The sequence below is a fragment of the Providencia sp. PROV255 genome (assembly GCF_028478065.1).
Classification (GTDB): Bacteria; Pseudomonadota; Gammaproteobacteria; order Enterobacterales; family Enterobacteriaceae; genus Providencia; species Providencia rettgeri.
In genome coordinates, this window is record NZ_JAMPMI010000016.1 from 1 (window position 1) to 96,007 (window position 96,007).

Genomic DNA, 96,007 nt, shown 5'->3' on the forward strand with positions numbered 1-96,007 from the left:
TACCACGATACGGGACGGGTGCAAGTTATCCCACAAAGCGCGGCCTTCACGTAAAAATTCAGGGGAGAAAATCACGTTGGTATAACCAAATTCTTCACGTAAACGCGCGGTAAAGCCCACCGGAATAGTGGATTTTACGATGATCGTCGCTTGCGGGTTAATTTCATTCACATCATGAATAACAGACTCAACCGATCTAGTATTGAAGTAATTGGTTTTTGGGTCATAGTCAGTTGGTGTAGCCACAATCACGTACTGAGCGCCTGTGTAGGCCTCTGTTTTATCTTCTGTAGCGCGAAAATTGAGCGTCTTTTCCGTTAAAAATTGCTCAATTTCTGCATCAACAATCGGTGATTGATGGTTGTTTAACATCGCCACTTTTTCAGGGATGATGTCCACGGCGACCACTTCGTGGTGTTGTGACAGCAACATGGCGTTAGATAAGCCGACGTAACCGGTTCCTGCGATTGCTATTTTCAAACTTGCCTCTCAAATCCTGCTAAAGATGTTACAGCTTATTGATATTATTGGTGGTAATAAGAACGATACCAATCCACAAATGCCTGAACACCCTGCTCAATAGAAACTTGTGGGCGATAACCAGTCACATTAAACAAGTCTTCTGTATCCGCCCAAGTGGTGTATACATCACCCGCTTGCATAGGTAAAAAGTTTTTAATCGCTTCTTTACCCAGTGCTTTTTCCAGTGCAGAAATAAATTCAATCAATTTAACGGGTTGACCATTACCAATATTATAGATTCGATATGGCGCGCTGCTTTCTGCCGGTGATGCCGAAGGGTTATTCGGGTTTGCTTGTGGAATTATATCTGAAATACGGATCACACCTTCGACAATATCATCAACAAAAGTGAAATCACGACTGAGATTGCCGTTATTATAGACATCGATAGGCTCGCCCGCCAAAATAGCTTTCGTAAACTTGAATAAAGCCATGTCTGGGCGCCCCCATGGGCCGTAAACCGTAAAGAAGCGCAACCCAGTCGTTGGAAGCTGGTATAAATGCGAGTAGGAGTGCGCCATTAATTCATTGGCTTTCTTCGTTGCCGCATACAGTGAAATAGGGTGATCGGTTGCCATGTCCGTGGTAAATGGCGTCTTATCGGTCACTCCGTACACCGAACTTGAAGAGGCATAGACCAAATGCTTCACTTTTGCTTGGCGACAGCCTTCTAAAATAGCGAGGTGACCAGTCAAATTACTGTCTGCATAAGCAAATGGGTTTTCCAATGAGTAACGGACCCCCGCTTGTGCTGCTAGGTGAATGACTCGGTCAAATTGCTCTTGGGTACACAATACCCGAACGGTTTCACGGTCAGTGAGGTCAAGATGAATAAAGCGAAATAAAGGGAACTGCTCCAATAAATGTAAACGGGATTGTTTAAGCCCTTGATCATAATATGCATTTAAGTTATCAATCCCAACAACTTCATGTCCGTCCTCTAATAAACGCTGGCAAAGCTTAAAACCAATAAAACCCGCACTTCCCGTGACCAAATATTTCATATTCATTGTCTTCTAGCGTTAAACCATTCTTAAGCTCTGAATGAGCACCAAATTTCACAGAAAAAATACCTAAAATTAAGACAAAAATAATAACGAATGGTTTTGTTATTAAAACAAGAAAGCCTAAAAAAATAATAAATTTTAAGAAAGTATTAATATTTTAGGTAGGAAATAACAAAAAAGAGGGGATCAGCCGTAAATATCTACGGCTGATAATAACATACTATTGCATATCACCTTTATTGGCGTTAGCCGCTTCTAAAGTTCCATAAACATAGTTACGGTAGCTATCAAGTAACTTTTGGTCTTCACAATCATTCAGCTTGCCATCACATAAGTGACGCATTTTGATGTTAGCCTCATAAAATGGGGATATTTTTAAATTCGCTCTTTCCAATAAAATACCACCTAAGAAGGAAATATCGGTTAGCTGGCCCGTTTTGATCACCGTCCCTGATTTTAAATTATCCCGTAAGGTAAATTGTGTTAAGTAAGCGGGAGATGAAAATGAAGAATTATACTGATTTAAACTAATGCCTGGTTGATGGTCACCAAAATATAAAAACATCAACGGGCGCTCACGTTTTTCAATAAAGTCTGCAAAATTGCGTATTGATGCATCTGAAGTGGCGATTTTGTCCATATAATGGCTAAATTCACCCGCAGCATCAGGGTTTTTAATTTTGTCTTTTATGCCATAGTCATCACTATGACTCTCTTTATAAGGGCCATGTTCATACATGGTAAGAGAGAAAATAAATACAGGTTTATCTGTTTCTTGAGCTAAGATTTCTTTCACGTATTTCAGCATATCATCGGTGCTGATCGTCCATAAGTTATCTTGTAGTTTTCCTGGGTAGCCAAGTTCTTGTGGTTGAATAATTCTATCAACCCCAAGCGTTTCATAGGCATGGCCTGAATGGTATGCACCTTTATTAAAAGGAGTAAGTACCACAGTATAATAACCGTTGGCCTTCATTTCTTTGAATAAGCTATTTTTAAGGTGGTCAACGATAAAATAAAATACACCGCTTTTTTGCGCACCGAAATCATCGCTATTTAAGCCAGTTAAGGCGGAGAATTCAGATAACCAAGTTCCCCCTCCAAAAGTTTGTACCCGCATCTGACTATGCGCACTTACGCCATTATCTTGCTGGAACATAAATAAATTGGGAAGCTTGGTTCCTTCAGGTAAATCATAAATATGTGGGTCAACAGTAGATTCTTGTAGTAATAAAACGATGTCTGGCTTTTCTGATACCACATTATTTTCTAGGGAGATAGCAGCTGCTTTTTTCACAAAGTAATCAGCTGAACCTGCAAATTCAGGAGACTGATAACTCGCATTTTGTGCTGACATAATAATATTGGTCACTGTCCCTCGGCCTTTTGGCAACGTCTGAGACCATCTGTCATAATAATGTGAGCTTGTGAAGTTAATACTAAAATAACCTGCAACAATAAGAACGACACCAATAACGCGAGTAATCTTTGATTTACTTGGTTTGACCAACCGCCAGCTAATAACCCCATTAATGACTAATAATATAAGCAACCCGACCAATGCGACACCCGCTAACCAATAATGACCCAAGGTCCCCATATTGGAAGTGTCCGTCATGATATTGATATCACTAAAGAAGAGTTGTTCTTTGTAATAATGAACTTTTAACTGGTTCAGGAATTTAATGATGATAAATAATGTACTGGTAATAATCACAGAAAATAACCAGCGGGCTGTTAGCACCATTAAAATACCGAATAAAACGGCATATACACTGACCGATATGAGTGCAGGATAAATTACACTACCTTTTTCAAAGACTAAGAAAAGGGAGCCAATAAAGATCAATGCCAGATAAAAGCCTGCAAATAACTTTTTCTTCATTAGTTTTACCACAAGTTTAATATTGGAGGTTGCTATGAAGCACTACTATAACGGATTAAAACACTCAATTTATTCAACGAAAATGCCTTTATCTCGTAAATGGTGACCATCGCCTTTACGACGAGTAAAACCGCTTTTATCAAAAAACTCAAGAATTTGAATCGCGAGTTTTCGACCAATCCCTAATTCGTTACGAAAATCAGCCGCAAAAATAGCTTCATTTTCCAAGCAATAACGATGAATAAGTGAAGCAAAATAATTAATTTGTTCATGACTATAATAGCGGTCACGAACTATTGCCGTAATTAACCCCATTTGTGCCGCCTTTTTTAACACGCGACGCATCGTATCTTCTTCATAACCACTTTCTAATGCTAAATCACGCACCCACCACGCCTCATTACGTGAAAATAATGGGTATATTTGTTGCCAAATCAGCTGCTGTTGCGCATCAAAAACCAACCCATGTTGAGGCATATGCAACCAGCCACGTGTTTGCTTAATAACATTGTCAGTAATTAGGTCATCAATGAATTTAAAGGCTAATGCTTCACTCATTGAAGGCAGAGCCATACGTTTTAAACGTGCTTTGCCAACACCAATTTGGTCACTGTGTATTTCATTAAATTTTTCAAGAGTTTGAACGATATGTTCTTTCGCTATTTGCGTTTTAAATATGGATAAAACGTGATTGCCAACCCGTTCCACATCCGTTTTTGCTAATAAGTTATCTAACGCCTCATGGGTGAGCTGACGCGCCCAACTGTAATCCCGTAAATTAAGTTCACCTTGTGGAAGTTGTAACTTAAAGTGAGCCAGTTCGTCTTGTTCTCGGCAAAGCCTAGATAACCAATCCAAAAACTCTGGGAGTCTTTTACCTCGGCGTGGGGAAACCAAACGTATCACTCGAGCCCCACCTAACGTTTGGCGAGCGCTAATATCACGAATGATTAACCGGTCATTCTCTACTAACCATAATGGGGTATCTAAAATTAATTCTGCGAGAACAGGGGTTTCTCCTTGTTCCACTAATAATGATACTCGGCCAGTGATATGGCTTGCACCATGATAGAGATGCACAGGCTGCCAGTGCTTAATTAATGTATCGCATTCCAGTTCGACAATAACCCGTGTTGCAATAAATGCGGGTTGCTCTGCAAGTAACCAATCACCTCGAGTGATATTTTCTTTATCAATATCACCTGTCAAATTTAAAGCCACACGGTCCCCCGCGACAGCGAATTCAGATATTTGGTTTTGCCGGTGAATACCTCTGACACGAACTTGCTTATCCGCCCCAGTCACCCAAAGTGACTCGCCAACGTGAATTTTTCCCGCTAACGCGGTACCAGTCACCACAATCCCTGCACCTTTAACCAAAAAAACGCGGTCAATGGCTAAACGAAAACGACGTTGGATATTGGGATGTGAACCACTTTGCTGATGAAGCTGTTGCAGATATAACCGTAGCGCATCAATGCCACGCCCATCTTCAATAGACGTAATAAATAGTTTTGCATCTGGCCAACCTTGCTGAGCCAACTCAGAGGTAACTTGCTCCGTGACCTGTTCAATTCGCGAATGATCAACTCTGTCAGCCTTCGTCAGTATGACACTGACATTTTCACAACCCGCTAGTCTTAAAATAGAAAGGTGTTCTAGGGTTTGCGCCATTACACCATCATCACAAGCGACAACCAAAAGCGCATGATTTATACCGCCAATCCCAGCCAACATATTGGCTAAAAACTTTTCGTGTCCTGGAACGTCGATAAAACCAATCGAGCTACCATCAGGCTGCGGCCAGTAGGCATACCCTAGGTCAATGGTCATTCCGCGCTTTTTTTCCTCGGGGAGGTGTGCGGTATTTACGCCAGTAATAGCTTGAATTAATGAGGTTTTGCCATGGTCAACATGGCCTGCTGTCGCAAAAATCATGAAAGTAAAGCCTGTAATAACGCATGTTCATCATCAAGACAGCGCAGGTCAAGCCACAATTTACCTTCTTTCATACGCCCAATCACAGGTTGAGGTAACTGACGCCATTGCGTAGCGAGTTGCTCTAATGTGCTACCTTTTCCATTTAATGGTGTAAAGGTTACCGCAAAGCTTGGAAGACGGTCGATGGGAAGTGAGCCGCTACCTATTTGTGAGAGGCAATGCTCAACTTCAACAATAAATTTATCCCCGTAAAAGGCTTGTAGAGCAACAACTATGCTTTCTGCGCTATCACGAATAGTTTCAGGATCTCGTGTTAGCCAACGTAATGTGGGTAATTCTGTTGTGAGTTTTTCGGGCGTTAAATACAGTTTTAGCGTTGCTTCAAGTGCAGCTAGAACCATTTTATCAACCCGTAAAGCACGTTTTAATGGATGTTTTTGAATTGCATCAATCCATTTCTTCTTCCCTAAAATAATCCCTGCTTGTGGACCACCGAGAAGTTTATCTCCAGAAATTGAAACTAAATCAATACCTTGAGAAAGGTAACTTTGTGGCATGGGCTCTGCGGGTAGCCCATAAGCCGTCATGTCAATCATCGAACCACTGCCTAAATCAATTGCCGTTGGTAATTGGTACTTTCTACCTAGCTGTGCAAGCTCTTCACCTTCAACTTCAGCAGTAAATCCTTCAATACTGTAATTGCTGGTATGCACTTTCATTAATAGTGCAGTTTGATCATTAATCGCATTCTCATAGTCACGTAAGTGGGTCCGATTTGTTGTTCCCACTTCAACTAATTGGCAGCCAGCCTGAGCCATGACATCAGGCACTCGAAAAGCCCCGCCAATCTCAACTAATTCACCACGAGAAACAATAACTTGCTGGCCATTCGCAACCGTTGCTAACAATAATAAAACTGCAGCAGCATTATTATTAACAATACACGCATCTTCTGCGCCAGTGAGCTCACACAGTAAATCAGCAATCGCACGGTCACGATGCCCACGCATCGCGCCATCTAGAGAATATTCTAATGTGACAGGCGAACTCATCACTTGGCTAACCGCATTCACGGCTGTGGTCGACATTACCGCACGGCCTAAATTGGTATGTAACACCGTACCGGTCAAGTTAAACACGTTTTTTAGGGCACTTTGCCCTAAAGCTTGATGGCGTTGAGCTAACTCTTTTACCCAATCTTCCTGCCAGGCAGGTAATTTCCCTGCCTGTGCAATACAGGTTCGAGCTTGCTCTTGCATCTCACGTAAACATGCAGTGACCCAGTGAGCCCCTGATTGTTCAATCAATATTTGCACTTCATCGAGTTGCAATAATTTATCAATCGCAGGAAGTTGGCGATATAAAACCAAGTCTGATTCAGCCATAGTCACGATTCTCTTTTACCGCTTATTTTTCACCAGGGAACAAGAACGGATTAATACTGCTACGTGCAAAACCTTCTTCTTCCATGCGAGCATCTAAAATAATTGACGCTAAATCATCAGCGACAGCTTCAACTTTAGCTTCTTTTTCTTGATAAAGGATTTTCAGATAGCTACCACAATCACCACAGCTTTCAGCTTTAACAGCCGCATTTTCATCATCCAATGACCAATAATTCAATTTACCCGTTTGCTCACAGTTACTGCATTTAACGCGCACCATATGCCATTCAGTTTCACATAAATTACAGTGCAAATAACGTAAACCTTGTGATGTACCAATTTGCACAATACTCGACACTGGCATGCTATTACATACAGGGCAGAAATGACGATGGTCACCATGTTCTGCACGCGCTTTACCCGGGATATTTGCTGCCATTTGTGCCCAATACACCGATAATGCAGCCCAAATAAACATCGATTTATCCGCAGGAACTTTTTCAAATTCTTCATTTAGCAGCGCAGTTGCCATAGCTTCAAGTTCTGTTTCAGACGCTTTATTCAGGTTTTCTAACGCAGGGCGTACAGACTCAGGCACGACTGGCATTAATTCGGCAATAATTGCCGTCAATAATTTGTGCCAATGTGTTGTGCGTGGAAATGTTTTTGCATCCAATGGCGAATTATTGGTATTTGTTGAACGCTCAAGGATAGATGCCATATCCATTTCTAATGGATTATCATGCTGTGCATTATGTTGCGCGGTTGCCACTTCAGCGGCAAAATTCAGATAATCTGCAAAAGGATGTTCTCCCGCACCAAGTTCTTTAAGTCGCTCAGCACGGCGCTGATATAAGCTTTTTAAGTTAGGAAACAGAACTGGTGGAATAAAACCAATTCCTTTTTCTTTCAATCTTTCTTGTCCTAACTCTTCTTTAGGAACGATACGAATACCCATTGCGTTCTCTCTTTTCTATTTTTTTATAACGACAATTCCCGAGAAAAGGCTATTTATTTTCTCGAAAGCGTTTTGCTCATCATATTTATATCCGCGAAAGCGGTTCTCTAATGTTCAGGATAAAACAAAAGTCATCTTGAGGCTACTCTAGCCCCTGAATTATCCCTTCCATTAACCCGGAGTAGATCAAGGTAAATGTAAATCAGGATGATGATTGTTTTATTTGATATAAATAAATTGTTATCACTAGGATAAAAATTCTGAAGTTATGGTTTGAAGTGGTTATGACTACAAGCTTATGCTGCAAGCAGCCTTCTATTTGCAACAGGAATAGGTATTTCACTCTTATCTCAGGTGTTTTTTATTGCCGTTCTTCAATAAGAAATAAATAAAAACATAAATATATTTAATATCATATCTACTGTACCTTTTAGATAAAAATAAATATAAAAAGCATTTATGGTCAATAGAATACGCGACCAAATACTATTCGGTCGCGTAACAATGAAATAACAGTTTTGCTTCTTTAGGGGTATAACAGTCCCTTTGGTATCATCAAAATACCAAATAAAAAGCCAATATTGTTAACAACGAATTAGGTTTTAGATTTTCAGTAATTCAGGGTAATACATACGCTTAATTGCGAGCTCTAAACCTCTAACTTCTGCTAAACCTTTTAAGCGCCCAATAGCGGAATAGCCTGGATTGGTCACCTTTTTCAAATCATCTAAAATTTGGTGGCCATGGTCTGGTCTCATTGGAATGGGTGCAAGCCCCGCAGCATAGCGTTTTTGTTCAACCGCTAAAATGGCTTTGACCACTTCAAACATATCAACATCACCTGCAATATGATTGCCTTCATGGAAGGTATTCGGGTTATTTTCTCTCACCGTTGAACGTAAGTGCGTGAAATGAATGCGATCACCAAATTCATTAATCATTTTTACTAGGTCGTTATCGGCTCGTACACCATAAGAACCTGTGCACATAGTAAACCCATTATGAATACTATCGCAGCTTTGCTTAATAAACCGCATATCTTCAATGGTAGAAACAATACGTGGCAGGCCTAAAATTGGGCGTGGAGGGTCATCAGGGTGAATAGCTAAAACCACATTTTCTTCTTCACAGACAGGAACGATTTTCTGCAAGAAATAACGTAAGTTCTCACGTAACTGATTTTCATCAATATTATTATACAGCGCCAAGCGCTCACGGAATTGGTCTAATGTATAACCTTCTTCCGCACCCGGTAGCCCTGCGATGATGGTTTTAATCAGGTTTTCAATGTCATCAGATGACATATTGGCATAATACTCAGCCGCTTCTTTAACTTCTTGTTCTGAATAACTCTCTGCCGCATTTTCACGCTTTAAAATATGAATTTCAAACGCAGCAAAAGCAATATTATCAAACCGTAACGCTTTGGAGCCATCCGGTAGCGTGTAAGCAAGGTCAGTACGCGTCCAATCTAGAATTGGCATAAAATTATAGCAAATGGTCTTAATACCACAGGATGCTAAATTACGAATACTCTGTTGGTAATTTTGAATATAGAGATCAAAATTACCTTGTTGAGTTTTAATATCTTCGTGAACAGGAATACTTTCCACGACAGACCAAACTAACCCAGCATCTTCAATAATAGCCTTACGCTTTAAAATCTCCTCGACACTCCAAACTTCACCGTTAGGAATATGGTGGAGCGCAGAGACGATACCTGTCGCCTCTGCTTGCCTAGCATCACTTAAAGAAACAGGGTCATTAGGACCGTACCAACGCCACGTATGCTCCATGAGTACTTCTCCTTCGATTATTCAAAAATAGTCTGATAAGGAATTGTTTCAAATAGGTAACCATCAAAATTGGGGTCATCAAAATCAGAAAGCTGCATTAGCGTATTTTTGACATTCTCTAAATGCTGCCACATCTCTTTTTTAGCCAACTCCGGATCACGTTTTTGTAGTGCATTTAAAATATTTTCATGATCAACCAACCACTTTTTTCGGTAAGTCGTGTTGTCAATATGTTCGTGAAGCTTATCCCACATAGGGCTTTGTAACCGCACAGCCCAGATATCATCAATAATCTTCGCCATCATGTCATTCTTGCTTGCGCGAGCAATTAACACATGGAACTTATGATCATTAGCATCGTCACTTTCATTATTCGCGACTTTGATTCGCTCATCTTCTAATAATGCGCGGATCTCTTGGATATCGGCTTTTGTTGCTGACAAAGCAGCGCATGCAGCTATTGCACTTTCAATCACTTGGCGAGCTTGCAGTATTTCAAAAGGGCCATGATCTAAACTTTTAATTTCATCAATCAATAGGTCTGGATGATTAATGACATAAACCCCAGAACCTTTCTTGATAGAAACCAATTTTTCAATTTCCAACATGATGAGTGCTTCACGTACCAATGAGCGACTAACATCATATTTTTTAGCGATCTCACGCTCTGGCATTAAACGACTTCCTATCGGATATTCACCAGATGCAATGAGCTCTTTTAACTGCTGACCTAGGTATTGGTACGAGCGGTATTGAGTTTTCATATATATGTACAACGCGTTGTCGAATTAAATTTAGTTCTTCCATTGTAGATTATCGTCCCTCATTACAATGGTCAACCAATTTATCCACTATTTCCGCAAAATTAGTTAACCAATTTGTGATCAGATTCACTTATTGTCGTCTTTTTAGTCATTGTTTTTTAATTTACCGATTGATAGAGTGAAAAAAAGAGAATTTGGTCAACCAATAAATAAACCACTTTGAGTATTTCATGGTAATTTGGTTGATCAGTTGGTTAACAAGTAATAGGGATTTGGGCCAAAATGAAAATTATAAAAGCAGAAGTCTTTGTATGTAGCCCCGGTCGTAATTTTGTCACATTAAAAATTACAACCGATGAAGGCGTATATGGATTAGGTGATGCCACCCTTAACGGGAGGGAGCTCTCTGTAGCATCCTATCTTCAAGATCACCTCTGTCCTCAGCTAATAGGCCGTGACCCACATAAAATTGAAGATATTTATCAGTTCTTCTATAAGGGAGCTTACTGGCGTAGAGGCCCAGTTACGATGTCCGCCATTTCTGCGATTGATATGGCACTGTGGGATATTAAAGGCAAAATTGCCAACCTTCCGGTCTATCAGTTACTCGGTGGCGCTTCTCGTGAAGGAGTGATGGTTTATTGCCACACCACGGGTACCGATATTGCTGAAACACTAGATAACTACGCAAAATATAAAGAAAAAGGTTTTAAAGCGATCCGTGTGCAGTGTGGCATTCCAGGAATGGCAACTACCTATGGACAGAGTAAAGGAAAAAACCTTGCTTATGAACCTGCCACAAAAGGCCATCACCCTGAAGAACAACTTTGGTCAACCGAAAAATATCTGGATTTTATGCCCAAACTGTTTGAAGCCGTTCGGGACAAATACGGATTTAATGAACACCTTCTACACGATATGCACCATCGCTTGACCCCTATTGAAGCGGCTCGCTTCGGTAAAAGTATTGAAGATTATCGATTATTTTGGATGGAAGATCCAACACCAGCAGAAAACCAAGCTTGTTTTAGATTAATTCGTCAACATACCGTCACCCCAATCGCCGTAGGTGAAGTTTTTAATAGCATTTGGGATTGTAAACAACTGATTGAAGAGCAACTCATCGATTATATCCGCACCACAATTACCCATGCCGGAGGTATTACAGGCATGCGCCGAATTGCGGACTTTGCATCGCTTTACCAAGTCAGAACCGGTTCTCATGGTCCATCTGACCTATCCCCAATTTGCCATGCTGCCGCCTTACACTTTGACCTTTGGGTACCCAATTTCGGCGTTCAAGAGTTTATGGGCTATTCAGAAGAAATGTTGTCCGTATTTACGACTAACTGGACGTTCAACGATGGTTATATGCACCCAAGTGATAAGCCCGGTTTAGGTATCGATTTTGATGAAAAACTGGCAGCGAAATACCCGTACAACCCAGCTTATCTTCCAGTCGCTCGTCTCGAAGACGGCACGTTGTGGAACTGGTAATTTTTATTTTATTCGGAGTCAAATATGAAAGCTGTAAAATCGGTAGTAATCAAAGAACCCAATACATTATTGATTGAAGAACGTTCAGTTCCTGAACCGGCTGAAAACCAAGTACAAATAAAAGTTCGCTTAGCTGGTATTTGTGGTTCTGACAGCCATATCTACCGTGGCCATAACCCATTTGCAAAATATCCACGTGTGATTGGCCATGAGTTTTTCGGTGTCATTGAAAAAGTGGGTTCAGGCATAGATAGCAAACGCATTGGTGAACGAGTCTCTATCGACCCTGTCCTTAGCTGTGGTCATTGTTACCCATGCTCAATTGGTAAACCAAATGTGTGTGAAACACTAGAAGTATTGGGTGTTCATACTGATGGCGGGTTCACTGAATATGTCAATGTCCCTGCGGCTAATGCTTATACTATTCCTGATTCAATCAGCGATGAGTGTGCCGTTACCGTTGAGCCATACTCTATTGCCGCCAACGTGACTTCGCATGTTCATCCAACTCAAGATGACATAGCATTAGTCTATGGTGCAGGTACGATTGGGTTAACCTGCGCACAGGTTCTCAAAGGGGTTTATCAAGTCAAAACCTTGATCATGGTTGACCGCGTGGCTGAGCGTTTAGCTAGAGCAAAAGATTGTGGTGCTGATATTGTCATTGATAACTCACAAACCCCACTACCAGATCAACTCAAAACACTGGGTCTTCGCCCAACGTTAGTACTTGATGCAGCTTGCCATCCCGCTATCTTACAAGAAGCCGTCTTGATTGCTTCTCCCGCAGCAAGAGTTTCTATTATGGGCTTTTCAAGTGAAGCAAGTGCCGTTACACAGCAAAGTATCACCAGCAAAGAGATTTCATTGTTTTCTTCACGTTTGAATGCCAAAAAATTCCCTGAGGTGATTAGCTGGATAGAATCTAAAAAAATTGACCCAACGAAAATCTTGACGTATCAGTTCCCATTCACTGAAGCGCAAGAGGCAATCTTAACCTTTGAAAAAGACCAGAAAACCTGCTGTAAAATTCTTTTAACCTTTTAATTTAATTAAAAAAACTAAATCCGATTTGGATACTACCCTACGTGATTAATAGGATAATAATATGAATACTCAGTCAATTGACCCATCAGGGAAAGTGGAACGCAGTTCTGGCGATCTAACCAAAGCTGCAGTTTCTGGCTGGCTAGGAACCGCTCTAGAGTTTATGGATTTCCAGCTTTACTCGTTAGGTGCAGCACTTGTTTTCCATGAAATATTTTTCCCTGAACAATCCGCTTCAATGGCATTAATTCTTGCGATGGGAACTTACGGTGCCGGATATGTCGCACGTATTGTTGGTGCGATTTTCTTTGGTCAAATGGGCGACCGAATCGGCCGTAAAAAAGTACTCTTTATCACCATCACCATGATGGGGGTGTGTACTACATTAATCGGGGTATTACCAACCTACGCACAGGTAGGTATCCTCGCACCGCTGTTATTAGTTCTCTTGCGAATTATTCAAGGCTTAGGGGCAGGCGCTGAAATTTCGGGTGCAGGTACCATGCTAGCAGAATATGCACCAAAAGGCCGTCGTGGTATTGTGGCCTCATTAGTGGGTCTGGGAACAAACTGTGGCACATTAAGCGCAACTGCAATTTGGGCTGTCATGTTCTTCTGGTTAGATAAGTCAGACTTACTGGCTTGGGGCTGGCGTGTACCTTTCTTGGCAAGCTTCGTGGTAATGCTGTTTGCAGTATGGTTACGACTGAATCTGAAAGAAAGCCCTGTATTTGAGAAAGTGCAAAATACGGAAGAACAAGAAGCCAAAGTTGCAGTACAAACACCACCGAAAGAAAGTTTCTTTGCCATGTTTAAATCTAAAGCATTTTGGTTAGCGACTGGCATTCGTTTCGGTCAAGCAGGTAACTCTGGGTTAATTCAAACTTTCTTAGCAGGATATTTGGTTCAAAGCCTGTTGTTTGATAAGAGTATTCCAACTGATGCGATCATGATCAGCTCCGTTGTCGGTTTCCTAACTATTCCTGTGATTGGTCTGATATCCGATAAATTTGGTCGTCGTATTCCTTATATTATTCTTAGCTTATCTGCTATGTTGCTCGCCTATCCGATGTTATCTGTCATCGTCGATGGTGCGAACAGTGTTAGCTTAATTACCATCTGTATTATTATCGTTCATAACTGTTCAGTACTCGGATTATTTGCCTTAGAAAATATTACGATGGCTGAAATGTTCAACTCACGTAATCGCTTCACCGGTATGGCTGTGGCCAAAGAAATTGGTGGCTTAATTGCCTCTGGCTTAGGCCCAGTTCTAGCAGGTATTTTCTGTAGTGTCACCGGAAGCTGGTGGCCAATTGCCATCATGATCATCATTTACTCTGCCATTTCATTAATCAGCGCCATCATCATGCCTGAAGTGAAAGATCGTGATTTAACCAGTACGTTGGATGCTGTTGAAGAGGCTGAACAACAAAAAGGTAAAGTGAAATATGCAACTGTCAACCAATAACCTAAACCAATTACCTGCGAATATCAAAGTACCAAGCTATGATAGGGAGCAGATAAAGGTAAAAATGCTTCACTTAGGTTTCGGCGCGTTCCATCGCGCCCACCAAGCCATCTTTGCGGATATTTTAGCTACAGAACAGCAGAGTAATTGGGGTTTTTGCGAAGTCAATTTAGTCGGTGGCGAGCAACAAATTGAAGATTTACTCGCTCAAGATTGCCTTTATAACGTAGTTGAAATGCAAGGCGATAATTGGCAAACCCGTACGGTGGGGGTGGTAAAAGAAGCATTACACCCAACCATTCACGGAATTGATGCTGTTATCAATCGCATGTTAGACCCTAACATTGCCATCGTTTCCATGACTGTTACTGAAAAAGGTTATTGCTATGTACCCGCGACAGGCTCGATTGATTTTGCTAACCCCGCTATCGCACATGATTTAGCCTCACCAAATGCTCCAAAATCATTGCCGGGCCTGATTGTTGAAGCGTTAAAACGCCGTAAAGCACTGGGTATTGCACCATTTACAGTCATGTCCTGTGATAATATGCCTGAAAATGGCCATATCACGAAAAATGTCATTTTAGCGATGGCCGCAAAACAGGATATCGCACTGGCCAATTGGATTGAAGCCAACGTCACTTTTCCATCTACCATGGTGGATAGAATTGTACCTGCCATGACACCAGACACTGCAGAGAAAATTCAATCTCAACTGGGCCCTATCGTCGATAACGTCGCCATTGCCTGTGAGCCATTTCGCCAGTGGGTGATTGAAGATAATTTTGTCGCGGGTCGTCCTGAGTGGGAAAAAGCGGGCGCTCAATTAGTGACAGATGTCATTCCATTTGAAGAAATGAAACTGCGCATGTTAAATGGTAGCCACTCTTTCCTTGCATATTTAGGTTATTTGGCTGGTTATCAATACATTAATGAGTGCATGCAGGATAGCGCTTATGAAAAAGCGGCTTATCACTTGATGGTCAATGAGCAAGCGCCAACGTTATCCATCAAAAATGTGGATTTACCCGCCTATGCTAATGCCCTGATTGAGCGTTTCAAAAATACGGGGTTGAAACATCGTACTTGGCAAATCGCGATGGATGGAACGTTGAAATTATCTCAACGTTTACTCGACTCTATCCAAATTCATCTTAAAAACGGCCGATCATTTGATTATTTAGCCTTAGCGGTTGCAGGATGGATGCGTTATGTCAGCGGAAAAGATGATCATGGTGCAGAAATTCAAGTCAGCGACCCACAGGCTGTAAAATTGGCTGAACTAGTTGCAAACAGCACTGATGATGAAAGTCGTGTTCATGCACTGCTTTCTCTCAACAGTTTGTTTACCAAAGAACTCGTTAATAATTCGTTGTTTACTGAAAAGGTGACTGCATTCTACCTTTCACTACGTGATAACGGTGCCCAAAAAACGGTTGAAGCGCTTAACCACCAGCACGCCTTGTAACAACATCTTAGTAGGCGGGGCTTCCCCCGCCTCTTTCACTCAAACTAGTTTGAATCTATTGGCATTCCTTTATTTTCTTTCGAAAACTGATGTCCAAAGAAAAATATCAAACACAATGGGATTAATGTAGCAAATAAAGCGTATTCCTTTGCAAAATCAGCTAATAACACCATCATGAAAGCCCCGCCAGCAAAACCCAATAGCGTCAGAAAATAACAATAACTTTTATATAATGCACTTTTTCTTTCTTGGCCTTTAAATGCAATAGATTCTGCCAATGAACTAAAGCCAAGTTGCACATTCAAAGTAACCGCAATATTGCCATATAGTATGCCATTAATCTTATGAAACGCATTACCTTGCATTCCCGCAATAAAAGAAAGAGCCCAAACAGCATGAAACCCATTTGACTGTACGTTAAATAAAAAAATATAAATAATAAGTAATAATAAAAGGACAATTTCCAGTGACAATAACGTAAATGTCCAAGTTTTTTCATCAGTATTATAGCGATAACGGATCCATGCCAACAGCATTGCTCCCGCACCAAAGGAAATAATAGAAATAATATAAGGCATCACTGCGGTTAGGCCGTGCTTAGCAAACTCATAGCCTAACATAATAATATTGCCTGACTGAAAAGTAGCGAATGATTTAGTCGTAAAAAAGGCATATCCATCGAGCATTCCTGACGCAATAGCTAATAAAAATGCGATAGTGGGTAGCTGCATAAAAGGAACTTTTGGAGAGGAAATCATAGTTTACTTACCTGTCTTGATGATTCTTTTTCTGACTGACTTAGTCGACTAATAATCGAGGTGATGTATACCGTAAAAATAGGAAAAACCGTCATACCGGTAGCCGCTAGAATAGTGGTAATGACTTTACCAGCACTCGTCACAGGGATAATATTTGAACCCAATGTGGTGACAGTCATTGCCGCCCACCAAATGGCATCCCCATACGTTTTAACATCAACATTAAGACCCCTTTCGAAAATGTAAAAAATTAAGCTAATAAAATAAACCGTTGAAAATAACAAAATCATATAAGATAAAAATAATGCTGTCGTATTTCGTTTTACAACCATCATCATAAGCATGACAAACGCTGCACCACCACGAAATAAGGGGATAAACCGAATAAGATAAATTTGCTCCTCAGTAAATTTTATCGATGTGTAATCCAATATGGTTAAATACGGAACAGATAACAAAACGATAATCGCGTATTTTTTGACAAACTTTTTTTTATTTTTTGAAATAAATAAAAAAATAAAAAAATCACATGTAAAATAAATACAGATCCAAAATTGAATATCAAAGTAAATTGACCGCTTGAGAAAGGGGTCATGATTAAAGGTTTCAATAGAAATACTCGCTATTAAAACCAACGAGGCCACAATCCCTAAAAAATGAAGTGTTTTAATCCACGTTTCTTGACTACCAAACTGTCGAAAAGTCAGCATATTAATAATCTAATTATTGAAGCCATTAATAGGGCTTTTATTCATGATAAGATCCCGTTGCTATTTCTCTAACAACAACGGGAAAATATAAACATTACTGTGTTAACGGGGGAAACCAAATAGCTTGCTGACCACTCACCAACCGTTCTTGGTTAATCCACGTAAAAGGAGCAGGTACCTGAGCTTGCAAACGCACATCTTCAGCCCCTCGTTGTCCTGTTAAGGTTGGAGTAAGCACGACAGGCTCTGGTCCATAAATAGCCGCTGACGTAGAATCACGTTCGTTTCGTCCTCCACAAACCACCCATAATTGGTTTAATGTCGCGATGGCATAAGGGATAAAATCGGCACGTCCTGTCGGCGGCTCTTCAACCGAAAAAAGATGGCTATCAATTTCTACTTTTAAATCACTCGGGATACCGGCTGGCGCAGCAAGGATATCAGCGCGTAACGTACTGTATAACCCCCCTAATTCAGGAACATCTAATTCATGTGCAGCCGCCAGTGCAATACGCCCAATTGGCGTTGCTGTCACACTCACAGAACTACCCGCTGTTGCCCAGCCACTATCTCGCTCATTAAGATGTGTAACGCGATAGCGCGCTAATATTTCCCCTAATGGCCCTGCAAGCACCACCGTATGGAACAATCTATCCGTTTCAATTTCAGGGTAGCTTCCAACAATATACCCTTTCCCCTTTTGAGCCGCCTTACTCAATGTTTGCTCAAAAATGCCCCCTTGTTGTTCGGCATAAGACAAAATAATGTTGGGATCGTTGGTATAAGGTAGCGCAGAAAGCTCAGGAAGAACCAGCAGCTCATTTTCTCCCACTTGGATTGAGTCTAGCTTAGAAACTGATTTTTCCCACTGCGCCGCAATCAGCGTTGTTTGCGTTATTGTTGATGTGGCATTGATATCTGTCGGGCTACGATGAAAAGCAAGCATTGGGAAATATAATTCAGGCCGACGCTTCGCCAGTAATGCATCGCGCTGTTTATCCGCTTCATCTAAGTCAATCATCGCACTGTATATGCCATTTAACCCCGGTTCTAACTCTAATGGGCTAAGCACTGGAGATTGAGCCACTTTATGTCCTGATGGCGCCCATACGCTCGAACCACCATTATAATAGAGCTGCCCTTTGGTAATTGGATTAGTTTCAATTCCACTACGTGTTGCACAAATTACCCAGACACCATTGAAAGCACTCATATGCTGTACATGGGCAACGGTTGAGTGATCCCCAAGCATTTCAGCAGGACTCGCGTTAGGCATCATTCGATCGGATACTGAATGCCAACCAATGATTTGTGCCCCTTCTAATGCGGCTAAACGTACATATTGCCAGTAGGTATCATCATAACAAATCAGTAATGCAATACGGCCAATTGGTGTTTCAAAGGTTTTGACGCCAGTATTACCTGGAGCAAATACTTTTTGATCTTGAGAATTTAGGCCTATTTTACGATATTTACCAATAATGCCTTCCGGCCCCATCAAAACAGCTGAATTATAAGCCAGTCCAGTTTCGCTATCCCGCTCCGCGATACCCACACTCATATACATTCCTGTTCGAGCCAGTACAGGCAGTATTGCAGCAGTCGTTTTTCCCGGGATAGTATCTAAATAAGGTGCTAATTCTGTAGAGTCCGAAAATAAATAACCACTCACTGCCGTTTCTGGAAATACAGCATAATTTACCCCTTGAGCGGCCACTTTTTCTGCCGCTTCAACTAAACGTTGAATATTTCCATTTAAATCTCCCCATGCAGGAATAAAATCAACGGCTGCCACCTTACTACTTTTTTTTATTTCAGCAATACTCATACAATAATCCTTATTCAAAGAATTTATTAGTAAATAAATAATTTTTTGCTATTAATAAAAATAAATATTAAATAGGAAGAACATTTCTATAATTCCAAATAATTTAGGTAATAATAGCTTGAGTGTAGCGGCTATATTTGAATGCATCGAGTATCTAAATATAGCCGCTAATATTAATTTTCTTTTTTAGAGAGTCATATTAAGAGCGAATTTAATGTTATTAATTAAATAACATTATTTTTTTTCATTTCCATAATTTGTTCATCACTATAACCAAGCTCTTTTAACACTTCGTTATTATGTTCCCCTAACAATGGAGCACTTTTAATTTCAGGAATAAACGCTGAAAACTTCATTGGGCAACCCACCGTTAAATATGAGCCTCGTTTTGGTTGTTGAACCTCGACAATTGAGCCACTACGACGCAAAGAAGGGTCTTCCATAATTTCTTTCATACTTAATACTGCAGAACATGGCACATCAAACTGATCAAAATAATCGGTTAGTGCATGTTTATCTTTGTCTTTGGCGATTTCTTCGATTGCATCCCATACATCTTGGATATGGCTTGCACGTGCCTGTGTAGTAGCAAAAGCAGGGTCAGTCTTCCATTCTGGGCGCCCAATTGCATCACAGGTATTTTCCCAATTATGATCTTGATTAATAAAATAAATATAGGCATTTGGATCAACATCACTGCCTTTACATTTGAGCATCGTCCCCGGCTGGCCACCCCCACTCGCATTTCCCCCACGGGGAACTGCATCACCAAATGTTCCATTGGAATATTGAGGATACTCCTCTAAGAAACCGAGTTTTTCTAAACGTTGTTGATCACGTAATTTCACACGACATAAATTAAGCACCGCATCTTGCATCGACATCGTAACACGTTGCCCTTTACCTGTTTTTTCTCGGTGTAATAATGCCGTCAGTATGCCTATCAATAAATGCATCCCCGTGTTACTGTCCCCCAATGCCGCAGCGCTTACCGTCGGAGGGCCATCAGGAAAACCTGTCGTTGATGCGGAACCTCCTGCAGATTGAGCAACATTTTCATAGGCTTTAACATTCGCATAGGGCGAATTTTCATTAAACCCTTTAATCGAGCCAAAAATTAACCGAGGATTAAGTTCTTGGATGTACTCCCACGTAAACCCCATATGGTCGATAGCCCCCGGATGAAAATTTTCAACTAATACATCAGACTGACGTATTAATTTCTCCATCACGGCTTTTCCCTCTGGGGTTTTGGTATTAAGCTCTAAAGAGCGTTTATTACTATTTAACATCGTAAAATATAACGCATCGACATCAGGGATATCTCGTAATTGATTACGAGTTACATCCCCAACCCCTGGGCGTTCAATTTTGATTACATCAGCACCGAACCAAGCAAGCATTTGTGTACAAGATGGGCCTGACTGGACTCCTGTAAAATCAAGAACACGTATCCCATCAAGCGGTTTTGAAGAAGTCATAATTCACCTTTTTACAAAACTGCCATGGCGTCATTTCTCACGCCATGGCAACTCATTTTGACCTATTTATTCTTTCTATGAAACAAGTCGAGAGATATAGATCCACGCTGGAGCTGCGATGATAAAACCAAGCACACTCACCGCCAGCGATGCTGTTCCTGTCCGGGTATACAGATTAAAGCGACTCGCAATAATTATTCCAGAGAAAGCAGGTGGCAACGCCCCGGCTAATACCATCATTTGCAGTTGCTCTGTCCCCATATTAAACATCATACCTGCCAGTAACATTAACCCTGGCATTAACACTAGCTTTAATAACGTGTTATAGACAATCTCACCATCGAACTCGAACTTATTCGCGGCTAATGTCAGGCCCGCAGCAAATACCGCAACACCGGAGTTTGCTTTCGCAATTAAATCAAATGTCGGGTCCCAAACCGTTGGAATTTTCACACCAACCAGTACCAAAGCAGTCGCGAGTACCGGAGCCCATACGACAGGTTCTTTAAAGGCTGAGATTAATGCATCCATACCGCCACCGCCTTTTTTCCCTTCTGCATCAGATGGGTTCAGTAAGAACAAGCCGATAGGGATTGTAATGGCATTAACGATGATGGATATAATGGCAACAACTAACCCCGTTGAAACGGTTTCACCATAAATAGGGTCTAGAACCGCAAACCCTAAGAAACCAATTGTCGGAGAACCTGCAATTAATGCACATACCGCAGCTTCGCCACGACTATGTTTAAAAATATATTTACAGCTAAAGAAAGAGAAAAAGAAACAAACGAGCAAGACCACAAATGAAATAATAGTCAATTTAGCGTCTGCAAATATCATTTCTCGATTAGCACGCGCGATAGACACAAATAATGCAGCAGGTAATGCGTAATTTAATACCAACTTATTAAATGCTTTCGCTTGGTCACTGGTAAACACATTTCGTTTACCACTCACATAACCTAGTACCATAATAATAATGATAGGTAATAGGTCGCTCATAAAAATCTTATACATAAAATCAGCCATAAGACCCACCTATTTGGCAATAAGACCCCGTACGCAGCTCATCAATATGAGCCGCGTAAGGTAATCTTTGTTAGTTAACGTGATACTGCGTTAATTTTTCACTACAGACTTCGGATTTAAATTACCAATATGGCCACTTTCCGTTCCAACTGCAGGGTCAATAACGACATTTATCAAGGTTGGATGACCCGATGTTAAACCTGCCTTCAAGGCTTCCTGTATCTCTGCTGGCGTTGTTGCTTGATAACCAATGCCACCAAAAGCCTCGATCATTTTGTCATAACGCGCTCCACCCATTAAAACTGTAGGGGAAGGGTCTTGGTCACCATGGAGATTTACGCCATCACCACGGTAAATCCCACCATTATTGAAAATCAAAATAGTGACAGGCAATTTGTAACGACAAATCGTTTCAATTTCCATACCACTAAAGCCGAATGCACTATCGCCTTCAATCGCTACAACAGGCTTACCACTGGTTACAGCTGCACCAACTGCATAGCCCATTCCAACGCCCATTACGCCCCAGGTTCCACAATCTAAGCGTTTACGTGGTTGGTACATATCAATAATATTTCGTCCGTTATCAAGCGTGTTAGCACCTTCATTAACGACATAAACATCTTGGTGATCGACCAGCACATCGCGGATTGCACGTAAGGCGTTAAAGTAATTCATAGGAGAAGTGTCAGTGTTTAACTTAGCTGCCATTTTCTCGACATTAATTTTCTTGTGCTCATCAATACTAGCGAGCCATTCCGTTGGAGATTTAACAGGGATTGATTTAAGCCCTGCCAATAAAGACTCGATACTTGAGTAAATATCACCAACAACAGGTGCGGTTATTGGGCGGTTACTATCAATTTCAGAAGGTTCAATATCTAACTGAATGAATTGAGTTTCTGGTGACCAGTGTTTACCTTTACCATGATCAAGCAACCAATTAAGGCGAGCTCCCATTAACACCACAACATCCGCACTGGATAAGGCATATGAGCGAGCAGATGCCGCTGACTGAGGATGCGTATCTGGTAACAGCCCTTTTGCCATTGACATCGGTAAATAAGGGATGCCCGTCGTTTCAATAAATTGACGAATATTGTCATCCGCTTGAGCATAAGCGGCGCCTTTACCCAAAATAATTAATGGCCGCTTAGCTGAGGCGAGCAGCTTAAGGGCTTTATTCACTGAATCGGGTGATGGAATTTGTCTTGGCGCAGGGTCTTCTACTGTAAAAATGGTTTTATCCGCCGCGTCTTTATCCATCACGGCAGACAACACTTCCGTTGTTAAATCAAGATAAACTCCACCTGGACGGCCTGATACCGAAGCGCGGATTGCTCGCGCGAGTGCGATACCAAGGTCTTCGGGTTTATTCACACGGTAAGACGCTTTTACAAAGGGTTTTGCCGTGTTCATTTGGTCTAATTCTTCGTAATCACCCTGCTGCAAATCAATTATCGCTCTGTCGCTCGAACCACTGATTTGAATCATTGGAAAACCGTTGGTGGTTGCATTAGCCAGCGCCACCATACCATTTAAAAAACCTGGCGCCGAAACCGTTAAGCAGATACCCGGTTTTTGGGTGATAAAACCACTAATTGCAGCCGCATTACCCGCGGATTGTTCATGGCGAAATCCAATATAGCGAATACCTTCAGCTTGTGCATGCCTTGCCATGTCAGTCACTGGAATTCCAACAACACCGTAGATTGTATCAATGCCATTTTTTTTAAGCGCATCGACAATAATATGCATACCATCAGTCAGGTTTTGGGTTTGATCAGCAGACATGTCTACCTCATAATTAACTGATTAAAAGATTAAAGGGAGTGATAAGTCACTCCCCATTTTTAAAATTAGATCGCTTTGTTCGCGCGCATTGCTGCAATTTCATCTGCGCTATAACCTAATTCAGTTAGGACTTGATCTGTGTGCTCACCCAACAATGGCGCGCTTTTGATATCAGGTGTAAATGAGGAGAATTTCATCGGGCAACCCACCGTCAAGTAAGTCCCGCGTTTTGGTTGTTCAACTTCAACAATACTTCCACTCTTACGCAGCGATTGGTCTCGTGCAATTTCACGCATACTGAGTACAGGGGCGCAAGGTACACCGTATTTACTCAAATATTCGACCGCTTCATGTTTATCTTTATCTGCTAAGAATTTTTCAATTTCAGCAAAAATATCAAAGATATGAGGTTGACGAGCCTTTGGTGTATTGTAAGCAGGGTCAGTTGCCCATTCAGGCTTACCAATAGCGACACAGGTTTGCTCCCAGTCCTGTTCTTGGATAGTAAAATAAATATAAGCATTTGGGTCAGTTTCCCAGCCTTTACATTTTAAAATCCAACCTGGCTGGCCGCCGCCGCCAGCATTACCACCACGAGGAACAGCATCACCAAACGTACCATTTGGATATTGCGGGTATTCTTCAAGGTAGCCAATTTTCTCTAATCGTTGCTGGTCACGAAGTTTGACTCGGCACAAGTTGAGTACAGCGTCTTGCATCGACATAGTCACTCGCTGACCTTTGCCTGTTTTCTCGCGGTGTAATAGCGCTGCAAGTAAGCCTATGAGCAAGTGCATACCCGTATTGCTATCACCTAATGCTGCGGCACTCACTAATGGTGGGCCATCCCAAAAACCTGTCGTGGAGGCAGCTCCACCAGCAGCTTGGGCAACGTTCTCGTAGGCTTTAACATTTGCATAAGGAGAGTCTTCATCAAAACCTTTGATGGAACCGAAAATCAAACGAGGATTTAATTCTTGAATGTGTTCCCAAGTGAAACCCATATGGTCAATTGCACCTGGATGGAAGTTCTCAACGAGGACGTCGGCTTGCTTAATCAGCCGCTCCATCACCTCTTTACCTTCTGGTGTTTTGGTATTTAATTCTACTGAGCGCTTATTACTATTAAGCATTGTGAAATACAGCGCATCCACATCAGGGATATCCCTTAATTGATTGCGCGTGACATCTCCAACTCCCGGACGTTCAATCTTAATAACATCCGCGCCGAACCACGCTAACATTTGAGTACAAGATGGCCCTGATTGTACACCGGTGAAATCCAGTACTTTAATACCTTGTAAAGGAAGATCCATGTGTTACCTCTTTATTTAGCTGTCGTAAAAGGAATGTATGACGGTTCAATTATTTAGCTGCGTTAAAAAGATATTTATATATATGATGGTTTTTATATTTATTACTAACTACATGACTATTTTTATTAAATAATATCACCAATGTCCAGTAATTAATTCTATTAATATATGTAAACCATATCATTCTTAAAATACTCCAACGCCAGCATATTAATTCAACTTAAACTTGCAATTAGAAACAAAATATCGAATTAATCAACAACGTTCATTTAAGATAGCTATTTATTGATCTAATATCAATATTCAATAGCTATTCACAAAGAAATAACAATTATAAAAATTATTTATTATCAACAAATTAAAGAATTATCATCTTTTTTTTACATAAAAATAAAACAAATAAATATTTATTTGTTTATTCTTGGTTTAAAAACCAATGTAAATTATACGCGAAATAAGAGCATCTTTATTTGATGTGTATTTTGTATTAATCTTATTTTGATTAACTATAATGATAATAAATCGTAAACAGGTCATCAAATAAATATATCTAATTTTCTTTCTTTCAAATAAATTGAATGTTTATATTTTTTAGATATAAAAAACCCACAAATAACATTAGTCATTTGTGGGTTTGATAACAACAATAATAAAACTTAGTTTTTCTCTTGTTGCTGTTTTTGCTGTTTTTCTTTTTCCAAAAGCTGACGGTACCACAATGGATGGTGCTTTCTAGCCCAACCACGAGTCACCCAACCTTCAACCATCGCACGCACTGAACCTTTCACCCAAATCGCAGCATAAGCGTGAACCACAATCATGATGATCAGCGCAATCGCAGAGAGCGAGTGAATAAGAATAGCTGCACGATAAACAGGGATTGGGAAGTAATCGGCGAAATAAGGACGCCACATGATCACACCCGTGACCACCAGCGCTAATAAGCAGATAGTGACTACCCAATACACCCCTTTTTGGCCGAGGTTATATTGACCTACATCACCTGCTTCTTCGTTTTTCAGTACTTTACCGATATTTTTTGCCCACTTGATATCTTCTTTATTAATGAAGTTATGGTGGAAATAGCGGAAGAACATAAATACGAACAGCAAGAACATCGCCGTACCCACAAATGGATGCAAAATTCGCGACAGCTGTGGTGTGCCTAAAATGTTCATAAACCAGTTTAGTGAAGGGAAAAAGAACCCTAACCCACTGATTGCGGTGAACAAAAAGCAAATCACAACCGCCCAGTGATTGATCCTTTCAATCGGTTTATGGCGGATGATTTTGTCGTTATCATCTGGCATCATTTCTGATCCTCCCCTTCTTTTGATTTCGAAGTGTCAGAGGACATTGCATTATGCAAATCTTCTAAAGCTTCTTCTTCATCTTTTTTGGAGACGCGGTTCGGACCAATACCCACATAGTGGAAGATGGCCGCCGCAAATGTTGCAGCAAAACCAACCGCTGCTAACGGCTTCCAGATACCTTTCCAGAAAGTGACTGTAGGGCTGATTGTCGGGTTTTCCGGCAATCCGTGATACAACTGCGGTTTATCTGCATGGTGTAAAACGTACATCACGTGCGTACCACCAACCCCCTCAGGGTCATATAAACCTGCGTTTGCATAACCACGAGTTTTCAGCTCTTCAACACGCTCACCAGCCATGTTAATCATGTCTTCTTTGCTACCGAAGTGGATAGCGCCGGTTGGACACGTTTTCACACACGCAGGCTCTTGACCGACTTCAACACGGTCAACACACAGCGTACATTTGTATGCACGGTTATCTTCTGGGTTGATGCGCGGTACATCAAACGGACAACCCGCAATACAATAACCACAACCAATACAATGTTCTGATTGGAAATCAACGATACCGTTTTTGTACTGTACTATCGCGCCTTCCGAAGGGCACGCCTTCAGACAGCCTGGGTCAGCACAGTGCATACAACCATCTTTACGGATCAGCCATTCAAATTTATCGTTCTCTTCCACTTCAGAGAAGCGCATTACCGTCCATGATTTAGCGGTTAAATCTGTTGGGTTATCATATACCCCAACGTTCGTCCCGATTTTGTCACGGATATCGTTCCATTCGGAACACGCGACCTGACAAGCTTTACAGCCGATACAGGTCGTCACATCGATAAGCTTTGCAACTTCTTCCTTATAGTCCCGCACCTGAGGCGCGGGAGTCAGGGAATTGGTGGCAGAGCGACGAATAATGTCCTGAGATTGCATTGACATAATTTATCTCCTTACACCTTTTCCACATTGACAAGGAACGATTTAAATTCCGGTGTCTGAGTATTCGCATCACCCACATACGGCGTTAACGTGTTAGCAATAAAGCCTTTCACAGCCAAGCCTTCAAAGCCCCAGTGAATAGGGATACCGATAGTATCAATATCTTTACCTGCCACTTTCAGCGTATGAATACGTTTGGTGACCACCGCTTTTGCTTTGATATAACCGCGTTTAGAGCTGACTTTCACCGTATCACCTTGTTTGATACCTTTTTCATTCGCCAGACGTTCACCAATTTCAATGAACTGTTGTGGCTGAATGATGGCATTTAACAAGGCATGCTTTGTCCAATAGTGGAAATGTTCAGTCAAACGATAAGTCGTTCCCACATAAGGGAATTCTGTCGCTTTACCCATTTGTGCCCAGTCATCTTTAAACACACGAGCAGCAGGGTTTGATACGACTTTTGGATGCAATGGGTTAGTATCCAGCGGCGTTTCAATTGGTTCGTAGTGCTCTGGGAATGGGCCTTCAGCCATTTTATCCAGTGCGAATAGACGTCCCATACCTTCTGGCTGCATGATAAACGGACCAACACCACTTCCCGGCGCAGCATTGCTATAGTCAGGAATATCCATTCCTATCCATTTGCTACCGTTCCACTCGAGGATTTGGCGTTTCGGATCCCACGGTTTACCCATTGGGTCTGCCGATGCACGGTTATAAATCACACGACGGTTTAGAGGCCACGCCCATGCCCAACCTAATGTGTTACCTAGACCCGTTGGGTCAGAGTTATCACGGTTAGCCATTTGGTTACCTTTCGGCGTCCAACTACCGGTGAAAATCCAGCAACCACTTGCAGTAGTACCATCATCACGCAATTGGGCAAACGAACTCAACAGCTCACCTTTTTTCGCAATAACGTTGCCATCCGCATCTTTTAAGTCAACTAAAGCATAACCATTGTTTTCTTGAGCGACTTCTTCTGGCGTTGGGTTATCACGGTCGAAGTAATTCCAAGTCATACTTAGAACTTGTTCAGGTACTGCACCACCTTCAGAGGCATACAGTTGGCGTAGACGATGGAAAATACCAGACAGAATTTCACCATCACTGATCGCTTCACCTGGGGCATCCGCACCTTTCCAGTGCCATTGTAACCAACGCGCTGAGTTAACAATCGAACCATTTTCTTCAGCAAAACAGCAAGATGGCAGGCGGAATACCGTAGTTTGGATTTCTTCCGGATTCACATCATTCATTTCGCCGTGGTTTTGCCAGAAATTCGAGGTTTCCGTATTCAGTGGGTCAACGGTAATCAAAAATTTCAGTTTTGACAGCGACTTAACGACTTTGTTTTTATTCGGGAATGATGCTAATGGGTTAAAGCCTTGGCAGATATAGCCGTTAACTTCCCCTTTATCCATCATTTCGAAATAACGCAGCACATCATAGCCTTGATCCCATTTCGGTAATAAATCAAAGCCCCAATTATTTTCTTTCTGCGCTTTATCTCCGTAGAAAGTCTTCATCAAACTAACAAAGAATTTCGGGTAGTTACCCCAATAGTTAACTTGACCTTCAACCGTTGCTTTTGGCGTGTTTGCAGCTAAGTAACTTTCTAATGTGGTTTGTTTGTCTGATGGTAAGGTTAAATAACCCGGTAAGCTCTGAGATAGCAAACCTAAGTCAGTTAGACCTTGGATATTAGAGTGACCACGCAGTGCGTTTACACCACCTCCTAACATCCCCATATTACCCAGCAGTAATTGGATCATCGCCATGGTACGAATATTTTGCGCACCCACGGTATGTTGAGTCCAACCTAATGCATATAAGAACGATGCTGTTTTATCTTTAGCACTCGTTTCTGCAAGGTATTCACAGACTTGCAAGAAATCTTTAATTGGCGTACCACAGATGTTATTCACCACTTCAGGTGTATAACGGCTGACGTGTTCTTTTAATAGATTTAACACACAACGTGGGTGTTTCAGAGTCGGATCGCGCAGCGCAAGGCCGTTTTCATCCATCTCATAGTTCCACGTGGTTTTATCATATTGACGTTTTTCTTCGTCATAACCTGTAAACAGGCCGTCATCAAAACCATAATCTTCACGAATAACTAAACTGGCGTTGGTATACGCTTCCACGTATTCACGCTGAATTTTTTCATTATCCAGTAAGTATTTGATAACACCTGATAAGAACGCGATATCTGTACCCGAACGGATAGGCGTGTAAAAATCCGCCACTGCCGCAGTACGGGTAAAGCGTGGGTCAATAACAATAAGTTTGGCTTTATTATGGATTTTAGCTTCCATCGCCCAGCGGAAACCGACTGGATGCGCTTCTGCTGCATTTCCACCCATAACGACAACTAGGTTTGCATTTTTAATGTCAACCCAGTGGTTGGTCATCGCACCGCGACCAAATGTTGGAGCAAGACTTGCTACCGTTGGTCCGTGTCAGACACGCGCTTGGTTATCAACGGCAAGCATGCCGAGAGCGCGGGTGAATTTTTGCGTTACAAATCCGCTTTCGTTACTCCCCGCCGATGCGCATAGCATACCGGTGGTCAGCCAACGATTTACCGTGACACCGTCTTTATTTTTCTCAATAAAGTTCGCATCGCGGTCTTCTTTCATTAACTTAGCGATACGGTCAAATGCTTCGTTCCACGTGATACGTTTCCACTCATTAGTACCCGGCTCACGCACTTCAGGATACTTCAAGCGGCTTTCACTGTGGATGAAATCGATAAGTCCAGCACCTTTCGGACAAAGTGCACCACGGTTTACCGGATGATCCGGGTCCCCTTCAATATGGAAAATGCTCTCTTTTGCATTTTTCGCGCCATCACCGAGGCTGTACATTAACAGCCCACAGCCGACAGAACAGTAGGTACAGGTATTTCTGGTCTCTTTCGCACGCAGTAATTTATACTGGCGCGTTGACGCTAACGCGGTGGCGGGTGCAAAACCCAAGGCCGCTGCCGTCGTACCTGCCATACCGCCAGCGCAGATCTTAAAGAACTGCCTTCTGCTGACTTGCATGGGGATCTCCTCATTTACATTGCTCATGTTTACCTAACGCCAATCGCGATAATCAGGTAAACTGTTTTTATTCAACGTCTTCCTTACGTCCCAGGTTCATTGCCCGGCAAATGGTGTAAATTCTTTTTACCCATAATTAATATTATGTATCATTAATGCTAGGAATTCATCTAATGTATGAAACAAATACTACAAATGACTCCAAATTAACCAAAATGATTGGCTTAAATCACACAACCGTGCAACAAAAAGGCAACCTGAATTTACTCGTAAATGACTATGTAGCAGAAGAATCTCCTGTCGCTTTAGTCTTCAATGGCATATCCCATGTGGTAATGATGGCAACGCCAAAAGATCTTGAGGATTTTGCAGTCGGCTTCGCACTTTCTGAAGGGATAATACAGTCAGATGATGAAATTCGTGGAATTGATATCGTGGAAGGCTGCAACCGCGGAATTGAAGTGCATGTTGAATTATCTAGCCGTCGGTTTATGGAACTCAAAGAACGTCGCCGTAATTTAGCAGGGCGTACAGGCTGTGGTATTTGTGGCACTGAGCAACTCGATGAAATTTTCAAACCGATCGCCCCACTACCTTTCACCCAAACCTTCTCTCTCTCGCATCTCGATAATGCATTACATGAATTGAAAAAAGTGCAAGAAATTGGCGCACTGACAGGTTGTACCCATGCGGCCGCATGGATTTCACCAGAAGGGCAATTAGTCGGTGGATGTGAAGATGTCGGCCGTCATGTGGCTCTGGATAAACTTTTAGGTATGAAACATCGTAACCAATGGCAACAAGGCGCAGTACTGGTTTCTAGCCGTGCTAGCTATGAAATGGTACAAAAAGCCGCTAGCTGTGGTGCAGAAATTCTATTTGCTGTTTCCGCCGCCACTGCACTCGCTATTGAAGTCGCGGAAAAAGCCAATTTGACCTTAGTCGGTTTTTGTCGTCAAGGTAAAGCGACGGTGTTTACGCACGGGAGTCGGGTAAGGGATTAACTTTCCAACTGAAGATAATCATTTTAGATTAAGAGAAGTCAGAATAGCTTAATAGCGAATTAAGGCAGGAAAAACGCGGGGACTACCGATAAAACAAACCTACACGGTATGACGTGTAGGTTTTAGGCGATACCGCATCACTTCCCAATACAAAAACTTGAGAAAATACGGCCTAATAAATCATCAGAAGTGAACTCGCCAGTGATTTCGCTGAGTTCTTGCTGAGCTAAACGTAATTCTTCCGCTAATAACTCACCGGAGCGAGCGTTCACTAACTGGTCATAGCCCTGTTCTAGGTGAACAGCTGCCGCATTCAATGCTTGTAAATGGCGACTACGAGCAAGGAAACCACCCTCAGTATTGCTATTAAAGCCAATGGTTTCTTTTAGGTGATCGCGCAACAAATCAATGCCTTTTTCTTCGCGTGCAGACAAACGAATTAACGGATAACGAGTATTATCAATAAACTCAACTGGTTCGCCTGTCATATCGGCTTTGTTACGAATTACGGTGACCGGAAGTTCATCAGGTAAGCGCGCCATAAATTCAGGCCAAATTTCTTGTGGTTCCGTGGCATTAGTTGTAGTGCTATCAACCATAAACAGCACATGGTCCGCTTGTTCAATTTCTTTCCAAGCTCGTTCGATACCAATTCGCTCAACTTCATCACTGGCTTCGCGCAGGCCTGCAGTATCAATGATATGCAATGGCATACCATCAATATGAATATGTTCACGTAATACATCACGCGTCGTTCCCGCAATATCCGTGACAATCGCAGCCTCACGCCCCGCCAATGCATTTAGCAAGCTCGATTTTCCTGCATTTGGGCGCCCTGCAATTACCACTTTCATTCCTTCACGCAATAAACTACCTTGGCGCGCTTGGGAGCGAACTTGTTCTAAATCTGCCACCACTTCGTTGAGTTTAGCTTCAATTTTACCGTCAGACAGGAAGTCAATTTCTTCATCTGGGAAATCGATAGCTGCTTCCACATAGATGCGCAAGTGAGTGAGTGCTTCCACCAATTGGTGAATATGAGAAGAAAATGCGCCCTGTAACGAATTCATCGCTGAACGCGCCGCTTGTTCAGAACTCGCGTCAATCAAATCGGCAATTGCTTCCGCTTGGGCTAAATCGAGCTTATCGTTTAAAAATGCTCGCTCAGAAAATTCACCAGGATTCGCAATGCGAATACCATCAATCGTTAGTATTCTTCTGAGCAATAAATCAAGAATAACTGGCCCGCCGTGTCCTTGTAATTCAAGCACATCTTCACCCGTAAATGAATTTGGCCCAGGGAAGTAAAGCGCAATACCTTGGTCAAGAACAGAGCTATCCTCATCACGAAATGGCAGGTAATCCGCATAACGTGGTTTAGGGAGTTTTCCCAACACGATTTCGGCAATCTGCGCCGCTTTCGGGCCAGATACACGTAAAATACCGACACCACCACGACCGGGAGGTGTTGCCTGTGCGACGATAGTATCGTTGATTTGCATGATGTTTCTCTGTTTTGACTTAAAAACTGTTTTTTGAAAAGAATAAAGGCGACCGTGTTTGGTCGCCTTAATACTACTATAGAATCCCGCTTTGTGAAGCCATTCTCAGTTTACTGAGAAGCGAGACTATTTTTTCTCTTTTTTATCGCGACTGTGCAGACCACGTTTTTCCAGACCACGGTAAATCACTTGTTGCTGGATGATGGTGACTAAGTTACTCACGATATAATACAGAACCAGACCTGATGGGAACCACAGGAAGAAGATGGTGAACACGACTGGCATGTACGTCATAATCTTCTGCTGCATTGGGTCAGTCACAGCGGTTGGTGACATTTTCTGAATCACAAACATCGTCACACCCATCAATACTGGCAGAATGTAGTACGGGTCTTGTGCAGACAAGTCTTGAATCCAACCAAAGAATGGTGCGTGACGCAGTTCAACAGAACCCATCAACATATAGTAAAGTGCAAGGAAGATAGGCATTTGAATCAGCAGAGGTAAACAACCACCCAGTGGGTTTACTTTTTCTGCTTTATACATCGCCATCATTTCTTGGCTCATACGTTGTTTATCATCACCAATACGCTCACGCATTGCAGCCAGTTTAGGTTGCAGTAAACGCATTTTCGCCATCGAGGTGTACTGTGCTTTAGTCAGTGGGTACATAATACCACGAACGATAAAGGTGATAACGATGATAGCAATACCCCAGTTACCCACAAAACCGTGAATGAATTTCAGCAGTTTAAACAGTGGCTGAGAGATAAACCATAACCAACCATAATCAACGGTTAAGTCTAAATGTGGTGCAACTGCAGCCATTTCAGACTGAATTTCAGGACCAACCCATAACGTTGATGAATAAGTACCAGCGCCATTAGCTGCGATAGTCATTGGTTCACTCTTATAACCAATGATGGCAGATTTTTTATCAAGGTCAATGGTGTAGAAAGTACTCTTTTCAGCACTTGCCGGGATCCACGCGGTTGCAAAATACTGTTGCAACATCGCTACCCAGCCACCTTTGGTGGTTAAGTCGAGGTTTTTATCTTCGATGTCGCCAAAGCTATATTTTTTATAGTTGTTTTCATCAGAAGAATACGCCGCACCACGATAGGTATGCAGAGCAAAATTGCTGCTGCCAGTGTCACGCTCTTTAGGTAACTCGATAGTTTGTTTTAACTGACCGAAGAAAGCGAGACTCAGTGGTTGAGCGGTTGGGTTTTGAATACTGTATTCAACTTCAACAGTATATTGGCCACGTTTAACAATGTACGTTTTCTGATATATAACACCGTTATTATCAGTAAATGTCATTGGTACGCGCAAGACGTCTTGGCCTTTCTCTAATGTGAAAGTTGTAGAATCTGCGCTATACAGCGGACGTTCGCCATTATTATTTGCTGGGTTGTCTGGACCATGAAGACCAATCAAACCACTCTGTGCCTGGTAGACAAAGCCTGGATTAGTTTCCAGTAAACGGAAAGGGCTTTCCGAATGAAGGGTCGCAGGATAGGCTAACAGGTCAGCCTCATCGATATCACCACCACGAGTATTGATGCGAATATCCAGTACATCAGTTTTGACTGTGATGAGCTTACCTTGCCCACTGCCAGTTACGGCTTGAGCATCACTGCTTGGCATATCCGCTTGTTGCGAAGTTTGAACAGTTTTAACGTCCTGAGCAACTTTATCGCTCTCCCAGGCCTGCCAAACTAAGAACGACACGAACAACAAAGCGATGAGTAGAAGATTGCGTTGCGAATCCATCGTTATAATTCTCTATTATCATCAGTTTTTCTAGGTGGGACAGGATCATCTCCACCAGCGTGTAAAGGGTGGCATTTTAATACGCGTTTCGCCGTTAACCAACTCCCTTTTAGCATACCAAACCTGCGCAATGCCTCAATTCCGTAATTTGAACAAGTAGGATTGAAGCGACAACGAGGCCCTAACAACGGGCTAATTGCCAGTTGGTAGCCTCTGATCAGCATGATCAGGATTTTTGAGCCAAGCGACGGTGACGACGCCATAACTTATCCAATGCTTCCGTGATCTGTTGATTGTCGAGATTAGCGACCCCTTTCCTTACCAATACCACAAAGTCCATTGAAGGCAACTCATGTTGATGCAGACGAAAATATTCACGCGCTAACCGTTTAATACGATTTCGCTCATGAGCTCGTTTAACATTTTTTTTGGCGATGGTAAGACCGATGCGGGGATGCCCCAGCTCGTTTAGGCGACCAAGGATTGTTATCTCTGGGGAACTCGCCCTCTGCGGCTGCTTAAAGACATTATCGAAATGCCTGGGAGTTAACAAACGTAACTCCCGGGTAAAAGCGAGCGTAACCACTTGAATAGAGGGCTAGCTTTATTACTTAGATGAAACGGTCAGACGAGCGCGGCCTTTAGCACGACGGCGAGCCAGAACCTGACGACCATTTTTAGTGGCCATACGAGCACGGAAACCGTGTGAACGGTTGCGCTTCAGTACGGACGGTTGAAAAGTGCGTTTCATAACGATTTCTACCTAACTTTTAAATTTATTACTGATTCAGTAAACGCGTTGGCAACCAGTGGAAACTGATTTACACCTGTGCCTCTATCGCAACAATATAGAAAGAGGCAGGATTGTAATAAAACATAGGGGGTCACGTCAATGAAATGACGCAATCAAACCACTTTTATTTATAGCCTGGCTGACCGGTTTGCCGACATATGTTGTGACAGCCGACGAATGATTACATTCGCATACTGGCTGAAAACCTGTTTTTTGCCCCGCCCCACCTAACATTAACGTTAAAATAAAGCGATATAGCCCAACAAGTTTACCTCAGTTTCGTGTAAAAATCACATCTGTACTGTACACAGGGAGGAAGATTATACGGACTCCGACCCAAAGCGCAAGGATCTTCAAGAGATCTAAAAATATTTTTTGATCATACAGAATATTTACTGTAAATCGTCTAAAGTTATCCCCAGCATGTGGAAAAATGACGATAAATTTAGGTAGCCCAGTCTATTTCTTCTTTATAAGAGGGGCCTTATCACATTTACCTGTGGATAAAAAGCATAAAAACTGTGTAAAAGAATGGAGATCTCTGACTAATTTTGCGGTATGATCGCTGGTCTATTTCTGATCCATCGATCGGCAATATGCAGTAAGTAAGCGTTAATCTAAAATATTTTTGGGTCATAGCACTAAGAATGAGCCCGAGAAACTCTTTGTTTACATCCGTACTTCTTGTTCCATTGACCTTGTTTAGGGGAGTCCAACGTGTCACTTTCGCTTTGGCAGCAATGTCTTGCCCGATTGCAGGATGAACTACCTGCCACAGAATTCAGTATGTGGATACGACCCCTTCAAGCTGAATTAAACGACAATACACTGGCACTTTATGCCCCAAATCGTTTCGTTCTCGACTGGGTTAGAGACAAGTACATCAATAATATCAATGAATTATTGAATGACTTTTGTGGAACTGACGCGCCTGCACTACACTTTGAGGTAGGCAACAAACCGATTACAGTCGCACCGGCAACAACACAAGCACGTACAACTCAACAAGTACCTGCGTTTGCCGTTCCGTCAGCCCCAATTAAACCGAGTTGGGACAACTCAGCCAAAGTACAACCAGAAGTTGCTTATCGTTCTAATGTAAACCCTAAGCACACTTTTGATAACTTTGTTGAAGGTAAATCGAACCAATTGGCTCGCGCTGCTGCGAGGCAAGTGGCAGAAAATCCAGGTGGTGCCTACAACCCATTATTTCTTTATGGTGGGACTGGTTTAGGTAAAACCCACTTATTACATGCTGTCGGCAATAGTATTATGCAGCATAAAGCCAACGCTCGCGTGGTTTATATGCACTCTGAACGTTTTGTTCAAGATATGGTCAAAGCTCTACAGAACAACGCAATTGAAGAATTCAAACGTTATTACCGTTCTGTAGATGCGCTACTCATTGATGATATCCAGTTTTTTGCTAACAAAGAGCGCTCACAAGAAGAATTTTTCCATACTTTTAATGCGCTACTGGAAGGCAATCAGCAAATTATTTTGACCTCTGACCGTTACCCAAAAGAGATTAACGGTGTGGAAGATCGCTTAAAATCGCGTTTTGGTTGGGGCCTAACTGTTGCAATCGAACCACCAGAGTTAGAAACTCGCGTGGCGATTTTAATGAAAAAAGCAGATGAAAATGAAATCCAACTTCCGGGTGAAGTGGCCTTTTTCATCGCCAAACGCCTTCGCTCGAACGTTCGTGAATTAGAAGGGGCGTTAAATCGTGTGATTGCCAACGCAAACTTTACTGGCCGCGCGATTACTATCGATTTTGTCAGAGAAGCACTGCGTGACCTATTAGCACTACAAGAAAAGCTGGTAACTATTGATAATATTCAAAAAACAGTTGCTGAATATTATAAAATTAAGGTAGCAGATTTATTGTCTAAGCGCCGTTCCCGTTCTGTCGCGCGTCCGCGTCAGATGGCAATGGCACTGGCAAAAGAGCTGACTAACCATAGTTTACCTGAAATCGGGGATGCCTTTGGCGGCCGTGACCATACCACGGTGTTACATGCTTGCCGTAAAATTGAACAATTACGGGAAGAAAGCCATGACATCAAAGAAGATTTTTCTAATTTAATCAGAACATTATCATCTTAATTGCTATGAAATTTACAATAGAACGCGAGCAGTTATTAAAACCGTTACAACAGGTTAGTGGTCCTTTAGGTGGGCGTCCAACTCTGCCTATTTTAGGTAACCTTTTATTACAGGTGAAAGAAGGCACCCTCCAACTCACTGGGACCGACCTTGAAATGGAGATGATGGCCAATGTTGCCCTAACAGGGGAGCACGAAATTGGCGCAACCACCGTGCCCGCACGCAAATTTTTTGATATCTGGCGTGGGTTACCTGAAGGTTCTGAAATTCATGTAGAGCTGAATGATGACAGACTGCTCGTCCGTTCTGGACGTAGCCGCTTTTCATTATCCACATTGCCAGCTGCTGACTTTCCAAACTTGGATGACTGGCAAAGCGAAGTGGAATTTTCTCTTCCGCAATCAATACTGAAACGTTTAATTGAAGCTACTCAGTTTTCAATGGCGCACCAAGATGTCCGTTATTACCTTAACGGTATGCTATTTGAAACCGAAGACCAAATGCTCAGAACCGTTTCCACAGACGGTCACAGGCTTGCCGTGTGTGCGATGGATATTGGTCAATCGCTACCTTCTCATTCAGTGATAGTACCTCGTAAAGGGGTCATTGAGTTAATGCGTTTGTTAGATGGTGGTGACACCCCTCTACAACTGCAAATCGGCAGTAATAATATTCGTGCTCACGTTGGGGATTTTATCTTTACCTCTAAATTGGTTGACGGCCGTTTCCCTGATTACCGCCGAGTACTACCGAAAAATCCAAACAAAACCTTAGAAGCACGCTGTGATTTACTCAAACAAGCCTTTTCTCGCGCTGCGATTTTATCGAATGAGAAATTCCGCGGTGTGCGTTTATATTTCAGTGAAAACCAACTGCGCATTACAGCTAATAACCCAGAGCAAGAAGAAGCTGAAGAAATTGTTGATGTTAGCTACCAAGGTACTGAGATGGAAATTGGCTTTAACGTCAGCTACATCTTAGATGTCTTAAATGCACTAAAAAGTGAAAATGTGCAACTTCTGTTAACCGATGCCGTTTCCAGTGTGCAGATTGAAGACGCTGACAGTAAAGCAGCGGTGTATGTTGTCATGCCAATGCGCTTGTAATCGGTATTTATGATCCTTTCGCGTTTATTGATCCGTGATTTTCGAAATATTGAAAATGCGGATCTCTCCCTTGCTAATGGGTTCAATTTTTTAATTGGCCCCAATGGGAGCGGTAAAACCAGCATATTGGAAGCCATATATACACTCGGTCATGGCCGTGCATTTCGCAGCATTCAAGCGAACCGAGTTATTCGTCATGAGCAAGAGCAATTCATTCTTCATGGTAAACTTAGCCATTTAGATGAACAGCGAAACGACCTTTCACTAGGTTTAAGCAAAAACCGTGATGGTGATAGTAAAGTTCGAATAGACGGTACTGATGGCCATAAAATTGCAGAGCTAGCAAAATTATTGCCAATGCAACTGATTACCCCTGAAGGGTTTACTTTGCTAAATGGTGGTCCTAAATATCGACGTGCTTTTATTGATTGGGGTTGTTTTCACAATGACCCGCTGTTTTTTTCAGTATGGTCAGATTTAAAACGGTTATTAAAACAACGCAATGCCGCTTTACGGCAAGTTACTCGTTATGAGCAAATTCGTCATTGGGATAAACAACTGGCACCGCTTTCTGAGCAAATAAGCCAATGGCGCCATGACTATATTGCAGGTATTGCCGAAAATATCGAGCAAACTTGCCAACAATTTTTACCCGAATTTTCACTCTCAGTATCCTTCCAACGCGGTTGGGATAAAGAAATTGATTATTCAGAACAATTAGAGCGCCAATTTGAGCGTGATAGAGCGCTAACCTATACCGCTTCAGGGCCACATAAAGCTGATTTGCGTATTCGAGCAAATGGAACACCTGTTGAAGATATGCTTTCACGAGGCCAATTGAAGCTACTTATGTGTGCATTAAGATTAGCGCAGGGTGAGTTTTTCACCCATCAGAGCGGGCAACGATGCCTGTATCTACTGGATGATTTTGCTTCTGAACTTGATGCTGGCCGTCGCCAATTACTGGCAGCCCGCCTCAAAGCTACACAAGCGCAAGTGTTTGTCAGTGCCATTACACCTGAGCAAGTTAATGATATGATAGATGCAAATAGCAAGATGTTTAGTGTAGAACATGGCAAAATAGAAGTTCAACCTCAGGAATAGAAAGAGCAGGAAACGTTGATGTCGAATACATATGACTCCTCAAGTATCAAGGTATTAAAAGGACTGGATGCGGTGCGTAAGCGCCCGGGCATGTATATCGGTGATACAGACGATGGAACAGGTCTTCATCACATGGTTTTCGAGGTTGTCGACAACGCTATCGACGAAGCCCTCGCAGGCTTTTGTGATGATATCGTGATCACTATCCATGCCGATAACTCTATCTCCGTACAGGATGATGGACGTGGTATCCCTACAGGTATCCACGAAGAAGAAGGTGTATCAGCCGCAGAGGTTATCATGACCGTTCTGCACGCAGGCGGAAAATTTGATGACAACTCCTATAAAGTCTCCGGTGGTTTACACGGTGTTGGGGTTTCCGTTGTTAACGCCTTATCTGAAAAATTAGAATTAGTTATCCGCCGTGATGGCAAAGTTCATGAGCAAATCTACAAACACGGTGAGCCTCAAGGGCCTCTGACTGTTGTCGGTGAAACTGACCAAACAGGAACACGCGTTCGTTTTTGGCCAAGCATGGACACCTTTAAAGGTGTGACTGAATTTGAATATGATGTCTTAGCAAAACGCTTACGTGAGTTATCGTTCCTAAACTCAGGTGTTTCTATTAAGCTCGTCGATAAACGCGATGGCAAAGAAGACCATTTCCATTATGAAGGCGGTATCAAAGCCTTTGTTGAGTATTTAAGCCGTAATAAAACCCCTATCCACCCTTCTGTCTTTTATTTTTCAACTGAAAAAGACGGTATTGGCGTTGAAGTTTCAATGCAGTGGAATGATGGGTTCCAAGAAAATGTATACTGCTTCACCAATAACATTCCTCAGCGCGATGGGGGTACTCACCTCGCTGGTTTCCGTGCAGCAATGACACGCACATTAAATAACTACATGGAAAAAGAAGGCTATCAGAAGAAAAGCAAAGTCAACGCAACCGGTGACGATGCACGTGAAGGCCTGATTGCAGTTATTTCAGTAAAAGTTCCCGACCCTAAATTCTCATCACAAACCAAAGAAAAATTGGTCTCTTCCGAAGTGAAAACGGCGGTTGAAACGATGATGAACGAAAAACTGGTTGAATATTTACTGGAAAACCCGAACGATGCAAAAATCGTTGTGGGCAAAATTATTGATGCCGCACGCGCACGTGAAGCGGCGCGCAAAGCTCGCGAAATGACTCGTCGTAAAGGCGCATTAGATTTAGCTGGCTTGCCAGGTAAACTGGCTGACTGCCAAGAACGTGACCCTGCACTATCTGAACTGTACCTTGTGGAAGGGGACTCCGCGGGCGGCTCTGCAAAACAAGGCCGTAACCGTAAGAACCAAGCCATTTTGCCACTGAAAGGTAAAATTCTAAACGTAGAAAAAGCGCGTTTCGATAAAATGCTATCTTCACAGGAAGTTGCAACCCTGATTACGGCATTAGGCTGTGGTATTGGCCGTGATGAATACAATCCTGACAAACTGCGTTATCACAGCATTATTATCATGACGGATGCGGACGTCGATGGTTCGCACATTCGTACGTTACTGTTGACCTTCTTCTATCGCCAAATGCCTGAAATCGTTGAACGTGGCCATATCTTTATTGCTCAACCACCACTGTATAAAGTGAAACGTGGTAAACAAGAGCAGTACATTAAAGATGACGATGCGATGGACGATTACCTGATTTCTATCGCCCTTGATGGCGCAGAGCTGCATTTAAGTGCCGAAGCGCCAGCTATGAAAGGTGAAGAACTCGAAAAACTGGTTGTCGAATATAATGCCGCACACCGTATTATTCGTCGTCTTGAGCGCCTTTATCCTCAAGCCCTACTTAACAGCCTGGTTTATCAGTCAACCTTGACTGAAGATGATTTAAAAGTCAGCGAAAAAGTGGAAGAATGGGCTAAAACGCTGGTTAAGCGCTTAGAAGATAACGAACAATTCGGTAGCACTTATAGCTATGTCATTAATGAAAACCGTGAACGTCAATTATTCGAGCCAACAATCCGTATTCGTACCCATGGTGTTGATACCGACTATAACCTCGATTTTGACTTTGTTCATGGCAGCGAATACCGCCGTATCACTCATTTAGGCGACTTAATCAGCGGCTTAATTGAAGAAGGTGCTTATATCAAGCGCGGTGAACGTCGCCAAGATATCAGTAACTTTGAAGAAGCTCTGGCTTGGTTAACACGTGAGTCTCGTCGTGGCCTATACGTACAACGTTATAAAGGTCTTGGTGAAATGAACCCAGAACAACTTTGGGAAACCACCATGAACCCAGAAACGCGCCGTATGATGCGTGTGACGGTGAAAGATGCGATTGCAACAGACTTACTATTCACCACATTAATGGGTGATGCTGTTGAGCCACGTCGTGCATTTATCGAAGAAAATGCCTTAAAAGCAGCGAATATTGATATCTAATTATTCAGCTAACTAAATAATATTTAATAACCCCATCCGAAAGTTTGGGGTTATTTTTTTGATTTTTTCTATAATTATTATCTTATTTTTATGATTTAATTAAACCAATAATAAAAAACAAAAAAACGAAACTAATCAATACAAAACCACTTTACAAAGGAAAAAAAATTAAAAAATAAAGCTTAACGCTCTAATTAATAAGATTTTTTTATTTTCAAAACTGTCATAAAAAATAAACATATTATAAATAAACTCCGCAAAATAAAATTTTTACCAAGAGCATCGGCGGAATTATAATGAGAAAAACTTTTATTTCAGCATCAATGACTTTATTGCCATTCATATTCATGAATACTCTAACAGCTAAAACTAATATTTTAGAATTAGAGAAAAATATTATTGATACAAGAGGTGTATGGCTTGAAGACATTAAAAATAATATTATTAATAATACGCCTAAAGAAGGCAGCGAAGTTGCTGAGCAAGATAGGCTTATTAGTAACGAATACATCAATATCACTGGTGAGCGGGAAAGTTTAGCACTCGCAGATAAATCCCAAGACTCAGGTTATTTATTTAACAGTTATCAAACGATACTGTTTGGTAAACATGATATTAATCTAAGAGATCATAACCAATATAAAGCAATCAGCTTATTACATGATACAAGTACTCGTGCCTATGATGAAAAAAAACAACGTACTAGGTCAATTGATTTTATTCTAAAAGATCATTTTAAACGCGGTCGTCCTTATCAAGTATTGGATGAAGAAGGTCACTATATTGCAGGCTATTCACAAATACAGGGCTCATCTTACCCTAGTGGCCATACGTGGAATGGTTTTAAGCAAGCTGCGGTATTGGCGATGATTTTTCCTGAAAAAGGCAGTGAAACTTTCAATCGAGCTATTGAATATGGTGAAAGCCGTGTGATTGTTGGCGCACACTTTGCCACTGATACAATCGCTTCTCGTGTAGGTAATTATTATTTATTGTCACAGCTCCTATCCGATGAGAAAAATACCAAATTCATTGTTGATTCGGCAAAAAATATTCGTAATGATATTTCATCATCATGTTCAAATAACATACTAAATTGCCTAACAGCTTCTACTCCTATAACCAATGACCACATGGGTTATTATGGAAAAAAAGAAATACAAAATATATCAATGATCGAGCCTAAAAATATACCTAAAACGGCAGGTTATTTACTTCGATTACGTTTCCCTTACTTGAATAATGCACAATGGGATCATATTTTAGCCAGTACCGCATATCCAAGCCAATCAATTGCAGGTTGGAATATCAAAGAAAATGACCCAAACTCCTATTGGGGATTAATTAACTTACCTGCGGCTCATCAGGGTCCCTCTTATTTATATGAAAATTTTATCATTAATCAAGATACTAATGACTTTGATATTGCCAATTTTGGAAAGTTAGATGAATGGAAAAATAATATTCAAGGGACTGGAAAGTTAACGAAACAAGGCCAAGGGACATTAGTATTGTCAGGTAATAATACCTTTGCTGGCTTCACAGTAAATCAAGGCCATTTAGTCTTAACCGGCGAAAATAAATATTCGCAAAAATCCGACATTAATGGCGGAATGGTTACCCTTAAAAAACACTTAGACTCCGCAGTTGATATCCAAAAAGGAACGTTAGTTCTAGATGATGGAAAAATCGGTGCTTCTGTTAATATTAACCGCCACGGTTTACTTATGGGCAATGGAAGCATTCGACAATTAACCGCCAACCAAGGTGCTGCCGTTGCACCCGGCCACTCAATTGGCACAATTAACATTGTTGATTCTGTGACTTTTGCTCCGGGCGGCCATTATGTGGTTGAAATCAATCCAGCAGGTCAAAACGATCGGATCATCAGCCAAGGCTCTGCTTCATTAAAAGGCGGTACCGTCAGTGTCACTCTTGAAAATCAAAATAGTCCGCTCTCTAAGCAAGATATCAACCGCTTATTTAGTACAGAATATACAATATTAAGTGCTCAAAAAGGGGTTGATGGCCAATTTGATGGAGTTGTGCCTAATTACCAGTTTATTGGAACGACACTAAATTACACTCCCAAAGAAGTCACTCTTAAAATAGGGCGTAATAACACCGCATTTTCTAGTGCAGCAGCAACGCAAAACCAAATCGCCGTGGCTAAGGCTATTGAAACGCTTCCTACGTACCATACGCTTTATGACCGCACATTGAAAAGCCAAACAAAACAACAAGTTCGAGCAATATTTCACGATGTCACTGGGCAAATATACGCTGACATATTATCCAACCAAATAAATAATAGCCGTCAGATTAAAGAGGCACTCCTTGATCAAGCTCGATTGTCTGAATCATGGAGTAGCGAAAACAAGGGCAATGTATGGGCAAAAATGCTCTATGATTGGGATAAAACAACTGGCGATAACAATGCCTCTGGGTATCAATCATCAAATTATGGTCTATTGCTTGGGGCAAATAGACGTTTTATTAACGACAAAATGACTTTCGGTATCGCCGCAGGCTTTAGCCAAAGTGACTTATCTGGCCATCTTGGCCACGGTAATAGTAATAACTACCATGCTGCCATTTATGGTAGCGCTTTATGGCAGCCGCTTGCGGTTCGTGCAGGGCTTAGTCACACTTCACACCTCATTCATACTGAACGTACAATCAGTAATGGTACGAGTCACTCTGCAAGCTATTACACTAATACCCATCAGGCATTTATGGAGCTGGCCTATCCAATCCAATCAAATTGGATGAATATTGAGCCATTTACCAATTTCACTTATATTAGTGCGATGAACCATGCAATTAATGAGAATATTAGCAGCACATCACTGCAGGCGCGTAAGCAACGCATCAATACAACGCTTTCAACTATTGGGCTACGTCTTGATAATCAATGGAAACTAGGTAAAACATCAAATATTGGTTTGCATGGTGAGCTTAACTGGCAATATCAATATGGGAATCTGAATAGAGGTATAAAACTGAATTTTTCCGATACCACGAGCTCATTTATGACACAAAGTGTTCCTACATCACGCCATGGAATGGCATTAAAAGTCGGTACCGATATCAATATAAAAGAAAATACTAAGCTATCAATTAATTATAATAAATTTTTATCAAAAAATTATAGCGATAACAATATTGATGCCAAAATTGCGGTAACTTTCTAAATCAATATCTCACCTCCCCTCGCAAGTTGTGAGGGGCAGGTCATGACTAAACATCACGAGATTTTACAGTTTTTTACGCCATTATTTTGATTACCTTACCTTTTTTTATGTTATAAACGAACAATGTCTTAAGTTAATTAGATGTTAACTTATTATTTTTAATTGCCTCTATAACCTCAGGTAAGGTCAAAAATACTTAAAATAACACTATGATACGCCAAATTATTATTTTAATTTATGCATTATTGATATCTATAACTCCTGTGTTTTTCAGTGGAGATGTTAGCAATATCGCGGATATTGCCATCGTAATTTCAGGAGCGCTGATAATACTGTTATGTGCAGGTATCTATCGTTTTTTGCTTGGCAAAATTTTCACGGTGTTTGTTTCACTCCTGTGGGCTCTCAATTTATCTGTTTCATTTTTCTTTTATCAAAAGCACGATATCCGCTTTTCTTCTTCGATTGCAGAAACTTTTATCAATACCAATAGCAGTGAAACGGTAGGAATGCTTTCCTATAACATTGGTTATGTTATATTTTATCTTTTTGTTTTTTCAGCTTATTTAGTATGTATTCATCAATGCGCAAAATACATGAATCGCCGTATCACAGCGATAAGTATGGCGCTAATTTGTGGCTATCTATTAGCCATTCCAGCCTATTACGCATCATTATTTAATAAACCTGATAGCGCGTTATTGATCACGGAAAAATACTTCTTAAATACTCCCTTCTACAATGCCGCGGCTTTAGTCAAAAACTTATATGAAAACCGGGGGATAAAAAAAATATCATCACAGAAAGTTGCTTTTAATTACCAGAAAAAAACCTCTGATACTGAAATCTATGTACTTGTCATCGGTGAATCATTACGCCGTGACCATATGGGCTTTTATGGCTATCAATATGATACAACACCTAATTTAAATCAGCGCAAATCTCAGATATTGGCTTTTCAACAAGCGTATTCTCCAGCACCAGTGACTATCTTGTCGGTTCCTATTTCACTGTCTAATATTCGCTTTGAACAAATGCAGGATAAATCACACTATTCAGACAATATCATTTCATTGGCCAATCATGCGGGCTTTAAAACCTACTGGATCAGCAACCAAGGCAAAACCAATAAACGTACCAGTATCATTTCTGCTATTGCCTCTATGTCGCAAAAGAAAACTTGGAACGAATTTGTCGGCTATGACGAAGAGCTACAAGATGACTTCAAGAACGCTATCAATGACCCCACTGATAAGAAAAAACTTATTGTTTTACACACTTATGGTAGCCATGAACCAGCCTGTAACCGCTTTCCTGAAACTGAGCTAAAAACATTTAGTGGCCAAGAAGATGACGATTGCTACGACAGTTCAATTGCTTATACCGATAAATTTATCGAAAATCTTATGCAGCAACTCGAAGGTAAACCTGCAACTTTGATGTACTATTCAGATCACGCATTGCAACGCTTAGACAGTGATAACAATATTCACTACCATCATGGTGTTAACAACCCAAGAAAAGAAGCCTATGAAATCCCCTTGCTGATTTGGTACAGCCAAAGTGCGAGTAAACCAAGTATCAACCCAGAAAATTTGCAGTCCTCCTATTCTACGGCGAATAATTATTGGCTAATCAGTGATTGGCTTAATATACAACAAGGCGCAGAGCAAGCTTGCTTATCGCCTTTACGTAAATGTTATCAACCCAACAAAAATATTCAGGTAATCGATGGAAATCGAAATATTTTATCCATTAGTCAATTACCTTCAGAAACCATAGACCCACAATAAAACTCGATATTTTGCCAATATTTGCTCATAGTTAACAAATATGAATCCAGCTTACTTATCGAGTCGAGGTCTTAATGTTCGATTTAGTTTTTTTACGTGAATTACTGGTGTCTAGTGTTCACGTACTCCAGTTACTTTTAGAAGCTATTTCAGTCATCTGCGTGGTGATTGGGTTAGTAAAGACCCTGATAGTCTGGATACGCACCCAGAAATCACGTAAGGCTCGTTATTGTTTTGGTGATTGGTTAGCAACTGCATTAGAGTTCCAGCTCGCTGCTGATATTTTAGCAACGACCGTCGACCCAGATTTAGATAGCCTTATCAAATTAGGTATCATTGCCGTGATCCGTACATTCTTAAACTACTTCTTAGCAAAAGAGTTAGAACATCAGCCTCCGCAGAATGACCCTGCTCGTCATTAATTTAGGCACAAAAAAACCTGCACATTTTAGTGTGCAGGTTAATATAAAATTACTGATTACAGTTCAGAAACTATAGCAAAATACGTAACATACGACGAAGCGGCTCAGCGGCGCCCCACAGTAATTGGTCACCAACCGTAAAGGCAGATAGGTATTCAGGGCCCATATTCAGTTTACGTAAGCGACCAACAGGGGTGCTAAGCGTACCAGTTACTGCCGCAGGTGTTAACTCACGCATGGTGATTTCACGGTCATTAGGAACTACTTTCACCCAGTCATTATGTGAGGCAAGTAATTGCTCAACTTCATTCAACGGAACATCTTTTTTCAGCTTCAATGTGAAAGCTTGGCTATGGCAACGCAACGCACCAATACGTACACATAAACCATCAACAGGAATAATATGACTTCCTGTCGCAAGAATTTTGTTAGTTTCTGCTTGGCCTTTCCACTCTTCGCGGCTTTGGCCGTTTTCTAATGCTTTATCAATCCATGGGATCAGGCTACCTGCTAATGGTACGCCGAATGCATCCGTTGGCATTGTGCCACTACGAGTGAAGTCTGTGACTTTTTTCTCGATATCTAAAATAGCTGAGGCCGGGTCTTGGAGTTCTTTAGCAACTTGTGTGTGCAAAGACCCCATTTGAGCCAGAAGCTCACGCATATTACGTGCCCCAGCCCCTGATGCCGCTTGATACGTTGCCACAGATGCCCATTCCACTAAATTATTAGTGAACAGCCCACCTAAAGACATCAACATCAAACTTACCGTACAATTCCCACCGACAAAGGTCTTAATGCCTTTATTTAAGCCGTCTTGGATATGTTGGTTGTTCACAGGATCAAGAATAATAATCGCATCATCTTTCATACGTAATGAAGACGCAGCATCAATCCAATAGCCATTCCAACCTGATTCACGAAGTTTAGGATAAACTTCGTTGGTGTAATCGCCACCTTGGCAGCTAATAATGATATCCAATGCCTTTAGCGCATCAATATCAAAAGCATCCTGTAAAACACCACGATGACCACCGTAGACAGGGGCTTCTTCACCCTGTTGTGATGTGGTAAAGAAAACAGGATGAATCGCATCAAAATCACGTTCTTCTACCATTCTCTGCATCAATACTGAGCCGACCATTCCTCGCCAGCCAACAAACCCGACATTTTTCATTTTTACTCACCCTGTTCGTTTAAATTTTCACCAAAAAATTTCCAGTTCCGACTTTACAACATGGATACTGTCATTTTTGTCATTCACCCAAATTGAAACTAGAAATTTTTCGGATGTATCTTGCGTTATATCATTCGAGTTGCAGGTAAGCGACAAGTGAAGAGAGTCCGATGAGCATACATATGTATGTGATTCGTCAGTCTGAGCGCAGTCAACACCCATGCAACTTGAAGGATGATAAGTATAAACTTGACAAAATATGCACCAGTGCGCAAGTGAATTTCATCACTAATAATAAGAAGATTAGTAATCATGCTAATAATCGAAGAAATCAGTGGATAAAAAACAAATAAAAAAAAGCCACGGCAGAGAGTAATAATCTGCAATGGCTAAGCAAATAAAATATAAAGCGATACAGGAAAAATTTTATAATTATGTGTGAATCAAATAGCTAGCGTTTTTTCTTACAACCTTGCACCGCTTTAAAGCGCGGGTTTGTCTTGCATATCACATACACTCGACCACGGCGGCGAACAACTTGGCAATCTGGATGACGGGTTTTTGCCGTTTTTAATGAACTCAGTACTTTCATCTTTATTTACCCTCTGACTGTAAAAAACGACCAAAACGCTTCTGGAACTGTGCCGTTTTACCTTCCTGAGAAATCATTTTCTGTTTACCGGTATAAAACGGATGTGACTGAGAAGAAACATCAAGCGTGACATATGGAAATATTTCACCTTCATATTCAATTGTTTTTTCAGTCTTTATTGTTGATCCTACTTTGAAATAGGCATCAGCACTTGTGTCATGAAAAACCACGGTACGGTATTGTGGATGGATCCCCTGTTTCATAATAACCACCTAAATGTAATGTTATAATATAACAATAGCTCATTTAAAATAGTGGTGCAATTATTTTTTATTCAAAAATATTTAAGACGAAAAACGATGAAAAAATTTCACATAAAAAATAAATACCAAAACAGTAATTTATCCTCCAATGAACTTTTGTATAATTAGATTAGTAGATTCCATCATTTATTATTTATCAAATAGATACATTATCTTTTTAATAAATAAACCATTAGGGGAAGATGAAAATGTATTACGGCTTTGACATGGGCGGGACAAAAATTGAACTTGCCGTCTTTGACAACGAACTAAATCAGGTCTGGCAAAAACGTGTCCCCACACCTAAAGATGATTACCAAACGCTCTTAAATACGTTTCTCGAACTCACACTGGAAGCAGATGAAAAATTTAACTGCCAAGGAAAAGTGGGTGTTGGTGTTCCTGGTATCGTAAACCACGCTGAAGGAACCGTTTTTACAACCAATGTCCCTACCGCTCAATATAAGCCTTTAATTCATGATCTTGCTAATATATTACAGCGCCCAGTAAAAGTGGAAAATGATGCCAATTGCTTTGCATTATCAGAAGCTTGGGATCCTGATTTCAAACGCTATCCAACTGTACTTGGCTTAATTTTAGGTACAGGTGTAGGCGGTGGGTTCATTATCAATGGTAAAGTTTTATCCGGTAAAAATGGAATTGCAGGGGAAATAGGCCACATGAACCTCAGTGTTCGTGGAGCAAAATTGTTAGGGGAAAAAGTTCCTGAAATAACTTGCGGCTGTGGCCAAACTGCTTGCTTTGAAACCTACCTATCAGGCCCAGGTTTTGAGCGCATTTACTCCTCATTCACCAATGAAAAACGTTCAGCTATCGAAATTATCGAGCAATATAAACAAGGCGATATTCAAGCAAAAGAACATGTTAACCGCTATATGTCATTACTTGCGATGTTTATGGGGCAAATTGTCACTGTTTTTGACCCCGATTTAGTGGTGATTGGCGGAGGATTATCGCAGTTTGAAGAGATCTATAAACAACTACCAGAAGTGCTTCCACAATACCTCTATGGCATAGCGACATTACCAGCAATCGAAAAAGCACGTTATGGTGACTCTGGAGGCGCAAGAGGTGCTGCATTCCTCAACTTGATAGACTAATCTTACTTTTTTGCGCTTCATAACGTTTTTCATCCATGAAGCGCGAATTTATCACTTTAATCTTATTTATTTTCCCCATTTTGTACTTTAAACACGCTTATTATAGTTGAGAATGATTATCATCAACTTAGTTATTAATGGTAAAATCCTATCTCATTAATGGCTTACTATTATTGATAACACTTTAGGAATAACTTCATCAAATAAAACTGGATAAACAACCAGTGCTATAAGAGACTTCAAAAAATTAAAAGTGCTTATAGACTAGTCTGATACTGCTATTAATTAAAAAATATATTATTAAGCTAAATTATTTTATGGTGATAAATTAAACAAACATTCCTTTTCGCATAAGCTCAATAATGCATTAATAATAAAGAGAAAACCCTATGAGTTTGTTTTTCCATAACAGTTTGATGTTCCCAACAATTATCTTTAGTGGTTTACTAATCATTGTTTTATTTTATTGGTTATGTGCCGCTTTTGGCTTATTGGATATCGACGTATTTAATCTTGATACTGAATTTGATGCTGGTATTGATGCAACTGGTTTTGCTGGCTGGTTAACCAAGCTTGGCTTAGCCGGAATCCCTGTCACCATTATTGTCACACTATTTACTCTTTTTGGTTGGATAATCAGTTATTTCAGCGTACATGTCTTCATTCGCTTCATTGATACTGATTTATTACGCTATCTCGTCAGCTTCGCCGTTTTTGCGATCACCCTATTTATCTCTCTTCATTTAACCGCTTTGTGTTTAAAACCTGTGCGCAAAAAATTGGTGAGTCTCAATAAACCCAAAACAGTACAACAGCTTATTGGTAAATACGCCACTGTACGTTCGGGAACAGTAAGTGAACAAAATGGTGAGGCGCTATTAGAAGATGGTGGAGCTGGGTTAATTTTACAAATACGAGCGCCATCTTCCGAACAGTTAAAACGCGGTGATCATGTTGTCATCATTAGCTATGACGCAGCATCGCACAGTTATCAAGTTGTCAGTGAAAATGAATTTCGCCACGGATAACTTCTCTTTTTAAAAATAAATATCTTGCTTGCATAATCGAAATGACGTCATCGTCAGAACCAATGGAGAATCAATATGGACTTGGCTGCACTAATGCCCTTTTTAACAATTATCGGGGGGATCATCCTAGTTATTTTAGGGTTCTTTGGGTTATTCAAAGCCTTCTATATCAAAGTTCCACAAGGTACTGCTTTGATTGTCAATGACATGTCATCACAACCTAAAGTGCATTTTACAGGGGCATTAGTTTACCCTGTCATCTACAAAAAAGAATTCATGCGCATTTCATTGTTAACACTTGAAGTTGACCGTCGAGGTAAAGATGGATTGATTTGCCACGATAACTTACGTGCTGATATCACAGTTGCTTTCTATTTGCGTGTAAACGAAACGACGGAAGATGTCCTAAAAGTTGCGAAAGCTATCGGTGTTGACCGTGCATCAGACCATCAAGCAGTCAGTGCTTTATTCAGCGCAAAATTCTCTGAAGCCTTAAAAACAGTAGGTAAGCAACTGGATTTAGCGACCTTATTTGAAAACCGACAAGATTTCCGTGATCGCATTGTTGATGTGATAGGAAAAGATCTTAACGGCTATGCTCTTGAAGATGTGGCGATTGATTACCTAGAACAAACACCAAAATCAGCGTTAGACCCAAACAATATCTTTGACTCCGAAGGTATTCGTAAAATTACTGAAATCACTGCGATTCACAATATTGAAACCAACCAAAAAGAACGTGACCAAGAGCTGGCTATTCAAAAGAAAAATGTTGAAACTCGCGAAGCAAGTTTGGCCCTAGAGCGCCAACAAGCCGATGCCGAAGCGCGTCAAAAACGTGAAATTGATAATATTCGTGCGCGTGAACAAGCTGAAACTTTACGTGTTCAAGAAGAAGAACGTCTAAAATCAGAACAAGCTCGTATCCAAACTCAGCAAGAGATTGAAATTCGTGAAGAAAACCGCATGCGCGAAGTTGAAGTCGCCCAACAAAACCGTACTCGTGCAGTCGCCATCGAAGAAGAACGAGTGAGCCGCGCACGTGAGCTCGAAATTGTTGCCCGTGAAAGAGAAGTTGAATTACAGCGTATAGAAAAAGAAAAAGCTCTCGAAGAAGAACGTAAAAATATCTCCAATGTTATACGTGAACGTGTAGCCGTTGAAAAAACCGTGGCACAAGAAGAAGAACGAATCAAAGAAGTTCGTGAAATATCTGAAGCTGAACGCATGCGCCAAGTCACCGTGATTAACGCACAAGCAGAAGCCGAAGAATCATTAGTTCGCCAAGTGAAAAAAGCCGAAGCGGATGAGGCCAGTGCTAAGCACCGTGCAGAAGAAATAAGCACCATGGCACAAGCAGAGTTAGAAGCATCGGCAAAACAAGCTGAAGCCAAAAAACGCTTAGCTGAAGGAGTAGAAGCCGAACACGCTGCATTAGGTTTAGCAGAAGCTCGAGTTCGCCAAGCAACCGCAGAGGCAGAAGAAAAAGAAGGGCTTGTTCTTGCCAATATTACGGCTGAGAAACTGTTAGCAGAAGCTCGTGGGCTGAAAGAAAAAGGCTTAACGGAAGCTCAAGTAATGGAAGCCAAAGCCAAAGCAGAACAACAACAAGGGTTTGCTGAAGCAAAAATCCTTGAAGAGAAATTAGCCGCCCAAGCTCGTGGTGAAGAACAACAAGCAAATGCCAAAGAAAAACTAGGCTTGGCTGATGCGAAAGTACTGGAAGAAAAACTGGCAGCACAAGCTCGAGGGGAAGGCCAATTAGGTTCGGCACAAGCAGAGGTTATCCGCCAACGCCTGAAAGCTGAAGCCGATGGTTTAACTGACAAATTTAAATCAATGGATCACCTCAGTGATACCGCTCGTTCTCACGAAGAGTTCCGCATGCGCCTTGAGAAAGAGTTCGAACAAGCCATGGCCTCTATCGACGCTAATAAAGAAATTGCCCGAGAGCAAGCTGATGTATTGGCTGCAGCACTTAGCAAAACTAATATTGAAATTGTGGGTGGCGATGGCAGCTTCTTCAATACTTTCTCTAAGGCACTAAGCCTCGGCAAAGCCGTTGATGGTTTTATGGATAAAAGCAGCTTTGCAAAAGAAAATGTAGAAAAACTCATTAATCGTAGCAAAGAAGACAAAAAAGTTGATATTGCCACATTATTGAAAAATCCTGAAGTTCAAGATCTTATAAACGGTTTTATGGCAGCTAAAGGGGCTAATCAGCCAGCAAAAAATGTCATATCAAAACCGATTCCACCAACGGATGACCAACTGTAAACCTTTGGTACATTGGGGTAGTGAACCTACCCCTCATTGTTTTCCATTTTTATTGTCTTAGTTAAGGGAATTCGCTGCGCAATGTCAGATATTCAGGATACGGATCGCGAACAAGAAATACTCGATAGTGCCGTTGCAGAAGGTGGTGCTTATGAAATATTACGCAAACGCCTGACCGACCAAGGGCAACAACTTCATCAAAAAGCTGCACAACTCAATGAAATGCGGTTAGATGAATTCGGCCAAAGCCAAATGGATATTATTGGTCGCATTCGCATTCGTACTGAAAATAATTGCCAAGCAAGGGATATTGTCCGCGTAGGTAAATGGCTTTTATTTGGCTATAATGTCTTCCTCGGCCTGAAAAAAGAGACACACCTCGAAGATGTGTTTTCACTATATCGGTTAATTGAAAACGACGATGAATTTGATGTTGAAGCTGTCCCTTATGAAGATACCTTCTTAAGCAATAATCGCTTTGTTCAAGATTTCACTGAACTCTATACCTACTATAAGAACACACAGTTACTGCAACTTGTTGAACGGGACGGCAAACTTCTTGCTAGTTTTCAAATTGGCGATCGCATCACGGACGTGCGAGTTTTTCGCTGGTCAATCTCCAGCGACAAGCGCAAAATTGAGTATATTGATAACCGGGGTGAACGCGATATTGCCCTCCCTCCAGCCTATGACTTTGAATGGCAAAAAACCACACGAGAAGACACTGTTAACGGTCGATACCCTCACATCAATATTCTTGACACTGTATTCATTGAAACTATCGGCGGTGATCTAACCATAAAGTGTGAAAATAATACTGAAGACGGTTTAGGGATTTACCGAGAGGCGGTTCTTGATAAAAACCAATCACTAGACGACGCGCAAATTGAATATGCACAAACCGGCAGTTTAATTATCCTAAAAGTATTACCTTATCGGGAAGAAACTTGGCGTTACTTAGTTTACAACACGCTATCTCAATCAGTACAACGCATTGATGCCATCGGGCAAGCTTGTGTCCAGTTACCAGAAGACCACGGCATTATTTTTCCTGGCGGCTATTACTTACAAAATGGTGACTATAAAACGTTTGAACAACCTATGGATGGAATGCGTTTTCGCCGTTTGCGCCGCTCTCCGAATGGGGAAGATGTTCTATATGTTTTTTATTCACCAAATCAAGGGCGCATAGCTCTATTCAATTATAATTTAATTGAACGAACACTTTCAATTCCACTCATTGGCCATGGTTACGCCATGCTTGAAGATGGAAAAATGGTACTATTTGAAGGTGAAGGGGAAGAAGCGACTCGCGTTCACCCTATGCAAGTTTGGCAAACCCCGTTTTACTCAGAAGAATTTGCCGATCAACAGCCGACTCGTAGCGGTTTTTTAGGACGTATAGGCAATGCAGACTTAGTTCGTGGTATTTCTGAAATATTACATGTTTCCAAAGAAATAGAAGGCAGCCAAATTTCTATCGCTCGCTACGAACAACTCAGCCAACAAGCAAAAAATTTACTGGATATTTATTACTGGTTTGGTGATGAGCAATGCCTTGGTATTGGCAAATTACTCAAAGAAATCACCCAAACCAGTGAACTGGTTCTTGATGAATATGAAAAGGTCGAAAGCATACGGCAGCAATCTGCCAAATCAATGAATGAGGCCATTAACCGCCAAAAATCACTGATTTCACTTACGTTGCCTGAAAGCTGGGCCGATATTCAACAATTTGTTGATGGCTTAAATGCCCTAAGTGCTCAACGCGGGCACTTGATTTCACTACGTGAATTTCGCTATATGGATTTAAAAAAGCTTAGCGAAATGGAAGCTGAAATAGAAAAAAATCAACAATATGTCTCACAAGAAACCGCTGTTTTCCTTGCGAGTGATAAAGCTTTACACCCCTTTAAAACACAGTTAACTGTTTTCGAAGAACAAATAGAAAAAGCCCAAAACAGTGCCCAGTTAGACATTCCCATGAAAGATATGGAAAAAATGTCTGCTGACTTAGATATGCTTTCAAACCTAATGGCTTCACTGAGTTTCAATGATGTCACACAACAAACTCACATTATTGATGCTATTTCGCAAATCTATGCTCAACTAAACCAATCCCGAGCCCGCTTACAACAAAAACGAAAATCACAAAGCAGTGTGGAAACTGTCGCACAATTTGGTGCTCAATTCCGGCTGTTTAGCCAAGGCATTACCAATGCACTGTCTCTTGCCACTGACCCTGAACGTTGTGATGATCAGCTATCAAGATTACTCGTTCAGTTAGAAGAGCTCGAAAGCCAATTTAGTAGTCATGATGAATTTCTTGATGATATCTTATCTAAACGGGAAGAATTACTCGAAACCTTTGAATCTCATAAACAAGTTCTTATTGATGACCGCCAACGACGTGCACAAAATTTAGCCACAGCAGCCGATCGTCTACTAGACAGCCTGCAACGACGAACAACTCGTTTACAGTCTCAAGATGAACTCAATGCCTTCTTTGCTTCCGACCCTCTCGCAATTAAAACGCGTGAAATCATTGAAAAATTAAGGGAAATTAACGATAACGTTAAAGCTGATGATATTGATGCACGACTCAAATCCTCTCGGGACCAAGCCATTCGAGTTTTACGCGATAAAACAGATATTTTTGAAGATGGTGGGAATGTCATTAAACTCGGGCGCCACCGATTCAGTGTCAATACCCAAGAGCTAGACCTCACCATTTTACCGAAAAATGAACAACTATGGATTTATCTCACAGGGACAGATTTCCAAGAACCAATAGAAAATGAACGACTATCACAGCTCAAACCCTATTGGAGCGCCTCATTAGAATCTGAATCTGATACGGTTTACCGCGCTGAATACCTTGCTTATTCAATTATCTATGCTGCAACAAAACGCCAAGAAGGGCTAGATTTTGACATACTAAAAAACGCGTTAGCATCAACGGAAAAACTTGAAAAGATTGTCCGTGATTTTGCAAATCCACGCTATAAAGAAGGTTATGAAAAAGGTATTCATGACCACGATGCCGTTGCTTTACTGAAAAAACTAATACCAATCGGTGAAGGTGCAGATTTATTACGGTATAGCCCAACAGCTCGTGCTATCGCAGCTATTTATTGGCAGCAAGTTCAAAACGATGATTTTCCTGCACTATGGCCTGAACGAGCAAGAACAGCCATGAATATTCACCAGTTATTCCATAATGACAATGCATTACTTGACCTACAAGCCGAAATTGAAGCTGGAGTTAGCTTGTTTTTGCAAGATAACCCCATTCAATGTCAAACCTATGAGCAAACTCAAGCTGCTGAATACCTTAGCTTTGCACTAGCAAGAACCCCGATAGAACTCGTCTATAGCAAATACGCGAGGGAGTTAGTTTTAGCACTCCAAAGCCGCTTAGAAGAAGCTCATATGTGGGTTGATTTTAATCGCTCACAACAAAATTTAGGGACTCGTTACGCCCAGCGCTGGTCATTAGTTCAAAACTGGTTACAAGGGCTGTGCTCGACCCCTGAATTTGCTCATCTTGTTCCATACATACCGGGTGCTATTGCTATTATTATCTTAGATAAAGTAGCTTCAGCACGCTTTAGTGAAGTTGATCTTTACTTTAAAGTTAACGGGTTACTTGGTGAACACCCGACTATTGAAAACCAAACTCTATCATTGAGCTTAGATAACTACTTCAGTCGGATGCGCGGACAACGGAAACGTTTTATTCCTGAATTTCGTCAATATCAATCCCTGCGCCAACAGATTGTTACTGAAGAGCGTAGCCGTTTAAAACTGCATGAATATAAAGCAAAACCATTAAGTTCTTTTGTGCGTAACAAGCTGATAAACGATGTCTATTTACCTATCATTGGCGATAATATGGCAAAACAAATTGGCGCTTTAGGGGAAGGTAAACGCACAGATCTCATGGGGCTGCTATTAATGATTTCACCTCCCGGCTACGGTAAAACCACCTTAATGGAATATGCCGCTGATCGTTTAGGGCTCATTTTTATGAAGGTCAATGGCCCTGCACTTGGCCATGACGTACTCTCTCTTGACCCTGAACAAGCACCTAATGCAACAGCAAGACAAGAGTTAGAAAAACTCAATCTAGCCTTAGAAATGGGTAATAATGTCATGTTATACATCGATGATATTCAGCACACCCACCCTGAGTTTTTGCAAAAATTTATATCCTTATGTGATGGAACAAGGCGCATTGAAGGCGTTTGGAAAGGCAAAACCAAAACGTATGACATGCGGGGTAAAAAATTCTGTGTCGTGATGGCGGGTAATCCCTATACCGAGTCAGGGGAAGTTTTCCGAATTCCTGACATGCTTGCAAACCGTGCCGATATTTATAACCTTGGTGAAGTATTAGGGGGTATGGATGAAGCATTTGCTCTGAGCTATATCGAAAACAGCCTGACATCAAACCCAGTATTAGCCCCTCTTGCATTACGAGACCTGAACGACCTGTACTTATTTGTCGATAAATCAATGGGGAAATCTGTCTCTACCAACACCTTAAGTTACCCATATTCGGATGCGGAAATTAATGAAATTACTTCAGTAATCAGTAAATTAATCAAACTACGGAATGTTGTATTGAAAGTAAATCAACACTATATCGCCAGTGCTGCGCAATCCGATAAATACCGAACAGAACCCGCATTTCGCTTGCAAGGTAGTTACCGTAATATGAATAAACTCAGCGAAAAAGTCTCTTCTGTTATGAATGATGATGAACTGGAAAGGGTACTGGATGACCATTACCTTGGAGAAGCGCAACTTTTAACGACTGGCGCTGAAGAAAACTTATTAAAACTTGCAGAGTTACGTGGCACGTTAACAGAAAAAGACGCAGCACGTTGGCAACAAATTAAGAAAGACTTTATGCGTAATAAGGCTCTTGGCGGTGATAATGCAGATATTGGTGATCGCGTTGTGGGGCAATTGGCCTCATTAGTCGAAAGTGTTCAAGCGCTTGGTAACCCCTAATGAACTATTTACAAGGGCATCCTCGCATTAAGCTATTAGTCTGTATTGTTGCAATTTTTATTATTGCTCAACTAATTAACAGTTTAACCGCGGGGGGACTCATTCAATTTGGTCTCATTCCTCGCACTGAATGGGGGTTATTAGGTATCTTCTTTGCCCCATTTATCCATGGCAGTTGGCAGCATTTAATCAGTAACTTACCCCCATTTATCATCTTAAGTACGCTATTACTGCATCGCACCATAAAAGCTTACGTATTGGCATCACTGTTTATCATCGTTGCTGGGGGTTTAGCTGTTTGGTTATTTGGCCGAAATGCAGTTCATATTGGTGCCAGTGGCTGGGTTTTTGGGTTATGGGGCTTACTCATCGCCCAAGGTTTTTTCCGTCGAAACTGGGTTGATATAGCTATCGCGTTATTAGTGCTATTCTATTTTGGCACAATGGCCAGCGGCTTGTTACCTACTCACTTATACATCTCAACAGAGTCACATATAGCTGGGGCTATTGCTGGAGTTATCTATGCATGGCTAAGTCATCATTACCATAAAAAAAACAGCAATCACTCACCTTAAAATAGTATCCAATACAGTTATGACACATTTTTTGTAATTTATTTAAATTTATGTATCCTTTTCTGTGATCGTGATTCACATATTAACAATTAACCATAAATTAACCATTTGTTAACAACACAATAGTGCTAGTCTCAAAAAAATAATAACAACATGAGACTCAATAAATGAAAAAACACCTCATCTCTACCGCTATTGTTTTAAGTTTAAGTTCACTACCACTCTCATCATTTTCTCAGTCAATTCAAATTAAAATTGAACGAGATAACTATGGTGTTCCTCACATCTTTGCGAATGATACTTATAGCCTTTTCTATGGATATGGCTATGCTGTGGCACAAGACCGATTATTCCAAATGGAAATGGCTAAACGCAGTACCCAAGGAACAGTTTCCGAAGTGTTAGGTAAAGATTACATTTCTTTTGATAAAGAAATCAGAAACAACTATTGGCCTGATTCTATCCACCAGCAAATCACGCAATTATCCCCTAAAGAACAAGATATTTTGCAGGGTTATGCGGATGGCATGAATGCATGGATTAAACAAATCAATGCTAAACCGGATGACTTAATGCCTAAACAGTTCATTGATTATGATTTTTTACCATCCCAATGGACGAGTTTTGATGTTGCGATGATAATGGTCGGTACAATGGCAAACCGCTTTTCCGATATGAATAGTGAAATTGATAACCTAGCATTACTCACTGCGCTTAAAGATAAGTATGGTGAACAAATGGGAGTGGCGTTTTTTAACCAAATTAATTGGCTCAATAACCCCAACGCACCAACAACAATCTCATCAGAAGAATTCACCTATTCAAATTCACAAAAAACAAAAAATATAGCGCAATTGAATCAAATTAGTGATTACCGACTTACTGCTCCCATGTTTGAACGCACGGCAAAAGATGCAACAGGAAAATTAATAGCGCTTTCTTCCCAGGAAAATAATGCGTTAATCGCTAAACAATATGAACAAAGCGGTGCTAATGGCCTAGCAGGGTATCCAACCACCAGTAATGTTTGGCTTGTTGGAAAAACAAAAGCGTCTGGCGCAAAAGCCATTTTACTTAATGGCCCACAGTTTGGTTGGTTTAACCCTGCCTATACATACGGTATAGGGTTACATGGAGCCGGGTTTAATATTGTTGGAAATACACCGTTTGCTTATCCCGCTATTTTATTCGGTCATAATGGGCAAATTTCTTGGGGCTCTACAGCGGGTTTTGGTGACGGCGTTGATATTTTTGCAGAACAAATTTCACCTGAAGATCCAAATAGCTACTTCCACCAAGGGCAGTGGAAACAAATGCTATCGCGCCAAGAGACATTAAATGTAAAAGGTGAAAAACCCATTACTTTTGAAGTATACCGCACTGTGCATGGTAATGTAGTCAAGCGTGATAATACCACTCACACCGCATACAGCAAAGCTCGCGCATGGGATGGCAAAGAGCTTACATCCTTAATGGCTTGGGTAAAACAAGGGCAGGCGCAAAACTGGCAGCAATGGCTAGACCAAGCACAAAACCAAGCACTGACGATTAATTGGTATTATGCGGATAAAGACGGAAATATTGGTTATGTACATACCGGGCACTACCCTAAACGCCAAACTAACCATGACCCCCGTTTACCCGTATCAGGCACGGGAGAATGGGACTGGAAAGGGATGCAGCCCTTTGCAAATAATCCTAAAGTCTATAATCCCAAATCCGGTTACATCGCTAACTGGAATAACTCCCCAGCTAAAAATTATCCTGCTAGCGACTTATTTGCCTTCTTATGGGGAAGTGCAGATAGAGTAACAGAAATCGATAACCGCATTGAGGCCTATGATAAGTTAACAGCTGATGATATGTGGACGATTTTACAGCAAACTAGCCGTGTCGACCTCAATCATCGCTTATTTACCCCATTTTTAGCTCAAGCGACACAAGGTTTGCCGTCAAATGACAATACCGCCAAATTAGTCTCCTTGCTCCAACAGTGGGATGGCATAAACCAGTTATCAAGTGATGGAAAACACTATGTTCATCCAGGGTCTGCAATCCTCGATATTTGGTTAAAAGAAATGCTTAAAGCCACTCTAGGCCAAACGATCCCCGCACCATTTGATAAATGGTATCTAGCAAGTGGTTATGAAACGACACAAGAAGGCCCTACTGGGTCGTTAAATATCAGTACAGGCGCAAAATTACTGTATGAGTCTCTCTTAGAAGATAAATCGCCAATACCCCAGCCTATCGATCTATTTTCAGGACAATCGCGGAATGATGTAATTAGAAAAGCACTGAATGCGACCTACCAAAAAATGAGAGTAAAATACGGTGATAACCCAGCTAATTGGCAAACACCCGCCACAGCATTAACCTTCCGTGAAAATAATTTCTTTGGTGTGCCACAAGCCTTACCTCAAGAAAATTTCCATCAAAATGAATACCATAATCGGGGAACTGAAAACGACCTAATTGTGTTTACCGAAAAAGGGGTGAGTGCATGGGACATTGTTGCTCCAGGGCAAAGTGGCTTTATTTCCCCGCAAGGAAAACCTTCACCTCACTACCAAGACCAACTCTCGTTATACCAGCAGTTTGGTAAGAAACCGTTATGGCTTGATAACGAAGAGCTAGCACCACATATAGAGTCAACTGAAACATTGATGATTGAGAGATAATACTATTACTAAACTAAATACCAAGCTGTCTTGGTATTTAGTTATTAACCTTTACACGATAGACACAACGCCCTGCGCCATTTAATAAGTACTGTTCACGCTCAATGCTAGCGTCATCACCCACAATATCACTGAACAACGCCAATTCCGAACGACAAAAATTTTGGCAAGCAGTGGCTGCGGCACAAATTGGACAATGGTTTTCGATAAACAACCAACTGTCATCATCTTGTTCAACCTTCGCCATATACCCTTCTTCGCTACGCACTTCAGCCAACGCCTCAAGCCGCTCAGCTAACGGTAAATTTTTACAACGCGCAAAGTATTTTTCTCGGCTTTCCGCTTCCCTTTGGCTAATCAGCTTCTCTAGTCCTTCATCACCAAAAATAGTCCGAACAGAATCAATCAATTGAAGAGCAAGTTGCGCATGAGTATCCGGAAAACGTTGATGCCCCAGTTCTGTTAACACCCAATTTTGCCGAGGGCGCCCAGCCCCTGTTTGCGATAAGCACTGCGCCCCCTCAACTAACCCCAACGAAGTCAGTTTTTGAATGTGTTGCCTTGCTGCTTCCCCTGTCATATTTAAATCATTTGCGATCACTGCGGTAGAAATAGGCCCTTTAGTTTTGATACAAAAAAGAACCTTATCCACAGCCTGTGTTAAATTTAGATTATCAAAGTAATTACTTGCATTAATCATTATGCGACTCTATTATCCAAGCTATTACTTGGATAATACCTCTTTTTCCACCATTCCGTCTAGCGGGTCTCTCTATGAGCAATGAAACTTCAACCGTACCTCAAGCCAAGTGGGCTGATTTACTCAGTGGCACCAATGCGTTACTCACTATTGCTTTAACTGGCGGTGTTGCACTACATGCTATCAATATTTATATCGTAACAACCATATTGCCCAGTGTCGTTAACGATATTGGCGGCCTTGAATATTACGCATGGAATACCACTTTATTTGTCGCAACATCCATTGTTGGTTCTGCCCTTTCCAGTAAAGTATTAGACAGTTTTGGGCCTAAATTTTCTTATTTATTCGCGCTCATTCTATTTTCTTTAGGGTCTATTTGGTGCGCAGCTTCCCCATCAATGTTGGTATTACTAGGCGGGAGAGCATTACAAGGACTTGGTGGCGGTATTTTATTTGCTCTTAGCTATGCATTAATTCGCATTGTTTTTACTGAAAACTTATGGTCTCGAGCCATGGGTGTTGTTTCAGGTATGTGGGGAATAGCAACACTCTGTGGCCCTGCAATTGGTGGTATTTTTGCTGAAAGTGGCCACTGGCGTTGGGCGTTTTGGGCTTTACTTCCTGTCGCGGTTTTTCTAGCGCTCATTGTCATCAATCAACTCCCTAAAAAACAAACTCAAGCACCAAAAACCAGTAAAATTCCATTCTTAGCGATTTCTCTGTTAGCGATATCCGTTCTTGCTATCTCAATTGGAAGTTTGTCTGATAGTTTATTCATGAACCTAATTGGCTTGTTAATTGGCCTAGCCATACTGCTGACTATTGCTTTACTCGATGGTAAAAATGACAAACGTTTATTACCAACAGGAGCCTATTCACTCAAGAATCCCCTTGGCGTCATATTTTTAACCATGTGTTTGTTAGTTGGTGGCATGACAACCGAAATTTATGTCCCTTATTTCTTACAAACCATCCATCTGTTTTCTCCGCTCACAGCCGGTTATTTAACTGCAATAATGGCAGCGGGTTGGACCATTGGGGCACTCTTTAGTGCCAATAAAACGGGGGCTATTGTTATCCGAATTATTCGAACAGGCCCGTTCATCATATTTATTTCTTTAATTGTACTTGCTGTTCTAACGCATAATCAACAGCTTATCGAATCATGGCCATTGTTCGTTATTTATCTCATCGCCATGGCTGGGGTTGGTCTAGGAATTGGCGTGTGTTGGCCTCATCTCGTACTACGAGTTTTTAAGAATGCGCCAGAGGGTGAGGAAAATCTCGCATCATCTTCAATTATTACCATTCAATTGTATGCAACCGCGCTATCTGCCGCCTTAGTGGGAGTCGTCGTCAATAATAGCGGGTTAATTAGCCCCGGAGGGATCGCGGGAGCACAGCAAGCTTCAATCTGGTTATTCGCCCTATTTGCAATTAGCCCATTACTCGCAACGGTATTAATCCGCAAAATAAAATAAAGAGCAAAAGGGAGTAAAAGCTCCCTTTTTGCGGGAAAATCAACCTAATTAATTTACTAATGCCTTTTTGGAACGTAACAAATAAGGCAGAACAATAATACTGATCAGCAGAACAAAAATAGTTGCTACCATCACCCCTAAGAAAGCATGGTCAAAGGCAATATTTGCCTGATTTATCAATGCTGATGCAGTATTTTCTGGTAGTGATTCAGAAACTAATAAGGCCTCATCAATACTGTCATAAACTTTATCGCTGACAGTCATGTCTTCAGGTAATGAGAGTTTTAACGTATAGATAGCACTCATTAATCCCCCCATAAAGGTGACACCTAAGACACTGCCAATTTCATAAGCAATTTCTTCAATTGATGCTGCCATTCCTGCTTTTTCATCAGGGGCATTTAACATCACTGTCGTTGACGCCGTCGTGAATATCGCACCAAGGCCAAACCCAATAAGAAAGAGGAATGAAAGTAACAAAATACCTGTCGAAGTTTGGTACACCATCGTTAAACCAACGACACCAATTAACGTACAAGTAAACCCGAAAACAGTGAGTTTTATCTCACCAAATTTATGAAGGTACATACCTGCCAATGGTGCAGCTATCACTGAAGCCAATGGAATTGGAATGATATATAAAGCCGCTTCAAACGGAGTATAACCTAAAACCAGTTGCAGCCGTTGGCTGAGCAATAATTCAACACCAACGATAACCACGATAGATAACACAGCCATCATCAGCCCTGCATTGAATTTAGGATGCTTTAATAGCGTAAAATCAATCATTGGGGATATTGATTTAACTTGTCGATTTCTAAATACCACCAAAAAGAAAACACCAATAACGCCTGAAGCCCATACCGCAGGCCAGTCTGTATAAGGTTTTCCGAGCTCCTTCAACGCATAAATAACGCCAATTAAGCCAATTAAGACTAAAATAGAACCGAAAATGTCGATTTTTTTGTCGCTGTTACCACCACACTTAGGGATCAAGTAACACGCAAACGGAATAACCAATAAAACGACTGGAACATTAATTAAAAAAACAGAGCCCCACCAAAAGTGGTTAAGTAAGATACCGCCGATCAAAGGACCAATTGCCGCACCACCAGATGCAACCGCAGACCATATTCCAATAGCTAATGCCCTTTCTTTTGGATCTAAAAAAACATGCCTGACAATAGCAAGGGTGGCAGGCATACTTAACGCTGCGCCAACAGCTAAAAAACCTCGAGACAAAATCAAACTTGTTGCTGTTGGTGAAAAAGCAGCACACAACGAGGCTAAACCAAATAACGGTAGCCCCAATAAAAACATTTGCTTGTGACCAACTTTATCACTTAGCATCCCTGCAGCAGGTAATAACCCAGCGACCACCAGTGGGTAAGCATTCATTATCCACAGTTTTTCAGATGACGTAGCGCCTAAATCATGGGTTAATTTAGGTAACGCGGTATACAGTACAGTGACATCAATAACGATAAGAAACAGTACACTTGAAACTAATAGAAGCACTATCCAGCGCTTATAATCGGTTAACATAAAATTCTCTCAATGAGTTTATTTGATCATGATTTTTGTGCTGATCGTGCTACAATATAAATCCATACGTACGTATTGAAAAGAGGTTTTTCTAAATGGGACGTCAACGAACAATCGATAGAGAAAAATTACTTGATGCCGCTGAAGATATTGTTCTACAACAAGGTGCTACCGCTCTCACTATCGATGCAGTTGCCAAAGCGATGGGGATCTCTAAAGGCGGTGTTCAGTACTGTTTTGGCAATAAAGATGCCTTAATTGATGCAATGTTTGAGCGTTGGGGCCAGTCTTACGATGAAATTTTTAATCAAGTGACGCTGCAAGATAACTCTCCTGAAGGGCAAATTTTTGCTCATATGCAAGCTACCCACCAGCACGATAAAGTTGCAATGGCAAAAGGCGCTTCCTTAATGGCATCCTTATTACAAACCCCTGAATACCTGGAAAGTACGCGTACTTGGTATCGTGAACGGCTTGCTAAGTTAGACACCTCAACAGAAAAAGGTAAACAGGCCAGAATTGTTTTTCTAGCCACTGAAGGCGCTTTTATGCTGCGCTATATGGGATTCATGGAAATTAATGATAATGAATGGCAATCTATATTTAATGATTTGGAAAATTTATTAAAGGGTTAGCCTAAGTCTCTTTTTTTGATATAGATAATGACTCCACTCCAATAAAATAATTATAAACCAAATGGAGATCATTAAAAATGAACATAGATAGATTAAAATATTTTATAGAAATAAATAATAACAATAGTATTATTAATAATAAAAAATCATTCAGCTACAATATAAAAGAAAAACCCATCAACACTAACTGTGTCTCTTTATTAAAGATGAAATTTGAAAAGATAGATACAAACACAAAAAATTTAAAAAACACACACAAAAATAAAGCACAAAACCTCATAAAAAAAGAATCATTAGAATACGATATTAGCGCATTTAAAAATGATTTAATAAAAAAAAACCTTTATTTTATTTATAGTTCACCAAACTCAAAAAAAATAGAGTTAATACAAAATCATAATGAAAACAAAATAAATAGTGAAAATGCAATTTTTATCAATATGTTTGATTTATTAAAAAATGAACCGGATGGTTCCATATATAAAATAAATAATTACATCATCAAAATAACCAATAAAAACAAAAAACTAACAATAAATGATAATCTATTTACTCACAACATCACTTTAAAAAATGGGAAAGACATATTAATAGAAAGATATAATAAAAAAAGTAAATTTTCATTTTAATAAAGAATAACCCGGCAAAAACAGATTGTCGGGTTATTCTTACCATCAGTATATTACGGATTTATTTCCCAATACATTTATATATTTAATTTAAATAAAAAACACTAAACATAATAATTAAGGTGGATTTAAGAAGAAATAATAATACTTAATTTTATCATTCTTGGTGCTGATATTATTTTAAAATTATCTAGTATGAAAAATGTGTTTTACTTTCCTATGCAGCAAGATTAGGTGATTGAATCATTAAGACATAAAATCAGTTTTAATGATTCAAGAAAATCCCCTTATCATCGTCAGTTATAATTTGTTTTAACGATTTATGAATACCGCCATCATCTGTTTGCAAGATAAATACAAATAAAACCTGACAAAGTACCGATTGAGGGCAATGACGAGGCCGATATTTTGAATAGGGAGACCATCCATTAGCTAGATACCTTTCATGCATTCGCTTCATTGCATCAACAACAGAGTTCGCAGCTTGCCCTTTGTTGATTTTAGTCGATTTTTTTTGGTGATATAAAAAAGCATCAGTAACCGTTTTAGATATAATATAGAAAACTTGCCCAACAGATAATTTTTCTAATAAATAGGTGATGTTTTTTGTTGTTTTTTCACCAATCTGAAAAGATGTAAAATTATATTCATCCATTTCATAATTCAAATAAAAAAAACACTCAAATAGATTATTTTTCTTACATAACTCAATCAGTGATTTTTTATTTTCTTGTAAGTAATAAATATTAGCTAACTTTAGCTCTAGTAGGTCAATAATCGTAGATAAACTATTAGTTTCTTTAAAAATAACTTCCCAGCACATAAATATATTATTAAAATATAATCTTCACTAACACTTATATACTTTAAATTAGTAACTGAACTTACTGCAATCACACCTGCAGTATAAAGCTGTTCTATGATTAACAGGTCAAACTTATAATTCGGTGTTAATTTTTTATACCTTTGATTATCCAAGCTATCTAAATACATTAGATTTTCATCAGCACAACACCGTATAAGTGCAAGTAAAAAAACACTATTTTCAAAAGAAAGATCATTGATACTTAAAGCATTTTCTTTTTTTAAAAATAATAGATTATCAATATATTCAATTTTTTCTTGCCTTTCTTTTTCATTCTCTATACGAATACAATCAACACAAATATGTTCAAAATTAATTAAATGTGAAAAATGGCTCCTATCTCGTAAAAATTCCATTTCACCACATGCTACACATTTTAGTTTTAAACAATAAGCTTTGCAGCTTCTAGCCACAATAGCTTTTATTTCTTTGGATTTTAATTGTGTTTTTTCTTCTATCTTAATCATTGAATATGAAAATCGGCCATTTTCTTCAAGCTGCCAATATAGTTGGCATACAAATTCATATTCCTTATCAATAATATCAATAAATATAATTTCCATATGTTTATTTCCTTGTTTTTTATTATGTTATATTAAAAAAAACAAAAAATAGAAATTATATTATGACAAAAAAATAAAAAGGCTCATTACGGTTAAATAATGAGCCCTTTATTAATCAATTTATTGATTACTCAACTGTCACCGACTTCGCCAAGTTACGGGGTTGGTCTACGTCTGTACCTTTAATCAATGCAACGTGATAAGACAACAGTTGCAGAGGAACGGTGTAGAAAATAGGTGCGATGAGCTCTTCAACATGAGGCAGAGAAACAATTTTCATATTTTCACTGGCTTCAAAGCCCGCATCTTGGTCAGCAAATACATACAGCAAACCACCACGCGCACGAACTTCCTCGATGTTTGATTTCAGTTTTTCTAACAGTTCATTGTTAGGTGCAACGATGATAACAGGCATGTCGGCATCAATTAACGCTAATGGGCCATGCTTTAACTCACCAGCAGCATACGCTTCTGCGTGAATGTAAGAAATCTCTTTTAATTTCAGTGCTCCTTCAACGGCAATAGGGAACTGATCACCGCGGCCTAAGAACAACGCATGGTGTTTATCTGAGAAATCTTCTGCCAATGCTTCGATAACTTTATCTTGCGATAACATGCTTTCAATACGCGCAGGCAATGCATGTAGAGCGTGAGAAATGTTTTCTTCGAGCTCAGGGTTGGCGCCTTTCAAGCGACCCATATACGCCACTAGCATCAGTAAGACAGTTAGCTGAGTAGTAAACGCTTTAGTGGATGCCACACCAATTTCAGCCCCTGCTTTGGTCATCAGGGCAAATTCAGATTCACGTACCAGTGAAGAGCCCGCAACGTTACACACTGCTAAAGAGGTCAAATAGCCTAATTCTTTAGATAAACGCAGGGCTGCGAGTGTATCTGCGGTTTCACCTGATTGAGACAGTGTTATCATTAAACTGTTTTTACGGTGTGCAGGGTTGCGATAACGATACTCAGAAGCAATTTCCACATCACAGGGAATACCGGCCAAAGACTCAAACCAATAACGCGCCACCATGCCAGCATTGTAAGATGTTCCGCAAGCTACGATTTGGATATGTTCAACTTGAGATAAAATTTCACTCGCACGAGGGCCTAATTCGCTTAAATCGATACCATTGTCTTTGCTAAAACGCCCTTCAAGGGTGTTTTTAATCGCCATCGGCTGTTCATAAATCTCTTTTTGCATGTAATGACGGTAAATGCCTTTATCGCCCGCATCATATTGAATGTTTGATTCAATTTGCTCGCGGTCAACCGCTTCACCATTTTTATCAAAAATACGAACAGTACGACGAGTAACTTCAGCAACATCCCCTTCTTCAAGGTAGATAAAGCGGCGAGTCACAGGCAACAATGCTAATTGGTCTGATGCTAAGAAGTTTTCACCGACACCTAAACCAATAACCAATGGGCTACCAGAACGTGCAGCGACTAATAATTCAGGAATACGGCTATCCATAATTACCGTACCGTAAGCACCGCGTAATTGTGGGATAACACGTTGAACCACTTCCACCAGCGAGCCACCTTTTTGTTGTTCATGGTGAACAAGATGGGCAATCACTTCAGTGTCTGTTTCTGAACTAAAGACATAACCGAGTTTTTTCAGTTCATCTTTCAGTTCTAAATAGTTTTCAATAATGCCGTTATGAACAACGGCAATATAACCAGAGGTATGTGGGTGAGCATTACGTTCACTTGGAATACCATGAGTCGCCCAACGGGTATGTGCAATCCCCGTTCCACCCGATACTGGGTTTTTCTCCGCTTCTTCCGCTAACATTTGCACTTTGCCGACTTCACGTAAGCGTTGCAAATGACCTTCGTGATCAACTACAGCCATACCCGCTGAGTCATAACCACGATATTCAAGACGACGAAGACCTTCTAACAGAATTTCTGCAATATCACGTTGTGCAACAGCACCTACAATTCCACACATATTTTTTTGATTCCTAGACAAAAGGTTTCTTTCTTGAGAAACCTTTATTTGTCGCAACCTAATTGTTGTACAGTTTTCACTGCTCCCCAGCCTTGTAGAAAATGGGGATATTATTTTTATATTGCTACCTTGGGTAGCTATTTTAATTTTTGCTATTTAAATAGCTTTTTTATCATAGGAGAGATAACGCTACCTCTCCTCAATATTTACTTATTTTTTCTTAACTGGACGTTGCCAGTTTTTAATATGCATTTGCTTTACACGGCTGACAACGAGTTCGTCTTCATTCACGTCACGAGTTACCGTCGTACCCGCGCCAATTGTTGCACCTTTTGCTACAGAAACTGGAGCGACTAATTGAGTGTCTGAACCTACAAATACATCATCACCAATAACAGTTTTATGTTTATTGGCGCCATCATAATTACAAGTTATGGTACCTGCGCCAATATTGACGTTATCACCGATTTGAGCATCGCCTAGGTAACTTAAATGACCCGCTTTAGAACCTAAACCTAAAGAGGCATTTTTCATTTCGACGAAATTACCGACGTGTGCTTTGGCTGCTAATTTAGCACCTGGACGTAAACGCGCAAAAGGACCAACCGTACATTCAGCTGATAATTCAGAGTTTTCTATGACTGAATACGGGCTAATCACTGAGTTATCACCGATTACACAATCTTTCAAAATACAGCCAGATTGAATATGTACGTTATTCCCTAATGTAACGTTACCTTCGATAATCACGTTAGTATCAATAATAATATCGCGACCATGAGTTAGATTTCCGCGCAGGTCAAAACGTGCAGGGTCAATCAACATAACACCGGCTAATAACAGTTTTTCCGCTTGTTCTTTCTGATAAACTCTTTCTAACGCAGCCAGCTGTAGGCGGTTATTCACCCCTTCCATCTCACTTAAATGTTTAGGATGAACGGTTGCAATTTTATTACCTTCTTTATGTGCTAATGCAATAATATCAGTAATATAGTATTCGCCTTGTGCGTTATCGTTGTTCAGCTGTGCCAACCAACGTTTGAAATCTTTACCACTGGCAACCATGATCCCAGTGTTAATCTCTTGGATTTTACGTTGCTCTTCAGTCGCATCTTTTTGCTCAATAATACCGACAACTTCATTATTTTCACGAATGATACGGCCATACCCTGTTGGGTTATCTAAAATAACCGTCAGCAAGCCAATACCACCTTCTGGCTTCACTTCAATTAAGCGATCTAAGGTATCTTTAGCAATTAATGGTACATCGCCATATAACATGACAATATTTTCATCGTCTTGAAAGCTTGGCGCGGCTTGTTGCATCGCATGGCCAGTGCCGAGCTGTTCGGCCTGCAATACCCAATTGAGGTTTTGCTCACCTAGTTTTTCTTTCAGTAAATCACCGCCATGTCCGTATACCAGATGAATATCTGATGCACCAATGGATTTTGCTGTATCTATAACATGCTGAACCATTGGTTTGCCTGCAAGCAAATGCAAAACTTTAGGTAGCTCTGAATACATCCGTGTGCCTTTACCGGCAGCTAAAATCACGACACTTTTTCTTTGCACAGTCATTTTTCCTGAAACTCCAACTTAGGGATGAAAGTAAACCTATTTCCTTTATAAATTACTACATATTTCGCTCAAATAAAAAAGCCAGTTAGACTTAACCAACTGGCTTTTTTTACTATACCGCTATCATTACATTAGCTTTTTAGTTAACTCGATGACTCGAAGTTTCGCTATTGCTTTTGCAAGTTCTGCTGATGCCTGAGCATAATCAACATCGCCGTGAGCTTTACGGACGTGTTCTTCCGCTTTGCGTTTAGACTCCACTGCACGAGCTTCGTCTAAATCTTTACCACGGATCGCTGTATCAGCGAGTACGATAACACCATTTGGTTGTACTTCTAAAATACCGCCGGAGAGGTAAATTAGCTCTTCTTCACCAAACTGTTTGGTAATACGTACCATGCCCGGTTTTATGGCAGTCAGCAGCGGGGTATGCTGCGGGTAAATCCCCAGCTCACCTTCACTACCTGTCACCTGAATTTTCTGTACCATGCCTTCAAACATTTGTTTTTCAGCACTCACTACAGTCAGGTGGTATGTCATTGCAGCTACCATATCAACCTCCTGTCAGCTGGATTAAAGCTTTTTCGCTTTTTCCACAGCTTCTTCAATGGTACCAACCATATAGAACGCTTGTTCTGGCAGGTGGTCGTAATCACCGTTCAGGATCCCACTGAAGCCACGGATAGTGTCTTTCAGAGAAACGAACTTACCTGGTGAACCGGTAAATACTTCAGCAACGAAGAATGGTTGAGACAGGAAGCGCTGGATCTTACGAGCACGAGCAACAACCAGTTTGTCTTCTTCAGACAGTTCATCCATACCCAGAATTGCAATGATATCTTTCAGTTCTTGGTAACGTTGCAGAATAGACTGAACGCCACGAGCAACATCATAGTGCTCTTGACCAACAACCAGTGGGTCAAGCTGACGGCTAGTAGAATCCAGAGGGTCAACCGCAGGGTAAATACCCAGTGATGCGATTTGACGGCTCAGAACAACTGTTGCGTCTAAGTGAGCAAAGGTAGTTGCTGGTGATGGGTCAGTTAAGTCATCCGCAGGAACGTAAACCGCTTGAACGGAAGTGATAGAACCCGTTTGAGTTGAGGTAATACGTTCTTGCAGAACACCCATCTCTTCCGCCAGCGTTGGCTGATAACCTACCGCTGAAGGCATACGACCTAACAGTGCTGATACTTCAGTACCTGCCAGTGTATAACGATAGATGTTGTCAACGAACAGCAGTACGTCACGACCTTCGTCACGGAATTTTTCAGCCATAGTCAGACCAGTCAACGCAACGCGCAGACGGTTTCCTGGTGGCTCATTCATCTGGCCATAAACCAGTGATACTTTATCCAGAACGTTTGAGTCGGTCATTTCATGATAGAAGTCGTTCCCTTCACGAGTACGCTCACCAACACCTGCGAATACTGAGTAACCTGAGTGCTCAATCGCGATGTTACGGATCAGTTCCATCATGTTTACTGTTTTACCAACACCCGCACCACCGAACAGACCAACTTTACCACCTTTAGCGAATGGACAGATTAAGTCCATTACTTTGATACCGGTTTCCAGCAGTTCTGTTGAGTTAGCTAATTCTTCATAGCTAGGTGCAGCACGGTGAATTGACCAGCGCTCTTCTTCGCCGATATCACCTTTCATATCAATAGGTTGACCCAGAACGTTCATGATACGTCCTAAAGTTGCTTTACCTACTGGTACTTCAATTGGGTGCTCTAAGTTTACAACTTCTAAACCACGGCTCAGGCCATCTGATGTACCCATTGCGATACAACGGACAACACCACCGCCTAACTGTTGCTGAACTTCCAGCACCAGTTTTTCTTTACCGTTAACAACCTCAAGAGCGTCGTACACTTTTGGTACGTCATCTTGAGGGAACTCGACGTCCACAACGGCGCCGATTACCTGGATAATCTTTCCAGTAGCCATCTTGAATCCTCTACGTAATTCGTAAACCTAGCTGTTAAACCGCGGAAGCACCCGAAACAATTTCGGTAAGCTCCTGAGTAATGCTGGCCTGACGAGCTTTGTTGTAAACCAACTGCAACTCTTTGATCAGGTTTCCACCATTATCAGTAGCGGCTTTCATCGCTACCATTCGTGCGGCCTGCTCACTAGCCAGGTTTTCAACGACGCCCTGATAAACCTGCGACTCGATATAACGACGTAGCAGGGTATCCAGCAACGCCTTAGGATCGGGTTCGTAAATGTAATCCCAAGACTTCTTCTTCAGTGTTTCATCATCGCTTGCAGGCAATGGTAACAATTGAAGAATAGTTGGCTCCTGAGACATTGTATTGATGAACTTATTCGTCACCACATACAGTTTATCCAAACGCCCTTCATCATAGGCTTGTAGCATTGTGTTAACTGGACCAATCAAGTCCGAAAGCGTTGGGTTATCCCCCATTCCGGTAACTTGAGTCACGACATTGCCGCCCACAGAACCGAAGAATGATACCGCTTTAGAACCGATTAAAGCCAAATCAACCTGAACGTTTTTCTCAGACCATGACTTCATATCTGCTAATAGTTTTTTGAACAGGTTAATGTTCAAGCCACCACACAGACCGCGGTCTGTTGAAACAACCAGATACCCGACACGCTTAACTTCACGCTCTTCGAGATATGGATGTTTATATTCCAGATTACCTAACGCTAGGTGACCAATCACACTGCGCATGGTTTCTGCATAAGGACGGCTGGCCGCCATGCGTTCCTGCGTTTTACGCATTTTGGACGCAGCGACCATTTCCATCGCTTTAGTGATCTTTTGTGTATTTTGTACACTTCCGATCTTGGAACGTATCTCTTTTGCGCCGGCCATTTCTGCTTCTCCTTATTAACCAGACGGCCCTAGGAACTGGGCCGAATAGTATTACCAGGACTGAGTTGCTTTAAATGATTCGAGCAGTTTTTTCAACTTGCCTTCGATATCATCGTTATAGCTACCAGCCGGGCCAATTTCGTTCATAAGGTCAGCATGCTCGCGCTGTGCAAAAGAAACTAAAGCAGCTTCAAACGCACCAATTTTCGCTAACTCAACATCATCCAAGAACCCACGTTCTGCCGCGAACAGAGACAGTGCCTGCTCTGCTACTGACATTGGTGCATACTGTTTCTGTTTCAGCAGTTCAGTTACTTTCTGACCATGACTTAACTGTTTACGAGTCGCGTCATCGAGGTCGGAAGCAAACTGAGCAAACGCTGCCAGTTCACGATACTGAGCAAGTGCGGTACGGATACCACCAGACAGTTTCTTGATAATTTTAGTCTGAGCAGCACCACCAACACGAGATACTGAAATACCTGGGTTAACCGCTGGACGAATACCAGAGTTAAACAGGTTAGATTCCAGGAAGATCTGACCATCTGTAATCGAAATTACGTTTGTTGGTACGAATGCAGAAACGTCACCAGCTTGGGTTTCAATGATAGGCAGAGCTGTCAATGAACCTGTTTTGCCTTTAACTTCGCCTTTAGTAAAGTTTTCTACGTATTCAGCGTTAACGCGAGCAGCACGCTCAAGTAAACGTGAGTGCAGATAGAAAACGTCACCTGGGTAAGCTTCACGTCCTGGTGGACGACGCAGCAACAGTGAGATTTGACGGTATGCAACAGCCTGTTTAGACAGGTCATCGTATACGATCAGTGCATCTTCACCGCGGTCACGGAAATATTCACCCATCGCGCAACCAGCATATGGCGCTAAGTATTGCAGAGCAGCTGATTCAGATGCTGTAGCAACAACAACGATAGTGTTTTGCAGTGCGCCGTGTTCTTCCAATTTACGAACTACGTTAGAAACGGTAGACGCTTTCTGGCCGATAGCCACGTACACACATTTGATGCCTGAGTCGCGTTGGTTGATGATTGCATCGATAGCCAAAGCAGTTTTACCTGTTTGACGGTCACCGATAACAAGCTCACGCTGACCACGACCGATTGGGATCATGGCATCGACTGATTTATAACCAGTTTGAACTGGTTGATCAACGGATTGACGGTCGATAACACCTGGCGCAATAACTTCTACAGGAGAGAAGCCATCGTTATCAACAGGACCTTTACCATCAATTGGTTGACCCAGTGTATTCACAACACGTCCTAGCAGGCCACGGCCTACTGGAACTTCAAGAATACGACCAGTACATTTAACTTTCATGCCTTCTGCCAAGTCGGCATAAGGACCCATAACGACCGCACCAACAGAGTCACGCTCTAAGTTCAGTGCGATAGCGTAACGGTTGCCAGGCAGCGCGATCATTTCACCCTGCATGACTTCGGCTAAACCGTGAATACGAATAATACCGTCATTAACGGATACAATCGTACCTTCATTGTGAGCTTCACTCACAACATCGAACTGAGCAATACGCTGTTTGATCAGTTCGCTGATTTCGGTGGAATTCAGTTGCATATGCTCCAGTCCCCTTAAGACTGCAAGACGTCAGTTAAACGCTCTAAGCGACCGCGGATACTCCCGTCAATAACGAGGTCTCCAGCACGAATGATCACTCCAGCAATAACAGACTTATCAATTTTGCAATTCAGCTTAACTTTGCGTGACAGACGTTTTTCCATCGCTGCAGAAATTTTAGCTGACTGCTGTTCACTCAGTTCGTTAGCAGAAATCACATCAACTTCAATGGTTGATTCCAGAGAATCGCGCAATTGGATAAACTGCGTCAACACTTCTGGCAGCGTCGTTAAACGCCCGTTATCTGCCATAACACGAATCAGATTCTGAACATGCTCGTCAATTTCATCTCCACAAACAGAGATAAACGTTTTAGCTAATGTTTCTGGTGCAATAGAACCAGAAAGCAGCTCCCCAACCTGTTCATTGCGCGTCACCTCAGCGGTGAAGGCTAGCATTTCCTGCCATTTAGCAACAGCTTGGTTTTCCACAGCAAAGTCAAAAGCTGCTTTGGCGTAGGGGCGAGCTACAGTAGCAATTTCAGACATGCCCCTCCCTCCTTACAGTTCAGCGACTAGTTTATCAACGATGTCGCTGTTAGCAGCTTCATCCACGGAACGTTCGATGATCTTCTCGGCACCTGCGATAGCAAGCATCGCAACCTGTTTACGTAACTCTTCACGTGCACGTTTACGCTCAGCATCAATTTCAGCTTGCGCTTGTGCGACGATTTTTGCACGTTCTGCTTCCGCTTCTGCTTTTGCTTCATCAATCATTTGAACGCGTTGTTTATTCGCTTGTTCAATGATGACTTGAGCTTCAGCTTTCGCTTTTTTCAGTCGGTCGGTTGCGTCGGTTTGCGCCAGTTCCAGGTTCTTTTTAGCACGTTCTGCGGAAGATAAACCGTCAGCAATTTCTTTTTGACGCTTTTCAATGGCCGCCATAATCGGTGGCCATACATACTTCATACAGAACCAAACAAACAGGACAAACGCGATAGCCTGGCCGAGGATTGTTGCATTTAGATTCACAGACAATACCTCATATTCATTAGTGAATTAATGTTCTTACAGTGTTCCGTAACGTTAATTAGGCAACAGCGAACATTACATACAAGCCCAGACCAACAGCAATCATCGGAATAGCATCGACCAGACCCATTACGATAAAGAACTGTGTACGCAGCAGAGGAATTAAATCTGGCTGACGAGCAGCACCTTCTAAAAATTTACCACCTAGGATGCCGATACCGATCGCAGCACCGATCGCCGCTAAGCCCATCATCACAGCGGCAGCCATGTACAGCAGATCCATACTCAGGTTTTCCATGACAGTCTCCAGTTTGTTTCAGTTAATACAATTATTGATAAAATTAAATTAGTGTTCTTCAGATGCCATCGACAGATAGACAACCGTCAGAACCATAAAAATAAAGGCTTGTAGCGTAATAATCAGTATGTGGAAGATAGCCCAAGGTAGGCTTAACAACCACTGTGACCACCACGGTAGCAGAGCCGCGATAAGAATAAAGATCAATTCACCTGCATACATGTTACCAAACAGTCGCAGACCGAGTGATACAGGTTTTGACAGCAGGCTTACCCCTTCAAGAATCAAGTTGACTGGAATGAAGACAGGATGGTTAAAAGGCTGCATTGTGAGCTCTTTTGTAAATCCGCCAATTCCTTTCATTTTGATGCTGTAGAAGAGGATTAGGATAAACACACCAATAGCCATCGATAATGTGACACTAACATCTGCGGTTGGCACTGCACGTAATGCAGGTAACCCGAGATAATGCTCAGCAATATACGGAAGGAAATCAATTGGGAGTAAATCCATTAGGTTCATTAAGAATACCCAGACGAACACCGTTAATGCTAAAGGAGCAATAACTTTGCTCTTGCCGTGATACATATCACGGACTGAGTTATCAACGAAACCAATGATCAGTTCTATTGCAGTCTGTAACTTACCGGGTACGCCACTAGTCGCATTAACTGCAACTCTTCTAAATAGCCACAGGAACAGAGCCCCGAGAACTACCGAGAAAAAAAGCGAGTCAATGTTCAACGTCCAAAATGTTGGACTAGCGTGGGGATCGACCAACTTAAAGGTACTCAGGTCCAACTGAAGGTTTCTCAGATGGTGGCCTATGTAATCCTCTGTAGTCATCACTTCTCCTGATGCAGACATGATGCCTCTTACCCTTTTGTAGTTTAAAAATACTTACCGTTTAAAAACGGCTGGTGCAACAATCTGAACAATTAGCACCGCTAAATAGGTCAAACCCAGTGGTGTTAATGACGCTTTGAACACACCGAAAGCAACAACTAAGACAGCGATAGTTGTAACAACCTTTAGCCCTGCTCCTAATGCTAAGAACCAGGCAATGCGGACAGGTTCATCCTCTCCTTTTGCTTTCTGAAATTGTGCTAGCAGCATAAATACGATATTTGGTAACCAGCATGCTAACCCACCAGCAAGAGCAGAGGCCCCCCATTCTATACTATTTGCACAGAAAGCCCCACTGAGGATCACTAAAGTTATAAACTGAACAGACAACTGCTTTGCAGCGTGTTTGTTGTCATAAAGGGATACAGACATAACTTTTTGTTTACTCCCAGCTCTTCTCAGCCTCAGAAACGCTAAGTGTTGTATAAAACTGCCTTTGCGTAAATGTGTCAAGAGACAAAAACGTGCAAATTATACGGGCAGGCGAAATGAATTCAATCAGTAAGTAGCGAAAAGGTGAATAAATATTTAATTTTTTCGAGTTGGCGCAGAATTGTCGCTGTAATAATTAATAAATAGTTAATGAATTGCTGCATATATTCACATTAATGTGATAAATATCACATTTAGCTTTATTCTCTTTATTTATTCTTTCAACTTTACTGACAACAAAAAATAGATTTAATCTGTAAATCAAACAATTAAAGAAGTAGATTTTTAAGTTAAATTTAAAAGTGATAAATCAAATATTTCACTATTAACTATTTATCTAGCTAAATCGATTAAGTCAAAATTGCCAATTTCCCTATATTTTTTCTTTCAACACCTTATTTTTGAAACTTATTCGTTATTTCTATGTAAATAACACGTGAAATATAAATATTTACTCTCTAGCTAAAAACAAGAATAGCCGGTGCTTTGTAACACACCGACTATCGCTCTAAAAGACAAAATATTTTGACAGAAAGCAACTTTATTTTATAGAAACTTTAACCAAATGCCGCTGTTCATCAAGTTCAGGCACTTCAAGCTCTGTGATAGATTCAATCACAAAACCTTCTGGTAGCGCCATTTCATCATCACGAATGACACCTTTAAGTGCATAAAAACAACCGCCAGATGAAGGTAAATGATGGCACCAACTCAGCATATCGTTCAGTGAAGCAAATGCGCGGCTAATCACCCCATCAAAACCATTTTCAATTGGGTACTCTTCAACACGCGATTGAACAGGTTCGATATTCGTTAGCCCTAGTTCATGTTGAACCTGTTTTAAAAAGCGTATCCGCTTCCCTAAGCTGTCCAATAAAACAAAATGGGAATCAGGCCGAACAATAGCTAAAGGAACGCCAGGTAAGCCTGGCCCCGTTCCTACATCAATAAATTTTGTTCCGTTGAGTTGACCGTTCACCACTATGCTGTCCATGATATGACGGATCAACATCTGTTGTGGGTCACGTACTGAAGTCAGGTTATAGGCTTTGTTCCATTTAGCTAATAACCCAACATAGTCAACTAACTGCTGTTTTTGCTTTTCCGTTAAGTCAATATCGGTTTTTGCTAACAATTGATTAAGTTTCGATAATAAATCCATGTTAAGCACTCCGGCGTAGCATGCCTTGTTTTTTCAGCCAAACAAGTAAGATAGAGATTGCTGCAGGCGTAATCCCTGAAATTCGTGATGCTTGACCAATAGATGTCGGTTTATGGTCGTTCAGTTTCGCCATGACTTCGTTCGACAACCCTTTTACTTGTTTGTAATCGAGGTCAACAGGCAACAAGGTATTTTCATTACGTAGTTGTCTTTCGATTTCTTCTTTTTGGCGAGCGATATAACCTTCGTATTTAACTTGGATTTCCACTTGATCCGCAGCTTGAGGATCGTCAATACCTGGGGCAAACAGGTTAAGCGAGGTTAGCATTTGATACGTCATTTCTGGACGACGCAGTAAATCTTCCCCATTTGCTTCTTTCGATAATGGAACGGTTAAAATTCCATCTATCTCAGTATGGTTATCTGATTTAGGATGAACCCAAATATCTTTTAAGCGTTGACGTTCTTTTTCAATCAGTTCAACTTTTTTATTAAAGTGAGCCCAACGTACGTCATCAACTAAGCCTAACTCTCGGCCTTTTTCAGTGAGTCGCAAATCGGCATTGTCTTCACGAAGCATCAAACGGTATTCCGCACGTGAAGTAAACATACGGTAAGGTTCTTTTGTCCCTAAAGTACAAAGGTCGTCAACGAGAACACCGATATAAGCTTGGTCACGACGAGGGAACCAACCGTCTAAACCAAAGGCATGTTGTGCAGCATTAAGGCCCGCTAATAGCCCTTGAGCTCCGGCTTCTTCATAACCTGTTGTGCCGTTAATTTGGCCAGCAAAGAATAAACCTTCAATAAATTTACTCTCAAGCGTTTGTTTTAGATCTCTAGGGTCAAAGAAATCATACTCGATAGCATAACCAGGACGAATGATCCGTGCATTTTCCATTCCTTTCATGGAATGAACAATTTGCATTTGAACATCAAATGGTAAGCTGGTGGATATCCCGTTAGGATAAATTTCATTGCTCGTTAAGCCTTCTGGCTCTAAAAAGATCTGATGTGAGTCTTTATCTGCAAAACGCATGACTTTATCTTCGATCGAAGGGCAATAACGTGGGCCGATCCCTTCAATAACCCCTGCATACATAGGGCTACGATCTAGGTTATTTCTGATCACATCATGGGTTTTTTCATTGGTATAGGTGATATGACAAGGCATCTGTTGTGGATGTTGATCTTGTGAACCTAAGAATGAAAAAACGGGCATTGGGTCATCACCTAGCTGTTGAGCTAACTGACTGAAATCAATAGTTCTTGCATCAATACGTGGTGGCGTTCCTGTTTTTAAACGATTAACACGTAAAGGCAATTCTCTCAAACGTTGAGAAAGTGAAATTGAAGGGGGATCCCCTGCACGACCGCCACTGTAATTTTCTAAACCAATATGAATTTTGCCATCAAGGAAAGTACCAACGGTTAATACCACGGCTTTGGCTTTAAATTTTAAGCCCATACGGGTAATTGCCCCTGTAACTCGATTGTTTTCAACAAGCAAGTCTTCTACGGGTTGTTGGAAAATCATTAAATTAGGCTGATTTTCTAAAGCCATTCTGACAGCTTGGCGATACAGAACACGGTCAGCTTGCGCTCGGGTTGCACGAACAGCTGGCCCTTTGCTGGCATTTAATGTTCTAAATTGAATACCCGCTTTGTCTGTAGCGATGGCCATTAGACCACCTAGGGCATCAATTTCTCTAACCAGATGTCCCTTACCGATCCCACCGATGGCTGGGTTGCAAGACATCTGGCCCAATGTATCAATATTGTGAGTCAGTAATAGGGTTTGACGCCCCATACGTGCAGCTGCCATTGCTGCTTCAGTACCGGCATGACCACCACCAATTACGATGACGTCAAATTGCTCTGGATAAAACATGTGTGGACCTTAAACGTTAGAAAATGCGGATTGTGCATTTGAGGAGAGAATTCTACTCAAGTTTGAGGAAGAGACCAAGCTTTAGGTTTCCCCCTTATATAATATAAAGATCTTTTTATTTAAAGATCTCTTTATTAGATCTTTTATTAGGATCACCGGTTTCTGTGGATAAGTGGATTTTCACTTTAAAGATCATAAAACTGTAAAGGATCATATACTGTGAATGATCCGTGATCCATTTGCGTATAAGCTGGGATCAAAATGGGTACTTATACACAGGCCTTGGGAGCCTAAAAACTTATACTCTGGATAACTACGGGTTAATACCGGGATCTTCCCTGAGTTATCCACAGTTGATTGCTGTTTTTTTAATCGATTTAGAGTTCGTTTGCCCAAATTTTAACCCATTCTCCAGCGGGATCTTCCGGTATTTCGTGTTGTTGGACATCAATTTCCAAACATTCACCGATCCTTTTAGCCCCTTGCTTGATTAATAACGCATCTATTTTGTGGATAGCACCACAGAAAGTGTCATATTCAGAGCTACCGATCCCAACAGAGCCAAATTGGACTTCGCTTAGATCAGGAGCGCTTTCTTCTATTGAATCAAAAAGAGGTTGAATATTTTCAGGCAGATCACCTGCACCATGTGTTGAGCTCACCACCAGCCATATGCCTTCAAGTGTTAAGTCATCAAGCTCTGGGCCATGTTGAATTTCAGTTTCATGACCGAGTTCTTCTAAAATCTCAGCCATGTGCTCGGCAACATACTCCGCACTGCCCATTGTACTGCCACTTATTAAGGTTACTTTTGTCATGGTGATTCTCTTTCACAATAATAGGGCGCTATTGTACGCTGTGAATGAGCTGGGATCTACCTGTGGATAATGTGGTTATATCATTTTTTTTCTACGGGTTGATTGTTCGTAAGATCGGGTTTTGTAAGGAGATCAGTGTTTCTGTGGATTGTATCTCATCAATGGTCTGAATTTTGTTGATAAGTACGTCTTGTAAAGAATCGATAGAACGGCACATGACTTTAATAAAAATGCTGTATTGCCCTGTTGTGTAGTACACCTCGACAACTTCTTCTAAGGCATCTAATTTTTTTAGTGCGGTTGGGTAATCTTTTGCACTTTTTAAAATAATGCCAATAAAGCAACAAACATCGAATCCTAATTGTTTTGGGTTTATATCAATACGTGTGCCTTTAATAATTCCTGCTTGCTTCATTTTTTCGACTCGGACATGAATTGTTCCGGGGCTAACTGCGAATTTTTTTGCTAATTCAGCATACGGTATGCGCGCATTTCCCATTAATTCGTGAAGTATGTCACGATCGAGATTATCGATTTGATAATTTTCCGGCATTATTTCACCTCTATTTTAACGATTCTTCATTTTTATACCTGTTTTTTTATTTAAAATAAACAGTAAAGGCTTTTTTTAATGATGGATATTGAATTTATACCTCATTTTGTTGCTTAATCTATACATCAGCTAACACAGCTAACAAATTATGGGAATAAATTATGGACAAGTCTTTTATCGAACATCAGCAACAAATTAGTTTTGTGAAATCGTATTTCTCACGTTTACTTGAAAAAGAATTAGGGTTAATTGAAGTTCAAGGACCAATCCTAAGCCGTTTAGGGGATGGTACTCAAGACAACTTATCGGGCAGTGAAAAAGCCGTTCAAGTAAAAGTGAAATCAATTCCAGGTGCAACCTTTGAAGTGGTTCATTCTTTGGCTAAATGGAAACGTAAAACATTAGGACGTTTCGGTTTTAGTAAAGGCCAAGGTCTATACACGCATATGAAAGCGTTGCGTCCGGACGAGGATCGCTTAACCCCAATCCACTCCGTCTATGTTGATCAGTGGGATTGGGAAAAAGTGATGGCAGATGAGGAACGTACACTTCCTTATCTGAAGCAGACAGTGGGTAAAATCTATAAGGCAATAAAAGAAACAGAAGCTGCCGTAAGTAAAGAGTTTGGGTTGGCACCGTTCCTGCCAGACCAAATCCACTTTATTCACAGTGAAGAATTGTTACAGCGCTATCCTGATTTAGATGCGAAAGGGCGTGAACGCGCAATCGCGAAAGAATTAGGTGCAGTATTCTTAATTGGTATCGGTGGTAAGCTATCTAGTGGTGAATCACATGATGTTCGTGCGCCAGACTACGACGATTGGACAACAAAAAATGAAGACGGTTTTTGTGGTTTGAACGGCGACATCATTGTGTGGAACCCTGTTTTACAGGACGCATTTGAGCTTTCTTCAATGGGAATTCGCGTAAGTCCTGAGTGTTTGACCCGTCAATTAAAGTTAACTGACGATGAAAAACGTATGGAATTAGAGTGGCACCAAGCATTAGTGAAAGGTGAAATGCCGCAAACTATCGGTGGTGGTATTGGCCAATCACGCTTAGTTATGCTACTTCTCCAACGCCAACACATTGGCCAAGTGCAATGTGGTGTATGGGGTGCTGAAATGCAAGAATCCGTTGAAGGTATGCTGTAATTAGCGACTAAATCGGCGTAACAACCTGCTTTTTAACCCAGTATCAAAACGCCAAATATGGTCAAAGATTTTCATGATGCTGGGTTTCCCATAATTTGATACAGATACCGCATGGAAGCGGTATTTACCTTTCTTCTGCATGGCTTTTATTTTTTGAATCAACTCATCAGGTAAACGCTGAGCAACAAAATCAGAAATCACTACGGCATCTGCATCTATCCACTGCTTTGATTCCAATTTTACTGCTGTTTCTTGCAAACAAGCCGCAAGATCAGTCCCACCTTTAAATGTTTGATGTAAAAATCGAATACATTGCTCTAGGCCATCAATAGAAAGTAAATCGTAATGCACAATTTCTGTGGAAAATAACATCACATGACATGAGCGGTTATCCGCCAGCGCAATTTTCATTAATGCGAGGCAAAAAGCCTTTGCACAGCGTTCATTTAAACCGCCCATCGAACCGGAAGTATCAATACATACAACAAATGGACCTCTCGGTTGTTCTTCATCATGGTGATGTGTTATTGGGCGAAGAACTTTCCTTTCTTGCCAGCTATCTCCTTGTAATCGATAAGTTAGAAGCTGTTTTTCAAGTAATTTTCGATAGAACTCAAATTCAATATCTTCAAGACCTAACATAGCGAGTTCTGCAGGTAATAACCGTAAAATATCGTCACTTTGATTTAAGCCATTAACTTGCTCAGGAACAGTTTCAGGCACTTTTTCCATGATAGTCATCGGTTCTAGTACCACGCTATCATCAGGGATTGCTTGTGCAGTTTGGCTACGGCCTAATAATTGTGCTATTTTTTCTAATTCAGGCTGCTGACGTAAAAATTCACTGTATCGGCTTAATAATTGGTCATTATAAGCGGAAGTCATGTTCACACCTTTGGTTAAATCCCACAACCGGCCTGCAGCACGTTCATTTTCACCTAAGATATCCTCTAAATTGCCACTTAGTGCTAATCGGCGCTGTAGTTCCGCCAGCAATTGTTCTTTTTCTTGTTCTAACATTTCTTTATGTAGAGTCGTCACTTGTAAAATTAAACTGACTCGCCATTTTTGTACAAACAGTGATTGCCTTGCACTGCGATTTTCTATTTTCCCGCTCTGTAACTGATGTGCTTCACGGTAAAAAGGAGAATCCAGTTGGTGAAGTTTTGCTATGACACTTGGTAATTGGATAAAAAAGGCGTCTGTCGATATGCCAAGAGATTGACGATAAAGTTCAAACTCTTCTGAAAGTTGAGCAGGAACAAGCGCATCTTGCATACGCTGTTTGAGATCTTTTTTCCAACCGGATAAATCTTTTAGTAACGCTTTTTTTAATCTAGGGTGTTTTTCAAAAAAGACCGCCAATTGAGGGGTTGCTAACAAAGAGATAATTATCTCCTCGATTAATTGACCTTCATTAACCGAAAGCAGCATTTCTAGTGTGGCTAAACTCATCATCGTTATTCAGCCACTTTACCCGTGATTTGGTTACGTAATTGGTTTAGTTTCTCTGTGAGTTTCATGAAGCTTTGTTCAATATCTGCAAGCCAGTGTGATTCAATAAATAAGTTGGGCTGCTGTTTTTCAAACTGATAGCGTGCGGCTTGAATTTCTCCTTGAATTTTATCTAGCTTGTCTAGCCATTCTTGATTATTTGTATTTGGCGTGAGTGATGAGGCTTTATCTTGAATATATAAAGTAGATGATTGATGACTTATATCTAATAACTGTATCTGGTTTAAATTATTCACCTCAGCGGCAATGTCTTGTGCAAAACCAATCCCATTTAGGTGAGCGGATAATGTCGTTCCTTTATTTAAAAACGTTATCAGGGATTTTTTATCAGTAGTTACAAAAGTCACTTTCATATTATGTAGTTGCAGTGGACGATGTAAAAATAGGGTAATTCGACCATCACTGATATTTTCGGGCAATACATATGACGCTTTACGAGCAAACATCGCATTGTTTTTATTGACTTTAAATGCATCTTGGTTGTTTTGGTCTTGGGTCGATGACATCCATTGCTGATAAGTCTGCTCTATTTCTCGAGTCAACTTTCGCTGCTGCCAGCCATCTTCTTGTAATAATGACTGTAATAGTTGTGGTAACGCATTCATAGATTGCATGTCATACCAGAGGCAATCTTTTAATAACACAAGATCTAGAGGAGATACACTATTACGACCATTAAAGAAAGCACTTGCTTGTAATAAATAAACCGCTTTCTTCCAGCGCCTATCTGAAACATAAACCCGTTTGTCTGTTGCATCTAGTTGCTGACGTAATTGGTAAATTAATTCAAAACAGTGATCGGGTAGCGTAATTTTGGGTATTTCTTGTTGCCACTGTTGGTATTCTTCATCGCTGATTTTTAAATGTTCCGGCATTTGAGATTCATTCAGTGATGATTTTCCTGTTAATAGTGCGCGAAAATTTTGTTTTTCTTGCACTTTATCCAGCCAAATACGTACTAGCATTCTGTCGAATAGCGCTTCAAGGCTATTATCTGCATCAGGCAATTCATTGGATGCCGTTACTAATAACCGCATCGGGATAGATTTTTCTTCATCACCATTACGGAACTTGCGCTCATTTACCGCGGTTAATAAAGTATTTAAGATGGCAGGGCCTGCTTTCCATATCTCATCAAGGAATACGACTTCAGCGTCAGGTAAATAACCTTTAGTTAAACGTTCATATCGCCCTTCATCTTTTAACGCTTGTATTGAAAGAGGGCCAAAGATTTCTTCGGGTGTTGAAAATCGTGTCATTAAGTACTCAAAAGCATTCGCATGACGAAAAGCATATTTCATTCTTCGTGCAATTAAGCTTTTGGCAATACCCGGAGGGCCTAATAGAAATACGCTTTCGCCGCTTAATGTGGCTAATAAGCACAAACGAATAGCCTGCTGGCGTTCATATAAACCGCTTTCAAGGTAATTGCTTAGTTGGGCAATTCGTTCAGCAAGCTGCATTATTCATTCCTTTTATTAATAGAGGTGTTGATATCAAAACTATCAATTTCTTTTATTACATACTGCGACCTATTTTTCCATTTTTCTTTGACATGCCCCAATAAATAAGAAAAAACGATTCAGCTACAAGTGATTCAATAAGTTATTGTTTTTAAGTATTTCTAATGCGAACGAAACGTTTCGATATTGATCACAAATATCAACCATCAATATTGAGTTGTGACTTATCTTTACTATGATTACATGAGCGAAACGTTTCGCTTACTAGAATGGCGGTGAAAAATGAAAAAGGGTGTTTTACTTAATGCCAACGTTACCTCTGTAATTGCCAAGTTAGGTCATACGGACCAAATAACGCTTGCTGATGCAGGTTTGCCTATTTCTCAAGGAACGGAGCGTATTGATTTAGCCATTACTCAAGGCTTACCCGATTTCATGTCAGTTTTAAGTGTCATTACTCAAGAGATGCAAGTCGAAAAAGCCATTCTAGCTGAGGAAATCAGTACCATTAACCCACAAATGGAAGACGCTATTTTAGCTCACTTACAACAGTTAGAAGTCACCCAAAATAATACGATTGAAATTATTTATTGCAGCCATGAACGTTTTAAACAGCTGACTCATGACAGTAAAGCGGTGATCCGTACCGGAGAATGTTCACCGTTCGCTAACATTATTCTTTGTTCTGGTGTGACTTTCTGAGGTGATTATGCAACCTTTATTAGAACTTATCGGGATCGATAAATCATTTCCAGGGGTAAAGGCCCTCAGTGGTGCGACATTAAATGTCTACCCAGGAAAAGTCATGGCGCTGGTGGGGGAAAATGGGGCTGGCAAATCAACCATGATGAAAGTGCTGACGGGTATTTATAAAAAAGATGCTGGTCAAATCCGCTATTTAGGTAAAGAAGTCGCATTCAATGGCCCTAAAAGCTCCCAAGAAGCAGGAATAGGGATTATCCACCAAGAACTTAATTTAATACCTGAATTAACCATCGCAGAGAATATTTTTCTTGGTCGAGAGTATGTTAATGCGTTTGGCAAAATTGACTGGAAAAAAATGTTCAGTGAGTCTGACAAACTGCTTAAACGGCTTAACCTTGATTATGATAGCCATCAAACTATTGCAGAGCTTTCTATCGGCGAACAACAAATGGTGGAAATCGCTAAAGTCCTGAGCTTTCAATCACAAGTCATTATTATGGATGAACCCACAGATGCGCTAACCGACACAGAAACAGAATCCTTATTTAGAGTTATCGAAGACTTAAAAGCTCAAGGCTGCGGTATTGTTTATATTTCCCATCGTTTAAAAGAAATTTTTGAAATTTGCGACGATGTAACGGTGTTTCGCGATGGCCAGTTTATTGGTGAGAAACCCGTGAGTGAATTAGAAGAAGAAAAACTCATTGAAATGATGGTTGGTCGTAAACTTGAAGACCAGTATCCAAGAGTTGAGGTAGAAACCGGAAATATTAGGCTGCAACTTGAAGGCGTATCTGGGCCTGGTGTAACAAATGCCAACTTTACCCTGAGGAGCGGGGAAATTTTAGGTGTATCGGGTTTGATGGGCGCGGGGCGTACAGAGTTGATGAAAATCATCTACGGCGCGGCGACAAAAAAATCGGGCACGATAAAACTGGAAGGCAAACTCGTAACACTGAAAACACCACAAGACGGGCTGAATAATGGCATTGTTTATATTTCAGAAGACCGTAAACGTGATGGATTAGTATTAGGTATGTCAGTGAAAGAAAATATGTCATTGACAGCATTACGTTATTTCAGTCGTGCGGGAGGAAGCCTTAAGCATGGGGAAGAACAGCAAACCGTTAGCGATTTCATTCGGTTATTCAATATTAAAACCCCGTCAATGGACCAAATAATTGGCAATCTTTCAGGTGGTAATCAGCAAAAAGTGGCCATTGCGCGCGGCTTGATGACAAGACCAAAAGTACTGATCCTTGATGAACCAACTCGCGGTGTAGACGTTGGTGCTAAAAAAGAAATCTATCAATTAATTAACCAATTTAAAAAAGAAGGGCTGAGTATCATTTTAGTTTCTTCAGAAATGCCTGAAGTAATAGGAATGAGTGACCGCATTTTGGTGATGCACGAAGGTCATATCAGTGGTGAATTTTCAGCCAAAGACGCGACGCAGGAAGCCTTAATGGCAGCCGCCGTGGGTAAAAATTATGGCTCAGTTCAGGAGTTATCAGTATGAGTTCAACTACCGCATCATCAAAACGTTGGTTCAGCAAAGCATGGCTGATGGAGCAAAAATCATTAATCGCACTATTAGTTTTGATTGCCATCGTATCAACATTAAGCCCGAATTTTTTTACGGTTAATAACCTATTCAATATCCTACAACAAACCTCCGTTAATGCCATTATGGCCGTTGGAATGACATTAGTTATCTTAACGTCTGGAATTGACCTCTCTGTTGGGTCCTTATTAGCCTTAACGGGAGCAGTTGCAGCCTCAATGGTCGGGGCTGAAGTTAACGCATTAGTGGCTGTTGCGGGAGCACTAGCACTCGGTGCCGCTATCGGTGCATGTACAGGAGTGATTGTTGCAAAAGGAAAAGTCCAAGCTTTCATTGCGACTTTAGTCATGATGCTACTGCTGCGCGGTGTGACACGAGTTTACACAGACGGCAGCCCTATCAATACAGGATTTAGTGATAACGCAGACTTATTTGGTTGGTTTGGTATTGGCCGCCCATTTGGTATTCCTACCCCAGTCTGGTTAATGATCATCGTTTTTGCTGCGGCATGGTATATGTTGCACCATACTCGCCTTGGTCGTTATATCTACGCACTTGGTGGGAATGAAGCGGCTACTCGTCTTTCTGGTATTAATGTCGACCGCATTAAAATAGTGGTTTATGCCTTATGTGGACTGCTAGCGGCATTGGCGAGTGTCATTGAAGTTGCACGTTTATCATCAGCTCAGCCAATGGCAGGTAATGGGTATGAACTTGATGCTATCGCTGCGGTTGTACTTGGTGGTACCAGCCTTGCTGGTGGTAAGGGGCGTATCGTCGGAACATTGATTGGTGCGCTTATCCTTGGTTTCTTAAACAATGGATTAAACTTATTAGGTATTTCGTCAAACTACCAGATGATTGTTAAAGCTGTCGTCATCTTACTTGCTGTACTTGTTGATAATAAAAAGTAACCCTACAGGAAAATTATTATGAAACTGAACAAACTAGCAACGTTATTATCTGCAGTTGCACTGAGTGCAACGGTTAGTGTGAATGCGATGGCGAAAGATAGCATTGCACTCGTAATTTCTACATTGAATAACCCATTCTTTGTGACGATGAAAGACAGCGCACAAAAAGAAGCGGATAAACTCGGTTATGAGCTGATTGTTTTAGATTCTCAAGACAACCCAGCCAAAGAGTTAGCAAACGTACAAGATTTAACCGTTCGCGGTACAAAATTAATGTTAATTAACCCAACAGATTCAGATGCAGTGGGTAACTCAATATTAATGGCGAATAAAGCGAATATACCTGTAATTACTTTAGATAGAGCGGCTAACAAAGGTGAAGTTGTCAGCCATGTAGCATCTGATAACCGCATGGGCGGGAAGATGGCCGCTGACTACATTGCACAAAAAACAGGCAGTGAGGCTAAAGTTATTCAATTAGAAGGCATTTCAGGCACATCAGCCGCACGTGAGCGCGGTGAAGGTTTTAACACCGGTGCGAAAGAGCACAAATTCAATTTACTGGCGAGCCAACCGGCTGATTTCGATAGAACAAAAGGCTTGAACGTAATGCAAAACTTGTTAACGGCACATCCAGCTGTTCAAGCTGTATTTGCACAAAACGATGAAATGGCATTAGGGGCGTTAAGAGCTCTGCAAACCGCAGGCCGTACCGATGTTCTGGTTGTCGGTTTTGATGGAACAAATGATGGTATCAAAGCCGTTGAAGGCGGAAAATTAGGTGCAACGATTGCACAGCGCCCAGACCAAATTGGGATTGTTGGTGTTCAGATTGCAGATAAAGTCTTAAAAGGTGAAAAAGTGGCTCCAACGGTTCCGGTTGAATTAGAATTAGTGGTAAAACAATAAGATAAAAACCGCCGCGGCATACTGCGGCGGTTTATTTTAGTTTGCAATTCATTGGGTCATCAAAAAAGGAAATAAACGTTATGGGTACAGCAAAGCTGGTGGTTCTCGGTAGTATCAATGCTGATCATATATTAAATGTTAAGCATTTCCCTCAACCGGGTGAAACAGTTAGAGGTGATCATTACCAAGTTGCGTTTGGTGGAAAAGGCGCTAACCAAGCTGTTGCTGCTGGTCGCAGTGGTGCTGACATAACATTTATTGCCTGTGTTGGTGATGATGATATTGGGGCGAGTATAAAAAAACAGTTATCTCTCGATAACATTAAAACCGAATGTATTGATGCCATTGAAGGTGAAACGACAGGTGTCGCCCTCATTTATGTGAATCAACAAGGGGAAAATACGATTGGTATCAATGCAGGTGCAAATGCGCAACTTACCAAGGAAAGGTTAGGACATTATCAGCAAAAAATTGTGGAAGCGGATGCGGTATTGATGCAACTGGAATCTCCCATTGAAACAGTACAAATGGCTGCTGAAATAGCGAAGAAAAACAATACAAAAGTCATTTTGAACCCTGCACCCGCTCAATCTTTACCTGATTCATTATTATCATTAGTGGATATTATCACACCAAATGAAACAGAAGCTGAACATTTAACAGGCATTGCGGTTAATGATAATCAAGGTGCTCAGGATGCGGCTGAAGTCTTACATCAAAAAGGTATCAGTAAAGTGATGATAACACTCGGTTCTCGAGGCGTTTGGTATAGTGAAAAAGGTGCAGAAGGTAAAATAATTTCTGCATTTCGCGTAAAAGCAGTGGATACTATTGCCGCAGGTGATACATTCAATGGGGCTTACGTTACTGCACTGCTGGAAGGTAAGGCTGACGAAGAAGCGATTATTTTTGCCCATGCGGCAGCAGCGATAGCTGTGACTCGCCCTGGAGCTCAACCCTCTGTTCCATGGCGTAAAGAAATTGACCAGTTTTTGACTCAACAGGATTAACTTGTGGCAACAATGAAAGATGTGGCACGCCTTGCGGGGGTGTCGACATCCACCGTCTCTCACGTTATTAATCAAAATCGCTATGTCAGCGAGAGCATTACTGTACGCGTTAAAAATGCGATTGAAGAGTTAAACTATGCCCCCTCTGCGCTGGCACGTAGTTTAAAAATGAATCGCACGAATACGATTGGGATGTTACTGACAACAAGTAATAACCCATTCTACGCTGAGGTAGTGCGGGGTGTAGAACGTAGTTGCTACGAACGCGGTTATAGTTTGATTTTGTGCAACACTGAGGGCGACCTTCAGCGAATGAATCATAGCTTAGAAACATTGCTACAAAAGCGTGTTGATGGGTTACTGATTATGTGCACAGAAGTACAGGGGCCATCAAAACATGTTTTGGCTCGTTACCCCGCTGTGCCAACGGTTATGATGGACTGGTCTCCATTCGAGTTAGATGGAGACATTATTCAAGATAACTCTTTTCTTGGTGGGGAAATAGCCACTCGTTACCTTATTAAAGCAGGTTTCACTCGTATTGCATGTATTGCAGGGCCACAAGATAAATCACCAGCAAGAGCACGTCATCAAGGTTTTATTCAAGCCATGACTGATGGCGGCATTAATATTTATGATGATTATATCATTTTCAGTGATTTTGAATTTGCTGGTGGGTTTGAGTCCATGAATAAACTGCTCAGTTTACCTACCCCTCCCGAGGCTATTTTTGCAGGTAATGATGCGATGGCGGTGGGTGCTTATCAAGCGATATACCAAAAGGGCTTGAAAGTGCCTGATGATATTTCAATCATTGGTTATGATGATATCGATCTCTCGCCTTATATGATCCCACCACTTACAACAATTCATCAGCCAAAAGATAAGTTAGGCCAACAGGCTGTTGACCAACTTATTTATCGTATGGATAACCCAGAGGCAAAGGCGAGCATTTTGGTTCTTACCCCTGAGCTAATTGAGCGCCAATCGGTTAAAAAATATTAATTCTTCGCTTTTTTGGTTTTATTTTTTATTAAATTATCACCGTCTGTCTTACTTAATAATAAGAAGACAAAAGCTGAGATAAGCGTAATGACACCAACGGTAATAAAAGTATAGTGAAAATTATCGACCGTATTGCTATTAGGCTGTCCACCATAGAAATTTAAGATTGCGGCACTGACTGCAATACCGAAGCTTATCGAGAGTTGCTGAGTCACCGCTAACATACTATTTCCCGCACTTGCATTATTGTCTGTTAAATCAGCCAAGCAAATAGTATTCATCGCGGTAAACTGTATTGACATCACCATTCCTAAAATGAATAAAGGTGCAATTAACAGGTAAATCGACATACTTGGTGATTGCAAGGAAAACTGGGCGATCATTAATCCAATAATTATGGTGATAACAAATAATGTATTACGGTAGCCGTATTTAGTCAGGATCCGAGTAACCCCAGATTTAGCAGTGATTGAACCTATTGCTAGTGGCGCCATCATCATTCCTGCCACAACGGCTTCGTAACCAAAACCCACTTGCAACATTAATGGCATTAAAAAAGGAATGCTGCCTGTTCCCAAGCGTGTTGCGATATTACCACTGATCCCAATAGAAAAAGTGCGCGTTTTAAATAGATTTAGTGGAATTATTGCATGCTTAACTCGCCTTGCGTGAAGAACATAAATAAATAAGAAGAGAAAACCCACTAAGACAATAATTGCAGGAACAGAGGTAGGAAGCGATTTATCACCAAATAAGTCTAAGCTGACAGATAGCATGACTAAGCCAAAGCCAAACAATAAGAACCCAAGCGTATCAAATTTACGTTTTGGCATTTTAAAGTCTGGCATATGTTTCAAGGCATAAAAAATACCTAAAACACCTATAGGAATATTAATAATAAATATCCAATGCCAAGTTGCATAGGTGACTAAGATACCACCTAACAGAGGCCCCAATATTGGGCCAACTAAACCTGGAATAGTGACAAAATTTAATATGGGTAGTAACTCACTTCGAGGGTAAGCCCTTATTAAGGCTAAACGGGCGACTGGCATCATCATTGCCCCACCAATACCCTGAATAACTCTAGAGGTTACTAAGAAATTTAAGGATGGCGAAAGGGCACAAAGTAATGAACCAAGAGAAAATAAGGAAACTGCTAAAATAAATATACGCCTTGTACCAAATCTATCAGCAAACCAGCCGCTTACAGGAATTAATAGCGCAACAGTAAGCGTATAGCTGACTACAGCTGATTGCATTGCAAGCGGCGAGTGATCAAGGCTTCTTGCAATATCGGGTAAAGCCGTATTCAAAATGGTGGCATCGAGCGCTTGCATGAAAAAGGCCATTGCCGCAATCCATGGAAGGCCAGACATATTTTTCGCTGTTTTGAACATCAGTTACCTATACAAATAAATTAAAGCTTCAATGGGATATTGTGTTGTTAGTCTTGTTTTTGGGTAATTGTTAGTAAGTTATAGCAAAGGTCGAGTGCTATTGTACTTTTACCATGAATAATTGCATTGGCAAGTTGTTGATGAATTTCGACCTCTATAACCTCATTATTAGTAATGACATCAAAGTAACGCTGATAAATAGAACGGAATAAATTAGCAAAAGAAATAAGAAAAGGATTGGCACAAGCTTTGTAAATAGTTAAATGGAAATGATAATCAACTTTTACCCAATGCTCTCTGTCAAATTCTTTGGCGAGTAGCTGCATTTCACTAGATAATAGTTGTAATGATTGTTTTTGCTCTTTTGTTGCATGTATCGCTGCAAGATAACAAGCCTGAGGTTCTATTGCGAGTCGAACCATTTTAAAGTGCTTCATTACAACAGATTGCTCTTCACTATTAGACCACCACGTTAAGAGATCTTGGTCTAAAAAATTCCAATTTGAAGGAGACATAACACGGGTGCCTATTTTGGGGCGTGCTAATACCATACCTTTTGCTGCTAATATTTTTATAGCTTCTCTTATAGCTGTTCGACTTGCTTGGAATTGTTCTGATAATTCTAATTCGCTAGGTAAAATGGAATCCGGTAAATAGGTGCTGGTTAAAATCAACTGGCCAAGATTTTCTGCAATAATATAAGAGCGATTTTTTTGTGAGGCTGTTTGTTGCTTATTTAATTCCATAATTCATCTCAAAGCATAATTCTTAGATACATATATTACGTGAGTAGATGTACAATTGCTGCTGAAATAGTCAATGCACAGACCAAATTTAACTTATAAATACCTTTTTGGCTAAAAAAAACACGAACAAAATAAAAACGT

General features: G+C 41.0%; 76 protein-coding genes and 1 pseudogene. 28 read left to right on the top strand and 49 right to left on the bottom strand.

Features of this window, described 5'->3' with window-relative positions; all coding sequences use genetic code 11:
* From PR725_RS15485 to PR725_RS15520, 8 genes and pseudogenes are all read right to left on the bottom strand, one after another.
* A pseudogene (locus PR725_RS15485) lies at positions 1-480 on the bottom strand (UDP-glucose 6-dehydrogenase); the annotation flags it as partial.
* 44 nt (positions 481-524) lie between these two features.
* Positions 525-1,526: an NAD-dependent epimerase gene (locus PR725_RS15490; protein WP_004906856.1), complete on the bottom strand. Its 1,002-nt coding sequence runs from the start codon at positions 1,524-1,526 to the stop codon at positions 525-527.
* A 223-nt stretch (positions 1,527-1,749) separates the two neighbouring features.
* A complete protein-coding gene (locus tag PR725_RS15495) occupies positions 1,750-3,414 on the bottom strand; it encodes an LTA synthase family protein (protein ID WP_109912533.1) in 1,665 nt (554 codons plus the stop codon).
* A 69-nt stretch (positions 3,415-3,483) separates the two neighbouring features.
* Positions 3,484-5,352 (bottom strand): selenocysteine-specific translation elongation factor, encoded by a 1,869-nt coding sequence (selB, locus tag PR725_RS15500; protein WP_109912534.1) that lies wholly within the window; start codon positions 5,350-5,352, stop codon positions 3,484-3,486.
* Positions 5,349-6,740 (bottom strand): L-seryl-tRNA(Sec) selenium transferase, encoded by a 1,392-nt coding sequence (selA, locus tag PR725_RS15505; protein WP_272569696.1) that lies wholly within the window; start codon positions 6,738-6,740, stop codon positions 5,349-5,351. The genes selB and selA overlap by 4 nt, the downstream gene beginning before the upstream one ends.
* A gap of 22 nt (positions 6,741-6,762) precedes the next feature.
* Positions 6,763-7,698 carry a formate dehydrogenase accessory protein FdhE gene (gene fdhE, locus PR725_RS15510; protein WP_004906186.1) on the bottom strand — a complete coding sequence of 312 codons (936 nt, stop codon included), beginning with the start codon at positions 7,696-7,698 and terminating at the stop codon, positions 6,763-6,765.
* Between the two features lie 602 nt (positions 7,699-8,300).
* Positions 8,301-9,494 (bottom strand): mannonate dehydratase, encoded by a 1,194-nt coding sequence (gene uxuA, locus PR725_RS15515; RefSeq protein WP_109912535.1) that lies wholly within the window; start codon positions 9,492-9,494, stop codon positions 8,301-8,303.
* Positions 9,495-9,511: 17 nt separating this feature from the next.
* A complete protein-coding gene (locus tag PR725_RS15520; RefSeq protein WP_042851476.1) occupies positions 9,512-10,258 on the bottom strand; it encodes an FCD domain-containing protein in 747 nt (248 codons plus the stop codon).
* Between the two features lie 282 nt (positions 10,259-10,540).
* On the opposite strand from PR725_RS15520, the gene manD reads away from it, so the two are divergent.
* The 4 genes from manD to PR725_RS15540 all read left to right on the top strand — a co-directional run bounded on the left by manD (position 10,541) and on the right by PR725_RS15540 (position 15,741).
* The gene (gene manD / locus PR725_RS15525) at positions 10,541-11,755 is read left to right on the top strand and encodes a D-mannonate dehydratase ManD (protein ID WP_004906847.1); all 1,215 of its coding nucleotides are present in this window, start codon (positions 10,541-10,543) and stop codon (positions 11,753-11,755) included.
* Positions 11,756-11,779: 24 nt separating this feature from the next.
* On the top strand, positions 11,780-12,802 hold the full coding sequence (locus PR725_RS15530) for a Zn-dependent oxidoreductase (protein WP_272569701.1): 1,023 nt from the start codon (positions 11,780-11,782) through the stop codon (positions 12,800-12,802).
* Positions 12,803-12,863: 61 nt separating this feature from the next.
* Positions 12,864-14,273 carry an MFS transporter gene (locus tag PR725_RS15535; protein ID WP_004906844.1) on the top strand — a complete coding sequence of 470 codons (1,410 nt, stop codon included), beginning with the start codon at positions 12,864-12,866 and terminating at the stop codon, positions 14,271-14,273.
* Positions 14,254-15,741 carry a mannitol dehydrogenase family protein gene (locus PR725_RS15540; RefSeq protein WP_115168225.1) on the top strand — a complete coding sequence of 496 codons (1,488 nt, stop codon included), beginning with the start codon at positions 14,254-14,256 and terminating at the stop codon, positions 15,739-15,741. Before PR725_RS15535 ends, PR725_RS15540 begins: the two co-directional genes overlap by 20 nt.
* A 44-nt stretch (positions 15,742-15,785) precedes the next feature.
* On the opposite strand, the gene PR725_RS15545 is transcribed toward PR725_RS15540, so the two are convergent.
* The 10 genes from PR725_RS15545 to fdnG form a co-directional block, all read right to left on the bottom strand.
* A complete protein-coding gene (locus PR725_RS15545; RefSeq protein ID WP_272569703.1) occupies positions 15,786-16,499 on the bottom strand; it encodes a YoaK family protein in 714 nt (237 codons plus the stop codon).
* Positions 16,496-17,209 (bottom strand): potassium channel family protein, encoded by a 714-nt coding sequence (locus PR725_RS15550; protein WP_196718927.1) that lies wholly within the window; start codon positions 17,207-17,209, stop codon positions 16,496-16,498. Before PR725_RS15550 ends, PR725_RS15545 begins: the two co-directional genes overlap by 4 nt.
* A 94-nt stretch (positions 17,210-17,303) precedes the next feature.
* Positions 17,304-19,037: a nitrilase-related carbon-nitrogen hydrolase gene (locus tag PR725_RS15555; protein WP_240105751.1), complete on the bottom strand. Its 1,734-nt coding sequence runs from the start codon at positions 19,035-19,037 to the stop codon at positions 17,304-17,306.
* 224 nt (positions 19,038-19,261) lie between these two features.
* Positions 19,262-20,518: a formyl-CoA transferase gene (gene frc, locus PR725_RS15560; protein WP_164529307.1), complete on the bottom strand. Its 1,257-nt coding sequence runs from the start codon at positions 20,516-20,518 to the stop codon at positions 19,262-19,264.
* 75 nt (positions 20,519-20,593) lie between these two features.
* Positions 20,594-21,538 carry a transporter YfdV gene (gene yfdV / locus PR725_RS15565; RefSeq protein ID WP_004906833.1) on the bottom strand — a complete coding sequence of 315 codons (945 nt, stop codon included), beginning with the start codon at positions 21,536-21,538 and terminating at the stop codon, positions 20,594-20,596.
* 102 nt (positions 21,539-21,640) lie between these two features.
* A complete protein-coding gene (gene oxc / locus PR725_RS15570) occupies positions 21,641-23,344 on the bottom strand; it encodes an oxalyl-CoA decarboxylase (RefSeq protein ID WP_123382695.1) in 1,704 nt (567 codons plus the stop codon).
* 65 nt (positions 23,345-23,409) lie between these two features.
* The gene (gene frc / locus PR725_RS15575; protein ID WP_004906829.1) at positions 23,410-24,660 is read right to left on the bottom strand and encodes a formyl-CoA transferase; all 1,251 of its coding nucleotides are present in this window, start codon (positions 24,658-24,660) and stop codon (positions 23,410-23,412) included.
* 656 nt (positions 24,661-25,316) lie between these two features.
* On the bottom strand, positions 25,317-25,973 hold the full coding sequence (gene fdoI, locus PR725_RS15580) for a formate dehydrogenase cytochrome b556 subunit (RefSeq protein WP_094961977.1): 657 nt from the start codon (positions 25,971-25,973) through the stop codon (positions 25,317-25,319).
* On the bottom strand, positions 25,970-26,914 hold the full coding sequence (fdxH, locus tag PR725_RS15585) for a formate dehydrogenase subunit beta (RefSeq protein ID WP_004906826.1): 945 nt from the start codon (positions 26,912-26,914) through the stop codon (positions 25,970-25,972). Before fdxH ends, fdoI begins: the two co-directional genes overlap by 4 nt.
* Before the next feature lie 11 nt (positions 26,915-26,925).
* The gene (fdnG, locus tag PR725_RS15590; RefSeq protein ID WP_109912541.1) at positions 26,926-29,973 is read right to left on the bottom strand and encodes a formate dehydrogenase-N subunit alpha; all 3,048 of its coding nucleotides are present in this window, start codon (positions 29,971-29,973) and stop codon (positions 26,926-26,928) included.
* Positions 29,974-30,146: 173 nt separating this feature from the next.
* On the opposite strand from fdnG, the gene fdhD reads away from it, so the two are divergent.
* Positions 30,147-30,977, top strand: coding sequence for a formate dehydrogenase accessory sulfurtransferase FdhD (gene fdhD / locus PR725_RS15595; RefSeq protein ID WP_109912542.1), 831 nt, complete (start codon positions 30,147-30,149; stop codon positions 30,975-30,977).
* Between the two features lie 137 nt (positions 30,978-31,114).
* On the opposite strand, the gene mnmE is transcribed toward fdhD, so the two are convergent.
* From mnmE to rpmH, 5 genes are all read right to left on the bottom strand, one after another.
* Positions 31,115-32,479 carry a tRNA uridine-5-carboxymethylaminomethyl(34) synthesis GTPase MnmE gene (gene mnmE, locus PR725_RS15600; RefSeq protein ID WP_272569708.1) on the bottom strand — a complete coding sequence of 455 codons (1,365 nt, stop codon included), beginning with the start codon at positions 32,477-32,479 and terminating at the stop codon, positions 31,115-31,117.
* Between the two features lie 126 nt (positions 32,480-32,605).
* A complete protein-coding gene (yidC, locus tag PR725_RS15605; protein ID WP_004906815.1) occupies positions 32,606-34,255 on the bottom strand; it encodes a membrane protein insertase YidC in 1,650 nt (549 codons plus the stop codon).
* Positions 34,256-34,257: 2 nt separating this feature from the next.
* Positions 34,258-34,518: a membrane protein insertion efficiency factor YidD gene (yidD, locus tag PR725_RS15610; RefSeq protein ID WP_036959180.1), complete on the bottom strand. Its 261-nt coding sequence runs from the start codon at positions 34,516-34,518 to the stop codon at positions 34,258-34,260.
* Positions 34,482-34,841 carry a ribonuclease P protein component gene (rnpA, locus tag PR725_RS15615; RefSeq protein WP_004906229.1) on the bottom strand — a complete coding sequence of 120 codons (360 nt, stop codon included), beginning with the start codon at positions 34,839-34,841 and terminating at the stop codon, positions 34,482-34,484. Before rnpA ends, yidD begins: the two co-directional genes overlap by 37 nt.
* A gap of 21 nt (positions 34,842-34,862) precedes the next feature.
* On the bottom strand, positions 34,863-35,006 hold the full coding sequence (rpmH, locus tag PR725_RS15620; RefSeq protein WP_004906236.1) for a 50S ribosomal protein L34: 144 nt from the start codon (positions 35,004-35,006) through the stop codon (positions 34,863-34,865).
* A 759-nt stretch (positions 35,007-35,765) separates the two neighbouring features.
* On the opposite strand from rpmH, the gene dnaA reads away from it, so the two are divergent.
* From dnaA to PR725_RS15655, 7 genes are all read left to right on the top strand, one after another.
* The gene (dnaA, locus tag PR725_RS15625; RefSeq protein WP_272569711.1) at positions 35,766-37,157 is read left to right on the top strand and encodes a chromosomal replication initiator protein DnaA; all 1,392 of its coding nucleotides are present in this window, start codon (positions 35,766-35,768) and stop codon (positions 37,155-37,157) included.
* 5 nt (positions 37,158-37,162) lie between these two features.
* Positions 37,163-38,263, top strand: coding sequence for a DNA polymerase III subunit beta (dnaN, locus tag PR725_RS15630; RefSeq protein WP_004906806.1), 1,101 nt, complete (start codon positions 37,163-37,165; stop codon positions 38,261-38,263).
* A 9-nt stretch (positions 38,264-38,272) separates the two neighbouring features.
* Positions 38,273-39,367 (top strand): DNA replication/repair protein RecF, encoded by a 1,095-nt coding sequence (gene recF / locus PR725_RS15635; protein ID WP_004906804.1) that lies wholly within the window; start codon positions 38,273-38,275, stop codon positions 39,365-39,367.
* A gap of 18 nt (positions 39,368-39,385) precedes the next feature.
* Positions 39,386-41,800: a DNA topoisomerase (ATP-hydrolyzing) subunit B gene (gene gyrB / locus PR725_RS15640; RefSeq protein WP_004906802.1), complete on the top strand. Its 2,415-nt coding sequence runs from the start codon at positions 39,386-39,388 to the stop codon at positions 41,798-41,800.
* A 296-nt stretch (positions 41,801-42,096) separates the two neighbouring features.
* Positions 42,097-44,994, top strand: a complete 2,898-nt coding sequence (locus tag PR725_RS15645; protein ID WP_272569713.1) for an autotransporter domain-containing protein — start codon at positions 42,097-42,099, stop codon at positions 44,992-44,994.
* A gap of 209 nt (positions 44,995-45,203) precedes the next feature.
* The gene (locus tag PR725_RS15650) at positions 45,204-46,787 is read left to right on the top strand and encodes a phosphoethanolamine transferase (protein ID WP_272513518.1); all 1,584 of its coding nucleotides are present in this window, start codon (positions 45,204-45,206) and stop codon (positions 46,785-46,787) included.
* A gap of 74 nt (positions 46,788-46,861) precedes the next feature.
* Positions 46,862-47,209 carry a DUF1622 domain-containing protein gene (locus tag PR725_RS15655; RefSeq protein ID WP_004906795.1) on the top strand — a complete coding sequence of 116 codons (348 nt, stop codon included), beginning with the start codon at positions 46,862-46,864 and terminating at the stop codon, positions 47,207-47,209.
* A gap of 70 nt (positions 47,210-47,279) precedes the next feature.
* On the opposite strand, the gene asd is transcribed toward PR725_RS15655, so the two are convergent.
* From asd to PR725_RS15670, 3 genes are all read right to left on the bottom strand, one after another.
* Positions 47,280-48,386, bottom strand: coding sequence for an aspartate-semialdehyde dehydrogenase (gene asd / locus PR725_RS15660; RefSeq protein ID WP_004906793.1), 1,107 nt, complete (start codon positions 48,384-48,386; stop codon positions 47,280-47,282).
* Positions 48,387-48,837: 451 nt separating this feature from the next.
* Positions 48,838-48,978, bottom strand: coding sequence for a type B 50S ribosomal protein L36 (gene ykgO, locus PR725_RS15665; RefSeq protein ID WP_004906789.1), 141 nt, complete (start codon positions 48,976-48,978; stop codon positions 48,838-48,840).
* Between the two features lie 2 nt (positions 48,979-48,980).
* A complete protein-coding gene (locus PR725_RS15670; RefSeq protein WP_004906261.1) occupies positions 48,981-49,241 on the bottom strand; it encodes a type B 50S ribosomal protein L31 in 261 nt (86 codons plus the stop codon).
* A 248-nt stretch (positions 49,242-49,489) separates the two neighbouring features.
* Here PR725_RS15670 and nagK point away from each other — a divergent pair, with 248 nt between their 5' ends.
* The 6 genes from nagK to PR725_RS15700 all read left to right on the top strand — a co-directional run bounded on the left by nagK (position 49,490) and on the right by PR725_RS15700 (position 61,981).
* A complete protein-coding gene (gene nagK / locus PR725_RS15675; protein ID WP_094962017.1) occupies positions 49,490-50,401 on the top strand; it encodes an N-acetylglucosamine kinase in 912 nt (303 codons plus the stop codon).
* A 389-nt stretch (positions 50,402-50,790) separates the two neighbouring features.
* The gene (locus tag PR725_RS15680) at positions 50,791-51,429 is read left to right on the top strand and encodes an OB-fold-containig protein (protein WP_004906782.1); all 639 of its coding nucleotides are present in this window, start codon (positions 50,791-50,793) and stop codon (positions 51,427-51,429) included.
* Between the two features lie 75 nt (positions 51,430-51,504).
* A complete protein-coding gene (locus PR725_RS15685) occupies positions 51,505-53,706 on the top strand; it encodes a flotillin family protein (protein WP_109912545.1) in 2,202 nt (733 codons plus the stop codon).
* Between the two features lie 81 nt (positions 53,707-53,787).
* The gene (locus PR725_RS15690; protein WP_109912546.1) at positions 53,788-58,725 is read left to right on the top strand and encodes a DNA repair ATPase; all 4,938 of its coding nucleotides are present in this window, start codon (positions 53,788-53,790) and stop codon (positions 58,723-58,725) included.
* Positions 58,725-59,300, top strand: a complete 576-nt coding sequence (locus PR725_RS15695) for a rhomboid family intramembrane serine protease (RefSeq protein WP_117162965.1) — start codon at positions 58,725-58,727, stop codon at positions 59,298-59,300. The genes PR725_RS15690 and PR725_RS15695 overlap by 1 nt, the downstream gene beginning before the upstream one ends.
* A gap of 167 nt (positions 59,301-59,467) precedes the next feature.
* Positions 59,468-61,981: a penicillin G acylase gene (locus PR725_RS15700; protein ID WP_272569718.1), complete on the top strand. Its 2,514-nt coding sequence runs from the start codon at positions 59,468-59,470 to the stop codon at positions 61,979-61,981.
* A gap of 37 nt (positions 61,982-62,018) precedes the next feature.
* On the opposite strand, the gene PR725_RS15705 is transcribed toward PR725_RS15700, so the two are convergent.
* A complete protein-coding gene (locus PR725_RS15705) occupies positions 62,019-62,681 on the bottom strand; it encodes a helix-turn-helix transcriptional regulator (protein ID WP_117162963.1) in 663 nt (220 codons plus the stop codon).
* A 74-nt stretch (positions 62,682-62,755) separates the two neighbouring features.
* Between PR725_RS15705 and PR725_RS15710 the strand changes: the two genes are divergently transcribed.
* Positions 62,756-64,165, top strand: a complete 1,410-nt coding sequence (locus PR725_RS15710) for an MFS transporter (RefSeq protein WP_272569720.1) — start codon at positions 62,756-62,758, stop codon at positions 64,163-64,165.
* A gap of 48 nt (positions 64,166-64,213) precedes the next feature.
* On the opposite strand, the gene PR725_RS15715 is transcribed toward PR725_RS15710, so the two are convergent.
* Positions 64,214-65,710 carry an MFS transporter gene (locus tag PR725_RS15715; protein ID WP_123382688.1) on the bottom strand — a complete coding sequence of 499 codons (1,497 nt, stop codon included), beginning with the start codon at positions 65,708-65,710 and terminating at the stop codon, positions 64,214-64,216.
* A 95-nt stretch (positions 65,711-65,805) separates the two neighbouring features.
* Here PR725_RS15715 and PR725_RS15720 point away from each other — a divergent pair, with 95 nt between their 5' ends.
* Entirely contained in the window at positions 65,806-66,345 is a 540-nt protein-coding gene (locus PR725_RS15720) for a TetR/AcrR family transcriptional regulator (protein ID WP_272569722.1), read from the top strand.
* A 77-nt stretch (positions 66,346-66,422) separates the two neighbouring features.
* A complete protein-coding gene (locus tag PR725_RS15725) occupies positions 66,423-66,974 on the top strand; it encodes a hypothetical protein (protein WP_272569724.1) in 552 nt (183 codons plus the stop codon).
* Positions 66,975-67,239: 265 nt separating this feature from the next.
* On the opposite strand, the gene PR725_RS15730 is transcribed toward PR725_RS15725, so the two are convergent.
* The 17 genes from PR725_RS15730 to asnC all read right to left on the bottom strand — a co-directional run bounded on the left by PR725_RS15730 (position 67,240) and on the right by asnC (position 83,481).
* Positions 67,240-67,797 carry a hypothetical protein gene (locus tag PR725_RS15730; RefSeq protein ID WP_272569726.1) on the bottom strand — a complete coding sequence of 186 codons (558 nt, stop codon included), beginning with the start codon at positions 67,795-67,797 and terminating at the stop codon, positions 67,240-67,242.
* A complete protein-coding gene (locus tag PR725_RS15735) occupies positions 67,737-68,402 on the bottom strand; it encodes a hypothetical protein (protein WP_272569729.1) in 666 nt (221 codons plus the stop codon). The genes PR725_RS15730 and PR725_RS15735 overlap by 61 nt, the downstream gene beginning before the upstream one ends.
* A 127-nt stretch (positions 68,403-68,529) precedes the next feature.
* Complete coding sequence (gene glmS, locus PR725_RS15740; RefSeq protein WP_272569731.1) at positions 68,530-70,362, bottom strand: glutamine--fructose-6-phosphate transaminase (isomerizing); 1,833 nt, start codon at positions 70,360-70,362, stop codon at positions 68,530-68,532.
* A 210-nt stretch (positions 70,363-70,572) separates the two neighbouring features.
* Complete coding sequence (gene glmU, locus PR725_RS15745; protein WP_042851475.1) at positions 70,573-71,943, bottom strand: bifunctional UDP-N-acetylglucosamine diphosphorylase/glucosamine-1-phosphate N-acetyltransferase GlmU; 1,371 nt, start codon at positions 71,941-71,943, stop codon at positions 70,573-70,575.
* Positions 71,944-72,069: 126 nt separating this feature from the next.
* Positions 72,070-72,495: a F0F1 ATP synthase subunit epsilon gene (locus PR725_RS15750; RefSeq protein ID WP_004906291.1), complete on the bottom strand. Its 426-nt coding sequence runs from the start codon at positions 72,493-72,495 to the stop codon at positions 72,070-72,072.
* Positions 72,496-72,516: 21 nt separating this feature from the next.
* Positions 72,517-73,899, bottom strand: coding sequence for a F0F1 ATP synthase subunit beta (gene atpD, locus PR725_RS15755; protein ID WP_004906293.1), 1,383 nt, complete (start codon positions 73,897-73,899; stop codon positions 72,517-72,519).
* 34 nt (positions 73,900-73,933) lie between these two features.
* Positions 73,934-74,797 carry a F0F1 ATP synthase subunit gamma gene (gene atpG, locus PR725_RS15760; RefSeq protein ID WP_110731519.1) on the bottom strand — a complete coding sequence of 288 codons (864 nt, stop codon included), beginning with the start codon at positions 74,795-74,797 and terminating at the stop codon, positions 73,934-73,936.
* A gap of 51 nt (positions 74,798-74,848) precedes the next feature.
* The gene (gene atpA, locus PR725_RS15765) at positions 74,849-76,390 is read right to left on the bottom strand and encodes a F0F1 ATP synthase subunit alpha (protein WP_004906297.1); all 1,542 of its coding nucleotides are present in this window, start codon (positions 76,388-76,390) and stop codon (positions 74,849-74,851) included.
* 14 nt (positions 76,391-76,404) lie between these two features.
* Entirely contained in the window at positions 76,405-76,938 is a 534-nt protein-coding gene (atpH, locus tag PR725_RS15770; RefSeq protein WP_004906300.1) for a F0F1 ATP synthase subunit delta, read from the bottom strand.
* Positions 76,939-76,950: 12 nt separating this feature from the next.
* On the bottom strand, positions 76,951-77,421 hold the full coding sequence (atpF, locus tag PR725_RS15775) for a F0F1 ATP synthase subunit B (protein ID WP_004906301.1): 471 nt from the start codon (positions 77,419-77,421) through the stop codon (positions 76,951-76,953).
* Between the two features lie 58 nt (positions 77,422-77,479).
* Entirely contained in the window at positions 77,480-77,719 is a 240-nt protein-coding gene (gene atpE, locus PR725_RS15780; RefSeq protein WP_004093904.1) for a F0F1 ATP synthase subunit C, read from the bottom strand.
* 48 nt (positions 77,720-77,767) lie between these two features.
* Positions 77,768-78,586, bottom strand: a complete 819-nt coding sequence (atpB, locus tag PR725_RS15785) for a F0F1 ATP synthase subunit A (RefSeq protein ID WP_004906738.1) — start codon at positions 78,584-78,586, stop codon at positions 77,768-77,770.
* 33 nt (positions 78,587-78,619) lie between these two features.
* On the bottom strand, positions 78,620-78,997 hold the full coding sequence (gene atpI / locus PR725_RS15790; RefSeq protein ID WP_004906317.1) for a F0F1 ATP synthase subunit I: 378 nt from the start codon (positions 78,995-78,997) through the stop codon (positions 78,620-78,622).
* A gap of 601 nt (positions 78,998-79,598) precedes the next feature.
* Entirely contained in the window at positions 79,599-80,219 is a 621-nt protein-coding gene (rsmG, locus tag PR725_RS15795) for a 16S rRNA (guanine(527)-N(7))-methyltransferase RsmG (protein WP_272569735.1), read from the bottom strand.
* Between the two features lies 1 nt (position 80,220).
* Positions 80,221-82,110 carry a tRNA uridine-5-carboxymethylaminomethyl(34) synthesis enzyme MnmG gene (gene mnmG, locus PR725_RS15800; RefSeq protein WP_004906733.1) on the bottom strand — a complete coding sequence of 630 codons (1,890 nt, stop codon included), beginning with the start codon at positions 82,108-82,110 and terminating at the stop codon, positions 80,221-80,223.
* A 377-nt stretch (positions 82,111-82,487) separates the two neighbouring features.
* On the bottom strand, positions 82,488-82,928 hold the full coding sequence (mioC, locus tag PR725_RS15805; RefSeq protein ID WP_109912554.1) for an FMN-binding protein MioC: 441 nt from the start codon (positions 82,926-82,928) through the stop codon (positions 82,488-82,490).
* Between the two features lie 91 nt (positions 82,929-83,019).
* Positions 83,020-83,481 (bottom strand): transcriptional regulator AsnC, encoded by a 462-nt coding sequence (gene asnC, locus PR725_RS15810; RefSeq protein WP_004906728.1) that lies wholly within the window; start codon positions 83,479-83,481, stop codon positions 83,020-83,022.
* Between the two features lie 161 nt (positions 83,482-83,642).
* Between asnC and asnA the strand changes: the two genes are divergently transcribed.
* Positions 83,643-84,635, top strand: coding sequence for an aspartate--ammonia ligase (asnA, locus tag PR725_RS15815; RefSeq protein ID WP_004906722.1), 993 nt, complete (start codon positions 83,643-83,645; stop codon positions 84,633-84,635).
* Here asnA and viaA read toward each other — a convergent pair whose 3' ends face one another.
* Both viaA and ravA read right to left on the bottom strand, forming a co-directional pair.
* The gene (gene viaA / locus PR725_RS15820; protein ID WP_115166308.1) at positions 84,636-86,093 is read right to left on the bottom strand and encodes an ATPase RavA stimulator ViaA; all 1,458 of its coding nucleotides are present in this window, start codon (positions 86,091-86,093) and stop codon (positions 84,636-84,638) included.
* 2 nt (positions 86,094-86,095) lie between these two features.
* Positions 86,096-87,613 (bottom strand): ATPase RavA, encoded by a 1,518-nt coding sequence (gene ravA / locus PR725_RS15825; RefSeq protein ID WP_272569739.1) that lies wholly within the window; start codon positions 87,611-87,613, stop codon positions 86,096-86,098.
* A 282-nt stretch (positions 87,614-87,895) separates the two neighbouring features.
* Here ravA and rbsD point away from each other — a divergent pair, with 282 nt between their 5' ends.
* From rbsD to rbsR, 6 genes are all read left to right on the top strand, one after another.
* Complete coding sequence (rbsD, locus tag PR725_RS15830) at positions 87,896-88,315, top strand: D-ribose pyranase (RefSeq protein WP_004906713.1); 420 nt, start codon at positions 87,896-87,898, stop codon at positions 88,313-88,315.
* A 7-nt stretch (positions 88,316-88,322) separates the two neighbouring features.
* Positions 88,323-89,837, top strand: coding sequence for a ribose ABC transporter ATP-binding protein RbsA (rbsA, locus tag PR725_RS15835; protein ID WP_109912557.1), 1,515 nt, complete (start codon positions 88,323-88,325; stop codon positions 89,835-89,837).
* Positions 89,834-90,796: a ribose ABC transporter permease gene (gene rbsC, locus PR725_RS15840; protein WP_004906340.1), complete on the top strand. Its 963-nt coding sequence runs from the start codon at positions 89,834-89,836 to the stop codon at positions 90,794-90,796. The genes rbsA and rbsC overlap by 4 nt, the downstream gene beginning before the upstream one ends.
* Before the next feature lie 18 nt (positions 90,797-90,814).
* The gene (gene rbsB / locus PR725_RS15845) at positions 90,815-91,705 is read left to right on the top strand and encodes a ribose ABC transporter substrate-binding protein RbsB (RefSeq protein WP_004906703.1); all 891 of its coding nucleotides are present in this window, start codon (positions 90,815-90,817) and stop codon (positions 91,703-91,705) included.
* A gap of 80 nt (positions 91,706-91,785) precedes the next feature.
* Positions 91,786-92,715, top strand: coding sequence for a ribokinase (gene rbsK / locus PR725_RS15850; RefSeq protein ID WP_004906700.1), 930 nt, complete (start codon positions 91,786-91,788; stop codon positions 92,713-92,715).
* A 3-nt stretch (positions 92,716-92,718) separates the two neighbouring features.
* Positions 92,719-93,720 carry a ribose operon transcriptional repressor RbsR gene (gene rbsR / locus PR725_RS15855; RefSeq protein ID WP_410479536.1) on the top strand — a complete coding sequence of 334 codons (1,002 nt, stop codon included), beginning with the start codon at positions 92,719-92,721 and terminating at the stop codon, positions 93,718-93,720.
* Here rbsR and mdtD read toward each other — a convergent pair.
* Positions 93,717-95,120 carry a multidrug transporter subunit MdtD gene (gene mdtD, locus PR725_RS15860; protein ID WP_109912558.1) on the bottom strand — a complete coding sequence of 468 codons (1,404 nt, stop codon included), beginning with the start codon at positions 95,118-95,120 and terminating at the stop codon, positions 93,717-93,719. The two genes, rbsR and mdtD, sit on opposite strands and share 4 nt — an antisense overlap.
* 47 nt (positions 95,121-95,167) lie before the next feature.
* Complete coding sequence (locus PR725_RS15865) at positions 95,168-95,866, bottom strand: FadR/GntR family transcriptional regulator (RefSeq protein WP_109912559.1); 699 nt, start codon at positions 95,864-95,866, stop codon at positions 95,168-95,170.
* Positions 95,867-96,007: the final 141 nt, after the last annotated feature.

What these genes read in the sequence shown, in the direction of transcription:
- viaA (WP_115166308.1), bottom strand. Translation starts at nt 86,093, where the DNA reads ATGATGAGTTTAGCCACACTAGAAATGCTGCTTTCGGTTAATGAAGGT.
- PR725_RS15670 (WP_004906261.1), bottom strand. Translation starts at nt 49,241, where the DNA reads ATGAAACAGGGGATCCATCCACAATACCGTACCGTGGTTTTTCATGAC.
- yidD (WP_036959180.1), bottom strand. Translation starts at nt 34,518, where the DNA reads ATGGCGTCGTCACCGTCGCTTGGCTCAAAAATCCTGATCATGCTGATC.
- PR725_RS15730 (WP_272569726.1), bottom strand. Translation starts at nt 67,797, where the DNA reads ATGTGCTGGGAAGTTATTTTTAAAGAAACTAATAGTTTATCTACGATT.
- ravA (WP_272569739.1), bottom strand. Translation starts at nt 87,613, where the DNA reads ATGCAGCTTGCTGAACGAATTGCCCAACTAAGCAATTACCTTGAAAGC.
- nagK (WP_094962017.1), top strand. Translation starts at nt 49,490, where the DNA reads ATGTATTACGGCTTTGACATGGGCGGGACAAAAATTGAACTTGCCGTC.
- ykgO (WP_004906789.1), bottom strand. Translation starts at nt 48,978, where the DNA reads ATGAAAGTACTGAGTTCATTAAAAACGGCAAAAACCCGTCATCCAGAT.
- atpG (WP_110731519.1), bottom strand. Translation starts at nt 74,797, where the DNA reads ATGGCCGGCGCAAAAGAGATACGTTCCAAGATCGGAAGTGTACAAAAT.
- PR725_RS15685 (WP_109912545.1), top strand. Translation starts at nt 51,505, where the DNA reads ATGGACTTGGCTGCACTAATGCCCTTTTTAACAATTATCGGGGGGATC.
- PR725_RS15695 (WP_117162965.1), top strand. Translation starts at nt 58,725, where the DNA reads ATGAACTATTTACAAGGGCATCCTCGCATTAAGCTATTAGTCTGTATT.
- rbsA (WP_109912557.1), top strand. Translation starts at nt 88,323, where the DNA reads ATGCAACCTTTATTAGAACTTATCGGGATCGATAAATCATTTCCAGGG.
- PR725_RS15530 (WP_272569701.1), top strand. Translation starts at nt 11,780, where the DNA reads ATGAAAGCTGTAAAATCGGTAGTAATCAAAGAACCCAATACATTATTG.
- PR725_RS15720 (WP_272569722.1), top strand. Translation starts at nt 65,806, where the DNA reads ATGGGACGTCAACGAACAATCGATAGAGAAAAATTACTTGATGCCGCT.
- glmU (WP_042851475.1), bottom strand. Translation starts at nt 71,943, where the DNA reads ATGACTGTGCAAAGAAAAAGTGTCGTGATTTTAGCTGCCGGTAAAGGC.
- PR725_RS15715 (WP_123382688.1), bottom strand. Translation starts at nt 65,710, where the DNA reads ATGTTAACCGATTATAAGCGCTGGATAGTGCTTCTATTAGTTTCAAGT.
- rpmH (WP_004906236.1), bottom strand. Translation starts at nt 35,006, where the DNA reads ATGAAACGCACTTTTCAACCGTCCGTACTGAAGCGCAACCGTTCACAC.
- dnaN (WP_004906806.1), top strand. Translation starts at nt 37,163, where the DNA reads ATGAAATTTACAATAGAACGCGAGCAGTTATTAAAACCGTTACAACAG.
- asd (WP_004906793.1), bottom strand. Translation starts at nt 48,386, where the DNA reads ATGAAAAATGTCGGGTTTGTTGGCTGGCGAGGAATGGTCGGCTCAGTA.
- fdhD (WP_109912542.1), top strand. Translation starts at nt 30,147, where the DNA reads ATGTATGAAACAAATACTACAAATGACTCCAAATTAACCAAAATGATT.
- asnA (WP_004906722.1), top strand. Translation starts at nt 83,643, where the DNA reads ATGGACAAGTCTTTTATCGAACATCAGCAACAAATTAGTTTTGTGAAA.
- PR725_RS15540 (WP_115168225.1), top strand. Translation starts at nt 14,254, where the DNA reads ATGCAACTGTCAACCAATAACCTAAACCAATTACCTGCGAATATCAAA.
- PR725_RS15495 (WP_109912533.1), bottom strand. Translation starts at nt 3,414, where the DNA reads ATGAAGAAAAAGTTATTTGCAGGCTTTTATCTGGCATTGATCTTTATT.
- selA (WP_272569696.1), bottom strand. Translation starts at nt 6,740, where the DNA reads ATGGCTGAATCAGACTTGGTTTTATATCGCCAACTTCCTGCGATTGAT.
- mioC (WP_109912554.1), bottom strand. Translation starts at nt 82,928, where the DNA reads ATGACAAAAGTAACCTTAATAAGTGGCAGTACAATGGGCAGTGCGGAG.
- PR725_RS15690 (WP_109912546.1), top strand. Translation starts at nt 53,788, where the DNA reads ATGTCAGATATTCAGGATACGGATCGCGAACAAGAAATACTCGATAGT.
- yfdV (WP_004906833.1), bottom strand. Translation starts at nt 21,538, where the DNA reads ATGTATAAGATTTTTATGAGCGACCTATTACCTATCATTATTATTATG.
- rsmG (WP_272569735.1), bottom strand. Translation starts at nt 80,219, where the DNA reads ATGGATTTATTATCGAAACTTAATCAATTGTTAGCAAAAACCGATATT.
- PR725_RS15520 (WP_042851476.1), bottom strand. Translation starts at nt 10,258, where the DNA reads ATGAAAACTCAATACCGCTCGTACCAATACCTAGGTCAGCAGTTAAAA.
- frc (WP_164529307.1), bottom strand. Translation starts at nt 20,518, where the DNA reads ATGACTTCTTCAAAACCGCTTGATGGGATACGTGTTCTTGATTTTACA.
- mnmG (WP_004906733.1), bottom strand. Translation starts at nt 82,110, where the DNA reads ATGTTTTATCCAGAGCAATTTGACGTCATCGTAATTGGTGGTGGTCAT.
- PR725_RS15735 (WP_272569729.1), bottom strand. Translation starts at nt 68,402, where the DNA reads ATGGAAATTATATTTATTGATATTATTGATAAGGAATATGAATTTGTA.
- mdtD (WP_109912558.1), bottom strand. Translation starts at nt 95,120, where the DNA reads ATGTTCAAAACAGCGAAAAATATGTCTGGCCTTCCATGGATTGCGGCA.
- atpE (WP_004093904.1), bottom strand. Translation starts at nt 77,719, where the DNA reads ATGGAAAACCTGAGTATGGATCTGCTGTACATGGCTGCCGCTGTGATG.
- atpD (WP_004906293.1), bottom strand. Translation starts at nt 73,899, where the DNA reads ATGGCTACTGGAAAGATTATCCAGGTAATCGGCGCCGTTGTGGACGTC.
- atpB (WP_004906738.1), bottom strand. Translation starts at nt 78,586, where the DNA reads ATGTCTGCATCAGGAGAAGTGATGACTACAGAGGATTACATAGGCCAC.
- atpI (WP_004906317.1), bottom strand. Translation starts at nt 78,997, where the DNA reads ATGTCTGTATCCCTTTATGACAACAAACACGCTGCAAAGCAGTTGTCT.
- PR725_RS15725 (WP_272569724.1), top strand. Translation starts at nt 66,423, where the DNA reads ATGAACATAGATAGATTAAAATATTTTATAGAAATAAATAATAACAAT.
- PR725_RS15680 (WP_004906782.1), top strand. Translation starts at nt 50,791, where the DNA reads ATGAGTTTGTTTTTCCATAACAGTTTGATGTTCCCAACAATTATCTTT.
- PR725_RS15700 (WP_272569718.1), top strand. Translation starts at nt 59,468, where the DNA reads ATGAAAAAACACCTCATCTCTACCGCTATTGTTTTAAGTTTAAGTTCA.
- PR725_RS15865 (WP_109912559.1), bottom strand. Translation starts at nt 95,866, where the DNA reads ATGGAATTAAATAAGCAACAAACAGCCTCACAAAAAAATCGCTCTTAT.
- PR725_RS15650 (WP_272513518.1), top strand. Translation starts at nt 45,204, where the DNA reads ATGATACGCCAAATTATTATTTTAATTTATGCATTATTGATATCTATA.
- PR725_RS15750 (WP_004906291.1), bottom strand. Translation starts at nt 72,495, where the DNA reads ATGGTAGCTGCAATGACATACCACCTGACTGTAGTGAGTGCTGAAAAA.
- PR725_RS15490 (WP_004906856.1), bottom strand. Translation starts at nt 1,526, where the DNA reads ATGAAATATTTGGTCACGGGAAGTGCGGGTTTTATTGGTTTTAAGCTT.
- glmS (WP_272569731.1), bottom strand. Translation starts at nt 70,362, where the DNA reads ATGTGTGGAATTGTAGGTGCTGTTGCACAACGTGATATTGCAGAAATT.
- rbsD (WP_004906713.1), top strand. Translation starts at nt 87,896, where the DNA reads ATGAAAAAGGGTGTTTTACTTAATGCCAACGTTACCTCTGTAATTGCC.
- recF (WP_004906804.1), top strand. Translation starts at nt 38,273, where the DNA reads ATGATCCTTTCGCGTTTATTGATCCGTGATTTTCGAAATATTGAAAAT.
- PR725_RS15710 (WP_272569720.1), top strand. Translation starts at nt 62,756, where the DNA reads ATGAGCAATGAAACTTCAACCGTACCTCAAGCCAAGTGGGCTGATTTA.
- PR725_RS15655 (WP_004906795.1), top strand. Translation starts at nt 46,862, where the DNA reads ATGTTCGATTTAGTTTTTTTACGTGAATTACTGGTGTCTAGTGTTCAC.
- PR725_RS15645 (WP_272569713.1), top strand. Translation starts at nt 42,097, where the DNA reads ATGAGAAAAACTTTTATTTCAGCATCAATGACTTTATTGCCATTCATA.
- rbsK (WP_004906700.1), top strand. Translation starts at nt 91,786, where the DNA reads ATGGGTACAGCAAAGCTGGTGGTTCTCGGTAGTATCAATGCTGATCAT.
- PR725_RS15535 (WP_004906844.1), top strand. Translation starts at nt 12,864, where the DNA reads ATGAATACTCAGTCAATTGACCCATCAGGGAAAGTGGAACGCAGTTCT.
- asnC (WP_004906728.1), bottom strand. Translation starts at nt 83,481, where the DNA reads ATGCCGGAAAATTATCAAATCGATAATCTCGATCGTGACATACTTCAC.
- selB (WP_109912534.1), bottom strand. Translation starts at nt 5,352, where the DNA reads ATGATTTTTGCGACAGCAGGCCATGTTGACCATGGCAAAACCTCATTA.
- atpH (WP_004906300.1), bottom strand. Translation starts at nt 76,938, where the DNA reads ATGTCTGAAATTGCTACTGTAGCTCGCCCCTACGCCAAAGCAGCTTTT.
- mnmE (WP_272569708.1), bottom strand. Translation starts at nt 32,479, where the DNA reads ATGCAAATCAACGATACTATCGTCGCACAGGCAACACCTCCCGGTCGT.
- PR725_RS15545 (WP_272569703.1), bottom strand. Translation starts at nt 16,499, where the DNA reads ATGATTTCCTCTCCAAAAGTTCCTTTTATGCAGCTACCCACTATCGCA.
- uxuA (WP_109912535.1), bottom strand. Translation starts at nt 9,494, where the DNA reads ATGGAGCATACGTGGCGTTGGTACGGTCCTAATGACCCTGTTTCTTTA.
- rbsC (WP_004906340.1), top strand. Translation starts at nt 89,834, where the DNA reads ATGAGTTCAACTACCGCATCATCAAAACGTTGGTTCAGCAAAGCATGG.
- fdxH (WP_004906826.1), bottom strand. Translation starts at nt 26,914, where the DNA reads ATGTCAATGCAATCTCAGGACATTATTCGTCGCTCTGCCACCAATTCC.
- gyrB (WP_004906802.1), top strand. Translation starts at nt 39,386, where the DNA reads ATGTCGAATACATATGACTCCTCAAGTATCAAGGTATTAAAAGGACTG.
- PR725_RS15550 (WP_196718927.1), bottom strand. Translation starts at nt 17,209, where the DNA reads ATGCTGACTTTTCGACAGTTTGGTAGTCAAGAAACGTGGATTAAAACA.
- fdhE (WP_004906186.1), bottom strand. Translation starts at nt 7,698, where the DNA reads ATGGGTATTCGTATCGTTCCTAAAGAAGAGTTAGGACAAGAAAGATTG.
- yidC (WP_004906815.1), bottom strand. Translation starts at nt 34,255, where the DNA reads ATGGATTCGCAACGCAATCTTCTACTCATCGCTTTGTTGTTCGTGTCG.
- PR725_RS15705 (WP_117162963.1), bottom strand. Translation starts at nt 62,681, where the DNA reads ATGATTAATGCAAGTAATTACTTTGATAATCTAAATTTAACACAGGCT.
- fdoI (WP_094961977.1), bottom strand. Translation starts at nt 25,973, where the DNA reads ATGATGCCAGATGATAACGACAAAATCATCCGCCATAAACCGATTGAA.
- manD (WP_004906847.1), top strand. Translation starts at nt 10,541, where the DNA reads ATGAAAATTATAAAAGCAGAAGTCTTTGTATGTAGCCCCGGTCGTAAT.
- atpA (WP_004906297.1), bottom strand. Translation starts at nt 76,390, where the DNA reads ATGCAACTGAATTCCACCGAAATCAGCGAACTGATCAAACAGCGTATT.
- rbsB (WP_004906703.1), top strand. Translation starts at nt 90,815, where the DNA reads ATGAAACTGAACAAACTAGCAACGTTATTATCTGCAGTTGCACTGAGT.
- PR725_RS15555 (WP_240105751.1), bottom strand. Translation starts at nt 19,037, where the DNA reads ATGAGTATTGCTGAAATAAAAAAAAGTAGTAAGGTGGCAGCCGTTGAT.
- frc (WP_004906829.1), bottom strand. Translation starts at nt 24,660, where the DNA reads ATGGATCTTCCTTTACAAGGTATTAAAGTACTGGATTTCACCGGTGTA.
- oxc (WP_123382695.1), bottom strand. Translation starts at nt 23,344, where the DNA reads ATGTCTGCTGATCAAACCCAAAACCTGACTGATGGTATGCATATTATT.